Source organism: Rhodopseudomonas palustris (assembly GCF_013415845.1).
Taxonomy (GTDB): Bacteria; Pseudomonadota; Alphaproteobacteria; order Rhizobiales; family Xanthobacteraceae; genus Rhodopseudomonas; species Rhodopseudomonas palustris_F.
The window spans coordinates 790,058-905,400 of record NZ_CP058907.1; the positions used below are offsets into that span (position 1 = coordinate 790,058).

The 115,343-nt window shown below is 65.4% G+C and carries 95 protein-coding genes and 1 tRNA gene (1 of these 96 cut by a window edge); 43 read left to right on the forward strand and 53 right to left on the reverse strand.

Features of this window, described 5'->3' with window-relative positions; genetic code table 11:
• The first annotated feature begins 95 nt into the window (after positions 1-95).
• The 3 genes from HZF03_RS03690 to HZF03_RS03700 are packed head-to-tail and all read left to right on the forward strand — an operon-like array spanning position 96 to position 2,793.
• Positions 96-1,502, forward strand: coding sequence for a TadE/TadG family type IV pilus assembly protein (locus HZF03_RS03690; RefSeq protein ID WP_165858093.1), 1,407 nt, complete (start codon positions 96-98; stop codon positions 1,500-1,502).
• A gap of 10 nt (positions 1,503-1,512) precedes the next feature.
• Complete coding sequence (locus HZF03_RS03695; RefSeq protein WP_119017469.1) at positions 1,513-2,091, forward strand: TadE/TadG family type IV pilus assembly protein; 579 nt, start codon at positions 1,513-1,515, stop codon at positions 2,089-2,091.
• A gap of 12 nt (positions 2,092-2,103) precedes the next feature.
• Positions 2,104-2,793, forward strand: a complete 690-nt coding sequence (locus HZF03_RS03700) for a TadE/TadG family type IV pilus assembly protein (protein ID WP_119017470.1) — start codon at positions 2,104-2,106, stop codon at positions 2,791-2,793.
• Between the two features lie 142 nt (positions 2,794-2,935).
• Here HZF03_RS03700 and HZF03_RS03705 read toward each other — a convergent pair whose 3' ends face one another.
• A complete protein-coding gene (locus tag HZF03_RS03705; protein ID WP_119017471.1) occupies positions 2,936-3,589 on the reverse strand; it encodes an HD domain-containing protein in 654 nt (217 codons plus the stop codon).
• Positions 3,590-4,042: 453 nt separating this feature from the next.
• Here HZF03_RS03705 and HZF03_RS03710 point away from each other — a divergent pair, with 453 nt between their 5' ends.
• From HZF03_RS03710 to HZF03_RS03770, 13 genes are all read left to right on the forward strand, one after another.
• The gene (locus HZF03_RS03710; protein ID WP_011156298.1) at positions 4,043-4,936 is read left to right on the forward strand and encodes a LysR family transcriptional regulator; all 894 of its coding nucleotides are present in this window, start codon (positions 4,043-4,045) and stop codon (positions 4,934-4,936) included.
• Between the two features lie 264 nt (positions 4,937-5,200).
• Positions 5,201-5,671: a formate dehydrogenase subunit gamma gene (locus HZF03_RS03715; protein ID WP_119017472.1), complete on the forward strand. Its 471-nt coding sequence runs from the start codon at positions 5,201-5,203 to the stop codon at positions 5,669-5,671.
• Positions 5,668-7,224, forward strand: coding sequence for a formate dehydrogenase beta subunit (locus HZF03_RS03720; RefSeq protein WP_119017473.1), 1,557 nt, complete (start codon positions 5,668-5,670; stop codon positions 7,222-7,224). The genes HZF03_RS03715 and HZF03_RS03720 overlap by 4 nt, the downstream gene beginning before the upstream one ends.
• Positions 7,225-7,236: 12 nt before the next feature.
• Positions 7,237-10,083, forward strand: a complete 2,847-nt coding sequence (gene fdhF / locus HZF03_RS03725; RefSeq protein ID WP_119017474.1) for a formate dehydrogenase subunit alpha — start codon at positions 7,237-7,239, stop codon at positions 10,081-10,083.
• Positions 10,083-10,913 (forward strand): formate dehydrogenase accessory sulfurtransferase FdhD, encoded by an 831-nt coding sequence (fdhD, locus tag HZF03_RS03730; protein WP_119017475.1) that lies wholly within the window; start codon positions 10,083-10,085, stop codon positions 10,911-10,913. The genes fdhF and fdhD overlap by 1 nt, the downstream gene beginning before the upstream one ends.
• Positions 10,903-11,118, forward strand: a complete 216-nt coding sequence (locus HZF03_RS03735; protein ID WP_119017476.1) for a formate dehydrogenase subunit delta — start codon at positions 10,903-10,905, stop codon at positions 11,116-11,118. Before fdhD ends, HZF03_RS03735 begins: the two co-directional genes overlap by 11 nt.
• A 63-nt stretch (positions 11,119-11,181) precedes the next feature.
• Complete coding sequence (locus HZF03_RS03740) at positions 11,182-12,831, forward strand: OFA family MFS transporter (RefSeq protein WP_119017477.1); 1,650 nt, start codon at positions 11,182-11,184, stop codon at positions 12,829-12,831.
• Between the two features lie 262 nt (positions 12,832-13,093).
• Complete coding sequence (locus tag HZF03_RS03745) at positions 13,094-14,347, forward strand: PQQ-dependent sugar dehydrogenase (protein ID WP_119017508.1); 1,254 nt, start codon at positions 13,094-13,096, stop codon at positions 14,345-14,347.
• Between the two features lie 144 nt (positions 14,348-14,491).
• The gene (locus HZF03_RS03750) at positions 14,492-15,088 is read left to right on the forward strand and encodes a c-type cytochrome (protein ID WP_119017478.1); all 597 of its coding nucleotides are present in this window, start codon (positions 14,492-14,494) and stop codon (positions 15,086-15,088) included.
• Positions 15,089-15,162: 74 nt separating this feature from the next.
• On the forward strand, positions 15,163-16,272 hold the full coding sequence (locus HZF03_RS03755) for an acyl-CoA dehydrogenase family protein (protein ID WP_119017479.1): 1,110 nt from the start codon (positions 15,163-15,165) through the stop codon (positions 16,270-16,272).
• Entirely contained in the window at positions 16,269-17,216 is a 948-nt protein-coding gene (locus HZF03_RS03760; protein WP_119017480.1) for an AAA family ATPase, read from the forward strand. The genes HZF03_RS03755 and HZF03_RS03760 overlap by 4 nt, the downstream gene beginning before the upstream one ends.
• Complete coding sequence (locus HZF03_RS03765; protein WP_119017481.1) at positions 17,216-18,607, forward strand: vWA domain-containing protein; 1,392 nt, start codon at positions 17,216-17,218, stop codon at positions 18,605-18,607. The genes HZF03_RS03760 and HZF03_RS03765 overlap by 1 nt, the downstream gene beginning before the upstream one ends.
• Positions 18,608-18,784: 177 nt before the next feature.
• Positions 18,785-20,311 carry an acyl-CoA synthetase gene (locus HZF03_RS03770; protein ID WP_119017482.1) on the forward strand — a complete coding sequence of 509 codons (1,527 nt, stop codon included), beginning with the start codon at positions 18,785-18,787 and terminating at the stop codon, positions 20,309-20,311.
• Positions 20,312-20,485: 174 nt separating this feature from the next.
• Here the strand turns inward: HZF03_RS03770 and HZF03_RS03775 are convergent, their stop codons facing one another.
• The 8 genes from HZF03_RS03775 to HZF03_RS03810 form a co-directional block, all read right to left on the reverse strand.
• Positions 20,486-20,770 carry a hypothetical protein gene (locus HZF03_RS03775; protein ID WP_011156311.1) on the reverse strand — a complete coding sequence of 95 codons (285 nt, stop codon included), beginning with the start codon at positions 20,768-20,770 and terminating at the stop codon, positions 20,486-20,488.
• A gap of 139 nt (positions 20,771-20,909) precedes the next feature.
• Complete coding sequence (locus HZF03_RS03780) at positions 20,910-23,282, reverse strand: MtrB/PioB family decaheme-associated outer membrane protein (protein WP_234906867.1); 2,373 nt, start codon at positions 23,280-23,282, stop codon at positions 20,910-20,912.
• Between the two features lie 158 nt (positions 23,283-23,440).
• Positions 23,441-24,934 (reverse strand): DmsE family decaheme c-type cytochrome, encoded by a 1,494-nt coding sequence (locus tag HZF03_RS03785; protein WP_234832172.1) that lies wholly within the window; start codon positions 24,932-24,934, stop codon positions 23,441-23,443.
• 869 nt (positions 24,935-25,803) lie between these two features.
• A complete protein-coding gene (locus HZF03_RS03790) occupies positions 25,804-26,850 on the reverse strand; it encodes a sulfate/molybdate ABC transporter ATP-binding protein (protein ID WP_119017485.1) in 1,047 nt (348 codons plus the stop codon).
• A complete protein-coding gene (gene cysW, locus HZF03_RS03795; RefSeq protein ID WP_119017486.1) occupies positions 26,840-27,754 on the reverse strand; it encodes a sulfate ABC transporter permease subunit CysW in 915 nt (304 codons plus the stop codon). Before cysW ends, HZF03_RS03790 begins: the two co-directional genes overlap by 11 nt.
• Positions 27,755-27,758: 4 nt before the next feature.
• On the reverse strand, positions 27,759-28,595 hold the full coding sequence (cysT, locus tag HZF03_RS03800; protein ID WP_011156316.1) for a sulfate ABC transporter permease subunit CysT: 837 nt from the start codon (positions 28,593-28,595) through the stop codon (positions 27,759-27,761).
• Between the two features lie 292 nt (positions 28,596-28,887).
• Positions 28,888-29,877, reverse strand: a complete 990-nt coding sequence (locus HZF03_RS03805) for a sulfate ABC transporter substrate-binding protein (protein ID WP_119017487.1) — start codon at positions 29,875-29,877, stop codon at positions 28,888-28,890.
• A 124-nt stretch (positions 29,878-30,001) separates the two neighbouring features.
• Positions 30,002-30,742: a phosphoadenylyl-sulfate reductase gene (locus HZF03_RS03810; protein ID WP_119017488.1), complete on the reverse strand. Its 741-nt coding sequence runs from the start codon at positions 30,740-30,742 to the stop codon at positions 30,002-30,004.
• A gap of 374 nt (positions 30,743-31,116) precedes the next feature.
• On the opposite strand from HZF03_RS03810, the gene cysD reads away from it, so the two are divergent.
• Complete coding sequence (cysD, locus tag HZF03_RS03815; protein WP_041810193.1) at positions 31,117-31,911, forward strand: sulfate adenylyltransferase subunit CysD; 795 nt, start codon at positions 31,117-31,119, stop codon at positions 31,909-31,911.
• A gap of 21 nt (positions 31,912-31,932) precedes the next feature.
• Positions 31,933-33,843, forward strand: a complete 1,911-nt coding sequence (gene cysC, locus HZF03_RS03820) for an adenylyl-sulfate kinase (RefSeq protein ID WP_119017489.1) — start codon at positions 31,933-31,935, stop codon at positions 33,841-33,843.
• 6 nt (positions 33,844-33,849) lie between these two features.
• Here the strand turns inward: cysC and HZF03_RS03825 are convergent, their stop codons facing one another.
• From HZF03_RS03825 to HZF03_RS03860, 8 genes are all read right to left on the reverse strand, one after another.
• Positions 33,850-35,217 carry a PAS domain S-box protein gene (locus tag HZF03_RS03825; protein WP_119017490.1) on the reverse strand — a complete coding sequence of 456 codons (1,368 nt, stop codon included), beginning with the start codon at positions 35,215-35,217 and terminating at the stop codon, positions 33,850-33,852.
• A 131-nt stretch (positions 35,218-35,348) separates the two neighbouring features.
• A complete protein-coding gene (locus HZF03_RS03830; RefSeq protein ID WP_119017491.1) occupies positions 35,349-36,326 on the reverse strand; it encodes an ABC transporter ATP-binding protein in 978 nt (325 codons plus the stop codon).
• The gene (locus HZF03_RS03835) at positions 36,327-37,739 is read right to left on the reverse strand and encodes an amidase (protein ID WP_119017492.1); all 1,413 of its coding nucleotides are present in this window, start codon (positions 37,737-37,739) and stop codon (positions 36,327-36,329) included. It lies immediately after the preceding gene.
• A complete protein-coding gene (locus tag HZF03_RS03840; RefSeq protein ID WP_119017493.1) occupies positions 37,736-37,930 on the reverse strand; it encodes a hypothetical protein in 195 nt (64 codons plus the stop codon). The genes HZF03_RS03835 and HZF03_RS03840 overlap by 4 nt, the downstream gene beginning before the upstream one ends.
• 13 nt (positions 37,931-37,943) lie before the next feature.
• The gene (locus HZF03_RS03845) at positions 37,944-39,002 is read right to left on the reverse strand and encodes an ABC transporter ATP-binding protein (protein WP_012494457.1); all 1,059 of its coding nucleotides are present in this window, start codon (positions 39,000-39,002) and stop codon (positions 37,944-37,946) included.
• A 4-nt stretch (positions 39,003-39,006) separates the two neighbouring features.
• Positions 39,007-39,897, reverse strand: a complete 891-nt coding sequence (locus HZF03_RS03850; RefSeq protein WP_119017494.1) for an ABC transporter permease — start codon at positions 39,895-39,897, stop codon at positions 39,007-39,009.
• Positions 39,898-39,916: 19 nt separating this feature from the next.
• Positions 39,917-40,870, reverse strand: a complete 954-nt coding sequence (locus HZF03_RS03855; protein WP_011156327.1) for an ABC transporter permease — start codon at positions 40,868-40,870, stop codon at positions 39,917-39,919.
• Positions 40,871-41,067: 197 nt separating this feature from the next.
• Complete coding sequence (locus HZF03_RS03860; protein WP_179906261.1) at positions 41,068-42,729, reverse strand: ABC transporter substrate-binding protein; 1,662 nt, start codon at positions 42,727-42,729, stop codon at positions 41,068-41,070.
• A 187-nt stretch (positions 42,730-42,916) separates the two neighbouring features.
• On the opposite strand from HZF03_RS03860, the gene HZF03_RS03865 reads away from it, so the two are divergent.
• Both HZF03_RS03865 and HZF03_RS03870 read left to right on the forward strand, forming a co-directional pair.
• A complete protein-coding gene (locus HZF03_RS03865; protein WP_119018497.1) occupies positions 42,917-44,515 on the forward strand; it encodes an ABC transporter substrate-binding protein in 1,599 nt (532 codons plus the stop codon).
• A 329-nt stretch (positions 44,516-44,844) separates the two neighbouring features.
• A complete protein-coding gene (locus HZF03_RS03870) occupies positions 44,845-45,462 on the forward strand; it encodes a class I SAM-dependent methyltransferase (protein WP_119018496.1) in 618 nt (205 codons plus the stop codon).
• Between the two features lie 55 nt (positions 45,463-45,517).
• Here the strand turns inward: HZF03_RS03870 and HZF03_RS03875 are convergent, their stop codons facing one another.
• Together HZF03_RS03875 and HZF03_RS03880 are read right to left on the reverse strand one after the other, a co-directional pair.
• Positions 45,518-45,952, reverse strand: coding sequence for an EF-hand domain-containing protein (locus HZF03_RS03875; RefSeq protein ID WP_119018495.1), 435 nt, complete (start codon positions 45,950-45,952; stop codon positions 45,518-45,520).
• 20 nt (positions 45,953-45,972) lie between these two features.
• Positions 45,973-48,336, reverse strand: coding sequence for a TonB-dependent receptor family protein (locus HZF03_RS03880; RefSeq protein WP_119018494.1), 2,364 nt, complete (start codon positions 48,334-48,336; stop codon positions 45,973-45,975).
• 398 nt (positions 48,337-48,734) lie between these two features.
• Between HZF03_RS03880 and HZF03_RS03885 the strand changes: the two genes are divergently transcribed.
• Both HZF03_RS03885 and HZF03_RS03890 read left to right on the forward strand, forming a co-directional pair.
• Positions 48,735-49,439: a Crp/Fnr family transcriptional regulator gene (locus HZF03_RS03885; RefSeq protein ID WP_119018502.1), complete on the forward strand. Its 705-nt coding sequence runs from the start codon at positions 48,735-48,737 to the stop codon at positions 49,437-49,439.
• 105 nt (positions 49,440-49,544) lie between these two features.
• Complete coding sequence (locus HZF03_RS03890) at positions 49,545-50,486, forward strand: sensor domain-containing diguanylate cyclase (protein WP_119018493.1); 942 nt, start codon at positions 49,545-49,547, stop codon at positions 50,484-50,486.
• A 133-nt stretch (positions 50,487-50,619) separates the two neighbouring features.
• Here the strand turns inward: HZF03_RS03890 and HZF03_RS03895 are convergent.
• The 4 genes from HZF03_RS03895 to HZF03_RS03910 form a co-directional block, all read right to left on the reverse strand.
• A tRNA-Arg gene (locus HZF03_RS03895) sits at positions 50,620-50,696 on the reverse strand.
• A gap of 251 nt (positions 50,697-50,947) precedes the next feature.
• Positions 50,948-51,592: a hypothetical protein gene (locus HZF03_RS03900; protein ID WP_119018492.1), complete on the reverse strand. Its 645-nt coding sequence runs from the start codon at positions 51,590-51,592 to the stop codon at positions 50,948-50,950.
• Positions 51,593-51,740: 148 nt separating this feature from the next.
• A complete protein-coding gene (locus tag HZF03_RS03905) occupies positions 51,741-52,466 on the reverse strand; it encodes an 8-oxoguanine DNA glycosylase OGG fold protein (RefSeq protein WP_133303234.1) in 726 nt (241 codons plus the stop codon).
• A 410-nt stretch (positions 52,467-52,876) separates the two neighbouring features.
• Positions 52,877-53,302, reverse strand: a complete 426-nt coding sequence (locus tag HZF03_RS03910; protein WP_119018490.1) for a YccF domain-containing protein — start codon at positions 53,300-53,302, stop codon at positions 52,877-52,879.
• A gap of 208 nt (positions 53,303-53,510) precedes the next feature.
• Between HZF03_RS03910 and HZF03_RS03915 the strand changes: the two genes are divergently transcribed.
• Positions 53,511-53,834: a hypothetical protein gene (locus HZF03_RS03915; RefSeq protein ID WP_119018489.1), complete on the forward strand. Its 324-nt coding sequence runs from the start codon at positions 53,511-53,513 to the stop codon at positions 53,832-53,834.
• A gap of 32 nt (positions 53,835-53,866) precedes the next feature.
• Here the strand turns inward: HZF03_RS03915 and HZF03_RS03920 are convergent, their stop codons facing one another.
• The 3 genes from HZF03_RS03920 to HZF03_RS03930 form a co-directional block, all read right to left on the reverse strand.
• Positions 53,867-55,459 (reverse strand): gamma-glutamyltransferase, encoded by a 1,593-nt coding sequence (locus HZF03_RS03920; RefSeq protein WP_119018488.1) that lies wholly within the window; start codon positions 55,457-55,459, stop codon positions 53,867-53,869.
• Between the two features lie 118 nt (positions 55,460-55,577).
• Positions 55,578-58,217: a bifunctional diguanylate cyclase/phosphodiesterase gene (locus tag HZF03_RS03925; RefSeq protein WP_420853843.1), complete on the reverse strand. Its 2,640-nt coding sequence runs from the start codon at positions 58,215-58,217 to the stop codon at positions 55,578-55,580.
• A 323-nt stretch (positions 58,218-58,540) separates the two neighbouring features.
• Positions 58,541-58,942 (reverse strand): hypothetical protein, encoded by a 402-nt coding sequence (locus HZF03_RS03930; protein ID WP_011156345.1) that lies wholly within the window; start codon positions 58,940-58,942, stop codon positions 58,541-58,543.
• 431 nt (positions 58,943-59,373) lie between these two features.
• Here HZF03_RS03930 and HZF03_RS03935 point away from each other — a divergent pair, with 431 nt between their 5' ends.
• Positions 59,374-59,568, forward strand: a complete 195-nt coding sequence (locus tag HZF03_RS03935) for a hypothetical protein (protein WP_011156346.1) — start codon at positions 59,374-59,376, stop codon at positions 59,566-59,568.
• On the opposite strand, the gene HZF03_RS03940 is transcribed toward HZF03_RS03935, so the two are convergent.
• From HZF03_RS03940 to HZF03_RS03955, 4 genes are all read right to left on the reverse strand, one after another.
• Positions 59,569-60,834, reverse strand: coding sequence for an acyl-CoA dehydrogenase family protein (locus HZF03_RS03940; RefSeq protein ID WP_119018486.1), 1,266 nt, complete (start codon positions 60,832-60,834; stop codon positions 59,569-59,571).
• An 80-nt stretch (positions 60,835-60,914) separates the two neighbouring features.
• Positions 60,915-61,259 carry a c-type cytochrome gene (locus tag HZF03_RS03945; protein ID WP_119018485.1) on the reverse strand — a complete coding sequence of 115 codons (345 nt, stop codon included), beginning with the start codon at positions 61,257-61,259 and terminating at the stop codon, positions 60,915-60,917.
• Positions 61,260-61,267: 8 nt separating this feature from the next.
• On the reverse strand, positions 61,268-61,702 hold the full coding sequence (locus tag HZF03_RS03950; RefSeq protein ID WP_011156349.1) for a hypothetical protein: 435 nt from the start codon (positions 61,700-61,702) through the stop codon (positions 61,268-61,270).
• 188 nt (positions 61,703-61,890) lie between these two features.
• Entirely contained in the window at positions 61,891-63,708 is a 1,818-nt protein-coding gene (locus HZF03_RS03955) for a putative bifunctional diguanylate cyclase/phosphodiesterase (RefSeq protein ID WP_119018484.1), read from the reverse strand.
• Positions 63,709-63,886: 178 nt separating this feature from the next.
• Between HZF03_RS03955 and HZF03_RS03960 the strand changes: the two genes are divergently transcribed.
• Positions 63,887-64,729 carry an SDR family NAD(P)-dependent oxidoreductase gene (locus tag HZF03_RS03960; RefSeq protein WP_119018483.1) on the forward strand — a complete coding sequence of 281 codons (843 nt, stop codon included), beginning with the start codon at positions 63,887-63,889 and terminating at the stop codon, positions 64,727-64,729.
• Positions 64,730-64,864: 135 nt separating this feature from the next.
• Here the strand turns inward: HZF03_RS03960 and HZF03_RS03965 are convergent, their stop codons facing one another.
• Both HZF03_RS03965 and HZF03_RS03970 read right to left on the reverse strand, forming a co-directional pair.
• Entirely contained in the window at positions 64,865-66,262 is a 1,398-nt protein-coding gene (locus HZF03_RS03965) for a cytochrome P450 (RefSeq protein WP_119018482.1), read from the reverse strand.
• Positions 66,263-66,382: 120 nt separating this feature from the next.
• Positions 66,383-67,687, reverse strand: coding sequence for an adenylate/guanylate cyclase domain-containing protein (locus tag HZF03_RS03970; RefSeq protein WP_234832234.1), 1,305 nt, complete (start codon positions 67,685-67,687; stop codon positions 66,383-66,385).
• Positions 67,688-67,832: 145 nt separating this feature from the next.
• Between HZF03_RS03970 and htpX the strand changes: the two genes are divergently transcribed.
• Positions 67,833-68,810, forward strand: a complete 978-nt coding sequence (htpX, locus tag HZF03_RS03975) for a zinc metalloprotease HtpX (RefSeq protein ID WP_119018481.1) — start codon at positions 67,833-67,835, stop codon at positions 68,808-68,810.
• A gap of 252 nt (positions 68,811-69,062) precedes the next feature.
• A complete protein-coding gene (locus tag HZF03_RS03980; protein WP_119018480.1) occupies positions 69,063-70,478 on the forward strand; it encodes an MFS transporter in 1,416 nt (471 codons plus the stop codon).
• Here HZF03_RS03980 and HZF03_RS03985 read toward each other — a convergent pair.
• The 4 genes from HZF03_RS03985 to HZF03_RS04000 form a co-directional block, all read right to left on the reverse strand.
• Positions 70,475-71,662 carry a pyridoxal-phosphate-dependent aminotransferase family protein gene (locus HZF03_RS03985; protein WP_119018479.1) on the reverse strand — a complete coding sequence of 396 codons (1,188 nt, stop codon included), beginning with the start codon at positions 71,660-71,662 and terminating at the stop codon, positions 70,475-70,477. The two genes, HZF03_RS03980 and HZF03_RS03985, sit on opposite strands and share 4 nt — an antisense overlap.
• Before the next feature lie 55 nt (positions 71,663-71,717).
• Complete coding sequence (locus HZF03_RS03990) at positions 71,718-72,572, reverse strand: LssY C-terminal domain-containing protein (protein WP_012494482.1); 855 nt, start codon at positions 72,570-72,572, stop codon at positions 71,718-71,720.
• 33 nt (positions 72,573-72,605) lie between these two features.
• Entirely contained in the window at positions 72,606-73,337 is a 732-nt protein-coding gene (locus HZF03_RS03995; protein ID WP_119018478.1) for a thermonuclease family protein, read from the reverse strand.
• Between the two features lie 113 nt (positions 73,338-73,450).
• A complete protein-coding gene (locus HZF03_RS04000; protein WP_119018477.1) occupies positions 73,451-75,190 on the reverse strand; it encodes a hypothetical protein in 1,740 nt (579 codons plus the stop codon).
• Positions 75,191-75,644: 454 nt separating this feature from the next.
• Here HZF03_RS04000 and HZF03_RS04005 point away from each other — a divergent pair, with 454 nt between their 5' ends.
• Positions 75,645-76,511 (forward strand): caspase family protein, encoded by an 867-nt coding sequence (locus tag HZF03_RS04005; RefSeq protein ID WP_119018476.1) that lies wholly within the window; start codon positions 75,645-75,647, stop codon positions 76,509-76,511.
• A gap of 90 nt (positions 76,512-76,601) precedes the next feature.
• On the opposite strand, the gene HZF03_RS04010 is transcribed toward HZF03_RS04005, so the two are convergent.
• Positions 76,602-77,360: a carbonic anhydrase gene (locus HZF03_RS04010; RefSeq protein ID WP_011156361.1), complete on the reverse strand. Its 759-nt coding sequence runs from the start codon at positions 77,358-77,360 to the stop codon at positions 76,602-76,604.
• A gap of 86 nt (positions 77,361-77,446) precedes the next feature.
• The gene (locus HZF03_RS04015; protein WP_041809462.1) at positions 77,447-78,073 is read right to left on the reverse strand and encodes a S24 family peptidase; all 627 of its coding nucleotides are present in this window, start codon (positions 78,071-78,073) and stop codon (positions 77,447-77,449) included.
• Positions 78,074-78,409: 336 nt separating this feature from the next.
• Here HZF03_RS04015 and HZF03_RS04020 point away from each other — a divergent pair, with 336 nt between their 5' ends.
• Entirely contained in the window at positions 78,410-78,754 is a 345-nt protein-coding gene (locus tag HZF03_RS04020; RefSeq protein WP_119018475.1) for a DUF952 domain-containing protein, read from the forward strand.
• The gene (locus tag HZF03_RS04025; protein WP_012494487.1) at positions 78,751-79,845 is read left to right on the forward strand and encodes a quinone-dependent dihydroorotate dehydrogenase; all 1,095 of its coding nucleotides are present in this window, start codon (positions 78,751-78,753) and stop codon (positions 79,843-79,845) included. The genes HZF03_RS04020 and HZF03_RS04025 overlap by 4 nt, the downstream gene beginning before the upstream one ends.
• A gap of 136 nt (positions 79,846-79,981) precedes the next feature.
• Here HZF03_RS04025 and HZF03_RS04030 read toward each other — a convergent pair whose 3' ends face one another.
• The 6 genes from HZF03_RS04030 to HZF03_RS04055 all read right to left on the reverse strand — a co-directional run bounded on the left by HZF03_RS04030 (position 79,982) and on the right by HZF03_RS04055 (position 86,329).
• On the reverse strand, positions 79,982-80,716 hold the full coding sequence (locus tag HZF03_RS04030; RefSeq protein ID WP_011156365.1) for an MBL fold metallo-hydrolase: 735 nt from the start codon (positions 80,714-80,716) through the stop codon (positions 79,982-79,984).
• 144 nt (positions 80,717-80,860) lie between these two features.
• A complete protein-coding gene (locus tag HZF03_RS04035) occupies positions 80,861-81,568 on the reverse strand; it encodes a carbonic anhydrase (RefSeq protein ID WP_119018474.1) in 708 nt (235 codons plus the stop codon).
• 137 nt (positions 81,569-81,705) lie between these two features.
• The gene (locus tag HZF03_RS04040) at positions 81,706-83,028 is read right to left on the reverse strand and encodes an MATE family efflux transporter (RefSeq protein WP_119018473.1); all 1,323 of its coding nucleotides are present in this window, start codon (positions 83,026-83,028) and stop codon (positions 81,706-81,708) included.
• A gap of 18 nt (positions 83,029-83,046) precedes the next feature.
• On the reverse strand, positions 83,047-83,349 hold the full coding sequence (locus HZF03_RS04045) for a DUF6460 domain-containing protein (protein ID WP_119018472.1): 303 nt from the start codon (positions 83,347-83,349) through the stop codon (positions 83,047-83,049).
• A gap of 71 nt (positions 83,350-83,420) precedes the next feature.
• On the reverse strand, positions 83,421-85,286 hold the full coding sequence (locus HZF03_RS04050) for an ATP-dependent DNA ligase (RefSeq protein WP_119018471.1): 1,866 nt from the start codon (positions 85,284-85,286) through the stop codon (positions 83,421-83,423).
• A complete protein-coding gene (locus HZF03_RS04055) occupies positions 85,283-86,329 on the reverse strand; it encodes a ligase-associated DNA damage response exonuclease (RefSeq protein ID WP_119018470.1) in 1,047 nt (348 codons plus the stop codon). The genes HZF03_RS04050 and HZF03_RS04055 overlap by 4 nt, the downstream gene beginning before the upstream one ends.
• Before the next feature lie 58 nt (positions 86,330-86,387).
• Here HZF03_RS04055 and HZF03_RS04060 point away from each other — a divergent pair, with 58 nt between their 5' ends.
• Positions 86,388-87,323, forward strand: a complete 936-nt coding sequence (locus HZF03_RS04060; protein ID WP_119018469.1) for a class I SAM-dependent DNA methyltransferase — start codon at positions 86,388-86,390, stop codon at positions 87,321-87,323.
• Positions 87,324-87,475: 152 nt separating this feature from the next.
• On the opposite strand, the gene HZF03_RS04065 is transcribed toward HZF03_RS04060, so the two are convergent.
• On the reverse strand, positions 87,476-88,825 hold the full coding sequence (locus HZF03_RS04065) for an outer membrane protein (RefSeq protein ID WP_011156372.1): 1,350 nt from the start codon (positions 88,823-88,825) through the stop codon (positions 87,476-87,478).
• 343 nt (positions 88,826-89,168) lie between these two features.
• Between HZF03_RS04065 and HZF03_RS04070 the strand changes: the two genes are divergently transcribed.
• The 3 genes from HZF03_RS04070 (at position 89,169) to pdeM (ending at position 94,077) form a co-directional block, all read left to right on the forward strand.
• A complete protein-coding gene (locus HZF03_RS04070) occupies positions 89,169-90,389 on the forward strand; it encodes an ABC transporter substrate-binding protein (protein ID WP_011156373.1) in 1,221 nt (406 codons plus the stop codon).
• A 175-nt stretch (positions 90,390-90,564) separates the two neighbouring features.
• Complete coding sequence (locus HZF03_RS04075; protein ID WP_119018468.1) at positions 90,565-93,291, forward strand: ligase-associated DNA damage response DEXH box helicase; 2,727 nt, start codon at positions 90,565-90,567, stop codon at positions 93,289-93,291.
• Positions 93,292-93,354: 63 nt separating this feature from the next.
• Positions 93,355-94,077, forward strand: coding sequence for a ligase-associated DNA damage response endonuclease PdeM (pdeM, locus tag HZF03_RS04080; RefSeq protein ID WP_420853844.1), 723 nt, complete (start codon positions 93,355-93,357; stop codon positions 94,075-94,077).
• 168 nt (positions 94,078-94,245) lie between these two features.
• Here the strand turns inward: pdeM and HZF03_RS04085 are convergent, their stop codons facing one another.
• Positions 94,246-95,109, reverse strand: a complete 864-nt coding sequence (locus tag HZF03_RS04085; protein ID WP_119018467.1) for a LysR family transcriptional regulator — start codon at positions 95,107-95,109, stop codon at positions 94,246-94,248.
• Between the two features lie 98 nt (positions 95,110-95,207).
• Here HZF03_RS04085 and HZF03_RS04090 point away from each other — a divergent pair, with 98 nt between their 5' ends.
• Positions 95,208-96,128, forward strand: coding sequence for a DMT family transporter (locus tag HZF03_RS04090; protein ID WP_119018466.1), 921 nt, complete (start codon positions 95,208-95,210; stop codon positions 96,126-96,128).
• A 124-nt stretch (positions 96,129-96,252) separates the two neighbouring features.
• On the forward strand, positions 96,253-97,560 hold the full coding sequence (locus tag HZF03_RS04095) for an NRAMP family divalent metal transporter (protein WP_119018465.1): 1,308 nt from the start codon (positions 96,253-96,255) through the stop codon (positions 97,558-97,560).
• 167 nt (positions 97,561-97,727) lie between these two features.
• On the opposite strand, the gene HZF03_RS04100 is transcribed toward HZF03_RS04095, so the two are convergent.
• The 4 genes from HZF03_RS04100 to HZF03_RS04115 form a co-directional block, all read right to left on the reverse strand.
• A complete protein-coding gene (locus tag HZF03_RS04100) occupies positions 97,728-98,528 on the reverse strand; it encodes a TIGR02186 family protein (protein WP_119018464.1) in 801 nt (266 codons plus the stop codon).
• Positions 98,525-99,448, reverse strand: coding sequence for a sulfite exporter TauE/SafE family protein (locus HZF03_RS04105; protein ID WP_041810195.1), 924 nt, complete (start codon positions 99,446-99,448; stop codon positions 98,525-98,527). The genes HZF03_RS04100 and HZF03_RS04105 overlap by 4 nt, the downstream gene beginning before the upstream one ends.
• 274 nt (positions 99,449-99,722) lie before the next feature.
• Complete coding sequence (locus HZF03_RS04110; RefSeq protein WP_119018463.1) at positions 99,723-103,058, reverse strand: tetratricopeptide repeat protein; 3,336 nt, start codon at positions 103,056-103,058, stop codon at positions 99,723-99,725.
• A 255-nt stretch (positions 103,059-103,313) separates the two neighbouring features.
• Positions 103,314-103,871: a TetR/AcrR family transcriptional regulator gene (locus tag HZF03_RS04115; RefSeq protein ID WP_119018500.1), complete on the reverse strand. Its 558-nt coding sequence runs from the start codon at positions 103,869-103,871 to the stop codon at positions 103,314-103,316.
• Between the two features lie 332 nt (positions 103,872-104,203).
• Between HZF03_RS04115 and HZF03_RS04120 the strand changes: the two genes are divergently transcribed.
• The 4 genes from HZF03_RS04120 to HZF03_RS04135 all read left to right on the forward strand — a co-directional run bounded on the left by HZF03_RS04120 (position 104,204) and on the right by HZF03_RS04135 (position 110,194).
• Positions 104,204-104,590, forward strand: a complete 387-nt coding sequence (locus HZF03_RS04120; RefSeq protein ID WP_107342990.1) for a nuclear transport factor 2 family protein — start codon at positions 104,204-104,206, stop codon at positions 104,588-104,590.
• Between the two features lie 93 nt (positions 104,591-104,683).
• Positions 104,684-106,474, forward strand: a complete 1,791-nt coding sequence (locus HZF03_RS04125) for an acyl-CoA dehydrogenase C-terminal domain-containing protein (protein ID WP_012494503.1) — start codon at positions 104,684-104,686, stop codon at positions 106,472-106,474.
• A gap of 170 nt (positions 106,475-106,644) precedes the next feature.
• Positions 106,645-107,853, forward strand: a complete 1,209-nt coding sequence (locus tag HZF03_RS04130; protein ID WP_011156384.1) for an acetyl-CoA C-acetyltransferase — start codon at positions 106,645-106,647, stop codon at positions 107,851-107,853.
• A gap of 124 nt (positions 107,854-107,977) precedes the next feature.
• A complete protein-coding gene (locus tag HZF03_RS04135; protein ID WP_119018462.1) occupies positions 107,978-110,194 on the forward strand; it encodes a 3-hydroxyacyl-CoA dehydrogenase NAD-binding domain-containing protein in 2,217 nt (738 codons plus the stop codon).
• Positions 110,195-110,567: 373 nt separating this feature from the next.
• On the opposite strand, the gene gstA is transcribed toward HZF03_RS04135, so the two are convergent.
• Complete coding sequence (gene gstA / locus HZF03_RS04140) at positions 110,568-111,182, reverse strand: glutathione transferase GstA (protein ID WP_012494505.1); 615 nt, start codon at positions 111,180-111,182, stop codon at positions 110,568-110,570.
• A 121-nt stretch (positions 111,183-111,303) separates the two neighbouring features.
• Here gstA and HZF03_RS04145 point away from each other — a divergent pair, with 121 nt between their 5' ends.
• The 3 genes from HZF03_RS04145 to HZF03_RS04155 all read left to right on the forward strand — a co-directional run bounded on the left by HZF03_RS04145 (position 111,304) and on the right by HZF03_RS04155 (position 113,956).
• Positions 111,304-111,795, forward strand: coding sequence for a MarR family winged helix-turn-helix transcriptional regulator (locus HZF03_RS04145; RefSeq protein ID WP_012494506.1), 492 nt, complete (start codon positions 111,304-111,306; stop codon positions 111,793-111,795).
• 93 nt (positions 111,796-111,888) lie between these two features.
• Positions 111,889-113,259 (forward strand): glutamate--cysteine ligase, encoded by a 1,371-nt coding sequence (locus tag HZF03_RS04150; RefSeq protein ID WP_119018461.1) that lies wholly within the window; start codon positions 111,889-111,891, stop codon positions 113,257-113,259.
• Between the two features lie 145 nt (positions 113,260-113,404).
• Positions 113,405-113,956 (forward strand): PAN domain-containing protein, encoded by a 552-nt coding sequence (locus HZF03_RS04155; RefSeq protein WP_011156390.1) that lies wholly within the window; start codon positions 113,405-113,407, stop codon positions 113,954-113,956.
• Positions 113,957-113,989: 33 nt separating this feature from the next.
• Here HZF03_RS04155 and lepB read toward each other — a convergent pair whose 3' ends face one another.
• Both lepB and tldD read right to left on the reverse strand, forming a co-directional pair.
• Complete coding sequence (gene lepB, locus HZF03_RS04160; RefSeq protein WP_011156576.1) at positions 113,990-114,760, reverse strand: signal peptidase I; 771 nt, start codon at positions 114,758-114,760, stop codon at positions 113,990-113,992.
• Positions 114,757-115,343, reverse strand: partial view of a metalloprotease TldD gene (gene tldD, locus HZF03_RS04165; protein WP_012494509.1) — the 3' portion only. The gene runs 841 nt beyond the window's last position; 587 of the gene's 1,428 nt are visible here — the last part of the coding sequence; its start codon lies beyond the right edge, outside the window — the gene reads right to left on this strand; it ends in the stop codon at positions 114,757-114,759. The genes lepB and tldD overlap by 4 nt, the downstream gene beginning before the upstream one ends.

The following is a 115,343-nucleotide window of genomic DNA, read 5'->3' on the forward strand; positions in this document are numbered from 1 at the left end:
AAACGTAGCAGAGAGAGCGCTCGTTGCTTTTCTCTTCTCGGCATTCACTCCATCGAAAAGACGCCCGCTGGACCAAAGCGATTGGGATGGAAGTCATGTCTGACGCCCTGTTGTCTCGCTTCGTTCGAGATCGCAAAGCGAACATCGCGGTCATTACCGCGCTCGTGATGATTCCCATCATCTTTCTGCTCGGCATGACGCTCGACTTCACCCAGGCGCTGCGCAAGAAGCAGCAACTCGACGCCGCCGCTGACGCTGCCGCCATCGCGGCCGTTCGTCCGGCCATGCTGATGCAAACTGACGCCGTGGCACAAAACACCGCCTATGCGATCTTCATGTCGACCGCCAACCGGCTGGCGTCCGGGTTGACGTCGGTGCCGACGCCGACCATTACGATCACTGACGTGGGGCTTCAGCGCACCGTCAAAGTGTCCTACAACGCCGCATCCCTGAACAATTTCCCCCAGCTGCTTATGAACAATGTGTCATGGGCGATCAGTGGCGCATCGACGGCGCAGGCGTCCAGCGCGCCAAATATGAATTTCTATCTGTTGATGGATGATTCGCCCTCGATGGGCATCGGTGCGACTGCGACCGACATCAGCAATCTGATTGCTTCCACTGCTCCGAAGTACCAGAAGGCGTCATCCTCGCAGAACTGCGGCTTCGCCTGTCACGAAACGAACATCGCACATGACGGCGGGACCAAGGATAATCTCGCCATCGCGCGAGCGAACAACATCACGTTGCGGATCGATCTTGTGACCAGCGCTGTCAATCAGCTGCTCAACACCTGGTCGAACTGCCCGCAGTCCGGAGTCTCGGGGGGAGTCATGCAGTGCATGTCGGCCCTGAACAATACCACGTACCGAGCGGCTCTCTATACGTTCGACCTGGGGCTGAACACGCTGGCGTCGCTCACGACCCCGACGACGGCCGGAGCCCAGGTTTCCAACATTGCGCTGATGCCAGTCGCCTATCAGAACTGCGTGGTGCCGACGACCAACTGCAAGACGGATAACGGCACGGATATCGCGGGGGCCCTCACCAGCCTCAATGGCATCATGCCGAGCCCGGGCCTTGGCAGCAATGCGTCGGGCGATACGCCCCAGGAAGTCGTCTTCCTCGTCACCGACGGCGTGGAGGACAAGATCTCCTCGTCCTGCCCCAACGGCAGCTACGCCTCCAACAGCCGCTGCCAGCAGCCGCTCGACACCGCAATCTGTACGACGATCAAGAACAGAGGCATCAAGATTGCAATCCTTTATACCGAGTATCTGCAGCTCAAGACTCCCAATGTTCCGGTGACGGACACTTGGTACATGAGCTGGATCGATGCTTACGACGAGCCGACGTCTTCGACCGGCGCCATCGCCAAGAATCTGCAAGCCTGCGCCTCCCCGGGCTTCTTTTCGAACGTTCAAACCGGCGGCAACATCACGCAGGCCTTGACGGATCTGTTCCTCAAGGTCGCGTCGAGTACTGCCAGCCTCACGCAATGAGAAACCCGCCATGGCCCGATTTGGACTGAGAGCGATCAAGCGGGGGCGATGTTGCATCGGGGCCTTCGGCAGGGATCGCGCAGGCGCCACCGCCGTGGAGTTCGCGCTGATCGCCACGCCGTTCTTCGCGATCATTGTCGCGTTGATCCAGACCTTTCTGTTGTTCTTTGCGCAGTCGGTTCTCGAAAACACGGTTCGGAAATCGGCCCGCCAGATCCTGACCGGGCAGGTTCAGGCGCAGAATGTCAGCCTGACGCCGGCGGCGTCGGCCGCCGCCTTCAAGCAGACCGTCTGCACCAATGCCAACGTGCTTTTCAGTTGCTCGGGGCTGATGGTCGACGTCAACGTCGCCAACAATTGGTCGTCGGCGGATATCGGCATGCCGGCGCTGACCTATGATAGCAACGGCAACGTCAACAACAGCTGGCAATTCAATCCCGGCCACGCCGGCGACATCGTCGTCGTTCGGGTGATGTATCTCTGGCCGATGTTCTTCGGGCCGATCGCCTTCAATTTGGCAAATCAGCCAAATGGGTCCCGCCTGATCATGGCGTCCGCAGCATTCCAGAACGAGCCTGCCAATCCGTAGAGGTTCCAGCCCATGATCCGCCGATCAGTTTCCGTCAGGAGTTTGCAGGCCGATGTCGATGCCGTGGCGGCCACCGAGTTCGCGATCGTGGTGCCGTTTCTGCTGGCGCTGTTCATCGGCGGAGTCGAGCTCGCGAACGGAATGGCGATCAGCGTCAAGGTCAGCGCGACGGCCCACTCCGTGGCTGATATGGTGACGCAGAATACTTCGCTCAGCACCACATCGATGCAGAACATTCTCACCGGGGCAACTGCAACGATCGCGCCATATTCCGTCAATGACAGCAGCGGCAAGTCGCTTCTGACGGTCACCGTGTCTGAGGTTTCCAGCGACGCAAATGGCAACCTGACCCTGCAGTGGAGCCGCTCGTTTAACGGCGCGACCTTCGGGTCGGGGAGAACCAGCCTGTCCGGCCTGACGGTGCCGACGTCGCTGAACGGGATCGTCGGCAACGCGAGTAATCCGAACAACCAGAATGATCAGGTGTCGTTCATCGTCGGAGAAGTCTCGTACGCCTATACGCCCAATCTCGGGTTTGCGATCAGCGGGACCGTCAATCTGACCGACACCGTGTGGATGTTTCCTCGCTGCTCAACCGATAGTCCGGCCAATTCGAATGGCCCCGCCTATTATGACGTCAAGTACTCCAGCTCGACGACCACGTGCACGTGTCTCCAGCACTTGCAGTACAAGAATTGTTAGCAAAGCGCCGCGTCGGCGGCGAGCGGTTTCGGCCGACGTTGTTGCCGGGCATCGTCCGGGAGATTTTTTGCTGCGCGCTACGCTTGCGATGGATCCGCGGGTCAAGCCCGCGGATGACGGTAGCGGACGGGGCTGTAGATCCTTAGTGGCCGAGTTCGCCAATCTCGTCCAGAATGCCTTGATAGAACTCTTGAAGTCTGGCGGAGCGTTGGGCCGCGATGCTGCGTCCCGTTGAGGTGCAGAAATTCTCCCCGAGATGCAAAAGCTTGGTCTGAAAATGATCCAATGCAAAGGAAATATCATCGAGCGAGCGCCGGGCGCCGGTCGGGTCTTTGATGTCGTAGATGTGGGCTTTCCGCGTTCCGGCTAGGTAGAAACAACGCGCTACGCCGATCCATCCGATTGCATCCAGACGGTCGGCGTCTTGGAGTATCTTTGCTTCAAGACTGGTCGGAGTGATCCCGGCCGAATAGCTGTGCGCCTCAATGGCGTGGCATGCGCGGTGTCTGCGCTCGGCGGACCAACCCCGTGCGGCCAGAACCTGATCGGCCTTGTTCGCCGCGAGGATCGAAGCTCTCTTCCGTTCCGGCGAAGCTTTGTCGATCCATATGCAGTCATGAAGGATCGTTGCAGCGACCAATATCTCGGTATCCCCGCCCTCGACAGCCGCAATCTCGGCGACGTTGCGCCAAACACGGACTAGATGGGCCTCATCATGAGCGCCGTCACGGACGTCAAATGCATGCGGGAGGAGCGACTGAGCCAGTGCCGGATGCAGGAAATGATCGTGTAGCATCTGCTATCCAAAAGAGGGAACGTCACGATGCTTAACACCCGCGTCGGGCGTTGCCGAGCTGCGTTGTCCGTCGGTCGGGTATTGCGCCTTTGCTGCGCTTGCACAAAAGGACGAAGTGTTTCGGACGAAGCAGACGATGCAGGGCACTTCATTAAGTGATCGGAGAACGCACGCATAGCCCCTGCAAACAATTCGCGTGAGCTTGATCCATCTCAAGCTGCCGTCGTGTCGATCAGTTAGTTTATCCATGACGAAGCGTGGTGCGGATGGTTCGTGCTTCCCGCGCCAGCAGCGTCTCTCCCCAGACTGGCCCCGCGCTCCCGATACGCAACCGGGACGCGGGGTTATTGTTGTCCCGCGGTGCCGCAAGGCTTGGCTCGCCGGGCCGCCTTGCCGAATGCGTCCTGATCGGGCAAGACTCTTGAAATTCACCAGGATTTCCAAGAGGCCGGTTTGATCGACAAGCTCGAGCTGCTACTCGCGCTCGCCAAGGAGCGGCATTTCGGCCGAGCCGCCGAGGCCTGTGGCGTGACCCAGCCGACGATGTCGACCGGCATCAAGCAGCTCGAAGAGATCTTGGGCGTGATGCTGGTGCAGCGCGGCTCGCGGTTTCTCGGCTTCACGCCGGAGGGCGAGCGGGCGCTAGAATGGGCGCGCCGGATCGTTGCCGACAGCCGCGCGATGCGCCAGGATATCGGGGCGCTGAAGGCCGAGCTTTCCGGGGAACTGCGGATCGCCGCGATTCCGACCGTGCTCGGCATGGTGGCGCAGCTCACCACGCCGTTCCGCGCGCGGCACCCCAATGTCCGCTTCAGCATCCTGTCCTGCACCTCCTCGGAAGTGCTCGGCCTGCTCGAAAACCTCGAAGTCGACGCCGGGCTGACCTACACCGAGAACGAGCCGGTCGGCAAAGTCCGCAGCGTGCCGCTGTATCAGGAAAGCTATCGGCTGATCACCTCTCCGGACGGGATGTTCGGCGACCGCGATCAGGTGACCTGGCGCGAGGTCGGTCAGGTACCGCTGTGCCTGCTGACGCCCAACATGCAGAACCGCCGTATCATCGACCGCGCGCTGCGCGCCGCGGGCACCACGGCCCAGCCGACGCTGACCTCGAATTCGATCATCGTGCTCTACACCCATGTGAAGACGGGGCGATGGGCGAGCGTGATGCCGGCCAAGCTCGCCGAGACGCTCGGGCTCGGCGACGAAGTCCGCACCATTCCGATCGTCGAGCCGATGGTCGCTTACAGCATTGGTCTGGTGGTGCCGCCGCGCGAGCCCTACACGCCGCTGGTCGCAGCCCTGATGCAGGTGGCGCGTGAGGTTGCGCCGACGTTGCAGAGCTGATCAGGGCGGACTGCTGACGGAAAAGCTGTGGAGCGCAGGCAGCCTCCACGGGTCATTCCGGGGCGCGAGCGACAGCTCGCGAACCCGGAATCTCCGTCCGCAAACAACCTCGGGATTCCGGGGTCTCCGCTGTGCGGCGCCCCGGAATGACGGTGTCAATTCCCCTTGTCGTTGCGGATTCCTTATCGCAGCATTGGACAGCTTTATTGATCTTTTGAACAATTCTCATTCTCATCCGGCGATCCACGACGACGAAGAGCGCCGATGCAATACGAACCATGGGAACCCGCCCGCGCGAGCGACATCATCGCCGGGCTGACGCACAAGGAAGGCGCGACGCTGCTGATGCTGCAGGCGTTGCAGCAGGCGTTCGGCTATGTGCCGCCGGATGCCGAGCCGATGGTCGCGCAGGCGCTGAACCTGTCGCGCGCCGAAGTCCACGGCGTCCTCACCTTCTATCCGGATTTTCGCCGCGAGCCGCCGGGCCGCCATGTGCTGAAGCTGTGCCGCGCCGAGGCCTGCCAGGCCGCCGGCGGAGATGCGCTGGCGGCGCATGCCGAGACCCGGCTGGGCGTCACCTTCGGCGCCACCACCGCGGACGGTGCGGTGACGCTGGAGCCTGCCTATTGCTTCGGCCTATGTGCCACGGCACCGTCGGCGATGATCAACGAGCGCGTGGTCGGCCGGCTCGATGCCGCCAAGCTCGACGCTCTGTTGGCGGAGGCGCAGCGATGAGTTTGCGCATCTTCATCCCGCGCGATTCCGGCGCGCTCGCGGTCGGCGCCGACGAGGTCGCGGCCGCGCTGGTCGATCAGGCGCACGCGCGCGAGCTGCCGGTCGATCTGGTCCGCCCCGGCTCGCGCGGGCTGTACTGGCTCGAACCGATGCTGGAGGTGGACACGCCGGAGGGCCGCGTCGCCTACGGGCCGGTGACGCCGGCCGATGTGCCGTCGCTGCTCGATGCGATCGTGGCCGGCGGGCCGCATTCGCTGCGGCAGGGGCTCACTGAGGAGATCCCGTGGCTGAAGCGGCAGACCCGGCTGACCTTCGCGCGCTGCGGCATCGTCGATCCGCGCTCGATCGACGATTATCGCGCTCATGGCGGCTATCGCGGGCTCGAACGCGCGCTGAAGATGAGCTCGGACGCGATCATCGACGACGTCGTCAAGTCCGGCCTGCGCGGTCGCGGCGGCGCAGGCTTTCCGACCGGCACCAAGTGGCGCACCGTGGCCCAGGCCGGGCGTGGCCAGAAATACATCTGCTGCAACGCCGACGAGGGCGACAGCGGCACCTTCGCCGACCGGATGCTGATGGAGGGCGATCCCTTCATGATCATCGAGGGCATGACGATCGCCGGCATCGCGGTCGGCGCTACCCGCGGCTACATCTACATCCGCTCGGAATATCCGCATGCCGTCGAGGCGATGAACGCCGCGATCGAGGCGGCGCGGCGCACCGGCTATCTCGGCGAGCACATCTGCCATTCGACGGATTCGTTCGACATCGAAGTCCGGGTCGGTGCCGGCGCCTATATCTGCGGCGAAGAAACCTCGATGCTGGAGAGTCTCGAGGGCAAGCGCGGCACGGTGCGGGCCAAACCGCCGCTTCCAGCGCATAAGGGTCTGTTCGGCCGGCCAACAGTGATCAACAACGTGCTCACCTTCTCGGCGGTGCCCTACATCCTCGACGGCGGCGCTCAGGCTTATGCGGATTGCGGCATGGGCAAGTCGCGCGGCACCAAGCCGATCCAGCTCGGCGGCAACATCAAGCACGGCGGGCTGTTCGAGGTGGCATTCGGCATCACCCTCGGCGAGTTGGTCGACGAGATCGGCGGCGGCACGCTAAGCGGCCGCCCGGTGCGCGCCGTCCAGGTCGGCGGCCCGCTCGGCGCTTACTTCCCGCGCGCGCTGTTCGATACGCCGTTCGACTACGAGGCGTTCGCCGCGCGGAGCGGCATGGTTGGGCACGGCGGCGTCGTGGTGTTCGACGACACCGTCGACATGGCCAAGCAGGCGCGGTTCGCGATGGAGTTCTGCGCCCACGAATCTTGCGGCAAGTGCACGCCATGCCGGATCGGTTCGACCCGCGGCGCCGAGACGGTCGACAAGATCATCGCCCGCGACAGGCCTGCGGCCAACATCGCCGTGCTCGAAGACCTCTGCAACACCATGAAGTTCGGCTCGCTGTGCGCGCTGGGCGGCCTCGCGCCGATCCCGGTGCTCAGCGCGCTGACGCACTTCCCGGAAGATTTCGGCCTCGCGCCGCGCCGCCTGCAGGCCGCGGAATAAAGGACGATCGATATGGCTCTGGTCCACGAAACCGATTTCGGCACGCCGCCGTCGCTCTCCGAAAACATGGTGACGCTGACGATTGACGGTCGCAGCGTCAGCGTACCCGAGGGCACCTCGATTATGCGCGCCGCGATGGAGATCGGCACGGCGATCCCGAAACTCTGTGCCACCGACATGGTCGATGCGTTCGGCTCATGTCGGCTGTGCCTTGTCGAGATCGATGGCCGCAGCGGCACCCCGGCCTCGTGCACCACGCCGGTCGCCGACGGCCTTGTGGTCCACACCCAGACCGAGCGGCTGAAGCAGATCCGCAAGGGCGTGATGGAGCTGTACATCTCCGATCATCCGCTCGACTGCCTGACCTGCTCGGCCAATGGCGATTGCGAGCTGCAGGACATGGCCGGCGCGGTCGGCCTGCGCGACGTGCGCTACGATTACTCCGGCGAGAAGCATCCCAATCCGGGCCTCGACGAGTCCAATCCGTATTTCACCTACGATGCGTCGAAGTGCATCGTTTGCTCGCGCTGCGTCCGCGCCTGCGAGGAGGTGCAAGGCACCTTCGCGCTGACCATCGCCGGCCGCGGCTTCGATTCCGTGGTGTCGCCCGGCATGCAGGAGAGCTTCCTCGGCTCGGAATGCGTGTCCTGCGGCGCCTGCGTGCAAGCCTGCCCGACCGCGACGCTGAACGAAAAGAGCGTGATCGAGATCGGCACGCCGGAGCGCTCGGTGGTGACGACCTGCGCGTATTGCGGCGTCGGCTGCACCTTCAAGGCCGAGATGCGCGGCGAAGAGCTGGTGCGCATGGTGCCTTACAAGGACGGCAAGGCCAATCGCGGCCATTCCTGCGTCAAGGGCCGCTTCGCCTGGGGCTACGCCAATCACAAGGAGCGCATTCTCAAGCCGATGATCCGCGGCAAGATCACCGAGCCGTGGCGCGAGGTGAGCTGGGACGAGGCGTTTGCCTATGCGGCGTCCGAACTGAAGCGGATCCAGGCCAAATACGGTCGCGATTCGATCGGCGGTATCACCTCGTCGCGCTGTACCAATGAAGAAACCTTCCTGGTGCAGAAGTTGATCCGCGCCGGGTTCGGCAACAACAATGTCGATACCTGCGCCCGCGTCTGCCACTCGCCGACTGGTTACGGTCTGTCGACCGCGTTCGGCACCTCGGCCGGCACCCAGGATTTCGACTCGGTCGAGCACGCCGACGTGGTGATGATTATCGGCGCCAACCCGACCGACGGCCACCCGGTGTTCGGTTCGCGCCTGAAGAAGCGGCTGCGCCAGGGCGCCAAGCTGATCGTGGTCGATCCACGCCGGATCGATCTGGTGCGCTCGGCGCATGTCGAGGCCGCGCAGCATCTGCCGCTGAAGCCCGGTACCAACGTCGCGGTGTTGACCGCGCTGGCCCACGTTATCGTCACCGAAGGACTCGCCAACGAAGCCTTCGTCCGCGAGCGCTGCGACTGGAGCGAATACGAGCACTGGGCGGCGTTCGTCTCCGACGAGCGGCACAGCCCGGAAGCCACCGCGGCCTTCACCGGCGTCGATCCGCAAGCGCTGCGCGAGGCCGCGCGGCTCTACGCCACCGGCGGCAACGGCGCGATTTATTACGGCCTCGGCGTCACCGAGCACAGCCAGGGCTCGACCACCGTGATGGCGATCGCCAACCTCGCGATGGCCACCGGCAATCTCGGCCGCCCCGGCGTCGGCGTAAATCCGCTGCGCGGCCAGAACAACGTGCAGGGCTCGTGCGACATGGGCTCGTTCCCGCACGAACTGCCGGGCTATCGCCACATCTCGACCGACTCGGTGCGCGAGAGCTTCGAGGCGCTATGGAACGTCAAACTCGACAACGAGCCGGGCCTACGTATTCCCAACATGCTCGACGCCGCGGTCGAAGGCTCGTTCAAGGCGCTGTACGTGCAGGGCGAGGACATTCTGCAGTCCGACCCCAACACCAAGCACGTCGCCGCCGGTCTCGAAGCGATGGAGTGCGTCATCGTCCATGACCTGTTCCTCAACGAGACCGCCAATTACTCCCATATCTTTCTGCCGGGGTCGACCTTCCTTGAGAAGAACGGCACCTTCACCAATGCCGAACGCCGCATCCAGCGTGTCCGCAAGGTGATGTCGCCGAAGAATGGTCTGGAAGACTGGGAAGTCACGCTGCGGCTTGCCGAGGCAGTCGGTTACAGGATGAACTACACGCATCCGTCGCAGATCATGGACGAGATTGCGGCGCTGACGCCGACTTTCGCGGGCGTGTCCTACGACAGGCTGGAAGAACTCGGCTCGATCCAGTGGCCGTGCAACGAACGGGCGCCGGAAGGCACGCCGGTGATGCACATCGACCATTTCGTCCGCGGCAAGGGCAAGTTCGTCATTACCGAGTACGTCGCGACCGACGAGCGCACCGGGCCGCGCTTCCCGCTGCTGCTGACCACCGGCCGGATCCTGTCGCAGTACAATGTCGGCGCGCAGACGCGGCGCACCGCCAATACGGTGTGGCACGACGAGGACCGGCTCGAGATCCATCCGCACGACGCCGAGCAGCGCGGCGTGCGCGACGGCGACTGGGTACGGCTCGCCAGCCGGGCCGGCGAGACCACGCTGCGCGCGCTGATCACCGACCGCGTCGCGCCGGGCGTCGTCTACACCACGTTCCATCACCCGGACACGCAGGCCAACGTCGTCACGACCGAGTATTCGGATTGGGCCACGAACTGCCCGGAATACAAGGTGACGGCTGTGCAGGTCGCGCCGTCGAACGGCCCCTCGGAGTGGCAGCGCTCCTACGAGCAGCAGGCTACGGCTGCGCGGCGGATCGCGGTGCCGGCGGAGGCGGCGGAGTGATGGCGCGGTCGACCGTCCACACAGGCAAGACCAGGGTCTGGCGTCATGGCCGGATGCAGTCCGGCACGCGCGCGATTCCCGACGAGACGCCGGTCGCGATCAGCTACAACGGCTCCTCCCAGGCGGTGATGATGGCGACGCCGGCCGATCTGGAAGACTTCGCGATCGGCTTCAGCCTGAGCGAAGGTGTGATCGGGCAGGCCGCCGAGATCGACAGCCTGGAGATCGTGCCGCACGACGATGGCGTCGAACTGCGGATGTGGCTCGCGGGCGACGTCGCCGAACGTCTGCAACAGCGCCGCCGGCATATCGCCGGGCCGACCGGCTGCGGGCTGTGCGGGGTGGATTCGATCGCCGAGGCGGTTCGTCCGGTCGCGACCGTCGGTGCTGGCCGCAGCTTCTCGCCGCAGCACATCATCGTCGCGATCGAGGCCCTGCCGCCGCTACAGAAGCTCAACGTCGAGACCCGCGCGGTGCACGCCGCCGCTTACTTCACGCCGGAGCAAGGCATCCTGCATGTGCGTGAGGATGTCGGCCGCCACAATGCGCTCGACAAGCTCGTTGGCGCGCTGGCGCGAGATCGCATCGATGCAGCGAACGGCATCGTGCTGCTGACCAGCCGGGTGTCGGTGGAAATGGTGCAGAAGACCGCCGCGATCGGCGCGGCCGTGCTGGTCGCAGTCTCCGCGCCCACCGCGCTCGCGGTGCGGATGGCGGAGGCTGCGGGCATTACACTCGCCGCGATCGCACGGTCGGACGGCTTCGAAATCTTCACGCATCCGCAGCGCATCGTCGAGATCGATCACAAGGGAGCTGCCGATGTCGCCTGACCGGCTGGTGTACATGGCCAATCAGATCGGCGCGTTCTTCCGCAGCCAGGGGCCCGACAAGGCGATCCCTGGTATCACCGAACATTTGAAAAAGTTCTGGGAGCCGCGGATGCGGCGGGCGATCATCGCGCATCTCGAGGCCGGGGGTGATGGGCTCGCGCCCGAGGTGCGGGCCGCAGTGGAGGCGTTGAAAGGGGTAACTTAGCAAGGGCGCATGGGACGACGGTCAGTCCGAAAACGGACGGCCGCAACAGGGGAAGGAAACGACATGACCATATTGGATGGGGCCGGACGGCTGTCCGGCGTACGGCCGGGTATTTTTGATCGCGAACGGATTATCGCTACCGCCGGTTTCAATCGTTGGCTGGTGCCGCCGGCGGCACTTTGCATCCACCTCTGCATCGGCATGGCTTACGGCTTCAGCGTGTTCTGGCTGCCGCTGTCGCGCGCGGTCGGGCTGTCGGCGCCGAAAGTCTGCGCCGATATGACCATCGTCCAGGAGCTGTTCACCACCACCTGCGACTGGCACGTCGCTTCGATGGGGTGGATGTACACGCTGTTCTTCGTGCTGCTCGGCGCGTCGGCCGCGGTGTGGGGCGGCTGGCTGGAGCGGGTCGGCCCGCGCAAGGCCGGCTTCGTCGCCGCGCTGTGCTGGGCCGGCGGACTCGTGCTCGGCGCGCTCGGCATCTACCTGCATCAGCTCTGGCTGCTGTGGCTCGGCTCCGGCGTGATCGGCGGCATCGGTCTCGGCCTCGGCTACATCTCGCCGGTGTCGACGCTGGTGAAGTGGTTCCCGGATCGCCGCGGCATGGCCACCGGCATGGCGATCATGGGCTTCGGCGGCGGCGCAATGATCGGCGCCCCGCTCGCCAACATGCTGATGAACTATTTCAAGACCCCGACCGATGTCGGCGTGTGGCAGACCTTCCTGGCGATGGGGCTGATCTACTTCGTGTTCATGACCATCGGGGCGTTCTCCTATCGCCTGGCGCCGCCGAACTGGCGGCCGGACGGCTGGACCCCGCCGGAAAAGAACAACGCCTACATCACCGCTCACCAGGTGCACCTGAAGGACGCGCACAAGACCAAGCAGTTCTGGCTGATCTGGGCGGTGCTGTGCCTCAACGTGTCGGCCGGCATCGGCGTCATCGGCATGGCCTCGCCGATGCTGCAGGAGATATTCGGAGGCAAATTGATCGGTCTGCCGGATCTGTCGTTCAACCAGCTCTCCGCCGAGCAGAAGACCGTGATCGCCGGCATCGCCGCCGGCTTCGCCGGACTGCTGTCGCTGTTCAACATTGCCGGCCGGTTCTTCTGGGCGTCGCTGTCCGATCACATCGGCCGGAAGAACACCTATTACGTGTTCTTCCTGCTCGGCATCGTGCTCTACGCGTTGGTGCCGACGCTCGCCGCGATGGGCAGCAAGGCGCTGTTCGTACTCGCCTTCGGCATCATCCTGTCGATGTATGGCGGCGGCTTCGCCACCGTGCCGGCGTATCTGGCCGACATCTTCGGAACCCAGTTTGTCGGCGCGATCCACGGCCGGCTGCTGACCGCATGGGCGACTGCCGGCATCATCGGTCCGGTGGTGGTCAACTACATCCGCGAGGCACAGATCGCCGCCGGCGTGCCGCGCGCGCAAGTGTATGACTTCACGATGTACATCCTCGCCGGTATGTTGGTGCTCGGCCTGATCTGCAATGCGCTGGTGAAGCCGCTCGCCGACAAGTGGTTCATGAAGCCGGAGGAAGTCGCAGCCCTGCAGGCCAAGGGCGCGGCCGTCAATGCCGGCGGCGGTTCCTACGGCATCGGCAAGGGCGGCCTCGATGCACGCGCCGCGGCATTCTGGATGTTCGTCGGCATTCCGCTTGCCTGGGGCGTGTGGATCACGCTGCAGAATGCGATGAAGATCTTCTGATCTCGACCGATGTTGCGGGACGGCGGCGTGCCGCCGTCCCGTCTATTCTCTGACGAGATGGCTTTGCTACGCGCTTCATTGCACTGCATCGATTGCGGCGCAGCGAATGTTCATCGCGATTCACTCGCAATCGTTCTTCTCTCCCGAAACGGATGTGATAGCGTCTCGCGACCGGCGTCCTCCGCCGGCGACGATCCGACGCGAACCGTTCCAACTAATAAGAATCAAAGCGGCCGGATTGGCTGCCGAGGGAGTGAACGCGATGACATCGGTCTTCACACGATCCGCTGTTGCCTGCGCCATTGCATTGGCGGCCGCTGCGATCTCGCAGGCTGGCGCGCAGGGGCTGAAGAAATACGAATCCGGCACCAAGGAATTCTGGACCAACCCGCCGCCCGATTGGTTCCTTGGCGATGAGACCGAAGCGCAGAAGGGCCTCGCGCCGCCCGCCGGTCCGCCGACCGGCTCGTCCGATGCCGAACTCGCGGCGATGATCAAGAAGATCAAGCTTCCGCCGGGCTTCAAGATCGAAGTCTATGCCTCGGGCGTGCTGTCCGCCCGGCAGATGGCCTGGGGCGACAACGGCACGCTGTTCGTCGGCTCGTTCGGCGTCGGAAGCGTCTATGCGATCACCGACAAAGACGGCAAGAAGCAGGTCAAGACGATCCTGAAGGGCCTGAAGATGCCGACCGGCGTCGCGTTCCGCGATGGCGCGCTGTACGTAGTCGATATCGACAAGCTGATCCGCTACGATAATGCCGAGGCCAACCTCGACAATCTCGGCTCGGGCAAGGTCGTCTACGACGACATGCCGTCCTATGTCGCCCACGGCTGGAAGTATCTGGCCGCCGATAAGGACGGCTGGTTCTACGTGCCGTTTGGCCCGCCTTTCAACATCGGCATTCCGCCCACTTCGGTGTCGCAGATCCGCCGCGTCGATCCCAAGACCGGCAATGCCGAGATCGTCGCGCTCGGCGTGCGGAATTCGGTCGGCGGCGACGTCGATCCGCGCACCGGCAAATACTGGTTTACCGAGAACGCCCGCGACTGGATCAGCGACGACATGCCGAGCGACAAGCTCAACATGATCGCCAAGCTCGGTGAGCATTTCGGCTATCCGTATTGTCATCAGGGCGACATGCCGGATCCGAAGTTCGCGATGGGGCACAAGTGCTCGGAGTTCACTCCGCCGGTGCTGAATCTCGGCGCCCACGTCGCACCGCTCGGCATGAAGTTCTACACCGGCGACCAGTTTCCGGCCGAATACAAGAACAACATCTTTATCGCCGAACATGGCTCGTGGAACCGGCACAAGTATCAGGGTGGCCTGATCAAGCGGGTGATCGCTGATCCGGACGGCAAGAACGCCAAGCAGGAAGACTTCGCTACCGGCTGGATCGAAGGCGACCAGGGCTATCTCGGCCGTCCCGCCGATATCGTGCTGGCCAAGGACGGCTCGATGCTGGTGGCCGACGACTGGGCCGGCGCGATCTATCGGATCAGCTACAGCAAGTGAGCGACTGAACGCTTGTGTTCTCCGCCTGCGTCATTCCGGAGCGCTCGCGCAGGCGGCCGCCCCGGGATGTGATCGCGATGATCGCGTGTCGCTCGTAATCCCATTCGTCAAACCACAAGCTCTGAGCCAACAGAGGCCCCTTGCATGACTCGCTTGCTTGCTGCGCTGTTGCTGTCGTTCTGTTTTAGTTTGCTTGCGTCTCCTATTGTCGCCGCTGACATCGAGGCCGGCAAGGCCAAGGCCGGGGTCTGCGCCATCTGTCATGGCGAGAACGGGATCTCGAAAATGGAGTACACCCCGTCGCTGGCCGGACAGCCCGATCTCTACATTCAATGGCAGCTGGTGTTCTTCCGGGCCGGCACCCGGGAGAACGCCAGTATGAGGTCGGTGGTCGAAGATCTCAGCAACGAGGACATCCGCAATCTCGGTGCGTATTTCGCGTCACTGCCGCCAATGAAGAATCCGAAGCCGGATGAAAAGCCGGAGCTGTCGCGCAAGGGGGCGGAGGCCGCGGTGGGCCGGCGCTGCGCGTCCTGCCATACCGACAGTTTCGCCGGCACCAAAGCGACGGCGCGGCTCGCTGGCCAGCGCGAAGAATATCTGATCAAGGCACTGAACGAATTCAAATCCGGCCAGCGCTCTGGGGGCGCGATGGCCGCGATGGCCGACGTCGCCTATCAGCTGAGCGAAGAGGAAATCTACGCGCTGGCGCACTACCTCGCCCATCTGACCGGCGAGTAGTTTGTCGACTTTCCGTTTGCCGGAATGCAACAAAGGCTCGCCGTCGCGGCGCGGTTGTTCTACACAGCCAAACCATGACAGAGCTTCGAACACCGGACGCGCCAGTCGCGACCCAGGCGACGATCGCTGCGGTCGCCGAACGTATCGCGCGTTGGCGGACGCGGACCGTTGATCAATCCGGTGGCGATCCGTTTGCACCGATGGCGCAAGCCGGGCTGTTCGAAATCGGCCTTCCCGACGGCGATGCGGCGCTCGATAGCTATGGGGCGATCGCGCAAGCCGAACAGGCGATTGCGGCGGCGACCGGCGAACTCGGCCTCGCCACGGCGTTTGCCGGCCGGCAACTGATCGCCCGGTTCTTCATCGCGGGTTTCGCCAGTGCGGCGCAGCGCAGCGAGCTGGTACCGCGGATCGCTTCGGGACGCGGCTGGGCCGCGGTGGCGATTTCGGAGCCTGGTGCGGGCGCGCACCCGAAACATCTCCAGACGACCGCCGAGCAGCAGGGCGACGGTTACGTCATCAACGGTCGTAAGGCGTGGATCACCAACGGTCCGGTCGCCGATCTGTTTCTGGTGCTGGCGATCACCGGTGTCGAGCAGGGCCGCAAGCGCTACGGCCTGTTCCTGCTGCCGCGCGGCACCGCGGGATTGACGCTGACCCCGATGCCGTCGCTCGACGTGCTGAAGCCGGCCTCGCATTGCGAGCTGAGCTTTGAGAACTGCGTCGTGCCAGCCTCGGCGCGGATCGGCGCCATGCCGGATGCCTATCCGGCGATGGCGCTGCCGTTCCGTGATCTTGAGGACACGGTCGCCACTGCCACCACGGTCGGTTTTCTCGACCGGCTGCTGCGCACCGTCGCTGTGCAGATCGAGCGGAGTGACGAGCACGCGCTGACGCTCGGCCGCCTTGCTGGGCTTCTAGCGCTGGCGCAGGCGGGAAGCGCCGCCGCCGTGCGGGCGCTGGACAGTGGCGAGGCGCCGAATGGCGCGCGTGTGATCGGCGTCCGCAGTCTGGCGCGCATACTCGTCGATGAGCTGCGTGCGCTGCTGTCTCCGGACCGCATCGACGACCAACTCACCCGATCGCTGGCGGCATTCGACGTGCTGGCCAATGTCGCGCGCGAGCCGCGCAAGCAGCGGCAGATCGCCCTCGGCCAATCTCTTTGGAGCAATCAAGAGCAATGACTGCGAATCTGCCGATGCAATCCATCGAGGCCGTCACCGCAGGTTTGGCGTCGGTCGGCTATATCGCCAGCCGCCAGATCGCCACCGCGGTGTATCTGGCCGAGAAGATCGAGAAGCCGATCCTGGTCGAAGGCCCCGCCGGCGTCGGCAAGACGGAGCTGGCGAAAGCGCTGGCGAGCTGGCGCGGCCTGCAGATGATCCGGATGCAGTGCTACGAGGGACTCGACGAGGCCAAGGCGCTGTACGAGTGGAAATACGCCAAGCAACTGCTCTACACTCAGATCCTCAAGGACAAGCTCGGCGAAGTGCTCGGCGGCGCGCAGACGTTGTCTGACGCGCTCGACCGGTTGCACGATTTCGGCGACGTGTTTTTCTCCAAGGAATTTGTCGAACCGCGACCGCTGCTGAAGGCGCTGGAGCAACCAGAGGGCTGCGTGCTGCTGGTCGACGAAATCGACAAGTCGGACGCCGAGTTCGAGTCGCTGCTGCTGGAGATCCTGTCGGACTACCAGGTGACGATTCCCGAGCTCGGCACCATCAGCGCCACGGTGAAGCCGCTGGTGCTGCTGACCTCGAACGGCGAGCGGGACCTGTCGGATGCGCTGAAGCGGCGCTGCCTGCATTTGCACATCGGCTTTCCCGAACAGAGGCTGGAAGAGCGCATCGTCGAAAGCCGCGTGCCAGGCGCCGGCGAGACGTTACGCAAGCAGATGGTCGGGTTCATCAACCAGATCCGCGCGCTCGACCTGAAGAAGCTGCCGTCGGTCAGCGAGACCATCGACTGGGCGCGGGTGCTGGTGCTGCTGCAGGCGAGCGAGCTCGACCACCAGACCGTGAAGGACACTCTCAACGTGCTGTTGAAATACGAAGCCGACATCGAGACGGCGCTGCCGCAGGTCTCCGGCTTCGTCGCCAAGGCTGGGCGCGAGGGTGTGTTCGGCTGATGCGCGAGGAGCTGCACCGCTTCTTCCGGGCGGCGCGGGGCGCCGGCGTGCGGGTGTCGCCGGCTGAAAGCATCGACGCGATGCGGGCAGTGTCGGAGGTCGGCTTCGCCGATCGTGGCCTGTTGCGCGACACCCTGCTGGTGACGCTGGCCAAGACCCAGGACGAGAAGCAGGCGCTGGCGCAGTGCTTCGATCTGTTCTTCAGCCGGCCTGAGCCGAAGACCAGTGCGGATGCTGGCGAAGACGCCGATCAGCAGGCGGACAGCGCGACGTATGCGTCGCAGGCCGGCGGTAGCGGCGCGCCGGGGCAGGGCGGCGGCGAAGGCTCAGCGCCGCCGGAGCTCGGCGAACTGGCGCAGATGCTGCTGGCGCAGGATCGCAGCGCGGTTGCTGCAGCGCTCGCCGGCGCGGCCAATGAAGCGTCACTGTCCAACATCCGGTTCTTCACGCAGCGAGGCCTGTTTCAGAGCCGGATGATGGAAGCGCTCGGCATTGGTCAGTTGCGCGACGATCTCGACCGGCTCAAGGCCGATGATCCGGCGCAGGCCGAGCGCCTCGCCGCCGCGCTCGACGGCCTGCGCGACAGCGTGCGCGAAATGGTGGCGCAGGCGCTGCTGCTGTACGGCCGCGAGGAGGCGGAGAATCTCCGCCATGAGGTTCTGCGCAACGCGCCGATGATGCGGCTGGAGCGGCGGCAGGTCGAGCAGATGAAAGAGCTGATCCGCGCCATCGCGCGGCGCTTACGCGAGCGCTACAGCAAGCCGCGCAAGCGGCAGCGCCGCGGCCATCTCGACGTCCGCCGCACCATCCGCCGCAACGCCGCCTGGGGCAACATCCCGTTCCTCACCGCCTGGAAGCGGCGGCACCGCGACCGGCCGCAGATCGTGGCGCTGTGCGACGTTTCCGGCTCGGTGGCGCAGGTGTCGGATTTCTTCCTGCTGCTGATCCACAGCCTGCACGAGGTGGTCGACGACGTTCGTTCATTCGCGTTCTCCGGCCACCTGATCGAGGTCAGCGATATCCTCGACAAGCAGGAACCGGAAGCGGCGATGCGCGAGATCATGTCGAAGGTCGGGTTCGGCTCGTCCGATTACGGCTCGTCGCTGGCGGATTTCGAGAAACGCTGGCTGCGCGCGGTGACGCCGAAGACCACGGTGATCGTGCTCGGCGACGCCCGCAGCAACAATCTCGATCCGCGCACCGACATCCTGCGCACCATCTCCGAGCGCGCCAAGCGCGTGGTCTGGCTCAATCCCGAAGGCCGGATGGGGTGGGGCTGGGGCGATTCGGAGATGTTCCGCTACGCGCCGTTCTGCAACGTGGTTCGGCAATGCGCCACCGCCAAGCAGCTCGAACGCGCGGTTTCGGACATCGTTGCGGCTTATCAGTAGCCGCTGCGCGGCAGCAGCGTGCTGGTCTTGCGCCGACCGGCTGCACAGGCGGCTCAATTTCGCGGCAGTTAGTTGCGCCGCACAAGATGCGGCGATTGACTTCCCGCCGGCCCGCGCTTTCACTTCCCTCGCCGAGACGGCCGTCAAGAGCCGCCGACCTTCCGAGGGAGAAAACCGATGAGCTTTGCTTACTTCGACTGGATCGCCCATCACGCCGAGGTCCGCCCCGAGCGGATCGCGGTGGTCGATCTCGCCACCAGTCGCAAGACCAGCTACCGCGCAATGGACGAACGGGTCGACCGGTTGGCTGCCCATCTCGCTGCGCTTGACGTTGGCCGTGGCGACCGGGTCGCGGTTCTGGCGCTGAATGCGGTCGAGACGCTGGAGGTGCAGTTCGCCTGCTTCCGGCTCGGCGCGATCTTCGTGCCGCTTAATGTCCGGCTCACCGTGCACGAACTATCCTACATCGTCGGCGACGCCGCGCCGCGGGTGCTGGCGCATGACGACGAGCTGGCTCCGATGGCGACGGAGTTGAAGGCTGCCTGCAGCGTGCCGCATCTCCTGGCGTTCGGCCCGGCCTACGAGGCGGCGCTGGCGGCCTCGCCGCGGCTCGGAGCCTCCGAGCCTGTGACGCTCGATGACGTCTCCACCATCATGTACACCTCCGGCACCACCGGAAAGCCGAAGGGCGCCATGATCACCCATGGAATGACCTTCATCAACGCGGTCAATCTCGGCATTCCGGCGTTCATTTCGCAACGCACGGTGTTTCTCTGCGTGCTGCCGCTGTTCCACACTGGCGGGCTTAATTGCTACACCAATCCGGTGCTGCACGCCGGCGGCACCACACTGTTGATGCGCGCGTTCGATCCGGGCGCAGCGCTGTCGATTATCGGTGATCCGTCGGTGGGGCTGACGCATTTCTTCGGGGTGCCCTCGATCTATCAGTTCATGTGCCAGCATCCGGCGTTCGCGGCGACCGATCTGTCGCGGCTGCAGATCGCCGGGGTCGGCGGCGCTCCGATGCCGGTGCCGCTCTTGAAGATCTGGCAGGAGCGTGGCTGCGCCTTGGTCCAAGGCTACGGCATGACCGAGACCAGCCCGGCGGTGCTGATGCTCGATGCCGACGATGCCGAGCGCAAGGCCGGCTCGGCCGGCAAGCCGGTGCTGCACGCCGATCTCAAGATCGTCGGCCCGGACGGCGACCCGGTGAAGCCGGGCGAGATGGGCGAACTCTGGGTGAAGGGCCCGAACATCACCCCCGGCTATTGGAACAGGCCGGACGCCAATCGCACCTCGTTCACCGACGGCTGGCTGCACACCGGTGACGCGGCGCGGGTCGACGACGAAGGCTTCTATTACATCGTCGACCGCACCAAGGACATGTACATCTCGGGCGGCGAGAACGTATACCCGGCCGAGGTCGAGGACGTGCTGTACCAATTGCCGGAGATTGCCGAGGCTGCGGTGATCGGAGCGCCCGATCCGCAATGGGGCGAAACCGGCGTCGCGGTGGTGGCCCTCAAACCCGGCCAGGAACTGAGCGAGGCGAAGCTGCTGGCGCACTGCCGCGAGCGGCTGGCGCGGTTCAAATGTCCGCAGCGCGTCAGCTTTGTCGAAGCATTGCCGCGCAACGCCACCGGCAAGGTGCACAAGCCGACGCTCCGCGAACGCATTCTGGTGCGGGAGACCGCCGACGCGTGAGTGCGGTCTGCCAAGGCGGGGCCGCGGTGCACCGATCATGCGCTGGGCGAGGGCCTTGCTGGACAGGCTTGCACCAGCAATGACGCAAGCTCCAGCTCCGACTGTATCGGACCCGGAGCTTGCGACCGCTGCGCCGCTCGTCCGTGCGCAGCAGATGACGTGATCAACGGCGCGTTATGCCTTGCCGGCGTAGAGACGGCACCAGCCGTTCTCGCTGATCGGGCTCTCGACGGTGATGCACGAGCTCGGTGGCCGGAATTGGCGACAGGTGCCGCAACGTTTGGCGCCGTTGGGCGACTCCTGATAGCCGGCGTCCTTGTGCGAGGCCTTCTTGGTGACCTGGGCGTTCGCCGCAGCCACGCCGGCGCCGAGCATCGCGGCTATGCCCGCGGCGCCCACGCCGGCCTTCAGGAGCTTGCGCCGCGACAACGGCGGCTGGTCGTTGCGTTTGTCGTTCATCGTCTGTCGTCCTCCCATTGTTGTTGACGTTGGCTGGCATCGGCCGGCGGCCACGTCTTTGCCGCCGGCAGCAAGCTCGCCGCGTTCGCGTGCGAGCCGATCCTGTCGCGAAGGCGGCGCCACATCACGGCGCTGCCGCTCACCATTTGGCGTTGAGCGAGACCTGGAAGTACTGCGCATCGTAGTTCGGATTGGTGGCTCCCATGTCGATCATTCGCGCCAGCGTGGTGTCGACCAGATAAAGGTAGGGCGACATCAGATCCTGCTGCCAATTGTCGACGCTGTTGCGCTCCCAGATGTAGCGCGCCTTGACATAGACCTCTCCGGTCCATCCCAGCTTCGCCACGATCGACGGATCGATCGTGTGCTTCAGCGACGCATCGAGCCGCTGATAGTTGGTCGATACCGTCGGGAACGGGCGGTATACGGCGCCGCCGGCATTCGCCAGCAGCGCGTAACCGTTATAGGGGCCGTAGTCCCAATCCTCGTGCGAGAACGAGATCGCATAGCCGAGCTTGAAATCGAGCACGCCGGGAATCAGCTCCAGCGTGCTGGCGATCAGGATGGTCTGCACCTTCTCGAGCGTGTTGCTGCCGAACGCGTTGATCGGGGTGGCGTTAGGAAGGCCGGTGGCGGAGTTGGTCAAGGTACCGCTGCCGACCTGGAAGCGATCATAGGTTTCGTACAGATACGATGCCTGGATCGAGGAGCCTGGCGTGAAGCTGTAGGTGATGTCGATGCCGGCGTTCCAGGTGTTGCTCTTCTTCAGGCCGAAGAACAGCGGATCGTCCGGGTAGTCCTCGAAGCGCAGGCCGGCGGTCGGTGAAATCACGAAGTCCCGGAACACGCTGCCGGCCGGACCGGAAATGTCGAGGAAAGCGTTGGCCTTGGTCTGGTTGCGATTCGCCATATCGAACTTGCGCATCAGCAGGTTGGTGCCGTTGTTAGCCGTGGCGCTGTAGTAGGTGTCGCGCGCCATCGCCAGGCCGTCGTAATTGTCGTAGCGGCGTTCGGAATACTGGCCGCTGGTGCGCAGCGTTGCGATGTCGTGGACCTTGAAGTCCGCGGTCAGCTTGCCGATGAACTCGTTGGTGACGTTGGCGTCGCGGCGGCTGCGATCCCATTGCTCCCAACCGAAGGTGCTGCCGAATGTGACCCATTTGGCAGGGCGCCATTGCATTTCGCCGCTGGCGTTCTGCTTGGTGTAGGACATCGACAGCGATCGCCGCGGGATGCCGGCGGCGATGCCGGTCGCGGACGAATCTTCGACCACGTAATTCGGCATCAGCAATTCCGGCGTCTGGTTGTCGTTGTCGTAGTAGCGATAGCGCGTGGTGGTGCGGAACTCCGGCGTCCACTGGGTGGTGGCAGTAGTGTTGTAGAGCGCGGTGTTGACCTCGCCGTTGAGGCTCGAAGCCGGCAGGAGGAAGGTCGTGATGTTGGGATTCACGGTGAACGGCATGAAGGCTTCGTTCTGCCGCATCGTGGTGTACTGGAACGTGCTGTTCCAGCGCGTCTTGAACGGCAGGTCGATGCCGGTGGTGACGCCGGTGTTATAGGCCTGATTGCTCGGCATCAGACTGATCCGCGCCGCCGGCGAGAACACCCGCGGATTGGCGGGGTCGAAGAACGGATTCTGCACCGTGAAGGAATTAAAACTGTTGTCGTAAAGCGAGAAGCCGCCGCCGACCTGGACGTTGTAGTGTCCGCCCCAAGGGGTCGGACCGAAGTATTGGCCGCTGAGTTTGCCGATCTGGGTCGTGTCGTCGATCGGTCGCGGCGCCTGCATCTGCTGCAGTCCGGTGCCGGCGAGACCGCCGATCGGAAAGCCCGCGATCTGAGTGCCTTCGCGCTGCTCGTGCGAGTAGCTCGCTTTGACGTCCCAGTTCGGATCGGGTGTCCAGCGATAGGCTGCGCTACCCTTGCGGCGGTCGATGCCGACGTCGATCAGATTGGTCTTGCCGGCCAGCGCGTTGGTCACGGCGGCGCGCTGCGCCGCCGTGGTGGTGGTCGCCGGGGCGACGATCGACAGGGTGTTGCCGGGAACGGCGACCGGCGTCGTCAGCGTGGTGGTGCCGACGCCGTTCCAGATGCTCAGCGCGCTGGTGTTGTAGAGATGCGGGATCTCATCCCAACCCAGGGTGAGGTAATGCTCGCCGGCCTTCGAGAAGTCGAAGATGTAGCGCTGGTTGTTGTTGCCGATATTGTCGGCGCGGAGCTCATTCCAGTAGGTGCCGTCCTTGGTCTGCAGCGTCATCCGCAGATATTCGGCATAGAACCCTGGCGCGATCCGGCCGTACTCTTCGAACTTCGAACGGTTGTTGCGATCGCCGCCGCCGGCCGGATTGGTCGGCGACACCCAGGGCGTCGCCGATTTCTGTGGGCGCTGGATGAACGAGCGCCAGCCAGCTTCGAATTCGCCCGAATATGACCAGCCGCCATGAGCCGCGTCGAAATCGGGGACCGAGCGCGCAGGCTCCTCCTTGGCCACCGTCTCGGCGGTAGCGCTCAACGGTATTACGGTCACCACGGAGATTGCGGCGGACGTCAGCAGGAATTGCCTAAACGCCATTTCAAGGCCCCCTTCGCGCGAGTCGTTCCATCACCCTTCGCGGCTTGTTGGTGTGGCGAGCGACGGCGGCCGCAGCCGTCGCTGTCCCCGGCTCCGAGCTATCGGTGCCAGCGCGATCCGGACGGCGCGTTGGAGCCGTGGATGTTGTTGTGACAATTCTGGCAAGCGTTCCCGACCGCCCAGCGTGCCGAGGTCGGCAGACCAGGCTGGTTGTGCGGGTTGGTGTGACACTGCTGGCACAGCCGCTGCCGCGCGACGATCAGCAGCGACTCGTGGTTGGAGCCGTGCGGTTCGTGGCAGTTCAGGCAGTTCTCGCGCACCGGCGGATGTTCGAACAGGAACGGTCCGCGCTTGTCGGCGTGGCAGGTGTAGCAGGTGTCGTTGACGGTCGCCTCGCGCAGCAGCTTCTCGGTCGCGCTGCCGTGCGGGTTGTGACAGTTGACGCAGGTGATTTTCGTTTCGCGGATCGGCATGTGCGAGCTGCGCTGCACCTGCGCCTTGCGATCCTTGTGGCACTGGAAGCAGGTGTCCATCACCTGCACGGTCTTGAGCTGATTGCGCGGCGACACCTTGCGCATCACGGTGTGGCAGTTGACGCAGGCCAGTCCGCGGGTCTCGTGCTGCGAACCCTGCCAGTAGGTCTGGTCGCCCTTCTCGTGGCAGCTCAGACAGACGCTGTTGGCCTCGGCGACATCGAAGCCGCGGCTATCGGTCGGCCGGAACGAGCGGATGCCCCCCTTCTCACGGCCACCGCCGCCATTGACGTGTGCCGAGCCCGGGCCGTGGCAGGTTTCGCATTCCATTTTGCCCTGCGGCGTGACCTTGCCGGACTTGATGTTGCGGCCCATCACGGTCTGCTGGAACTCGTCGAACAGGCCTGCGTGGCAGGTCTCGCACGGCTTGGAGCCGACGAAGTAACGGCCATCGGGATCGCCGGGCGCGGGTGCCACCATCGGCGCGCGCCCGGCGGCGGCAGCCCTCGGCTCGCGCGTCGCGACCATCAGGACCGGCCGGGAATCATCCGCCTTGGCGGCGAGGATCTCGATAAAGCCGAACTGCTTCGGCTGCTCGATGGTGTCGTCGAAATTTTCCAGCGCCACCCAGGTGGTTACCGTGGCGGCATCGCGCACCGGCTCCGGCATCTCCGCCACGTAGTCCGGCTCGCGGGCGAGCCGCGCCGCCAGCGTGTGGCGGGTCTGGTGAGATCGCAGGATGCGCTTTTCGCTGAGGGTGGTGAGGCGCAGCGAAGCCGTAAACCGCAGGCTCTGCTCGAGCTGTGGGCCACCGTCGATCTGGGGAAGCGCCAGCAAGTTCTCGGTCGAACCATGCCCGGCAAAGCGCGTGTCGAAACGCGGGCCGGCTGCTGCCGCACCGTGCGGCGAACCATGCGCGGAGGCGCCGTGGCCCGAGATGCCGCCATGCCCGCCGCCATGTCCGTCACCAAGCGCGAGGCCGTGGGCAGGCACGGGCGTGAAGTTCTGTTCGGTCTTGCCGGCGCTCTGCAGGCCGCGCACGTAGTCGACCAGCGCATTGACCGACGGATCGACCGCGCCGACTTGGCCGTCATGCGGCAAGGCGGTGTGTCCGACCATCGCCGGTTCGGCACCGGCTGGCCAGGTCCCCCAGGCCAGCGCAATCGATACGAACAGCGACGAGATCCAGCTCCGGCGGCCGCGCCGATTTTGGTCGCGCGCAACCGCCGCCCCCCGAGAGCCCCCCATTCCGTCCCCCGCAAGTGCTCAAAGCACGATGATTTTTGTCAGACCACTATCGATCGCCGTCCACGTGTCGTGGGCGACGTCGAGCGAAGATCATTTGAGTGAAAAAGTCCGTTGGCGCAGGTTCAGCCTGCATCGCGACGCTTGCCGGAGTTGTCCGGGAAGTAATTAGCCACAATCTGTCATCAAAAGTCACACAACGTACTAAAACGCGTATTTGATCGAGATCAATTATTCACATCTGTTAGCATACGCAGCAGAACTAACAGGTCTGCGGTGGGTGGGTGGTCGATAGTCGTCGACTAACTCTTGATTGGAACTAATCAAATTGCCCTGTGCGCAATGCAGCGGCGTTCTGGATAGAGGCGCTCTGCGGTGCTCTGGCGTGTGGCGTTCTGTCGCAGGGTTGGGGCGCCGCGCCGGCGTGATGTCTTCCGCAGTGATTGATCGTCGCGGCAATATATTACTTATCGTCGCGCTTAACTGTGTGATTGGTCGGGCCGATTGATTGTCATTCTCAGAAAAATGATGATTTCGGAACGCTGCAAGGTACTCGATGGTGTCGCTGAGCCCCTCTCTGTAATCGGGTAGCGTCAATCCAGGAGGTCTGTTGCGAGACTGTCGAGTCGTCGCGCGATTGGTAAATTAGTGCGCGCGCGGCCTCTGCCCATCAATCGGGCGAGCCGACTTCCCACGACTCGCTGCTCAGCGAGCCGCGTTGTGCAACAGGACGACTCGCAATCTCAGCGATCGGCGAAGATACGGTAGCGCTGGGGCTGCAGGCCGATGCGGTCGCCGACCTTGAGCGAGTGATCCCGCGGGGCGTCGATCTCGATCAGGGTATCGCTGCCGAGGTCGTTGAGCACGATGTCGGCGCGCTGCATCGGGCCGAACGCACGCACGGCTTTGACGGCCCCTTCGAACACGCCACTGCCGCTCGGGCCGACGGCCACGTCGTGGCGCCGAACGAACAGCTTGGAAGGGCCGGCCGCGGCGTCCTGGGCGCCTAGATCGAGGTCGCGGTCGCCGAGCCGGACCCGGCCGTCACGCACCTCAACCGGCAGCACAATCGATTCCCCGATGAAGCCGTGCACGAAGGCGGATGCCGGCCGCTCATAGACGTCGCCGGGCGAGCCGATCTGTTCGATCCGGCCCTTGTCCATCACCACCACGCGATTGGCGACTTCGAGCGCTTCTTCCTGGTCGTGCGTCACGAAGATCGAGGTGACGTGAATCTCCTCGTGCAGATTACGCAGCCAAGCGCGCAGTTCCTTACGCACCTTGGCGTCGAGCGCGCCGAACGGCTCGTCGAGCAGCAAGATGCGCGGTTCGATCGCCAGCGCGCGGGCAAGCGCGATGCGCTGACGTTGGCCGCCGGACAGCTGGTTGGGGTAGCGGTCGGCGAGCCAACCGAGCTGCACCAGGTCGAGCAGATCGCCGACCCGCTTTTTGATCTCCGCTTCGCTCTTGCGGATCTTGCGCGGCTGGACGCGCAGGCCGAATGCGACGTTCTCGAACACGTTCATGTGCCGGAACAGTGCGTAGTGCTGGAACACGAAGCCAACATGACGTTCGGCCGCGCCGTGGGCCAGCGCGTCTTCGCCGTCGATCGTCACCACGCCCGAGTCCGGCCACTCGAGGCCGGCGATGATCCGCAGCAGCGTGGTCTTACCGGAGCCGGACGGACCGAGCAGCGCCATCAGTTCGCCGGTCTCGACCCGGAGATCGACATTGTCGAGCGCTCGGAAGCTGCCGAATTCCTTGACGATGTTGCGGACTTCAATGGTCATCGGGATGCAGCCCCTCTTCGATGCGGCCTTCCAGCACGGTCTTGGCGATCAGCGTCACCAGCGCGAGCAGCGCCAGCAGCGAGGCGATCGCGAATGCGGCCACCATCTGGTACTCGTTGTACAGAATTTCCACCAGCAGCGGCATGGTGTTGGTCTCGCCGCGGATATGGCCCGACACCACCGACACCGCACCGAATTCGCCCATCGCGCGGGCGTTGCACAGCAGCACGCCGTACAGCAGGCCCCATTTGATGTTCGGCATCGTGACCCGCCAGAACGTGGTCCAGCCACTGGCGCCGAGCGAGATCGCGGCTTCCTCTTCCTGCTGGCCTTGCTCCTGCATCAGCGGGATCAGTTCGCGCGCCACGAACGGGAAGGTGACGAAGGTCGTCGCCAGCACGATCGCCGGCACCGCGAAAAGGATCTGGACGCCGTGCGCCATCAGCCACGGCCCGAACCAGCCTTGCGCGCCGAACAGCAGCACGAACACGAGGCCCGAGATCACGGGAGAGACCGAGAACGGTAGATCGATCAGCGTGATCAGGAACGTCTTGCCCGGAAAGTCGAATTTCGCAATCGCCCAGGCGGCGATAACGCCGAATACCAGATTGAGGCCGACCGAAATGCCGGCCGCAATCAGCGTCAGCTTGATCGCCGCAAGCGCTTCGTTGTCGGCCAGCGCCGACAGATAGAACGCTGCGCCCTTCGCCAGGGCCTCGGAAAACACCAGGATCAGCGGCAGCACTACGAACACGGTGAGGAAAGTGAGAGCGGATCCGATGATCAGCAGCCGCACCCAAGCCGGCTCGGTGTGGGCGGAACGGCGCCCGGCGGCGGCTGGCGCGGCGGCGCCAGCAGATGCGATCGCTGTACGCCTGACTTGACTGGTGGCAACCATCGTCATGGCGTCACGCCGTGGCCAGCGACCGGGATTGCGCCCAGTGCTGGATCCGATTGAGGACGAAGATGATCAGGAACGAGAAGATCAGCATCACCACCGCGATCGCGGTAGCGTCGGCATAGCGGAATTCCGACAGCCGGATCACGATCAGCAAGGGAGCTATCTCCGAAACGTTGGGAAGGTTGCCGGCGATGAAGATCACCGAGCCGTATTCGCCGACCGCGCGAGCGAAGGCGAGGGCGAAGCCGGTGAGCAGCGCCGGCGTTAGAGACGGCAGAATAACGCGCCAGATCGTCTGCCAGCGCGAGGCGCCGAGGCATTCGGCCGCCTCTTCGAGTTCGGTGTCGAGATCGAGCAGCACCGGTTGCACCGTGCGCACCACGAACGGGATGCCGATGAAGATCATCGCCAGGAAAATGCCGAGCGGGGTGAACGCCACCTTGATCCCGAGCGCGGCAAGCGGCGCGCCGAGCCAGCCCTTTTGCGCGAACAGCGTGGTCAGCGCGATGCCGGCCACCGCCGTCGGCAACGCGAACGGGATGTCGACGATCGCGTCGAAGATCCTGCGGCCCGGGAAACGGTAGCGCACCAGCGCCCAGACGATCACCAGGCCCGCGACCAGGTTGACGCAGGCTGCAGCGAACGCCAAGCCGAACGAAATCTTCAGGGCATGCAGGGTGCGCGGCGCTGTCACCGTCGACCAGAACTCGGCGAAGCTCAGCTCGGCGGTTTTGACGAACAGCCCCGCCAACGGGATCAGGATCATCAGCGACAGCCAGGTGATCGTCAGCCCCATGGTGAGCCCGAACCCCGGCAACGACCGCCGTTGTGCAACAGCGGTCATGGCGTCACCTGTGCAGTAGCCTGGGGGATTGCGAAGGGCGTGTTCAGCACAACACCTTCATTGCGAGGAGCGAAGCGACGAAGCAATCCAGTACCGCATGCGGCGCTCTGGATTGCTTCGCTTCGCTGGCAATGACGGGAGAAGGTATCGAGGATCACACGCGGAGGGCCACACTCGCGGAGAGGTTCCCTTACCCCGCCCCTCTCCCCGCGTGCGGGAAGAGGGAGCGCGCTGCCGTTGCCGTGAAGCATGTCACCCCCAATGAGCGGTCGCGCTGCGACGCTCGCGTCGCTCAGTTCTTGTAGATCTTATCGAACACGCCGCCGTCAGCGAAGTGCTCGGTCTGCGCCTTAGTCCAGCCACCGAACACGTCGTCGATCGTGAACAGATCGACCTTGGCGAACGCGCCTTCGTGCTTCTTGGCGATTTCCGGATCGCGCGGACGGTAGAAGTTCCGTGCGGCGATTTCCTGGCCGTCCTTGGAATACAGGTACTTCAGATAGGCCTCGGCGGTCGCGCGGGTGCCCTTCTTGTCGACGACGGTATCAACGACCGCGACCGGCGGCTCGGCAAGGATCGACACCGATGGTGCCACGATCTCGAACTTGTCGGCACCGAATTCCTTCACGGCGAGATACGCTTCGTTCTCCCAGGCGAGCAGGACGTCGCCGACACCGCGTTCGACGAAGGTAACGGTGGAACCGCGCGCGCCGGTGTCGAGTACCGGAACCTGTTTGTAGAGCTTGCCGACGAAGTCCCGCGCGACCTCGGCCGACCCTGACTTCTTCAACGCATAGCCCCAGGCCGCGAGGTAGTTCCAACGCGCCCCGCCCGAGGTCTTCGGGTTCGGCGTGATCACGCTGACGCCGGATTTGAGCAGGTCGTCCCAGTCCTTGATGCCCTTCGGGTTGCCCTTGCGCACCAGGAACACGATGGTCGAGGTGTAGGGCGAGGAGTTTTGCGGCAGACGTTTCTGCCAGTCCTTCGCCAGCAGCCCCTTGTTGGCGATCGCATCGATGTCATAGGCGAGCGCCAGTGTGACGACGTCGGCCTGCAGACCGTCGATCACCGAGCGCGCCTGAGCGCCCGAGCCGCCGTGCGACTGCTTGATGGTGACGGTGTTGCCGGAATCCTTCTGATAAGCCGCGGCGAACGACTTGTTGAAATCGGCGTACAGCTCGCGCGTCGGATCGTACGACACGTTCAGCAGCGACACGTCGGCCGCGTTCGCGGCGGTCGCCACCAACAGGCCGGCGAGGATGGGGAAAAAACGGCGAAGCATCGATGATCTCCATTGTGCTTGACGACGTCGGTGTCGTCGGCGCGGAGGGGCGAAGGTCACGAACAAAGCCGGCCAAGTCAACGAAACGGCATTTCAATGTTCGCTTAGTTGCGACAGCAATGTCCTATGAAGTCTTGATCGTGTGAATGCCGCATTCCGTCTTGCCGCGTCCACGCCAGCGGCCGGCGCGTGCATCCTCACCGGTTTCGGCGCGGCTGGTACACGGCATGCAGCCGACGGAGAGAAAACCCGACGCGAGTAACGGATGCTGCGGCAGCTTTGCGGTGGCGTAGATCGCCGCGATGTCGGTCGGCGTGATATTCGCAAACGGATTGAACTTCAGCCGCTTGCCGTCGGCTTCGACCACCGGAATGTCGGCGCGCGCACCGCCCTGGAAGCGCTTGCGACCGTTGATCCAGCCGTCGAACGGCGCCAGTGCCCGCTTCAGCGGCTCGACCTTGCGGATCAGGCAGCACTTGTCCGGATCGGAAAACCACAACTCGCGCGCCGCATCGTCGCGATCGAGATCGGCGTCGAGCGGCTTGATCGAACGTACGTCACGAAGGCCGAGCACGTTGGTAAGCGTATCGCGATAGGCGAGGGTTTCTTCGAACAGCCAGCCGGTATCGAGAAACACTACCGGAATTGCCGGATCGACGTCCGCCATTACTTTCAACAGCGCCGCCGACTCGGTGCCGAATGAGGACACCAGCGCCAGCTGGTCGCGACCGATCTCGCGCAGCGCCGCGGCAATGACTTCGGCCGGCGATGCGGTCCGAAGCGCTGCGTCGAGTGCCTGCGCACGCGTCTCCACACCCGTGGAAGCGGAAGTGGAGGGGGGGAGAGATGGCGCCAGCTCGGTCATCGGTCACTACGTCCTGAGGTCACAACGTCCTGATCATCGCGGTCGATCACTCCGCCATTGTGCTCAGCATCTCGCCCGACCACGAAGGAGGATTGACTAGAAATATTTTCTATCTATGTATCTTACAAGCGCCATCGATAGAAAATTATTCTTTCTGCCGAAGGCATTTGAAAGAGAAATTCCATCTACGTTTTACGCGATCCAGAGATGCCCGTTCTCCCACCGCTTCGGACGGCGTTTCGGACCCGTAGCCACGACCGGCCCGGCGCTGATCCGGACCGCCAATTCGGGAGCTTGTCATGACGCTCGCTGCGCGAGAAACCGCCGCCCTGGATTCGGTTCCTGAGCCGCCGCTGGCGGATCAGCTCCGCGCGATGGATCACCTCGACGCGCTCGAGGCGCAGAGCATCTACATCCTGCGCGAGGCATTCGCCCGGCTGAAGAAGCTGGCGCTGCTGTGGTCGCTCGGCAAAGACTCCAACGTGATGATCTGGCTGGCGCGGAAGGCATTCTTCGGCCGCGTCCCGTTCCCGGCGCTCCACGTCGATACCGGCAAGAAGTTTCCCGAGATGTACGCCTTCCGCGACATCTACGCGAAGGAATGGGATCTCGATCTGCGTGTCGATCCATGCCCGCCGATCGACAGCGTCGATCCGACGCTGCCGCCGGCCGCACGCTCCGCTGCACGTAAGACCGAAGGTCTCAAGCTCGCTCTCGCCAAATACGGCTTCGACGGACTGATCGCCGGCATCCGCCGCGATGAGGAAGCGACGCGGGCTAAGGAGCGGGTGTTCTCGCCGCGGGGCGTGGAGGGCGGATGGGATGTCCGTGATCAGCCAGCGGAATTTTGGGATCAGTTCAACGCCTCGCCGCCGCCCGGCGCGCATCTGCGCATCCACCCGATCCTGCATTGGACGGAGGCCGACATCTGGGCCTACACGAAGCGTGAAGGTATCCCGATCATCCCGCTGTATCTGTCGCAAAACGGCAAGCGTTACCGCTCGCTCGGCGACCAGGACATCACCTTCCCGGTGAACTCGAACGCCGCCTCGATCGACGAGATCCTGCTCGAACTCGAGACCACCAAGGTACCGGAACGCGCCGGCCGTGCGCTCGACCACGAAACCGAGGACGCGTTCGAGCGGCTTCGTGTCGCCGGCTATCTGTGATCAGCACCCGTGAGTGACGCCATGACCATCGCCGTTCCGCCCGCCTCGCTCGCTGCTGACGCCGTTCGTCCGCTGGTGCGCATTGTCATCGTCGGCCATGTCGACCACGGCAAGTCGACCCTGGTCGGCCGCCTGTTGCACGAAACCGGCTCGCTGCCCGAAGGCAAGCTCGAGATGCTGAAGGCGGTCAGTGCCCGTCGCGGCATGCCGTTCGAGTGGTCGTTCCTGCTCGATGCGCTGCAGACCGAGCGCGACCAGGGCATCACCATCGACACCACTCAGATCCGCTTCCGCACGCCCTCGCGCGACGTGGTGCTGATCGACGCCCCCGGCCACGCCGAATTCCTGCGCAACATGATCACCGGCGCCTCGCAGGCCGACGGCGCGGTGCTGATCATCGACGCGCTCGAAGGCGTGCGCGATCAGACCCGGCGTCACGGCTATCTGCTGCAGCTGCTCGGCATCAAGCAGGTCGCCGTCGTGGTCAACAAGATGGACCGCGTCGAGTTTTCGGCTGCGCGGTTCGGTGACATCAGCAACGAGATCACTGCGCATCTGACCTCGCTCGGTATTACGCCGACGGCCGTGATTCCGATCTCGGCCCGTGAGGGTGACGGCGTGGCGGCGCGCACCGACAACATCGCCTGGTACGACGGCCCGACCGTGGTCGAAGCGATCGACAAACTGACGCCGGCGCAGCCGCTCGACGCATTGCCGCTGCGGCTCGCCGTGCAGGCGATCTACAAGTTCGACGATCGCCGTATCGTCGCCGGCCGCATCGAGTCCGGGCATCTGCGGGCGGGCGACGACATCGTCATCATGCCGGCCGGCAAGATCGCCAAGATCAAGACCGTCGAAGGTTGGCCGGTGACCCCGCTTGCCGGCGCGTTCGGCGCCGGCCGTTCGGTCGGCATTACGCTCGACCGTGAGCTGTTCGTCGAGCGCGGCGATGTGATCGGCCATGCCGGCAATGCTCCACGCGACACCCGCCGGCTGCGCGCGCGGATTTTCTGGCTGCACGATCAGCCGCTCACCGCCGGCGTCTCGGTGCTGGTGCGGCTCGGCACCCGTGAGACCCGCGCGAACGTCGTGGCGATCGAGAAGGCGGTCGATCCCGGCGATCTCGCCAGCGAGGCCGCAACCGAGATCAAACGCAACCATGTCGGTGAAATCGACCTGTCGCTGTCGCAGCCGGTGGCGGCCGATCCGGCCGATAACAATCCGCGCACCGGGCGGCTGGTGATCGAGATCAACGGCCGGATTGCGGGCGGCGGTCTGGTGCTCAGCGTCGACAGCGGCCAGCGCGCCGCCACCGCCGATATCGTGCCGGTGGAGTCCGCGCTGCTGCCGGGCGAACGCGCCGCGCGCTATCGCCACAATGGCGCGGTGTTGTGGTTCACCGGGCTGCCGGGCTCCGGCAAGACCACGATCGCGCGGGCGCTCGAGCGCCGGCTGTTCGATCGTGGCGGCTCGCCGATCCTGCTCGACGGCGACACGTTGCGCGCCGGGCTCAACAGCGACCTCGGCTTCTCGCCGGCGGACCGTGCGGAGAACATCCGCCGCCTCGGCGAGATCGCGGCGCATCTGGCCGCCAACGGCCACATTGCCATCGTCGCGGCAGTATCGCCCGGGCTCGCCGACCGTGCCGCGGCACGCCGCATCGCCGGCGATCGCTTCCGCGAGATTCACGTCGCGACGTCGGCTGAAGTTTGCGAGCAGCGCGATCCGAAGGGGCACTACGCCAAAGCGCGTTCCGGCGGCCTGCCGAACTTCACCGGGATCGGCAACGACTATCAGCCGCCGACCGCCAGCGAATTGGTGCTCGACACCGCCGGCCTGTCGGTCGGGGAAGCCGTGGCGCAGGTCGAGACCATGCTGGCGCAGACCGACGTGCTGATCGAAGACCCCGCCGACCTCGCGGCGCATATCTGACGCGAGTTATGGCGTCGCAACGAGACGGTCGAGCGGAGCATTCAGGCACCACCGCAGGCCGGATTCGGGGTAGCTGATCTCGACGTCGGCGCCGAGCGCCGAGCGGGGATTTCGGTCGATCATCACGGTGCCGAAGCCGGCACGGTTCGGCGCGCCGACCGGCGGGCCGCCTTGCTCATGCCAAATCAGGTCGAGCTTGCGGCCATCGACTGTATGGCGGATCTCGCAAGCGATCCGCACGGTGCCGTCTGCATTCGAGAGCGCGCCATACTTGGTCGCATTGGTGGTCAGTTCGTGGATCGCCAGCCCGATCGTTTCGGAGGCGACCGGCGACAGCAACAACTCGCGTTCGCCCTCGATCAGCACGCGGGTGCCGATCAGGTCGTTCACCGCGGCGAGCTGCGATTCGATCAATTCACCGATCGGCGTTCCGGACCAGTTGCGCTTGATCAAGAGGTCCTGGTTGCGGCTGAGCGCCTGCAGCCTTGCGCCGAGGCTTTCGGCGAAGCTGCGATCTGCGGTGCGCATCACCATCGCCTGCACCACCGCCAGCATGTTCTTGGCACGGTGATTGATCTCCCCCATCAGCATTTGGATCTGCTGCTCATGCTGGCGCTGCACCGTGATGTCGGTATTGGTACCGAACCAACGCCGGACCTCGCCGCCGTCGTCGCGCAGCGGCATCGCGCGCGACAGAAACCAGCGATACTCGCCGTCTTTGCCGCGCAGCGGGAACGTATCTTCCCACGCCTCGCCGGTGTCCCAGCTGTGCTGCAGCTTGCTGCGCACCCTTTCGAGATGATCGGGGTGGTGCAGCGCTGTCCAACCCGAGCCTTGCAGCTGTTCGAGCGTAGTGCCGGTGTAGTCGAACCAGCGATCATTGTACCAGAACACGGTGCCGTCGCTCTCGGCGATCCAGGCGAGCTGCGGGATCGAATTGGCGAGGCTCCGGAACTGGTGTTCGCTGGCGACCAGCCGGCGGCGGATCTCCACGGTCTCGGTGATATCGTGAGCGATCTTCGAGGCACCGACGATGCGGCCGTCAGGATCACGAAGCGGCGATACCGTCACGGCGACATGAATCCGCCGCCCGCTTTTATGCAGCCGCTCGGTCTCGAATTTCGGCACCATCTCGCCGGTCCGGATCCGCTGCAGGATGTCGTCTTCCTCGTGCTGGCGGTCCGGCGGGATCAGGACGCGGATCGAGTTCCCGATCATCTCGTCGGCGGTCCAGCCGAAAATCTGCTCGGTCGCCGGGTTCCAGCTCTGCACGTTTCCTTCCACGTCTTTGGAAACGATGGCGTCGAATGAATTCTGAACGATCGCCGCGAATTGATGGTGAGCGGTCGTGAGCGGCTTGGGTTGGTTGGGCATTCGCGGTGCGGGGTTCCATTGGGCGTAGTCCGACGGCGGCTGGGTTCGCCGGTCAGACCCCGCGGGCAATCAACACCAGATGCCGCCCGCCCGCTATCTCATTTGTGACGAGCGTAGCGGCTTATATCGAGCTACCCGGCCACGGCGGCCGGCTCGGCCAGGATGCAGCGCGCCATCCGCCCTGGCCCGAGAGCCACCTCAGGCGGCAGGCCTGCGGAACAGCGCGGCTGGGCATGGGCGCAGCGCGGCGCGAACGAGCAGGCGACGGGCTTGGTATCGAGCGACGGCGGTGCGCCCGGAATCGTCTCCAGCCGCGCGCCGCGCTTGGCGCCGTGCACGGTCGAGGCGAGCAGGCCCTGCGCGTAAGGATGCTGCGGATCACGGACGATGTCGCGCAAGGAACCCTGCTCGATGGTCTGGCCGGCATACATCACGGCGACGCGGTCGCAGATTTCGATCGCCACGCCAATATCGTGGGTGACGAAGATCACCGACATGCCGAACTCGCGCTGCAGTTCGCGTAGCAGCAGCAGGATCTGGATCTGCACGGTGGCGTCGAGCGCGGTGGTCGGCTCGTCGGCGAGCAGGATCTTCGGCTTGCAGGCGAGCGCCAGTGCGATCATCGCGCGCTGCCGCATGCCGCCGCTCATCTCGTGCGGATAGGCGTCGAGCCGCCGCTTCGCCGAGGGAATCCGGACCACCTCGAGCATTTCGAGCGCGCGGGCCATCGCCTCGCGCTTGCTCTTGCCTTCGTGCCGCATCACCGACTCGGCGATCTGCTGGCCGACCGTGTAGACCGGATCAAGCGCCAGTGCCGGCTCCTGGAAGATCATCGACACGGTCTGGCCGCGGAAGGTCGACAGCGCTTCGTCATCGAGCGCCAGCACATCCTGGCCGGCGACCCGGATGCTGCCGGAGATCGCGGTGCGCTTCTTTGGCAGCAGCCGCATCAGGGCGCGTAGCGTCACGCTCTTGCCCGAGCCGGACTCGCCGAGCAGGCCGAGAACCTCGCCCTGGCCCAGCGTGAGGTTGAGGTCGTTGATGGCGTACACGGTCCGCTCGCCGGTGAAGCGAACGTTGAGATCGCGGATGTCGACCAGGTTGCTCATCTACAGCTCCGGGCATTGCCGATGGAAGTCGGTGGCGCGCTGCCAGCCTGCGCCGATCCGCAGCAGCGTCGCTTCGTCGAACGGGCGCCCGATCAGTTGCAGGCCGATCGGCAGGCCGGCGTTCGAGAAGCCGCAGGGCAGCGCCAGCGACGGCAGGCCGAGATAGTTGATCGGCCGGGTGAAGCGGGTCAGCCGCTGGATCACAGCTTCGGCGTTCAGGCTGTTGCCGACGTCGCTCTCGGTGATCGTCGGTGCCGGCACCGGCGACACGGGCGCCAGCACCGCATCGACGCCGGCCACGGCCGCGACGAACTCGGCGAGCGCCACGCCGCGCCAGCGCATCGCTTCGAGATAGGTGACGGCCGGAATTGCCAGCGCGTTCTGCAGCCGCATCAGCACCTGCGGGCCGTAATCCTGCGGACGCTCGCGCATCCACTGGCCGTGGAAGCCGGCAGCTTCGACCGCGAGCACGAGCTGTGCGGCGGCGCTGAGCTGGCGCTGATCCGGCAGTTCGACTTCGACGATGCGGACGCCTTCACGCGCCAGCGCCGACTTGGTGTCGTCGAGCACGCGCGTCACCTCTGGATCGAGATCGTCGACATAGAACGATTTCGGAATGCCGATGCTGATGCCCTGTAGCGACTGCCTGGTGGCGGCCAGATAGTCCGGCACCGGGCGATGCGACGCGGTCGGGTCGGCGGGATCGGCGCCGGCCATCAGGCCGGTGAGCAGTGCGCAGTCTTCGGCGGTCCGGGCCAGCGGCCCGACGGTGTCGAGCGAATGCGACAGCGGCATCGCGCCGGCGCGGCTGACCAGCCCGACGGTGGTCTTCAGTCCGGTGACGCCGCAGAAATGCGCCGGCATCCGGATCGAACCGCCGGTGTCGGAGCCGAGCGCCGCAAACGTCAGCCGCGCGGCGACTGCCGAGCCGGAGCCGGACGACGAGCCGCCGGTGATGTGGTCGAGGCCCCACGGATTGCGCACCGCGCCGTAATGCGCGTTGTGCCCGGTCGGGCCATAGGCGAATTCGGACATCTGCAGAGTGCCGAGCCGCACCTGGCCGGCGTCCTTCAGTCGCTGCAGCGCGGTCGAGGTGGTGGTGGCGACGAAGTCGCGGCGGATCTTGGAGCCGCAGGTCACGACGAAGCCGGTCTCGTAGTACATGTCCTTGTGGGCCAGCGGCACGCCGTGCAGCGGGCCTTTGCGCTCGCCCTTGGCCAGTGCAGTGTCGGCCGCATCCGCTGCAGCGAGCGCGCTCTCAGGCTCGATCGCCATGAAGGCGTTCAGCTTCGGCTGCGCCCGCGCGATGCGATCGAGGCAGGCTTGGGTAGCGTCACGTGACGACAGTTTCTTGGACGCGATCGCCTCGGCGACTTCGGTCAGCGTCAGCAGCGCAGGATTGCCGAGGCTCATCGCGCGCCCTCGTTCTGCGCTACAACGTACGTAGATGGTTCGAGATCGAATGGAAGCGTACCGGCGATCGGCGTGAAACCATCGAACGCCGGGCCGATCGAATTGGCGATCCGCGCCGCAACTTCGTCGTCGACCGGGAGTCCTGCGATCGCCGCCATCTTTTTGATCGTGGCGGGGGCGGGTTTGATCATTGCTGATTTCTCCTTATGGGGCGCGGCTATGTCCCGAGCCGGGGATCGCCATGAAACACGCGGCCTGATGGCCGCTGTCGCCGATCGACGACAGCTTCGGCTTGGCCTGCGAGCATAACGCCTCGGCGAACGGACAGCGCGGATGAAAACGACAGCCGGCCGGCGGATCGATCGGGTTCGGCGGATCGCCGGTGATCGGCGGAACCTCGGTGCGGCGATCCGGATCGGACGACGGCATCGCGGCGAGCAGAGCCCGCGTATAAGGATGCGCCGGCGCATCCCACACTTCGTCGACCGGACCGAGTTCGACGACTTCGCCGAGATACATCACCAGCACACGGTCGGAGATGTAGCGCACCACGTTGAGGTCGTGGCTGATGAACAGGTAGGTCAGGCCGAATTCGCGCTTCAGGTCCGCGAGCAGATTCAGCACCTGCGCCTCGACCGATTTGTCGAGCGCGGAGACCGACTCGTCGAGGATCACCAGTCGCGGCGACAGGGCGAGCGCGCGCGCGATGTTGACGCGTTGGCGCTGGCCGCCGGAAACCTCGTGCGGATAGCGATGCGCGAAGTTCTCGGGGCGCAGGCCGACTTTGCCCAGCAGTTCGCGCGCCAGCGCACGAGCGCTGGCATCGCTCATGCCGTGGACTTTCGGGCCGAACGCGATCGAGTCCTCGATCGTCAGCCGCGGGTTGAGCGACGCGTAGCTGTCCTGAAACACCATCTGCATGCCGCGGCGTAGTTCGCGCAAGCTCAGCTCGCGCCCGACCTGGCGGGCGTCGAAGATGATCTCGCCGGCGGTCACCGGCATCAGGTGCATCAACAGCCGCGCGGTCGTGGACTTGCCGCAGCCGGACTCGCCGACGATGCCCAGCGTCTCGCCCTTGGCGATCGAGAAGGTGACGTCGTCGACCGCCCGCACCGTCTTGGCGCCGCCGAACAGCCCGGTGCCGCGCACCGGGAAATGCTTGGTGAGACCGTTGACCTGTAACAGCGGCTGGGCGGCGCCGCCGATGTCTTCGATCGGCTCGAACTTTTCGACCTCTGCGATTGCGGAGACAATTTTGCTCATCGCATTAGTTCCTGATGTCCATGGCGCTGCGCATCGAGTCGCTCAGCAGGTTGAAGCAGATCGACACTGCGAAGATCATCACGCCGGGCAGCGCCGCCACCCAGGGATTGACATAGATCGCGGTGCGCAGCGTGTTCAGCATCAGGCCCCATTCCGGCTCCGGCGGCTTGGTACCGAGGCCGAGGAACGACAGGCCGGCGGCCAGGATCATCGACACCGAGATCAGGCCGGTGGCGTAGACGAAGATCGGCCCGAGCACGTTGCCGAGCATGTGCACCCGCATGATGGTGAACGCGCCGGCGCCGGACGCGCGTGCGGCTTCGACGAAGTCCATGTTGCGGACGCTGGTGGTGACGCTCTCGGCGACCCGGGTGATCTGCGGCACGAACACCACGGTGAGCGACACGATCGAGTTGGTGATGCCGGCGCCGAGCGCACCGGAGATCGCGATCGCCAGCAGCACCGAGGGGAACGCGTAGAACACGTCGATGGTCCGCATGATCGCGGTGTTGACCTTGCCGCCGACATAGCCGGCGACCAGCCCGAGCGAGGTGCCGATGACGAAGGCAAAGATCACCGGCAACACGCCGATGAACAGCGACAGCCGGCCGCCATAGACCAGCCGGGCCAGCATGTCGCGGCCGAGCTCGTCGGTGCCGAGCGGGTAGTTGGCGGTGCCGATCGGCTTCAGCCGCCGGATCATCGAGCCTTGATACGGATCGGCGAGATGCAGCCACGGCGCCAGCACCGCAGCGAGCACGATCAGCAGCAGGATGATGCCGCAGGCGAGCGCGATCTTGTCGCGGATCAGGCGGCGGCCGACATTGGCCCAATAGCCGCGGGCTTTGCCGGCGGGTGCGGTCTGCGGTGCTGCGTCGGAAGCGGTCAAACTCATCGTCGGAGCTCCCATGACATCAGGCCCGCTTGATCCGCGGATCGATCAGCGCCTGGGCGATGTCGACCGAGAGATTGAGCAGCACGAAGAACAGCGCCAGTACCAGGATCGTGCCCTGCAGCAGCGGCAGGTCGCGCTGGAAGATCGCAGAGTTGAGGAGCAGGCCGGAGCCCGGCCAAGAGAACACCGTCTCGACCAGGATCGAGCCGCCGAGCATGTAGCCGAGCTGCAGGCCCATCACCGCGAGTGCGGTCGGGGCGGCGTTCTTGATGACGTGGCCGAACACTCCGGTTTCACGCAGGCCCTTGGCGCGCAGCGCCTCGACGAAATCCTGCGACAGGATATCGCCGGTCAGCGCCCGCACCGTGCGAGTGACGATGCCCATCGGAATGACCGATGTGGTGATCGCCGGCAGGATCAGATAGCGCAGATGCGCCCAGTCCCATGCCCATTGCCCGGAGCCGCCGGGGCCGGCGCCGACCGCGGGCAGCCAGTTGAGTTGCACCGAGAACACGATCACCAGCACCATGCCGAGCCAGTAGTGCGGCACCGAGACGCCGGCGATGGCGATGCCGGTGGCCAGCTTGTCGATCCAGGTATCGCGGAAGTAACCGGCGATCAGGCCGAACAGCAGGCCGAACGAGAACCCGATGATTGCCGCCGCGATCGCCAGCATCACGGTGTTGGAGACCGCACGCATCACCTCGGCCAGCACCGGCCGGCCTGTGGCGATCGAGGTGCCGAGATCGCCGTGCACCGCCTTCCACAGCCACAGCCCGAACTGCACCGGCAGCGGCCGGTCGAAGCCGTAAGCGGCGCGGAGCTGCGCCGCGAGTTCCTGCGACGCGTCCGCCGGCAACACCGCGACCAGCGGATCACCCGGCGTGATGTGCACCAGCAGGAAACACACCAGCGCGACGCTGAGGACGATCGGAACGACATAGACGATGCGGCGGGCGATATAGGCGAGCACGGTGCACCTTCGATTCAGTCAGACCAGGACGACTTCCTTGCCCTTCTCCCCTCGTGGGAGAAGGTGGCGCGGACGACGTCCGCGCCGGATGAGGGGGCGAGGCGGGAGAGACGCGTCACCGCGTCTTCCCCTCACCCGTCTGCGCGCCTGGCGGCGCGCATCCACCCTCTCCCACGAGGGGAGAGGGGAGCCGTCTCTTACGGCGCGATCGACACCGGGGAGAAGTCGACGAACCAGCTCTTCGGCTGCACGAAGCCCTTGATCTTCGGGCTCAGTGCACGCGGACCAACGTCGTGGGCGACGTAGAGGAACGCTGCGTCGTCGATCGAGGCGGCGTTGAGCTCGGCGAGGACGTCGTCACGCTCCTTGTCGGTGAAGGTGGTGCGCGCCTTCTTCACCAGCTCGTCGAACTTCGGGTTGTTGATGTAACCCCAGTTGTTCGACACCGGCGGCGCCATCGACGACTGCAGGAAGCGCACCAGCGCGAAGAACGGGTCCATAGCCGCGTAAGTGACGTTGATCGCATCCGAGCCGTTCGCCGACGGATCCTTGACGCCGCGGCGCCAATTGGTGAACAGCGTGTTCCATTCGATCACGTCGAGCTTGACGTCGAAGTAACACTCCGCCAGCGCCTGCTGCAGATACTCGTTCATCGGCAGCGGCAGCATCTGGCCCGAGCCGGACGCCGAGGTCTGCACCTTGACGGTGAGCTTCTTGTTCGGGCCGAAGCCGGCTTCCTTCATCAGCTTCTGCGCCGCGGGCAGATCGTACTTGATCTGGAACTGCGGCTTGCCGCGCCAGGGGTGACCCGGCTCGAACGTGCCGGTGGCCGGCACCATCAGGCCCGACAGCAGGCCGTCGCGCATGCCTTCACGATCGATACACAGATTGGCGGCGCGGCGGACGCGGATGTCGTTCCACGGCGAGCCTTCGATCCGCGAGAATTGCCACGGCCAGACGTGCGGCTGTTCGTTCTTCTCGATCTTGAAGCCGCGGCCTTCGATCTCCTTCACCGCATCCGGCGCCGGCGCTTCGATCCAATCGACCTGGCCGGAGAGCAGCGCCGCGGTCCGGGCGTTGGCTTCCGGCATCGGCAGCAGAACCATGCGATCGACGTGCGGCACGCGGTTCTTGTCCCAGTAACCGTCGTTCTTGGTGAGCTCCAGCCGCTCGCGCGGCGTGAACTTCGCCATCTTCCACGGGCCGGTGCCCGACGCATCCTTGGCGAACGCGGCCCAAGCGGCGGTCGACTTCGCCTTGGCGTCGGCGCCCTCGGCCTTGTCGTACAGCGCCTGCCAATTGGTCGGGCTCGCCATGAACAGGTTGGTGAGGTTGATGGGGAGGAAGCTGTCGGGCTCCTTGGTCGTCAGCTCGACGGTCAGGTCATCGATCTTCTTAGCCGAGACCAGCGTCGGCATCCGCGATGCGGTCACGCCGATCTGGCTGGGATCGTATTGCGGTGCTTCTTTGTTGAGCACCTTATCGACGTTCCACACCACGGCGTCGGCGTTGAAGTCGCTGCCGTCGTGAAACTTCACGCCGGGGCGGAGTTTGAAGATCCACTTTGTATGATCAGCGTCTTCGACCTTCCACTCGGTGGCGAGGCCGGGGATAACCACGCTCGCTTTGGTTGCCGACGACAGATCCCACATCGTCAGGGCGTCATACATCGTCAGCCCGGTGAAGCGGTTACCTTCGAAGCCCTGATCGGGCTGACCGAGCGTGCGCGGAATGTCTGCGGCCGTCATGCCGATGCGCAGCACCGATTCGGCGGACGCCAGCGACGGCACCATGAAGACGCTTGCCATCGACAGAGCGAGCAGCGCAGCGCGACGGTTGTTACGACGAAAATTACGCATTCGACGAGAGTCCCTTTGCAGTGACTAATTGGCAGGCTGGTCAATGCAATGCATGTGCCAGCCAAAGCGGCAGTCCGACGCCGCCCGCCTTGACGAAGACGCGCAGACCCCCAATGCAAAACTGCAGGTCCGGCGTGGCGCGCCCGTTGCAAGTGGTTCGCCCATCGTCATCAGGAGATCAGTTGCGATGCGACTTAAGAGTTCATGGGTGCTGGGCGCGTTGTTTGCTGCGGCGAGCGCAATCGGTGCGGCGCGTGCGGAAACAGTGGTGCGTTACGGGATCTCGATGGCCGATATTCCGCTGACCACGGGGCAACCGGATCGCGGCGCCGGCGCGTATCAGTTCACCGGCTACACGATCTATGATCCGCTCGTGGCGTGGGAGATGAACGTCGGTGATCGGCCCGGCAAGCTGGTGCCGGGGCTCGCCACCGAATGGAAGGTCGATGATGCCGACAAGACCAAATGGCGCTTCACCTTGCGCAAGGGCGTCAAGTTTCACGACGGCAGCGACTTCAACGCCGATGCGGTGATCTGGAATCTCGACAAGGTTCTCAACGATAAGGCGCCGCAATTCGACAAGCGCCAGAGTGCGCAGGTGAAGACGCGGCTGCCGTCGGTGAAGAGCTACGCCAAGATCGACGATTCCACCGTCGAGATCACCACCAAGACGGTCGACTCGTTCTTTCCCTATCAGATGCTGTGGTTCCTGGTTTCGAGCCCGGCGCAGTATGAGAAGGTCGGAAAGGACTGGGATAAGTTCGCCGCCAATCCGTCGGGCACCGGTCCCTTCAAGCTCACCAAGCTGGTGCCGCGCGAGCTCGCCGAGCTCACCAAGAACGATGAGTATTGGGACAAGTCGCGGCTGCCGAAGACCGACAAGCTGGTGCTGATCCCGATGCCTGAAGCGTTGACCCGCACCAACGCGCTGCTGGCCGGGCAGGTCGATCTGATCGAGACGCCTGCGCCCGACGCGGTGCCGCAGCTCAAGGCTGCCGGCATGAAGATCGTCGACAACGTCACGCCGCACGTCTGGAACTATCACCTCAGCGTGCTGCCCGGCTCGCCCTGGACCGACGTGCGCCTGCGCAAGGCGCTCAATCTCGCGATCGATCGCGAGGCGGTGGTCGGACTGATGAACGGCCTCGCCAAGCCGGCGGTCGGACAGGTCGATCCCTCGAGCCCGTGGTTCGGCAATCCGTCGTTCAAGATCAAATACGATCTGGCGGAAGCCAAGAAGCTGGTGAAGGAAGCCGGCTATTCGCCGGAGAAGCCGCTGAAGACCACCTTCATCATCGCCAATGGCGGCACCGGCCAGATGCTGTCGCTGCCGATGAACGAGTTCCTGCAGCAGAGCTTCAAGGAGATCGGCATCGACGTCGAGTTCAAGGTGGTCGAACTCGAAGTGCTGTACACCGCATGGCGCAAGGGCGCGGCCGACGAATCCAACGCCGGCATCACCGCCAACAACGTTGCCTACGTCACGTCCGATCCGCTCTACGCGATCGTGCGGTTCTTCCACTCCGGGCAGGTGGCGCCGGTCGGCGTCAACTGGGGCGGCTACAAGAATCCGAAGGTCGATGCGCTGATCGACGAGGCCAAGACCACGTTCGAGCCGAAGAAGCAGGACGAACTGCTGGCGCAGGCGCACTCGCTGATCGTCGACGACGCTGCGCTGGTGTGGGTGGTGCACGATACCAATCCGCACGCGCTGTCGCCGAAGGTGAAGAGCTTCGTGCAGGCCCAGCACTGGTTTCAGGACCTGACCACGATTGGGCTGCAGTAACCAAGCGCAACAAAAGCGATCACAAAAAGGGCTGCGTACGAAAATGCGCAGCCCTTTTTTGTCGCCCGCTGCACAAACTTATCGCTTGGCCAAAGCTCAGCTTATCGTTGGTCGGTGGTGTCGCCTAAGAACAATGCAAGCTGTGCCTATTCGTGGCGCTGCGCGGGCGTCCTGCGCGACAACGCAGCAGCGCCGGCCAGAGGTATTTGGCCGTCGCGCTACCACCATGCGACCTCTCGTCACCACCATCCGTTCGGCGAGTGCCCATCGGCCGCGTCGGGTTCTATCCTGCCCCCGTCGTCAATCGCGACGCGGGGGGACGAGCGAGTATGACCAGCCAACGCGGATTTTGGGACCGGATGGCCGAGCGCTACGCCGCGCGGCCGATCAAGGACGTTGCCGCCTATGAGGCGATGCTGGCGGACGCGGCCGGGCGGCTGTCGCCGTCCGATCGGGTGCTCGAGATCGGTTGCGGCACCGGCGGCACCGCGATCCGCCTCGCGCCCGGGGTGGCGCAGTGGATCGCGACCGACCTGTCGCCCGAGATGGTGCGGATCGCCAGCGCGAAGCCGGCGCCGCCAAATCTGAGTTTCGTGGTCGCCGATGCCGATCTCTCCACCGGCGAGCCGCCATACGATGCGGTTTGCGCGTTTCTGATCCTGCATCTGGTCGACGACATCCGCACCACGCTGTCGGCCATTCGCGACCGGCTCAAGCCCGGCGGCCTGCTGCTGAGCAAGACCTATTGCATCGGCGACATGAACCCCGCGCTGCGCTGGGGCGTGATCCCGGTGCTGCAGCGGATCGGCTGGGTGCCGCCGATCAAATCGCTGACCGCGCAGCAGCTTCGGGCCGTGATCGCAGAGGCCGGCTTCGAGATCGAGGCCTCGCGCACCTTCGGCAGCAACAGCCACGCCCATTACATCGTGGCGCGCAAGCCGGCCTGAGCTACTTCGGCGATCGCCCTGGCAAGGCTCGCATGCCGGGACGCTCGCAAGGGTGTTAGTCCGGGAAGTCGCGGGCGGTCAGCTGGCCGTCGCCGTCCTTGTCGATCGCCTTCATCCACGCCGCGCTGCCGTCGATGAATTCGGCGCGTGACACCCGGCCGTCGCCGTCAGTGTCGTTACGCGGCAGCGTCAGGCCGTCGGCGATCTGCCGGATCTTGACCTGCTCTTCGGCAGAGAACCGCGCGATGCCGGCATCGCGCACCTTGTCGAAGCGCGCATATTCGTCGCGATCGAGATAGCCGTCGGCATTGGCGTCGAAGGCATAGAAACGATGCTCGCGTCCCTGCTTGATCTCGGCCAGCGTGACGACACCGTCATTGTTGCCGTCCCATTGCTCCAGGAAGTGCGAAAGGCTGACCGAGTCCGCGGCGATCGCCGGCGCGACAAGTGTGGCGGCCGCGATGGCCGCCAGAAGAAGGCGTTTGGTCATATCGTATCCTTGCTGGTTGATCAGAACGACGCCTTGATGCCGGCGTAGAAGCCGCGGCCGTCGCCAGGCAGGAAAGCCGCCTGATCGGGCCGCGCCTGATCCACCACCAGCGAGGTCGCCGCATAGGTCTTGTTGAACAGGTTGGTGATCTCGCCGAACACCCGGAATGTCTTGTTGATCCGGTACTCGCTGCGCAGATCCACTACCGCGTAGGGATCGGCATACAGCGTATTCATATTGTCGACCGGCACCGACGCCGGGCTCCAGCGCACCGCGCCTTGCACCATCCAGGCGTCGGTCGCCTGCAGCTGCAGCTGCGCGTAGATCAGATGCGGCACCGCGCCGCCGAGCTTGTTGTTGCCGCGCAGCGGATCGTTGACGAAGCGGAAGTCCTGATAGGTGTAGGCAAGCCGGCCGGAGAGCTTGTCGGTGAATTTCACGCCGGCGCCGAGCTCGATACCGAAATGCGTGGTGCGGTCGGCATTGATCGCTCCGATCGAGGCGCCGGTGACGTCGCGCAAATTGAGCAGCTCGTTGTCGATCCACGAGTAGTAGGTGACGACGTCCCACGAGAACCGATCGGCCCGGCCGCGCCAGCCGCCTTCGACCGTCACGGCGGTCTGAGCCGACAGGTTCGGCGTCGCGAACGCCGCGGCCTTCAGATTCGGGTTGGGGGGCGTCGGTCGCCCGGGGCTGGAATTCGGCGTGCCGTTGATGGTGGCGATCAGGTCGTCATGGGTCGGCGGCTCGAAGCTGTGGCTGCCGGCGATGAAGAAGGTTTGCGTCGCGTCGGGCCGATATGACAGCGCCAGGCTCGGATTCCAGCCCGAGTAGGATCGCGCGTAGCCGTTGTCCTGGGTCGGCACCGAGCCGTTCGGCAGCAGCACCGTGGGCTTGGCCGGATTGTACGCGATCGTCGGCCGCGTCGCGGCGGTGTAGCGGTCGTCATTGTCGCGGGTTGCATAGGCGTAAGAGATCGCCGGCGACACCGTCCATTGCTGCCACACCGGCACATTGGCGCCGGCGAACAATGACAGCGTCTGTGCGTCGAGCCGGTTACTGCCGAACTGCGCGCCGGTCATGCCGCTCTGGTTGAGATAGTAGTCGCGATCCGCCGAGCCGACACTGTATTGCGCAGTGGTTTCGAACAGCGGCAGCAGCGCGTCTGCCGGGTTGTAGGCGTAGCGCACGAGGCCGGTGAAGTCGCCGCCCTTGGTGCTGCGCACCCCTGAAGAGATCGGAAACCGGAAGGTGTCGTCGGTGTAGGTGTAGCCGAGCGCGATATCGATCAGATGCGCGTCGAATGTCGCGGTGGTGCGGTTGCCGATCATGAACTGGCTGGCGTCGCGCCGCGGCTTGTCGCGCACTGCGTTCGGCCCCGGATTGATCGCGACGCCGTTGACCACGGTCGGCCCGGTCGCGGTCTGCCGCGGATTGGCGAACAGCGCGTCCTTGTTGATCGGACCGGCGACGTCGAAGCCGAGATCGGTGTAGCCGAGGAAGAACCGGGTCTTGATGTTCTCCGACAGCGCGATGCCGACATTGGCGTTGAGGCTGGTGCGGTCCGATGAATTGTAGTCGCGGAAGCCGTCGCGGCGGGTGGTGTCGAACTGCAGGAACGCGTCGACATTGTCCTTCTTGGTGCCGATCTGCGCGCTGCTGTTGATCTGGCCGAAGCTGCCGCCGCTCACCGACATCTGGACGCCGGGCTGGCTCGATCCGGTCGGCGAGACGAAGTTGATCGCGCCGCTCAGCACGGTGGCGCCGAGCCGGTTGGCCATATAGCCGCGATACACTTCGATCGATTCGGCCTGCCGCGGATTGGCGAAGCCGACGACGTAGGAGCCGTCGGCGCGGTTGATCGGCAGGCCGTTATACAGCACCAGCACGCCGCGTTCGGCCGGATTCTGCTGCGCCGAGCCGCGCATCTGAATTCGCGGCTGGTCGTTGGCGCCAAGGAAATTCTGGATGATCAGCCCGGGAACGCCGGACAGCGTATTGGCGAGCGTCGGATTGCCCGCGTTCGGCATGTCGTTCTGCGACACCAGCGCGACGCCGCCGGCCAGCACGTTGAAGCGCTCGCGCACCAGGTCCACGGTCTGAACGGCGGAAGCTGCCGGTGCCGCGCTTGGCGTCGTCGCGGGGGCGGCACGGCGCACCACGGAGCGCGGCCGCGCCGGCGCTCGCACGGCTTCGCGCCGCTGCTCGACCACGATGGTGTCGAGCGTGATGGTGGCACCCGGTGTCGCCGATTGCGCAAAGCAGAGCTGGCTGCTCGAGGTCAGCAGGGCCGCGAGCGTGATGGTTCGCAGCGGCCGGCGTGGTGCCGCCGCAAGCGTCTTGCCGATCAGGCTGCGTGTGTCCGGATGCGCATCCGCTTTCATTCTTCGATCCCGTCCATTCGTTCATCGCCCGCCTCGTCGGCGTGCGGCGCGGCGATGGCTCGCCCTCCTTGCGAATGAAAGATCGCGCCTTACGGGACGCGACAGCAGGTACACAGGCCCGCGTGAGCGACCGCGATCACGACCCTTCGGTTCTGATCTCGATGGCAATCGGGCTTTCTCGATCAGCACCGACCATAGCGAGCGCATCGACGCGGCTTTTTGCTTTCGAGCAAACAACGCCGGCCGCGGGCGCGCCGGCCCCCTAGAAAAGCTCGCGACTGTGACAATTCTTCACGTGCCGATTAGAGGCCTTCAAAACCACAGCGAGCGGCGCCGCTGATAGGAAGGAGCCGTAGGAAACGCCCGCTGATAAACCCCGCAGGGTCGCAAGGTTGATGATGGAAAAGGGTGTCCTACGCGCCGCTGCCACACGCAGCGCGCTGTTCTCGCAATTGCCGCCCGCGGAGACGTCGCGCCTTTTGGATGCGTCGAACCTGCGGCAGTTTCCGGCCGGGCAGGCGCTGTTTCACCAGGGCGACGTGCCGGAGTATCTGTTTCAGATCCTCAGCGGCCTGGTCCGCGTCACCCAGCTCAACAGCGAGGGCGAGCAGATCACGCTGCGGATCATGCGGCCGGGCGATCTGTGCTGCGTGGCGGCGTTTCGCCAGCGCTCATATCCAGCTACCGCCACCGCGATCAAGGCCACCTCGGTGTTGGCGTGGCGGACGAGTTCGTTCATCGCGTTGACCCAGCAGAGCCCGGCGCTCGCCGACAATGTCGTCTGTATTGCCGGCGACCGGACCCGCGAGATGCTGCAGCGCGCCACCGAGATGACCGGCAAATGCATCGCGCAGCGGATCGCCGCTTCGTTGCTGCGGCTGTCTGCCCAGGCAGGCGTGCGGACGCCGGCCGGCATTCATATCGAATCCCCCGTGACCCGGATCGACCTCGCCTCGATGGCGGGCCTGACCTACTTCACCGTCAGCCGCACGCTCAGCGCTTGGCAGAAACAAGGTCTCGTCAAAAGCGGTCGTCACCGCCTGACCATCCTGGACATCAGCCGGATTTCCGAGATTGCCGAGCCGCGCATCGGGGCCGGTTGAGACGATCGGCCCGCGCACGCGCGGCGAATGAATATAGGAATCATTAACGCGGCAGCCCTAGTCCTTAGGTCTTAAATAGACTGATGGATCGCTGCCGGATCGCCGATGAGGGAAGACTCTGTCGCCTCGCTTTTGTCGGACGAGGCTCGCGCACGTCTCTATGATCAGGCCCTGACCGCCGCTGGGATCGGCGCCTGGGAGTGCGACCTCGCAACCGAGCGCCTGAACTGGACCTCCGCCGTCTATGGTCTGTTCGGCTATCCGATCGGCAACCCGCTGCGGCGCGCCAGCATCGTTGATCTCTATGTCGACGAATCCCGGCGCCACATGGAGCTCGCCCGCGCCGAAGTGATCCAGAGCGGACATCCGGTCACGCTGGAGACCGAGATCCGCACCTGGCGCGGCGAGATGCGCTGGATGCGGCTGTCGATCAACGCGCTACGCGAGAGCGGCCGCCCGGTGCGGATCTTCGGCTGCAAACAGGACGTCACATCCGACCGGCTCGCGATCGAGCTCCTCCGGCAGCAGGCCGAAACCGATCCGCTCACCGGACTTGCCAATCGCGCCCGCTTCCAGGAGCGCTATCGCGAGGTGGTGAGCGACCGTCTGCATCATGGCTTCGCCTCCGCGCTGGTGCTGATCGATCTCGATGGCTTCAAGGAGCTCAACGATACGCTCGGCCATCTCGCCGGCGACGCGTGCCTGTGCGAAGTGGCCCAGCGCCTGCGCCGTGCCTTCAATAGCGCCGGCCTGATCAGCCGTCTCGGCGGCGACGAATTCGCCATCATCCTGCGGACGCCGACCCACGCCGAGCGGATTGCCGACGTGCTGCGGCGAACCATCGTGATGTTGAGCCGTCCGCTGTTCTGGAACGGCCATCGCATCAAAGTCAGCGCCTCGATCGGCGCCGCCCTGATCGGCCGCCCTCACCAGCGGCGGATCGCCGACCTGTTCGCCGAAGCCGACCTCGCGCTGTATCAAGCCAAAGCTGCAGGGCGGAATCGCGTGAGCCTGATCGGGGATCAGGCGCAGAGCAGGGCGGCGTAGTGGGGGCCGGCATCGGCCGGGCCCACACGCGCCGCTTTGCCTACGAGCCGCTTTGCATCCGCAGGCGCGCGCAGCCTCGGTTTTTCAGAGATGGGATTGGGAGGTCGCCAAACCTGTCTGCGCAGAGCCAGACTGGCGCACCCGACACGATTCGAACGTGTGACCTTTGCCTTCGGAGGGCAACGCTCTATCCAGCTGAGCTACGGGTGCGTGCCCCGTTCCTGTAGCCGATCGCAGTCGGATCGGCAACGGGGGAGAAAAACGAAATTCTTTCAAGGGGAAGGCCCCCTCAGGCGGCGGTCAAACGTTCGAATCGTGGCGGGGGCGCCCAAAGAAGCGGGGGTGCAGAGGCGCGCCTGGGGCGTGCCGTGGGTGTGGCCGCCCGATCGTCTGCCTCGACACCGCCAATACGCGCAGGCCGGCAGACGTTGACAAGGTGGGATGCTGAAGACACGCCGACATCACTCGCATCCATTCGCTATTCGACCGCTGCGTCGTGCCATCGCATGGCTGATGAGCGTCTTCTCAAGCACGTCCTTAATGCCATCCGGCCAGATCGAACCACATACCTCCAGGTCTTCCTGCAACTCCCAACAGGAGTGGACGGAAAGCAATACCGCAGTCTCCCGGGGTATCGATTCGATGACGGATTCTAGATGAGGACCGATCGCTTGCTGCCAAGCAATTTGAAGCTCGGCGGTTGGCCCGTTGTGCTTTTCGTAACAGAACTCGTCCCACAGCGTTTTGTGGCCGAGATCGTCACCATAGATGCCAGATGCCGGGATTCGCTGGAGCCTATGCACAAGTCTCCGGGCACAAGCGTTGAACTCACCCCGAGCAAAGGCGCGGACCGCCGCGTGAGTGCGTTCAAGAGCGTCGGTCCAATTTGGGTTGGTTTCGTTCATGGCAAGGATCTCGGCCCACCGAGGTTGGTTCGTGGTGTTCAAGAAGCGTATCGCGGAAGTCTCTACTTCAACCGCTTCACCGTAAATCGCCACTTCCTTGATTGCGTGTTCGAGCGGAACCGTTTCCAGCCAATCCACCAGCACAAAGTATTCTGTACGGTCGGGGTTGGCCTCTCCGTTGCTGTAGTGCCCAGTCTTCAAGACTTCGAGCGCAGGCCGCTCCCCGGCCGGGGGGGACTAATGCAGAGGTGGGCACAGCCTTCCCTTCACCCTACCGTCTCCTACAAATCCATGACCTGGAGCTTTGACCCAGATTCGATCTCCCGCGTTCAACAGATTGAGCGAATTGCTAGCGGGTCTTGACGAGATGGGTAGTCAAGAGGTCGTGCTGCTTGACGTATTCGCGCCACCGTCCCTTACCGCGCCCCTCAGAAAACAGACGCATCTCGGCTTCTTCCTTCGTGATCATTAGACGAGTGGCTAAAGCTTCAACGAGCCCGCAGAAAGTCCGGTAGACGCTACAGCTATTCGACGAGGAGACACGATAGCTTGTGGCTGGACCGGAGTTTTTCAGTAGCGTCACAATGGGGCGACCTACCAGCAAGTTTATGGACCGTGCAGTCCACTGGTCCATAATGATCCCTCGATCTTCGTTAGGGCCGGGAAGAAAGAACAGGAGCTTTGTGTAATAGGCTGGACCGCAGCTTCTGATCTCGCCCGCCGTGCAGTGGTCGAAAAACTGATCGTAGGCCTTGATGTGGTCGATTGTTCCAATGCGCAAGCTATGGGCCGTGCTGACCCAATTCAAATTTTGCAGGACTCCTTTTCCATTCTTCACTGTCATGCCACCCCAAGCGAAAATAAGCATGCAAATATCGAGCGTATCGATAGTTCGATCCTGCGAAATTCGGCGTAGAGTATCTCGGGTCGACGGGCGGTCGATGATGGAATCTGGGAGACGAGATCGAGTACCGTATCCAATTGAATTGAACCAGCGAGAAGGAATTTTCGCTCCCGGCCAGCTTCCCGCAGCGCATAGCTTAATAACTTCGAGATGAGGTTCGCAGAATTCCATCGATGTCACCTGCTGGATGGGAGCTGTATTATTAGCTCCGTTTACCCTACCTATTAGGCGACTGTGGCTGCGTCAAATATGACCTGGCTGATGCTCTGCTTATGTTGCGTGACGATTCAGTCACAGCCTTAGGCATCGCGAAGCTTCTCAGGTATTGAAAGCCTTAGGCGATTATTTTGGCGGTTGCGGCTGGCCCGCCTGCATGAACGTCTACGAGGCGTAGTTTTTTTCACCCCGACGGCCCCAAGCGTGGCCCGGTTGTGCCTTTGACGCGAACGACGCCTCAGTAACTATAAAGAATAAAGAGCTCAATTCTATGAGGTTGGGCTTATCCCCGGTCTAGCTTCGGAGGGCAATGCTCTATTCAGCGGTGGCGGTGTGCCACGGGTGTGACGGCGGCGACGCCCGCGTCACCTTCTGAGGCCGAGGTCGTCGATCGGAACGATGACCTTGCCGATCGGCCAAAGCGCGATGCCGGCGAGCTTCAGGTGGGCCCAGGCGAACGGAATTCCGATGATCGTCACGGCGAGCAGCACGGCGGTGATGAGATGCCCGATGGCGAGCCACCAGCCGGCGAACACCAGCCAGATGACGTTGCCGATCACCCCGAGCGGGCCGGTGCCGATGTCTTCGCGGCCGGTGACGGCTTCCCGGGGCACAGCGGTCTGCCCGAACGGAAACAGCGTGTAGACGCCGATACTGAAGGCCGCGCGCGCCCACGGCAAACCGATGATCGTGATTGCCATGATGACCGCCGCAACCGCCCAGCCGACAGCCATCCAGAAGCCGCCGAGCGCGATCCAAAGGATATTCAGCAGGAGCGAGACGGGAGACATGGCCAATCCTTCCGGAAAACGATGGTCGTTTCAACGTCTGCGTCGTGCCCCGGCAAGATCGCAGTCGGCTGGGGAATCATGTCGAGCATCGTGGCCCGGCAGCGAGATGTCCACAGCCGGTTCCGTCAGCCCGAAATCGCCATTATGGCGGCGAATTGCGGTCAAAGCTGCGGGGTATCGGCAATCCTCGTTCACGAGGAATCGAGACTTGCCCTACACCATCACAGCCATTCGACAAGACGAGAAGATGCGCTGCGTGCGCGACAGTGTTTTGGTGGCGTTCGCCAAGGCGCGGATCTGGGAGAGCGAAGGCTGGGACGTTGTCATCACCGACGAGGACGGCCGCACCTTCGGCACCGCCCAGCTCGATGCTCATGTGGCGGCGTATCGGTCGCTCGATGGCGCGGAGCTTGGCATCGACGACGATGATCTGATCGGCCCGAAGCCGATGAAGCCGCCTGCGCAGAGGTCGCGCGCCGAGCGCACGACGACTGCGCGTGCTCGGCCGGTGCCCGAGGCGATGCCGGCCTAACTCTGCCGCGCGCGGGCGAAGTTCGTGCCGCTTCAGCTTTCTGCCACGGCGTCGCCCCACGGCTGGGCGATTTCTGTCGCGCCGCTATTCGTTGTTCCGTGCCGCAGCACCACACTGGGGCAGGCGAATTTCATCGGGAAGGTCTGCACCCGCGCCTCTTCGTAATCGAACTTCTGGCGCAGCGCCTCGCGCGTCGCGGGCGGCAGGCGCACGTCGCCGATCACCACCTCGCCTTCGCTGGCGTCGATCCGCGGCTGGTGGATCGCGGCGTCGAGGTCCATGCCATAGTCGATCACGAACGACAGGATCTGTGCTACTGCCGGCAGGATGCGCCGGCCGCCGGAGGCGCCGAGTGCTAATCGGCGGCCGCCCGGCGCCTGAGCCAGCACCGGCGTGTAGTTGGTCAGGCAGCGCTTGCCCGGCGCCAGCGAGTTCGGCCGGCCGGGTTCGGGATCGAACCACATGATGCCGTTGTTCATCATGATGCCGGTGTGCGGCGTTTCGAATTTCGAGCCGAAGGTCGACAGCAGAGTCTGCGTCACAGCCGCCATGTTGCCGTCGCGATCGACCACCGAGAAATGCGTCGTACAGGCCGGCGCCAGATGCTCGGCGCCGAGGGCGCGGCGGCAGTCGGCGTCGCCCATGTCGCGCAGCCGCTCCGCATAGGCCGATTGCAGCGCCTGCGCGTAGGCCTGATAGGCCGCGGCATTGGGCTCGCCGCCGGCCGGCGTCAGGCGCTCGCCGAGCACGCGCAGCGTGTGCGCCAGCGTCGGCCCGGCGGTCAGCTCCGGCGTCGCGAACACCGCGCCGCCGCGATACGGAATCGTCAGCGGGTCGCGCAGATGGGCGCGGAAGCCGGCGAGGTCCTCCACCGACAGCGTGCCGCCGGCGGCCTGGATGTCGGCCGCGAGGCGGCGCGCCAGATCGCCTTCGTAGAAGTCGCGCGGCCCTTGCTCGCCGAGCTGCGCCAGCGTCGCTTGCAGCCGGTCCTGGGGCAGGCTGACGTTGGACTTGATGCCCCAGGGGGCGTGCGGCGGCAGGCCGTCGATCAGGTACGAGGCGGCGCTGGCCTGATACCGGCGCAGATCGGCCGCGACGCTGCCGATCATCAGCGTGGTCCACCAGTCGACCGCGAGCCCGTCGCTGGCGAGCGCGATGCTGGGCGCCACCAGATCGCGCCACGGCAGCCTGGCATAGCGGCGGTGCGCCTCCTCCATGCCGGCAACGACACCCGGCACCGCGACCGCGGCCGGGCCATGGATGTTGCGGTCGTCCTTGACCCGCGGCCACGGAAACAGATCGGACGCTGCGCCGGCGCCGGTCATCGGATAGTCCTCGACGCGCAGGCTCTGCGGCGCCCGCATGCCGTAGTCGATCACCTCGGTGCGGTCTTCCTTGGCGCGGTACAGCACCATCGCGCCGCCGCCGCCGATGCCGCTCATCCACGGCTCGAGCACGCCGAGCGCAAAGGTGGTGGCGATCACCGCGTCGATGCAGTCGCCGCCCTCCGCCAGCACGTCGGCGCCGATCTCGGCCGCCCGGCGCGACTGCGCCGCGACGATGCCACCCTTGGCGGTGATCGCCGGCTTACGGATCTGCTGCAGATGGCTGAACTGGTCGGTCATGCGGAGGCTTTCGCTGGCAAAGGGGACAACACGCGGCGGGGCCGGCGGAATGCGCCGGTACCGCGCAGTGTAGGGCCTGCTGCGAACCGCTGCTACGACGCAGAAGCAGTGATGATAATCAGGCGGCGCAGGTTGAAAGGTGCGAGGTGAGCAACTTGCGGAACGCCGCCGCGGGGACGGCCGGGCTGAACAGCCAGCCCTGCATCTGGGTGCAGCCGAGTGTGCTGAGGATCTCGCGCTGCCGCGCGGTCTCGACGCCCTCGGCGGTGGTGGTCATGCGGCGCGCCGCCGCGATGTTGACGACCGCCTGCACGATCGCGGTCGAGCCTTCGGTGGTGTCGATGCCGTCGATGAAACTGCGGTCGATCTTGATCTTGTCGAACGGGAAGCGTTGCAGATAGCTCAGCGACGAGTAGCCGGTGCCGAAATCGTCGAGCGAGATCCTCACGCCGAGGGCGCGAAGCTGGGTCAGCGTGCTCAGCGCGGCGTCATCGTCGTGAATCAGCACCGCCTCGGTGACTTCGAGTTCGAGCCGTTCCGCCGGCAGGCCCGCCGCACCCAGCACGGAGGCGACCAGCAGCGCCAGCGACGGCTGACGGAATTGCACCGGCGAGATGTTCACCGCGAGCGTGATATCGGCGTCCCATGTGGCCGCCTCGGAGCAGGCGGTCGCCAGCGTCCAGGCGCCGATCTCGTTGATCAGGCCGGTGTCCTCGGCGATCGGAATGAACTCGGCCGGCGAGATCATGCCGCGGGTCGGATGCCGCCAGCGCAGCAGCGCCTCGCAGCCGGTGATCGCGCCGCTGCTGAGATCGACCTGCGGCTGATAGTGGACTTCGAACCCGCGATCTCCGATCGCCTGGCGCAGGTCGAATTCGAGTTGCCGCCGCGTCTTGGCGACCGCGTCCATCTCCGGCTCGAAGAACCGGAAGGTGCGACGGCCTTCGGCCTTGGCGCTGTACATCGCAAGGTCGGCGTTCTTCACCAATTGGTCCAGATCAGCACCGTCGCGCGGCGCGATCGCGATCCCGATCGACGCATCGGTGGAGAGCTGGTGGCCGAGGCATTGATACGGCAGACGGATCGACTCGTAGATACGGTCGACCAGCGCGGTGGCTTCGTCGGCCCCGCTGACGCCGATCTGGATGATGGCGAATTCGTCGCCGCCGAGCCGGGCGACGAAGTCGGTCTCGCGCACGCAATCGCGCAGACGGACCGCGACCTGCTTCAAGAGTTCGTCGCCGACCGGATGGCCGAGCGTATCGTTGATGCTCTTGAACTCGTCGATATCGATATACAGCAGCGCGAACGGCGCACCGCGGCTGGCGCGTTGCAGTTCGTTTTCGAGCCGCTGTCGGAACATGGTGCGGTTCGGCAGGTCGGTGAGGCTGTCGAAATGCGCCAGATAGGAGATCCGCTCGTCGTAACGTTTGCGCTCGGTGGCGTCTTCATGGGTAATGACCCAGCCGCCGCCCGGCACCGGCACGCTCGAGAACTCGATCGAGCGGTCGTGAATGCTGTGAATCTCCGACACGCGTTGCGACGACAGCCGATCGATCAGATCGGTGGTGATCTTATCGACGTTGCCGCCGAGCGAACCGGTCAATTTGCGATGTTCGAGCACGTCGCGAAGACTGCAGCCGGGCTTCACCACGTCGGGCGACAGGCCGTACATCTCCATGTAGCGCTGATTACAGATCACCAGCCGGGCCTGGGCATCGAACAGTAGCAGCCCCTGCGACATGTTGTTGATCGCGGTGTCGAGCCGTTGCTTGTCGAGCTGCAGCTTACGCTGGGTGGCGCGGTGGTGCTTGCCGATCTGATGAATGATCAGCAGCAGGATCACCGTCACCACCAAGGCCGAGACCGCCGCGACCGAGACCATCAGTTTGGTCTGGGTACGCCAGCTCGCCAGCGCATCCTCGGTGGTGGTGGTGACCACCATCACGATCGGCAGTTCAGTGAGCGCGTGCGACGCCACCAACCGGTCCTGCCCGTCGATCGGGCTCGTCAGCCGCGCGGTGGTGTCGTCGTCGAACATCGCCTGCTGCTGGAGCGGGCCGTCGCGGAAATTGCGGCCGATCATGCCCTCGGCGTAGGGATGGCGTGTCAGCAAGGTGCCGTCGCTGTGGTGCATCGAAACGGCAGATTCGCCGACCAGCGAGACTTGCGACAGGAAGCGGTCGAAATGCGCGGGTGTGATCGCGCGGGTGACGACGCCGAGGAATTCGCCGTCGGCTGCGGTCAGCCGCTGCGCCAGCACGATGCTCCAGCCGCCGGCCAGTGCGTTCTGTTCCAGCGCGACGGTGACCCGCTGCGCGATCCCGGATTTGTGGTCTAAAAAGTAGCGCTGATCGGCGATCGACAGCACCGGCACCGGCCACACGTCGGAGGTGTTGATCAGGGTGCCGCCCGCATCGAAAATCTTCAGCGCGGTGATCTCGTTTGCGCCTCTGGCCCGCGAGCGCAGCGTCTGATGCATCGCCAGCGTCGCCATCGTGCCGCCGAACGCTTCTGCGGATGGTTGTTGCATCTGGCGGGCGGTGGTGACGATGTCGTTCTGCATCGCCAGGAAATCGTCGATTTCGCGGTCGTAATGGAGCGCCAGCAGCAATGCGGTGTTGGACAGCTCGCGCTCGCCGTTGCGGAGCGCCTTCTCTTTGAAGTTGCTGACTGTCAGCGTGGTGGTGACCGCGATGCCGGCAATCAGCAGTGCGCCGCTCAGGATCAGCCAGAGGATCGGCCGAAGACGCAGCATCCCGGCGACGGACGATTTCGCGCCGCTGTCAGGAGGAGGTTCGAAAACGGGGTCGTCGGGTGGGACGCATTGCATCCTGCGAGAACTACCAGCCACAGATGATGGGCTGGTTAGCAATCACGGTAAGCGAAACTTGAATCGGGGAGCGGCGCTGGAATTGTTCAAGACGGCGCCTGTTCAATATTGCTCACGTTGGCAGCGGGTCAATCGCTGCGAAGGATCAACACGGCCGTCTTCCACACAAAGCAAAAGGCCGGCGGATCGCTCCGCCGGCCCTTCTGAAATACGAGCTGCAGCTGTTTGCCGCGCCGGACGTTGCCCGGTTAGTTGATCGGCGTGCCGGCGCGCGGCGCAGCGGCGCTGTTGGCACGATAGACCTCGAACACGCCCCACGCAGCGGCGGCGAGATACACCAGCGCCGCCAGATTGCGCGGCAGGATCATCGCCAGCGCGATCAGTGCGACCGCCGTGGCGCAGGCCTTCACCAGCTTGTTCTCGTCGGCGAAGATCAGCTTGAAGCGATCCCAGTTGTCGACCTTCAGCGGCAGTTCCAGGGTCTGCAGGCCGAACTTCTCCCAAGCGCCTTTGAAGCCGAGTTCGCGCGCCCACAGCAGGAACAGCGCGACCAGGAAGGCGACGATCGTGATGACCGCGGCGAGAGGGCCGCCCGCGTAGCCGATCACGACCACCAGGGCGACTGCAAAAGCACCGATCCAATATTGCATTGATTTACCTTTCGTCACCCGGCGCTCGCGGGTGCCCTTTCAGGTTCGCTCACGCGCGGTCGTCGCGGGTGAGGTGGAATGACAAGCCAGGCACGCGCTCGCTGTTGCGGAGGTCGTCATCCTCGTGCGCTCACGACCACAGCCTGCGGAACATCGACGCGTGCCGATTCCCAGCTCTTTTTGAATAGGGCAAATGAGAAAACGCTGCCAGTCAGGCGAATTGCTGACAGTGATCATTGGATGAAAGTGGTTCGCGGACGTTCCGGCCTGACGAATAGGTGGCCGGGTGCGGCATCCTGAGCGGCGCGCAGCGAAGCTCCCCTGCGGCGTATTCGCCTTTTGTCGGGTGCTGACCGGTATTCTTACCAGCGATCAACTTAATCACTGCGTAACGACGACTGCGAATAGTCGACCCTGAGGGGAGAATACCCATGCTGCAGACGCTCGAAACCACGGATTTGAAAGAAGCGCGCCGATCGCGGATCGCCCAGTTCAGCGGCCGCGCCGCCACGCTGAAGGTCGGCGGCTCCTCGGTCACCGGCATCGTTCGTGCCGTCAAGGAAGACAAGACCGGCGAGACCCCGCGCTGGATCGTCACCGTGATGGCGCAGCCGGCCCGGCGCTGATCACTCCGACAGCAATTGCGACGGTGGAACGAAGTGGTGGGCATTCTGGCCCGCCTGCGCTTTCGCCTTCGCCAGTTCGGCGCGGGCCACCACGCGCAGATGCACCTCATCAGGCCCGTCGAGAAACCGCATCGCCCGGCCCCAGGTCCATAAGTAAGACAATGGCGTATCCGGCGTCAGGCCCATCGCCCCGAACACCTGCATGGCGCGATCGACGATCCTCGTTTGCAGCCGCGCCGCCACCAGCTTGATCGCCGAGACATCGACCCGCGCTGCCGCATTGCCGGCGCGATCCATGCGGTGCGCCGCCTGCATCACCAGCAGCCGCGCCTGATCGATCTCCAGCCGCGATTCGGCGATCCAGTCTTGAATATTCGCGAAGTCGGCAAGGTGCTTGCCGAACGCCTCGCGTTCGAGCGCGCGCTCCGCCATCAGTTCGAGCGCGACCTCGCATTGGCCGATGGTCCGCATGCAATGATGTACCCGGCCGGGACCGAGCCGATCCTGCGCCAGGCGAAAGCCTTTACCTTCCTCGCCGAGCAGATTGGACGCCGGTACCCGGACGTTGCGGAACACCAGTTCGCAATGCCCTTCCGGCGAGTGATAGTGCATCACCGGGATGTTGCGGACGATCGAAAGCCCCGGCGTGTTCATCGGCACCAGCAGCATCGAGTGCCGCTCGGTCGAAGTTGCCGGCAGGTGTTCGCCGGTGACGCCCATCACGATCGCGAGTTTGCAGTTCGGATGCGCCGCCCCGGTGATGAACCATTTGCGGCCGTTGATGACGTAGTCGTCGCCGTCACGGGTGATGGTGGTGCGGATATTGCGCGCGTCCGACGAGGCGGCATCCGGCTCGCTCATCGCGAAGCAGGACCGGATCTCGCCGATCAGCAGCGGATCGAGCCACTCGGCGCGCTGCTCCGGCGTCGCTGCCAGATGCAGCAACTCCATATTGCCGGTGTCGGGCGCGTTGCAGTTGAATACTTCCGACGCCCAATGCACCCGGCCCATGATCTCGGCGAGCGGCGCATATTCGACGTTGCTGAGACGCTGGCCGGGATCCTCATCCCGCAGGCCCGGCAGAAACAGATTCCACAGATCTTCGGAAAACGCCCGCGACTTCAGCCGCTCGATCAGAGCCAGCGGATAGTGCCCCGCGGCCACCTCGCGATGCCAGGCGACATTGGCCGGCTCGACGTGGAAACGCATGAAGTCGTACAGCTGCGCGCGCAGCCGTTGCACCTTGTCGCTGTGGTCGAAATCCATACGCGGCTCTCAGGCGGGAAGGGCGGCGGAGCGGTCCGCCGAGGTCGGTGGCGCCGGCACGCGGCGTCGCTGCGACCGCATCAATTGCGCTTCAGGCTGAGGATGTATTGCACGATCTCGGCGGCATCGCCGGGCGCAATGATGAAGTTCGGCATGTTGGTGTGGTTGGAGCGCAGGAACACCTTCAGCGACAGCGCCGTGGTCGAGGGCAAATTGGCGATCCGGGAGAACCCCGGACCTTTGCCGTCGCGGGCAGCGTCCGGCTCGATGGCGTGGCACTCCGCACACCACTGCGCGGCGAGCTTATGACCGGTCGAGATGCCGTCCTGCGGGGCGGCAGCGTCGGCGCGGTGCAGCCGAACCGTCAGCAGCATCGCGACGATCAGACATCCAGTGGCCGGGAGCCGGAACCAACCCTGCGACATCGACACGATTAGTGACGGACCGTGCCGGGCGCGACGTGGAAGTCCTTGTCCAGGGCGTCGAGCGTCACCTTGTTGGCGCAGTACGCCTGGTAGTGTTCGGCCAGCGAACCGTCGGCGATGTCATGATCGCATTCCGCCTTGTGCCGGCACAGCGCGCAGACGCGCTCGAGATCGCGCATCACCAGCGGTTGGGCGCGGGCGATCGCGTCCTCGTCGATCCCGAGGACCTTGAGGAGCTGCGGCAGCTCTTCGACCTTGTGCGGACCCTGGCGGACCAGCTCGTCGAGATCCGATGCGGTGACGCCGAGGTCGTGTGCGATACGGCCGAATTCCGCGGAGTCGAATTGGCACATCTCGACGACTTCACGGCGATGCTTCAGCCAGTCGGCGAAGGTTTCGAGCAGCCGGTCGACGAGCGGATAGGGGCGGCTATGGGCAGGCATTTCGCCCTCCAAGATGTCTGACGGTGATGGTACAATCGCCGAACGCACCCCCAATCACATTGCGATAGATCAAGCACAACACCCCGGACATCACCGGAGGTAACGGCCGACAAGTCAGCAAAATCAGGTGTTTGTTCGCTGTGCGGAATGCGGTTCTATGACCGCTTAGCGCCGTGCTGATCGCGCGGTCAGCGCCGCGCGTAGGTGGCCCGGGTCAGCGGCTGACGCGCTTGTTCGAGGTGACGGCCGGGCCCGCCGGGGCGGCCACCGCTGAACACCGGAATGGTCGGCCGCAATTCTTCGAGGAAGATCGGCTTGGAGTAGTAGTAGCCCTGCGCGTAGCGGATACGTGTCATCGCCTGCAGGTAAGCGAGCTCTTCGAAGGTCTCGAGCCCTTCGGCGATCACCGTCATGCCGAGTGCGTCGCTGAGCGACTCGATCGCGCGCAAAATGCCCTGGCTGCGCGGTCGCTTGTGAATGTCCGTGATGAATGAACGGTCGATCTTGATCTCGTCGGCGGTGATATCGGCGAGCGCCGACAGCGACGAGTAGCCGATGCCAAAATCGTCGATCGAAATGCCGACGCCGATCTCCCGCAGCATCGGCAGGATCTGCTTCTGAAAATGTGCCTTGGCGACGAATGCGTCCTCGGTGATCTCCACCATGAACCGCTTCGGACATTCGGTTGCGGCCAGCGCTTCGCAGAACGAGCGCATGAAGTCCGGCGAGCCGGCCTGCTTGGCGGCGACATTGACGCTGATGCTGGCGTCCTCGCCGAAGGTGGCGTTGATCAGGTCGATCGATTTCATGATCTCGGCGAGCACCAGATGGGTCAACTCGTCGATCAGGCCGAGTTCGACCGCGAGATCGACGAAGGTGCCCGGCGCCTGAATCACGCCGTTATCGTCGCGCAGCCGCACCAGAGCTTCGACGCCTTTGATTTCGTTGGTGCGGATGTCGACCTTGGGCTGGAATGCGCAGCAGAAACGCCTGTCGAGAATGGCCTGGCGCAGCGACTGCTCCACCGCCATCCGCTCCAACGCCTCGCGCTCCATCGCGATGTTGAAGATCGCCGAGGCGCCTTTGCCGTCGCTCTTGACCCGGTACATCGCGATGTCGGCGTTCTGCCGCAGCGCCTCGTAGCTGTGGCCGTGCTCGGGATACAGGCTAATGCCGATCGAGGCCGACGCGAACACTTCAGTGCCGTCGATGTAGAACGGGGCCTTCAGTCGCTGCAGCAGGAAGTTGATGTGCTCGGCGACTTCCGCTTCGCTGGTGATGGGATCGAGCAGCAGCAGGAATTCGTCGCCGCTGATCCGCGACAGCACGTCGGTGTCGCGCAGCTCCAGCGACAGCCGCTTGGCGATGCCGACCAGCAGGGCGTCGCCCACCGAATGGCCGTAGTAATCGTTGATGTGCTTGAAGTTGTCGACGTCGAGAAACGCCAGCGCAAAATGGTGCGGCCGGTGGTCCTCGAGCAGCTCGGTGACGTGGCGCTCGATCACGGCGCGGTTGGGCAGGCCGGTGAGCTCGTCGTAATAGGCACGGCGGAACAGCTCGTCCTCGATCACCTTCTGCTCGGTGACGTCGAGGGAGCTCGACAGCAGCAGTTTGCGCCCCGCGATATCCATCGGCTTGTGCGCGGTCAGCAGCGCGCGGGTCGCGCCGCCGAAGGTGATGCGCTCCTCGCGCGTGCCGGACTGGCCCTGCGCGAGCATCGCGGCGCCGTCGCTGCGGCGGCGGTCGAGCGGAAGGTTGCCGGCGGCGTCGGTCGATGAAGGCGCAAGCCGATATTGTGCGGCGGCCGCGTCGTTGATGAAGATGAAGCGGCCTTGCTCGTCCTGGACCGTGACGGCCGAAGGCAGCGCGCGCACGATTTCCTTGAACAGCCGCAGGTCCCCGGTTTCTGCAGCCGCGATGCCGGCCGCGTCCGTGGAAGGCGCCTCATCGCTCTCGGCGACGTCGGTCGTCACGGTTGAGGGAGAGTATGGTGCGGCGCTCGTCATGCGCGCGAAGGATGGCGAAGGCCGCTGTAATAATGGTTAAGTGCCCCCCTGGATGCCGGCGCAATCCCCGCATCCGCAGTGGATTTGAATTGCAGTCGAGTATTCGTCATTAACAGAGTATCAACACCTACAACGAAAGACGCGGCAGCAACGGTTGCCCGATCAGGGAGAGACAGCGATGGGACGGCTCGACGGTAAGGTTGCGGTGATCACCGGTGCGACCAGCGGCATCGGTTGGCGCACTGCGGAGGTATTCGTTGCCGAAGGCGCCCGGATCGTCGTCGCCGGCCGCCGCATGGCCGAGGGCGAGGCGCTGGCGGCGCAGCTCGGTTCGTCCTGCGTGTTCAAGCAGACCGATGTCACCGACGAGGCTCAGGTGAAGGCCTTGATCGGCACCGCGCTCGACACCTTCGGCAGGCTCGACTGCCTGTTCAACAATGCCGGCGGTCCGGCGCAGACCGGCGGCATCGAAGGCATCGAGGTCGATCGCTTCGACGCCGCGATGGCAACGCTAGTGCGCAGCGTGATGCTGGGCATGAAGCACGCCGCGCCGGCGATGAAGAAGCAGGGCGCCGGATCGATTATCAACAACGGCAGCATCGCCGGCCGACTCGCCGGGTTTTCGTCGTCGCTGGTGTATGGTGCCGCCAAGGCGGCGGTGAATCATTTGACCAAATGCGTCGCCATGGAGCTCGGCGAATCCGGCATCCGCGTCAATTCGATCTCGCCGGGTGCGATCGCGACCGGCATCTTCGGCAAGGCGCTGGGGCTCACCACCGATGCGGCCGAAAAGACCGCAGCCACGATGCGCGAGATCTACAAGACCGCGCAGCCGATTCCGCGTGCCGGCATTCCGGACGATATCGCCCAGGCCGCGGTGTTTCTCGCCAGTGACGAGTCGACCTTCATCAACGGTCATGATCTCGTCGTCGACGGCGGCATCACCGGCGGCCGCAACTGGACTGCCCAGCAGCAAGGCTACGTCGCGCTGCGCAAGGCGTTCGATCACGGCGAGGGGTGAGCACCGGTTTTCCGTCATTGCGAGGAGCACTCGGATCGGTGCTCCGCGCCGTCCGAGCTCGGGCTCCGCGACGAAACAATCCAGAGGCTCGGTGCATTGAGCTCTGGATTGCTTCGAATCGCTGGCAATGACGGACTAATGCGCTACGTCGAACGACTTCGTCGGCGTGACCTGGACCCGAAGCCCGTCTTTCGGCTTCGGGATCGGCCACATCTGCCACGAAGCCTGATAGTTCGGCGGTAGTGACAGGTCGAGGTGTTGCAGCAGGTGCACCGCGAAGCACTTCGCCTGCATGTAGGCGAAGTTGAGCCCGAGGCACATGTGGGCGCCGCCACCATACGGAATCCAGGCGAAGCGGTGACGGCCGCGCGAGGCTTCGTCGGTGAAGCGCAGCGGATCGAACTGATCCGGGTTCGGCCAGATCTCCGGCATGTGGTGAGTGAACAGCGGATTGACCGCCACCATGGTGCCGGCTGGGATCGAGTAGCCCTTGAAGCTGAAGGCACGGGTTGCCCGCCGCGGCAGCGACGGCACCGGCGGCCGCAGCCGCATCGCTTCCTTGAAGGCCATCTCGGTGAGCGGCAGCGCGTCGAGCTGTTCGAAGCTGATCGGTTCGCCCGGCTTCAGACCGAGACCGGCGATCTCTTCGCGCAGCTTCTGCTGCCATTCCGGATGCGCCGCCAGCGCAGCGACGAACGAGGTCAGCGACGACGTCAGGGTGTCGTGCGCCGCCATCATCAGGAAGCTCATGTGGTCGATGATCGCCTGGTTCGACAGCAGCGCGCCGTCGTCGTGGGTGGCGCGGCAGAGCTGCGAGAACAGGTCGTCGCCGCCCTTGGCACGGCGGATCGGAATCTGTTCGGCGAAGTAAGCGACGATGCGCTGCCGGCCCTTGACGCCGCGGGCCATCGCGGTGCCCGGCCATGGCTTGCGGATCGGCGCCACGGAAGCGGCGACCATGTCGATGAAGGCGCGGTTGACCTCTTCGGTCTCGGCGCCGATCGCGGTGCCGAGGAACGAGGTCGCGGCGAGATCGAGCGTGAGCTGCTTCATCGCCGGGTAGCACAGCATCTCGCCGGGGCGGGCGCGCCACTCGGCGACGCGGCGGGCGATGCCGGCGTTGAGCTCGGCCAGATAGGACTGCATCGGCCCGGCCTTGAACGCCACCGACAGTGTGCGCCGGTGCAGCCGGTGCTCGTCGAAATCGAGCATCATCAGGCCGCGCGGAAACAGCCGCCCGAGGATCGGGCCCCAGCCATGGGTCGAGGAAAACAGCTTGGTGTTATCGAACAGCACCAGCTCGTTGGCTTCAGGCCCGAGCAGGGTGATCGAGGTCTCGCCGAGCACTCGGCTGCGATAGACCGGACCATAGGTCCGCGCCATCTTCTCGACCTCGCCCTTCGGATCGGCGAGCACCGCCAGGGTGCGGCCGATGATCGGCCAGCCTTCGTCACCGGGAACGTGGGCGAGCGCGCTCGGCTTTGGCGGCGACAGCCGTGCGACGAGTGACGAATCCGCAACCTGGATCGACATGGGGCCTCCCTAGGCGGTTGTATCGGCCATGCGGAGGTGTGCCTCCGTTCTGTGGCGCGTTGCAGTTGAAAATAGGAGGCGTCCGCTCGGCTTGGCAAGGCCAATCCGAAGCGGCGAGGATTATGACGCAGCGGCCAGCGGCTGCCGGAGCGGCTGTTCGGGCGGGCTGAAGATCGTCATCGGCACGGTGACGCCGCGCAGCGGGTAGTCCCCGAGCGGCTCCAGCGGTGCGTCGATATGGGTCGCGGCCGCCGCCGTCACCAGGATACTGCGCCCGGTACTTTTTTGCAGCGCCTCGACCCGGCTGGCTTCGTTCACCGCCGGTCCGATCACGGTGAAGTCGAGGCGTTCGGCGGCGCCGATGTTGCCGAAGAACACTTCGCCTTCGTGCAGCGCGATGCCGGCGCGGAGCGGACGCCAGCCTTCGCAATTCACGCCGGCCGGATCGACCAGGTTGAGTCGCCCCAGCCCCGCCTGCGCCTCGATCGCGGCCGTCAGCGCCGCGTTACCGGCGACGCGCGAATCATCGCCGAGCGGAAACACCGCCAGCAGCCCGTCACCGATGAACTTCAGGACGTCGCCGCCGTTGCGCAGCACCGCGTCGGCGAACACCTCGAAGTAAGCGTTCAGCAGTGCGATCATGTCGTTGCCGCACAGCCGGTCAGACAGGTCGGTGAAGCCGCGCAGGTCCGACATCCAGATGATGGCGCGGATCGGCTCGCCGGCGCCGCGCTTGATGTCGCCGCTCAGCACCTTGGCGCCGGCCACCGGGCCGAGATAGGCGCCGAGCGCGTTGATGGCGATCCGGGTGGCGACGTGGCGGCCGACATGCAGGCCGAACAGCGTCAGCAGCCGCTGAAACAGCGCGAGGTGCTCGTCGGTGAAGCCGCCGGGCTGCATGGTTGCCAGCGTAACGGCGTGGCGGAAGCGGTCGCCGCCCATCGGCAGCGCCAGGTACTCGGTGTAACCGCCGGCCGCGAGGTCGCGCATGATCGGGAATTCCGCCTGCGCGGCGGCGTCCTGCGGATTGCGCCGGATCGCCTTACCGCCCTGGAACAGGTTGTGCAGCGGATTGAGCCGGAATGCGTCGGTGTCGGCGGTCGATTGGTTGACCTGGACTTCGTCGCACAGCCCGTCGGAGGCGCGCCAGTTCCAGGCGAAGCCGAGCAGCTGCGGATGCAGCGTGCGGATGTGCAGCGTGGCGCGATGCACCGGCAGCCCGACCGCGGTCATCCGCCACATCAGCGATTCGAACGTCAGCAGCATTTCCGGCTCGGCGGCGGCATCATGCAGCAGCCAGGTTTCCAGCTCGGCCAGTGTGATGCTGGCGGGCAGGCAGGCGCGGCCGCGCTGACTGCGGCGGACGACGCTGACGCCGGCGGGATAGACGCGCATCGCGTCGGGTGGTGCGGTCGGATCGGTCACACAGGAACTTTCGTTGAGGATTGCGGCTGCGGCGAGCCGCGACGGCCTGCCGCACGAAGCGATCTTGCCCCGGCTGGCGGAATTCCCCATCTCACGGATGCGTTATCCAGGCTCCTTGCAGGAGCGGAGACGCAGGAGGAGGACCATGAGTTACTTCAAGACCGCTCTCTTGCTGGCCGGCCTGACCGCGCTGTTCATGGGGGTCGGCTATCTGATCGGCGGCGCCAACGGCGCGCTGATCGCGCTCGTCGTCGCCGCGGCGATGAACATCTTCACCTATTGGAATTCCGACCGGATGGTGCTGTCGATGTACGGCGCCCAGGAGGTCGACGAGCGCTCGGCGCCGGATCTGTACCGGATGGTGGCGGAACTGGCCGGCCGCGCCTCGCTGCCGATGCCGCGGGTGTTCATCATGGACAACCCGCAGCCGAACGCGTTCGCCACCGGCCGCAATCCGGAGAACGCCGCCGTCGCCGTCACCACCGGGCTGATGAACCAGCTCAGCCGTGAGGAACTTGCCGGCGTGGTGGCGCACGAACTGGCGCACATCAAGAACCACGACACGCTGCTGATGACCATCACGGCGACGATCGCCGGTGCGATCTCGATGGTGGCGCAGTTCGGCATGTTCTTCGGCGGCAACCGCGAGAACAACAACGGCCCGGGCCTGATCGGCTCGCTGGCGTTGATGATCCTCGCGCCGCTCGGCGCCATGCTGGTGCAGATGGCGATCAGCCGGACCCGCGAATACGCCGCCGACGAGATGGGCGCGCGGATCTGCGGCCAGCCGATGTGGCTCGCCTCGGCGCTCGGCCGGATCGAAGCGGCGGCGCATCAGGTGCCGAACGTCGATGCCGAACGCTCGCCGGCGACTGCGCATATGTTCATCATCAATCCGCTGTCGGGGCAGGGCATGGACAATCTGTTCGCCACGCACCCGTCCACCGACAATCGGGTCGCCGCGCTGCAGCGGCTCGCGGCCGAGATCGGCGGCAGCTCGTATCGTCCGGCCTCGACGTTCTCCCGCGGCGCCGGCACGGCTGCCTCGAGCGGCACCACCCCGCGCGGCACCGGCCGCAGTCCTTGGGGCGGCCAGCCGCGTGGCCGAGGTCCGTGGGGTTAGTTCACGCCCAGTGATGGATGCTTCGAAGGCCCCGGTTCGCCGGGGCCTTTTTGTTTTTGCTGCATTGCGAGGAGCGTAGCGACGAAGCAATCAATAAACTCCGCACTCAGGACTCCTGGATTGCTTCGCTGCGCTCGTAATGAGGAGGGAGAGGCATTTGCTGAACGGCGCCTGTTTACCTGGCTGGTAATCGACCCGATGATGGCGGGCTGCGACCGTGGGACAGCTCAAGCCTTGCCGGGATCCGTCGCCATGCATCAGACCGTTGCCGCAACGATCGATAGTGCCCGCCGCTGGCGGGGGCTGGCGATCGTGGTCGCCGCGCAGTTCATGTTCGGGGTCGATGCCTTCATCGTCAACGTCGCGCTGCCGACGATCTCGACCGAACTCGGCGCATCATCGTCGCAGCTCGAGGCGGTGATCGCGATCTACCTGATCGGCTACGCGACGCTGATCGTCACCGGCGGCCGGCTCGGCGATATCTTCGGCACCAAGACGGTGTTCCTGCTCTGCGTCGCCGGCTTCACGCTGACCTCGCTGTGGTGCGGGCTGGCGCGCTCCGGTCCCGAACTGATCCTGGCGCGGCTCGCGCAGGGCACCACAGCGGCGTTCATGGTGCCGCAGGTGCTGGCGACGCTGCACGTGCTGTTTCCGGACGCCGCGCGCGCCAAGGCGTTTGCGATCTACGGCACCGTGCTCGGGCTCGCCGGCGCCACTGGCTTCGCGCTGGGTGGCCTGTTGGTGACGCTCGATCTCGGTGGCTTCGGCTGGCGCTCGATCTTCTACGTCAATGGTCCGGTCGGGGTGATCATCATCGCGGCCGCAGCCCGGGTGATGCCGCAGACGCCGCGGCGGCCGGGCACGCGGCTCGATCTCGGCGGCGCCATGATCCTGTTCGCCGGCCTCGTCTGCGTGATCGGTCCGTTGCTGTTCGGCCGCGATGTCGGCTGGGCCGGATGGGTCTGGGCCGTGATGGCCGGCGGCGGCGCGATGCTGGCGCTGTTCCTGCGCTACGAGCGCCGTGTCGCCGCGCGCGGCGGCATGCCGGTGGTCGACCTGACGCTGCTCGGCGATCGCGCGTTCGTCCGTGGCCTCGGCGCGGTGTTCTGCTTCTTCTTCGCCAACCAGTCGTTCTATCTGGTGATGACGCTGTACATGCAGCTCGAGTTGAACGTGCCGCCGCTGCAGGCTGGCTTGGTGTTCCTGCCGCTGGCGCTGGCCTTCGTGATCGCGTCGCGGCATTCCGGCGCGCGCGCCCGGCGCCGCGGCACGCTGGTGCTGATCGAGGGCTGCCTGCTGCAGATCGCCGGCCTTGGCCTGATCGCTGCCACGGCGACGGTGATCGCGTCGCCGACGCCGTTCGTACTTGCGCTGGCGCTGCTGGTCGCAGGCTATGGCCAGGGCCTGGTGATGGCCCCGCTGTCGGGCGTGGTGCTGTCGAGCGTGCAGGCGACCAGCGCGGGCTCGGGCTCGGGCCTCTACGGCACCACCACGCAGATCGCCAGCGCGGCTGGCGTCGCCGTGCTCGGCTCGGTGTACGTCACGCTGGCGCAAAACGGCTCGGGCCGCCTTGCGCTGCTCGGCGCGCTGGCGCTGCTCGGGCTCGCGATTGCCGGCTGCATAGGGCTGCTGCGCTGGATGCGCCGCGCCGTGGCGGTGGCAGCTTAAGCCGGCACGTTCTCGGCGAGGTACGCCACTGCGGCATCGACGCCGCCGCGGCTGTGCGGGATGCCGAGCGCGGACAGCGCCATCTCGATCACGCCGAGCGTACCGAGCACCATCGGGGCGTTGACGTGGCCCATATGGGCGATGCGAAACGCCTTGTTCTGCAATTCGCCGATGCCGACGCCGAGCACCACGCCGCATTTGTCCTTGCAGTAGCGATGCAGCGCCGCGATGTCGTGCCCCTCGGCGGCGCGCACGGTGGTGACCGTGTCGGCGCGTTCGTCCGGGTGCTCGATGTTGAAGCCGAGCACGTTGCCTTCGGACCAGACGCCGACGGCGCGGCGCACCGCACCGGCGAGCAGATGATGACGCCGGAAGGTGTTGTCGAGTCCTTCGGCGAACAGGATGTCGAGCGCCTTGCGCAGCGCGAACAACAGATGCACTGGGGCCGTGCCGGCGTACTTTTGGTAGTGCTCGGGCCCGTCCCGCTCGGTCCAGTCCCAATACGGCGTGCGCAGGCCGGCGCGCTGGTGCGCGGCGCGGGCGCGGTCACCGACCGCGACAAACGACAGGCCGGGTGGTGACATCAGCCCCTTCTGCGACGCCGACATCGCGACGTCGATGCCCCAGCCATCCATCTCGAACGGCATGCAACCGAGCGACGCCACCGCATCGACCATGAACAACGCCGGGTGGCCGGCGGCCTTGATGGCGCGGCCGATCGCTTCGAGATCGTTGCGTGCGCTGGAAGCCGTGTCGACCTGCACCACCACGATCGCCTTGATGCTGTGGTCGGTATCGCGGCGCAGCCGCGCTTCGACCTCATCGACGCGAACCGCGCGGCGCCAGTCGCCATGCAGCACCTCGACGTCGCAGCCCATCGCACGGGCCGCGTTGCCCCAGCCGACCGCAAACCGTCCGCTTTCCAGCACCAGCACCTTGTCGCCGCGCGACAGCACGTTGCTGATCACCGCCTCCCAGGCGCCGTGACCGTTGGCGATGTAGATGTAGGACTTGCCCTTGGTGGCGAACAGCCGGCTAAGGTCCGTGTGAAGCCCCTCGCTCAGCGCCACCATCTCGTTCGAGTAGATGTCGAGCGCCGGGCGATGCATCGCCTGCAGCACCTCGTCGGGCGTGGTGGTGGGGCCGGGAATCGCCAAGAATTCCCGTCCGGCGCTGACGGCCATGATGCTTGTCCCTGTTGTGAGAGATGCGCGACCATGCCGGCTCGCAGCATTGATTTCAAGGCGCGCTCGCGCCGGGCTCGATTGCATTGGTGACGGTGCGGAAGATCTGATCCTTGATCTCGGTGGCGAGCGGACTCGGCAGAATCTCGGCCGGGCTGCTGCGCTTCTTGCAGCCTTCCGTCAGCCGCAGGATCCACACCTCGCCGTCGGTGTAATACAAATCGCCTTCGCCGTTGCGGCCGGCGATGGTCGGGCCGACGCCGGTGATCTGATATTTCGCGTCGACCATTGCGGCCGCTTCGAGGTCGGCGGCGAACTGGTCGCGCTCGGCATCGATGTCGGGTGCGATGTGATGCGTCACTGCGCCGGTGTAGTGGCTGACGCCGACGCCGCGGTCGAAGGTGGCGCTGCCGAGCCAGACCGGGCGGCCTTCCTGGCCGCTGTCGAGCACTTTCCACAGCCGTACATGATTGCGCCGGTCGGCGCTGCGCCCGTCGGGTTTTTCGAATGCGAGATCCTCGCGGCGGTCGAGGTAGTACAGGCTAGACACCGGCGCGTCCGGATAGGGACGATCGAGCAGCACGCTGCCGGCGATCGCGATTGAGGAGCGCAGCGTGATCGGATCGGCCGGATGCCAGTTCGCCGCCAGGATCGCGCAGACGATCTCGTGCTGATCGCCGATCAGCCCAACATTGATCGGATCGCCGGGAATGCCCTGCGCGGTGCGGGTCACCATCGGCATGTCGGCGAGTTTGCTCTGGTGTTCGTAATGGGTCCAGAACAGCGGCAGCGCCAGATAGGCGAGGATCGCGTAGCAGCCGATCAGCACCACCGAAAGCTGCCACGCCCGCCGCAGCCGGCGTTTGCGCGGCCGCTGCGGCCGCGAAGGATCATGTGCTGTGTGGTTCACGGTCCGCCCCTGCAGCCCCGCCTGTTGCGACGGCTAGCGCCGCGTCTCGCGGCAGCCGGCGGCCTCGGCTTCCTCGACCGAGCAGAACCAGCGGGTGCCCTTGCTGATCTTCATGCGGATCTGCGCGTACCAGCGGCTGGTCGGCTTGTGGTAGATGCACTCGCCGGATTTGTTGACGTTGCCCTTGATGGTGCAATCCGGCGACGGCGCGACCGGGCCGGAGGCCGACGCGAGTAGAATCCGCCGGGCATCCTTCGGCGGTTTGGTGGCGCCAAGAATTTGAGTCTTTGCACTGCGCACCCGCCAGTCCCACGGCGCGATGAACGAGCCCTGCCACAGCCCGAGCTTGGCCTCGCGTGCAGCTTTCTCTTCGCCCTCGTAGGCGTGGGAGTACTGCACGTAGGCCAGAGCCCAACCGTTCTTCACCATCCATTGTCCAAGGTCTTCGCCGTCGACCTCGCATTTGGCGATCGAGCGGCCGGCCTTGTCGACGCGCAGGACGTGGCAGGTCCAGCTCTTGCCGGCGGTATGCTGAGCCAGCGCGTCACGGGCGGCGACGCCGCAGGTCCAGCGATCGCCCTTGGGGTTAAGACAAAGCTGATCCACCCCCGGAGCGTCGATGCCGGCGAGCCGGATGCGGGTCTTCCCGATCAGCGCATGGTCGCCGTCGCGGATCTTCGGCACGCCGCTGATGTCGGCGGCTTGGGCCGTCATCGGCAGCAGCAGGAGCAAAAGCGGCAGCAGCCATGTGTTCAGCTTGAGCATGCGTCGACCTTCCCGGCAGGCACCCGTGCCGCAAACAGGTTCGCCGATTGTGCTGAATCTTGGGCGGCCGGGCCAGAGCCTCGGCAGCACCTTGCTTCAACTTCGCGCGAAGATCAGGCTTGCTGCACAGGCTGCAGCAGCGCCTTGCGCGCCAGCCCCAGCCCCATCAGCACGAATGCCGAGGTCACTTCCGGTCCGCCGACCAGAATGCGGGTCGGCGTCTTCATCTTGTTCCACTCATAGGCTTTGAACGGCGCGCGGCCGCCGCCTTCGCCGAGATGGCTAAGGATGCAATGCAGTGCCGGCGCGAAGTGCTGGCTGTCGCCGCCGAGATGGCCGAGCGCGATCAACGCCAGCGCGGCGTCGAACACGTTCATCTCCTTGGCGATCAGTTCGTCCTGCACGTAAGCCAGCACGCGCAGCCGGATCGCCTCGAACACGCCATCCGGATCGATCGCGCGCTTGGCGGTTTCATCGAGCGCCCGGAACGCCACGTAGCAGCGGCCGAAATAGGCGCAGTACAGTTCGGGCAGGTAGTACACGTGCGATTTCGAATCGGCGAACGCGCCGCTCGCTACCAGCCGGCGCTGGAAATCCACGATACGGCGCACCGTGTCCAGCCGCGCGGGCGTCTCGACGATCCGCCACCGCGCACAATTGCGGAAGCAGACTTCGAGCACGTCGAGATTGAGCGTCGGATCGAGGTCGTTGCCGAACGGGCGTTCGCCAGCCAGGCTGTCGATCCAGGTGACGATTCCGCCGTCGTAGTCGATGGTATCGTTGAGCGGTACCGTCACCATCGGGGCGTTGCCGCCTGCGCGGACCTGATAGGCACGATAAAGATCGATCAGCGGCTGATCGATAATCGGATCGGACGAGTTCGCCTGGGTGGCGGCCGAGATTGAACAGGCGGTGGTGTCGCAATCCGGCACGTACACGCCGAAGCCGAGGTTCTGTTTGACCTTGGCGAAGAACCGCGAAAACCGCGAATGCGGCGGTGGGGCCAGTGCGGTGATCACGTCGAACGGTTCGCCCTCGGCCGTGCGGACTCGCTCGCGGCTGGTCTTCAGGCAGAATTCGGTCATGTCGGCGATCATCCGCCGCGCCGCGCGGGTGTCGTCGGGCGTACCGAGGCCGGAATCGATGAAACCGAGCAGCGCCTCGATGTAGAACGCATCGTAATAGGCCGACCGATGCCGGATCTGCACCGGCGACCACATCGGCTCGGCGATCCCTCGCCAGCGCGGATTGATCACGCCTTCTGCCGGCGACCGTGCGATGAACACCCGCGCCAGATTGAACAGCAGCGTCGAGTTCTTGTAGCTGCGCGAATTCAGCCCGGTCAGTGCCGCGAGAAACGCACGGCCATCGAGATCCGCATCGCCGATCAGGTTGAACGACGCATAGGCCGGCAGGAAGCCGTTGCGGCTCCAGGATTGCAGCAAATGATCGCCGCAGGCGCGGATCGCGCTGTCGATATCGGCAAGCCGCGGCGTCTGCGCCGGCGCCACCCAGCTCGGCGGACGCGGGTGCTCCAGCCTGATGGTGTCGATCAGCTCGGCGATCGGTGCGCCGATCGCAGCCCAATCCGGCTCGGCGTCGTCGCGGGCGCTGATCAGCGCGTCGCGAACGGCGCGGAAACGCACCGGGTCGTGCAGCTCCGGCAGACCGGCTTTGCGCAGCAGCGGCCGCAGCGCCGGGTTGGCGAGCGAGGTCTTGTAGAATTTGGAGATGTGCGGATCGCCGTGCTTGTGGCCGAGGAATACCGGATCGCACAGGTCATACAGCGTCGGCGCTTGTTTCCGGGCGGTCAGCGCGCGGTACGCCGCGCCGGCCATCTTCAGCACATCCATGATCGTCTTCCGCGCGCTCTGACACGTTCGAGCCGACGAGGAATCGCATGGACGGACCGGGAATACAAACCCGCGGCCGTCGCCGGACTGGTTCTCGTCGGATGGCGGGAGGCGTAGGACAGATTGCTGCGCCTGCCCAAGATGATTTTTGTCGCAGCAAGATCAGCCAAGATTTCGCGGATGATCGCGAGGCTTTCCTCCCTGTCTGGACGGATCAGATCTCGTCGTGAGGTCGGTCGCGCAAGATCAGCGGAACGGAACATCCTCGCGGCTGTCCGGTTCGACGGTCCGGGTTCCTGCTGGCTTGCCTGAACGTCCTGGAGTGTTTAAGGGATTGTTATTGTGCAACGCCGCAAATTGAGCGCAATTCATACGCAAAAGACCCGCTCATCCCTGAACCTGAACGGCAGTGACGCGACGAAATGCCTGCGCGCGCCGATAAGGACGATTGACGATGAAGATCCGGCTGCATCGCTTTTCTCGGCGGACCCTCACCGCGGCAACTGCCTTGGTGGGCGTGGTGTCGCTGGCGATCGGCGCGCATGCGGCGCTGTACAAGCGCCCGGTCGATACGGCTCGGGTCGCCACGGCGGCGGCCATTGAGACGAAGACCACTTCGTCTCGGCTGGCGCTGGTCATCGGTAATGCCCACTATCCTGATGCCGCATCGCCGCTGCTGCAGCCGATCAACGACGCCCGCTTGCTCAGCGCCTCGCTGCGCCATGAAGGCTATGACGTCGACATGATCGAGGACGCCAGCCGCGACGAGATCCTTCGCGCGGTCGAGCGGATCAAGGCCCGCGCCGGCAAGGACGCGACCGTGATGCTGTTCTTCGGCGGCTACGGCATCCAGTCGGGGCGCGACAACTACATGATTCCGGTCGACGCCAAGATCTGGACCGAGGCCGACGTGCGCCGCAGCGGCGTCAGCGTCGAGCAGGTGCTGGCGGAGATCAAGGCCGCCGGCGCTCACACCAATCTGGCGGTGCTCGACGCCTCGCGCCGTAATCCCTATGAGCGCCGATTCCGTGCTTATTCGCACGGGCTGGCGCCGATCGAGACGCCGGCCAATGCGCTGGTGCTGTCGTCGGCGACGCCGGGGCAGGTGGCGGACGACAATAACGGTCCTAACAGTATGGTGGTTGGTGAGCTGATCGGTTCGCTGTCGTCGCCGGCAAGCGCGGAAGCCGCTTTTGCCAAGGCGCGGCAGGCGGTGATCAAGGCGACCAACGGCGCCCAGGTGCCGTCGATGACCTCGTCGCTGGTTGCGGACGTGCCGCTGGTGCCGGTCGCCGATGCGACGCCCAACACCGGCGGCTGAGCGTTCAGTCCGATTGTCTCTTTCTGAAAACGAAAAGGCCTGACGCGGTGTTCGCGTCAGGCCTTCGTTGCTGACAGCGTGTGGCGCCGGTTAGTTGGACTGCAGCACGAAGCGGCGGTTGTCCTTCTGCACCGGGCGCGCGTTCATCGGATACAGCTTGGCGAACGCCGCAACGTCTTCGGCCGCGACGGTGATCGGATCGGTCAGCACCATCCAGTCGACGACCTCCGAGCATGGCGGCGTCGTCAGCGAACCTTCATAGCGGTAGTAGCCGAGCTTGGCGGGCAGCAGCGCGTTCGGATTGATCCCAGCATCGGCCTTCACGGCTGGGCCTTCGCTCTGCGGCATGGTCGCGACGATCTTGGCGAACGCCGCGTTGGCGGCGCCTTCCTGCATCAGCACGCCGACCACGCCGAGCGTGCCGGAATCCATGCGGTGGACGAAGTGCACTTCCATCGGGAACGACTTGCCGTCGATCTGATGCTCGCTGGGGCGATGGAAATGGAATTGCACCAGCTTGAAGGTCGCGCCGCCGAGCTTGAGCGTCGAGCCTTCGGCCACGTTGAGCTGGATGGTATGGCCGTTGTTGATGATGGTATCGGCCGTGTCGGCCCACTGCACCTGCAGCGGAAACAGATTGGCGCTGACGGTGGAGCGGATATCGACCGGCGATTGCTGCACCCCGATCGAGCAGATCTGGTTGGCGGGATCGATCTCGCCCCACTTGGCCGGGCCGCCTTCACCCTCGTAGCCCCAATGGTGGGCGCCTTCGGCGGCAGCGCCGGCGGTGGCGCAAAGCGGACATAGAGCGAGGCCAGCAAAGGCCTTCAGGATATTGCGACGGTCCATCGACGTCTCCGGGGTTGATGCGCGGGAACTAGCATTGCCCGACGCCGGAGCAAAGGGAAGTGGGACGAATGAACGACGCTTTACGATTACTGACTGGCCCAGACGATTCGGCCGATCCATTCGATCTCTGACGGTGCCAGAGTCCGGTCGGGATGGCTGGGATTGAGAGAAGCAAGCTCGACCACCTTGGCGGTGCGCCGCTTCAACTCCTTGACCATCACTTCACCTTTGGTGGTTTTGACCACCACGCGGTCGCCGCGATGCACGGTGGCGCTCGGCGATACCACCACGATGTCGCCGCTGCGATATGCGGGCTTCATCGAATCGCCGGAGATCTCCAGCGCGTAGGCGTGCTCGTCGGTGATCGACGGGAGCCCGACTTCGTCCCAGCCCTTGCCGACCGGAAATCCGCCATCGTCGAAATACCCGCCGGAGCCGGCCTGAGCGAGGCCGAGCAGCGGGACCGACTGCACTACCCGCGGCCGATCGTGAATCAGTTGCACGAACGTATCGATCGCGGTGTTGGTGGCCTGCAGCGCCTTGGCGACTGATTCGGTCGAAGGCCAGCGCTCGCGGCCGTCATTGGTGATCCGCTTCGACTTGTTGAAGGTGGTGGGGTCGAGGCCGGATTTCTTGGCGAGTCCTGACGGGGAGAGGCCGGCCCGTTCGGCCAGCCGGTCGAGCGCAGTCCAGATCTGATCATGCGTCAGCATTTGCATCGGAAGGCACCCCGGACGCGCCGTCGGACCCGGCGCGAGAAACGGACTTACGACTAGGAATTATTGCCTTAATTGAAGGCGTTATGCAATCCCGTCCGGCGACAAAACCGCAAGCTCTTGCGAAGCCTCAGGACGGCCGATACGTTTGCCCGAACAGGTCCGGGATCGTCCGGGCGACCGAGGGTGTGCGGGTCCGCTATGCCGGATTCGGCTTTGCCCTTCCGACGTGCGCAACTTATTGTTTAGGCGGATGTTTCGGTTGCCCGGGGAGTTGCGGGCCCGATTGCCGCCCGACCCAACAACCAGCCGCAACGACGGGAATTCGCGCCCTTGCGCACGATTTACAAGATCTGTGACGCGGCGGCCTGGCGCGGCGCCGAACAGGCCGGCCGCTATGGCGGCAGCGCCGACGACGCCCGCGACGGCTTCATCCATTTCTCCACCGCGCCGCAGCTCGCCGGGACGCTGGCCAAGCACTATGCCGGCCAGACTGGCCTCAAGCTGATTGCGGTCGACGCCGAGGCGCTTGGCGACCGGCTGCGCTGGGAGCCGTCGCGCGGCGGCGAACTGTTTCCGCATCTCTACGGCGAGCTTGCACTTTCGGCGGTGACCGGCGTGCAGGATCTCGTCGCGCGCCCCGACGGCAGCCACGTCGTGCCGGAGCTCGCGTCGTGATTCGCGCGTTCGATGCCGTCTCGCTGCCGCTGCTGCGCTGGCTCGATCCGGAGGATGCGCACCGGCTGGCGATCCAGGGCCTGAAGCTGTGGCCGCCGGTCAAGCCGCGCCCCGACGATTCCAAGCTCGCGGTGCGCGCGTTCGGACTCAATTTTTCCAATCCGGTCGGGATCGCCGCCGGCTTCGACAAGAACGCTGAAGCGCCCGATGCGCTGCTCCGGCTCGGCTTCGGTTTCGTCGAGGTCGGCACGGTGACGCCGAAGCCGCAGGCCGGCAATCCTCGGCCGCGGCTGTTCCGGCTCGAACGCGACGAAGCGGTGATCAACCGCATGGGCTTCAACAACGAGGGCGCCGAGGCGGTGCTGCGCCGGCTGGCGGCGCGCGCGCAATATGGCGGTATCGTCGGCGTCAATGTCGGGGCCAACAAGGACAGCGACGATCGGGTGGCGGACTACGTCAAGCTGATCGAGACCTTCGCGCCGCTGGCGAGCTACTTCACCGTCAACGTCTCGTCGCCGAACACACCGGGCCTGCGCAATCTGCAGCAGGCGGCGGCGCTCGACGATCTGCTGGCGCGGGTGATCGATGCGCGCGAGCGGGTGCGGGCGGCGGCCGGCGATACGCCGGTGCTGCTCAAGATCGCGCCCGACCTGTCGCTCGGCGAACTCGACGATGTCGTGCATATCGCTCGGTCGCGCCGGGTCGACGGCATGATCGTCGCCAACACCACGCTGTCGCGCTCGCCGACGCTGCGCGAGCGGACGAAGATGAACGAGCAGGGCGGGCTGTCGGGCCGCCCCCTGTTCCGGCTGTCGACCCGGATGGTGGCGGAGACGTTTGTGCGCGCCGAGGGCGCGTTCCCGCTGATCGGCGTCGGCGGCATCGATTCCGGCGGTGCGGCGCTGACCAAGATCCGCGCCGGCGCCACGTTGGTCCAGTTGTATTCGGCGCTGGTCTATAAGGGACTCGGCTTGGTCGAGAGTATCAAGGCCGACCTCGCCTCGACGCTGCTCCGCACCGGCCGCGATTCGCTCGCCGAAATCGTCGGCGCCGACGCGCCGATGATCACTGCGGAAGAGTGGCCGGTCTGAGCGGCCCGTTATTCTCTCCACCGACGTCATTCCGGGGCGCTCGCAAAGCGAGCGAACCCGGAATCCAGTAGTTACTTGGGCACATGAGATTCCGGGTTCGCGCTGCGCGCGCCCCGGAATGATGCCTTGTAGTTAGCTACAGCGGTACGATCAGTCCGTCGCTCGCCGCCATGTGCGGGACGGTGTCGAGCTTGTGCAGCACCTCGTCGCCCATATGGGTGAGGATCACGCGCTTCGGATTGATCTCCGGCAGATGCGTTTCCAGCGCCTTCAGGCTGATGTGGTTCTTCACCGTACGTTCGTAGGTGTAGGCCTCGCAGATGAACAGATCGGCGTCGTGCGCGGCGGCGACGAGTTGATCGGTCCATTGCGTATCGCCGCTGTAAGCGAGGATACGGCCTTCCGCCTCGATCCGATAGGCGAAGAACGGCCCGCCGGAATCGCCGTGCACCACCGGAAAGGGCGTCACCGTCACCGCGCCGAACTGCCGCGTCACCGCGGGCTCCAGCGCCAGCACCTGCAGGTCGAAGTTCGGCTTGGTGGCCGAGGAGTACTCGAACATCGCTTCCATCAGCCGCGTCAGGCGGATGTCGATGCCGAGCGGGCCGGCGATCACCAGCGGCCGCTTGCGCTTCATGAACTGCGCATCGAGCATCATGAACGGCAGCCCGCCGAAATGATCGGCGTGGAAATGCGTGATCAGGATCAGGTCGAGGTCTTCGCGCAGGATGCCGTAACGCCTCAGCGCCGGCAGCGACGTCGCACCGCAGTCGATCAGGAAATTGACGCTCTGCCCCGAGACGTGAAAGCACGTATTGAGCCGGCCACCGGAGCCGATCGCGTCGCCACAGCCGACAAATCGTACCTGCATTTCGGGTTCCGTCGAACTGGCTCCAGATGCCGTCGCCCTGATCTAGGCCGTCTGTGCCCGGAACGTAACCCGTACCATCGCCGGATGCCGCGACCGTTGCGCGCAGGGACGAGGCTGTTCGCCCCGGCGCGCAGATCTGTGCGACTAGACCAACTCGACCTTGCCGCTGGCGAGATCGTAAACGCCGCCGACCACCCGCAGTTTCTTGCCGTTCACCATCTCGGCGAGGATCGGTTTCGACTCCTGCAATTGCCGGACGTTGGCACGGACATTGGCGATCACCGCCTGATGCCGCAGATCCTCCTCCTTCTTCTGCAGGACCGGCTCGATGCCGGGCTTCATCGCACGCACCAGATCGCCGATGTGGCCGGGCAGGTCGTTGCCCTTCTGCAGCGCCGCGACGGTCGCGTTGACGGCGCCGCAATTGCTGTGACCGAGCACCATGATCACCTTGGTGCCGAGCACCGCGGCGCCGTATTCGAGACTGGCGAGACCATCGGGCGTGACGAAGGTGCCGGCGACCCGCACCACGAACAGACTGCCTGGACCTTGGTCGAAGGCGAGCTCCGGCGCGACGCGGGAGTCGGCGCAGCCGAGGATCGCGGCGAACGGCGCCTGGCTTTCGGCCCGCGCGGCGCGGCCCGCGGAGAAATCGCGCTCGCGCATCTGGCCGGCGATGTAGCGCTCATTGCCCTGCATCAGCTTGTCGAGCGCGGCGTCCGGCGTGTCGCCCGGCACGTTCGCCTGGGCCTGCGCCTGCGCGGCCAGCGGCAGCGAGGCCGCGGCGAGCAGGCCGAGGCCCCCGGCCATCAGAGTTCGTCGCGATACATTGCTGCAGCACGTCTCACACATATCCGTCTCTCCCTGCATCGTTCTGTTGTGTTGGAAAGATGGTATTTGCGGAAGGCGAATGTGCGAAGTGTCGATTCTTCGCACGTGATACGGGCATCAATGTCGGGTTAATTCGGCGAACGAGATTTGATGAAAACTCAGTTTGCCGCGAACGAGGCCCGCACCATCGCCGGATAGCGTAGCGCCTGCAGGCCGCCGCGCCAGACGTAGTGCGACAACAGCGCGATCCATAGTCCGGTGTTGCCGAGCGGGCGGAGCGCGAACCACGACGCCAGGAACAGCACCAGCGACAGCAGCATCAGGTTGCGCATCTCGCGTGCCCAGGTGGCGCCGATGAACACGCCGTCATAGGCGAACGCGAACACGCCGAGCATCGGCGCCAGCGTCACCAGCCACAGATAATCGCGCGCGGTGCGGCGAAGCTCTTCGTTCGAGGTGATGAAGTCGATCAACGCCGGCCCGGCAAATGCGTAGATCGCGCTGACGATGAGCGCGAAGCCGAAGCCCCACAGGATCACCAGCCGCGTGGCCTTGACGAAGCCGGCACGGTCGCGAGCCCCGAGAGTGCGGCCGCAGAGTTGCTCGGCGGCGTTGGCGAGGCCGTCGAGGAAGAACGCGCTGATCATCAGGAAATTGTTGAGCACCGCGTTGGTGGCCAGCACCACGTCGCCGCCGCGCGCGCCCTGCGCGGTGAAGAATAGGAACACTGCGATCAGCGCCGCGGTCCGGATCATGATGTCGCGATTCACCGCGAACATCCGCCGCAACCGGTGCGGATCGAACAGCATCGCGCGCGACACCTTGAACAGCCCATGGCCGCGCCAAGCTGCGATCGCGAGCCCGATCACCAGCCCCGAGCCTTCGGCGATGACCGCGGCGATCGCGGCGCCGGCGACGCCGAAGTCGAACCACAGCACCAGCAGCACGGTGGCGGCGATGTTGATCAGGTTGATGGCGATCTGCACGGCCAGTGCAAGTGTGGCGCGCGCCTGGCCGACCAGCCAGCCGAGCACCGCGAAGTTCGCCAGCACCAGCGGCGACGACCAGATCCGGATCGAGAAGTAGGTCTTGGCGGCGGCGCTCACCGCCTCGCTGCCGCCCATCGCTCCGATCAGCACCGTGGCGAGCGGACCTTGCAGCGCGATCAGCAACAGGCCGATGCCAGCCGCGACGATCAGTCCGCGCAGCAGGTGCGCCGGGACTTCACGGCTCTGTCCGGCGCCGAGCGCCTGCGCGGTGAACGCCAGCGTGCTCATCCGCAGGAAGCCGAACAGCCAGAACAGGCAGTCGAACAGCACCGAGGCCATCGACACGCCGCCGAGCAGCGTCGCCTCGCCAAGCCGTCCGATCGCCGTGGTGGCGACGACGCCGAGCAGTGGCGTCGTCAGATTGGCGACCATCGCCGGGCCGGCGATGGCGAACACCTGCCGGGTGGTTACGGACGAATTGGCGGATTCCACGGCGTGCGCAGGCTGCCGTCAGCGTCCGCGCGGCGTGCTGGCCAACCGCGTCAACAGCCAAATCGGGATCACGATCACGGCGCCGAGCAGGAAGTAGCGCCATAGCCCGTTGATTGCGTCGAAGCCGAGGTCCCAGATCCGTTCGAACAGCAGCCGGATGCTGGTGATGATGTTCCACGGATCGAGGCCGATCGCCGCCAGCACGACGCCGACCAGGATCGACATCAGGATCAGACGAAACGCCACCGCCATCGGCGAGCCGCCGAGGAAGCGGGTCATCCTGTCGTCATTGGCCGGCTGATCCCGGATGTCGTCTCGCATTGTCATGGTCCTCGCGCGTGGCTGGCGCATCATATTCGGTGCTGGGCAGATGGGGAACCGGCGCTTTGCCGTCAATGGCCGCGGGCGGCGGTCGCCGGCGGATTTGCGGTCTCCGCCTTCAGCATCCGCTCCAGCGTGTCCAGCCGGTCGGCGTCCTTCGGCGGCTTGTCCCAGCGCAGCCGGTTGATGCGGGGAAACCGCATCGCTACGCCGGATTTATGGCGCGGCGACCGCTGCAATCCTTCGAACGCCACTTCCAGCACCAGGCCCTTGTCTGGCTCGTGCACGACATGCCGGACCGGGCCGAATTTCTCGGTGGTGTTGCGGCGGACGAAGCGGTCGATCTGCAGCAGCTCTTCGTCGGTGAAGCCGAAATACGCCTTGCCGACCGGCACGAGCTGATCGCCGCCGTCGCCGTCGGTCCAGACCCCGAAGGTGTAGTCGGAATAATACGACGAGCGTTTGCCGTGGCCGCGCTGCGCGTACATCAGCACGGCATCGATGATGTGCGGGTCGTGCTTCCACTTCCACCACTGGCCCTTGGGGCGGCCGGGCAGATACAGCGCGTCGCGCCGCTTCAGCATCACGCCTTCGACCGCGTCGGCATCGAGCCCGGCGCCGGCACTGGCCGGATCGCGCCGGGCGGCGCGCAAACCTTCCCAGTCGTCAAACGTGATGATGGGTGACAGGTCGACCTTGGGATCGTCAAGTCTGGCGATAAAGGTCTCCAGCCGCGCGCGGCGATCGGCGAACGGCAGCCTCCGCAGGTCATCGTCGCCGTCGCCGAGCAGGTCATAGGCGCGCAGGTGGATCGGATAGTCCTTCGTCAGTTTCGACGTGACTGATTTACGGTTCAGCCGCTGCTGCAGCACGTTGAACGATTGCACGCGTTTGTCGCGCAGCACCAGCAGTTCGCCATCGATCGCGCCGGGTAGACGCAGCGACGGTAACAGATCGGGAAAGCTCATGGTGATGTCTTCGCCGCTGCGCGAATACAGGCGGACCACCGTGTCGCCGTGCTCGTTCTGGCCGCTGACTGCCTGGACCCGGATGCCGTCCCATTTCCATTCGGCGATGTAGTCGGCCGGATTCATCGCCGCGAAGTCGGTGTCGTCGATCGCGTGCGCCAGCATCACCGGGCGGAACGGCGCCGGATCGCGGTTGATCGGCTGCGGGCCGCGACCTTCGAGCCAAGCGAACAGCTCGCGATATGGCGGCTGGAGACCTGGCCACACTAGCTCCACGTCGTGCGGGTCCTTGTCGCCGAGCGCCGCAGCGGCGGTCTTCGCAAGCCGCGCCGATACGCCGATCCGCAATGCGCCGGTCACCAGCTTCAGCAGCGCCCAGCGCCCGGTCTCGTCGAGCTCATCCAGCCACCGTGCCAGCTGCGCCGGCAGCTCGGCCTTGCCGAGGCTCTGCAGCGTGGTGACGATTTCGGTGAGCGTCGGGGGAGGCGGGTTGTTGTGGCCGGTGCTGATCAGTTGATTCTGTGAGGCGACATCCTCGCCGCTTGCGGGGCGAGCTCCCTCTCCCGCCTGCGGGAGAGGGTTGGGGTGAGGGCGCCCGAAGGATGGCGTCTCATCGTGGCCCCCCACCCCCGACCCCTCCCCGCAGGGGGGAGGGGAGGAGGCCCAGCCTGGGGAAGAGGAGACGGCCGTGTTGCGGGGAGAGGGCCACATCAACGCCACCGTCTCCGACAAATCGCCGACGTAATCGTAGGACAGGCCGAACAGCACCGGGTCGGTGCGTTCGGCGATCAGGGCGCGGATCAGGCCGGGCTTGGCGTGGCGGAACGACAGCGCGCCGGTCAGCGCTGCCAGCGCCCAGCCGCGATCGGGATCGTCGACCTCGCGGAAGTAGTTAGTGATCAGCCGCAGCTTGTTGTTGCGGCCGGGCTCATAGCCGAGGCGGTTGAGCAGTTCGGCGAAGCGGTTCATGCCTCTGCGGCCTCGCTCTCGCCCGTCGGCATGCCGACGTCTTCATCTTCGTCGCCATAGCCGACCAGGTCGAGCGGCCGCGCAGCGAGGCCCTTGGTCTGGCACCAATGCACCAGCGCGTCCTCCTGCCCGTGGGTGACCCAGACTTCGCCGGCGCCGGTGGCCGCGATGGTGGCGGTGAGGCCGTCCCAATCGGCGTGGTCGGAGATCACCAACGGCAGTTCAACGCCGCGCTGGCGGGCACGGGCGCGCACCCGCATCCATCCCGAGGCGAACGCGGTGAGCGGATCGGGAAAGCGGCGTGTCCAGAGATCGGAGGTCGCCGACGGCGGCGCCAGCGTAATGGTGCCGGCCAGCTCGGCCTTCTTGACGCCCTTCACGGGGCGTAGTTCGCCCAGCGCGATGCCGGACGCCTGATAGTAATGCGTGATCTTCTCCATCGCGCCGTGCAGATAGATCGGCGCGTCGTAGCCGGCCTGCCGGATCAGCGCGATCACGCGCTGCGCCTTGCCGAGCGAGTAGGCGCCGACCAGATGCGCGCGCTCCGGAAACAGCGCGACGGAGTCGAGCAGCTTTCTGACTTCGCCCGCCGCATCGGGATGGCGAAACACCGGCAGCCCGAAGGTCGCCTCGGTGATGAACACATCGCACGACACGATTTCGAACGGCGTGCAGGTCGGGTCGGGCGCGTCCTTGTAGTCGCCGGAGGCGACAATGCGGATGCCGCCGGCTTCGACCGCGATCTGGGCAGAGCCGAGCACATGGCCGGCAGGATGGAACGTGACCGTCGTGTCGCCGAGCCGGACGGTCTCGCCATAGGCGACCGCCTGGGTCGAGCCTGCGAAGTTGTCGCCGTAGCGCAGCCGCATCATGTCGAGCGTAGGCTGGGTCGCCAGCACGGTGCCGTGCCCGGCGCGGGCGTGGTCGGAATGGCCGTGAGTAATCACCGCGCGGTCGACCGGCCGCACCGGATCGATGTGGAAGCCGCCGAGCCTGCAGCACAGGCCGGCGGCGGTCGGCATCAGGATGTCGTGCGGTCGCATCTTCGCTATATAGGCGGGCCTGCCTTTCAAACGAGTCTTAACCCGCCGGGTTCCGTCGATGCCGACGTACCTGTTCCTGTCGTCCGGAAATGTTCTTGCCGACCGACGCTACGACTTTGCGCGCGAACTCCTGGCGCGCGGCGAGGCGGAGGCGGCCGCCGACCTGCTGGCTCAGGCGGTCGAGCTGGCGCCGGACTTTACCTCGGCGTGGTTCGCACTCGGGGAAATTCGCCAGGACAGACTGGGCAACCGCGAGGGCGCAGTCGATGCGTTTCGGCGGGCGCGCGCGGCGGACCCGCGCGATCGGCACGGTGCCGGTTTGCGCCTGATGCGGCTCGGCGCTGCCGATCTCGATGCGATGTCGCCGGCCTATATCGGAGCGTTGTTCGATCAGTATGCGCCGCGGTTCGACAAGTCGCTGGTCGAGGATCTCGGCTACCGCGGCCCGGCGTTGCTGTTCGAGGCGGTGCGCGAGGTCTGCGAGACCACCGGTCGAGCGATGGCGTTCCGGCGCGCAATCGATCTCGGCTGTGGCACCGGCTTGGTCGGCCGCGCGTTTGCGCCGATCGTCTCCGAGATCATCGGCTTCGATCTATCGCCGCAGATGATCGAGCGCGCGCGTGCGACCGGCGTGTATGGCCGGCTTGCGGTGACAGACTTGGTGCAGGGGCTTGCCAACGAGCCACCGGCGAGCGCGGAGCTGATCCTTGCCGCCGACGTGCTGATCTACATCCAGGACGTCGCGCCGCTGCTGCGCGAAGCCGCGCAGGTGCTGCAGCCGGGCGGCCTGCTCGCGGTCACCGCCGAGACGCATGCGGGCGATGGCGTGGTGCTGACGGCCGGGCTGCGGTTCGCTCAGGCGGAAAGCTATCTGCGCGCGGAATTGGAACGTGCCGGGTTTATGGTTGCGCTGCTGCAATACGCGTCGGCCCGCAACGAGAAGCACACCCCGTTGCCGGGCCTCGTCGTCGTCGCCTTCAGGCCCAACGGCTAGACCCGACCACGCGAGGAGCGCAGCGACGATCCTAGCCAGCTAGGTTCACGGAGCCCTGGATTGCGTCGCTTCGCGCGTAATGACGAGGATGCAGCAAACAAAAACCCCGGCCGCTAGGCCGGGGCTCTGTGTCCGTTGCTGTGAGGCGAAGATTAGTACTTCGCGACCACCGGCTGATTGAAGTGATAGTTGATGCCGGTGCGCAGGATGTGTTCGGTGACCTTGGTGGTGTTGATGCCGGTGCCGCCGAACACGTCGGTGGTCGAGCCGAGGTCAACGTAGAGATATTCGGTCTTCGAGGTCCAGTTCGGGCCGAGCAGGCCGAACAGCTGGAACGGAGTCTCGATGCCGGCGCCGGCAGCCCAACCACCCTTGGTGGTCTTGAAGCTGTAGTTGCCGATCGAGCTGACGATGTCGGACTTGATGTTGCCGTAGGCGTAGCCGGCCGTGCCGTAGAACAGGGTCGAGCCGAGCGAGTAGCCGATGCGGCCACGCGCAGTGCCGAACCAGGGCAGCTTGGCGTCATAGTAGGCCCGCGGGCCGAGCACCGAGGCGCGCTGATCCTTCTGGGTCGAACCCTGGAAGTCGGCTTCGACACCGAACACCCAGTTCGAGGCCTGCCAGTTGTAGCCGATCTGGCCGCCGCCGATGAAGCCATCCGGCGCCAGGTTGAAGGTGTCGGTCTGGCCGCCGCCGAGGGTCAGGCTCGAGCGATCACGTCCGGTCGCACCGCCGAAATTGCCGCCGATGTACAGGCCAGCCCAGTTCGCCGGCGGCGGGGTGATGTAGGTGCCGTTGCCGCCGATGCGGTAGTTCAGACCGGCGCGGAAGATGCTCTCGCGCACTTCGGTGCGCAGGCTCTGATTGCCGAAGAAGTCGGTCTGGTTGCCGAGGTCGAGATACAGATATTCGATCTTGCCGGTCCAGTTGCCGCCCAGCGCAGCTTCCACACCCGAGCCGATCACCCAGCCGGAGCGGGTCTTGCTGTTGTCGAACGCCACCAGACCACCTTCGGTGACGGTGGTCTTGACGCTGCCGACCGCATAACCGCCGGTGAAGTAGGCGACCGCCGGGCCGCGTACGAGGCCGACGCGGCCGCGCACGGTGCCGAACCAGTCGAGCTTCTGGTTGTAGTTGGTGGCGAGGCCGTTGAGCGAGGTATAGCCGTCGCTGGCGCCGCTGCCCTGGATGTCGGCTTCAAGGCCTAGCAGCATCGGGCCGAGGAAGGAGCCGAGCTGCCAGTTGTAGCCGATCTGGCCGCCACCGATCACGCCCTGCGGCTGCAGGTAGGTGGTGTTCAGCGAGGCGCCGCCCGGATAGGCGTGCGTCTGAAGGTTACGGCCGAGGCCGACGCCGACGTTGGCGCCGATGTAGAAGCCCGTCCAGTCATAGACGGCGGCAACCGGGGCCTTCAGGTACGGAGCCTTGACGGCGAGATCGGCCGCTTGGGCGCTGACGGCGGCGGTGCCAGCCAGCACGACGCCGGCGAAAATGCGTTTCATGGACGGGAATCCCCTCTTAAACCTGCGCGAACATTACGGGGGCGGCGCCGAGTCGTCTGTACCCGGGCGGCCACACCCGCCGGAAATCGCGGGTAAACAATTGATTGAAGCGGTAAATCCCGATTTTCAAAGTTCCGGGGTGCGGCGACGAGTCGCCCTCGGATTACCCGCCGCGCGGCAGAAACATCGCTTGCTGCGGGTATCTGGCGAAAATTCACCCGGTTGATGGGTTGCGCAGCTTCGCGGCTCTGCCCAGGATGGTTTTGCCGCAGAAGCGCACAGCGCCGCGGCCGAACGAGAACCGGTCTTTTCGAGCCGGCACATCCAAGGGGAGAGAAACTCGATGAATCTGCGCACCAGCTCCGTCCGCACGTCCGTGGCGGCGATCGCGGCGATGATGTTGACCGCGGGGGCGGCAATTGCGGCGGACAAGAAATACGATCCGGGCGCCAGCGACACCGAAATCAAGATCGGCCAGACCGTCCCGCATTCCGGCCCCGGCTCGCTCTACGGCGTGCTCGGCCGCGTCGGCGAAGCCTATTTCCAGATGCTGAACGAGAAGGGCGGCATCAACGGCCGCAAGATCAAGTTCATCACCCTGGACGACTCCTACAGCGCGCCGAAGGCGGTGGAAGCGACCCGCCGGCTGGTCGAACAAGAGGAAGTGCTGGCGCTGTACGGCTCGCTCGGCACCGCGCCTCAGACCGCGGTCCATAAGTATCTGAATTCCAAGAAGGTTCCGCAGCTTTTGCTGAACACCGGGGCGTCGAAATGGAACGACCCGAAGAACTTCAAATGGACCATGGCGGGGCTGCCGCTGTACCCGACCGAAGCACGCATCCTTGCCAAGCACGTTGTCGCGGTGAAGCCCGACGCCAAGGTCGCGATCCTCTACCAGAACGACGATTTCGGCCGTGACTTCCTGGCGCCGTTCAAGAAGGTGCTGGAAGAGGCCGGCGGCAAGGCCAAGGTGGTGGCGGAAGCCAGCTACGACCTGACCGAGCCGACGATCGACTCGCAGATCATCAACCTGTCGAAGTCCGGCGCCGACGTGTTCTTCAACATCACCACCGGCAAGGCGACCTCGCAATCGATCCGCAAGATCGCCGAGATCGGCTGGAAGCCGCTGCATTTGCTGTCGGCTGGCTCGACCGGCCGCTCGATCCTGAACGCCGCCGGGCTCGACAACGCCAAGGGCATCGTGGCGATCCGCTACTCCAAGGAAGTCGGCGTGCCGCGGTTCGAGAACGATCCCGACGTAAAGGCATTCGAGGAGCTGCGCGCCAAGTATCTGCCCAACGTCGATAAGGACAACACCATCGCGTACGCGGGCTACGGCCAGGCCGTGACGATGGCCGAGATCCTGCGCCGCTGCGGCGATAACCTGACCCGCGAAAACGTGATCAAGCAGGCGACCTCGCTGAAAGGCTTCCACTCGCCCTACTTCCTCGACGGCATCGACTACAGCTACACGCCGGACGACTACACCCCGATGAAGACCCTCTACATCGCCACCTTCAACGGCACCGATTGGGACATCTCGGAGAAGCCGTTCACGGAGTAGGCGCGCGGATCCGCGTTTGCCCTTCGAGTGAGGGGTATCGCGGCGCCATCCCGACACGTCGCTGCGTTATGGCCGGGCTCGTCCCGGCCATTCACGTTTTGGGCGGCTCCGCCGTCGTCGAGCATTTCTCGCGCCGAACCTCGACCGCCGCACGGTGAATGCCTAGCTTGGCAGGGTGAGCCTCGCCGATTCCTCTCTTGATCTGCTGCCCGACCGGTTCCGCCGCTGGTTCGCCGAACGCGGCTGGGTGCCGCGCGATCATCAGCTCGCGCTTTTGGAAAAGGCACGGGCGCAACGCTCCGCCCTGCTGATCGCGCCGACCGGCGCCGGCAAGACCCTGGCTGGTTTCCTCCCATCGCTGGTGGAGCTGAGCGGGGCGGCGCCTAACCTCTCCCCGCTCGCGGGGAGAGGTCGACTTGCTGGCGTAGCCGGCAAGTCGGGTGAGGGGGCTGATGAATCTCCACTTGCGGAAGTGGCGCTCACGACCGCGACGCCCCCTCATCCGGCGCAGCAAGCTGCGCTTGCCGCGCCACCTTCTCTCAGCGCGCGGGGAGACGGAATGGTCTCGCGGAGCGGCGGGCTGCATACACTCTACATCTCTCCACTCAAGGCGCTGGCGGTCGACATCGCGCGTAATCTCGAAACGCCGATCGCGGAGATGAAGCTGCCGATCCGCGTCGAAACCCGCACCGGCGACACGCCGGTGTCACGGCGGACGCGGCAGCGCAAATATCCGCCCGACATCCTGCTAACCACGCCGGAGCAGCTCGCGCTGCTGCTCGCCTCCGACGATGCGCCCTATCTGTTCGGCACCCTGCGGCGGATCGTGCTCGACGAGCTGCATGCGCTGGTCACGTCCAAGCGCGGCGATCTGCTATCGCTCGGGCTCGCCCGGCTGTGGCGGATCGCGCCGCAGCTCCGCGCCATCGGTCTGTCGGCGACGGTCGCCGATCCCGACGAACTCGCCCGCTTTCTGGTGCCGCAGCCCTTTGTCCCCTCTCCCGCAAGGGGAGAGGGAGACGAGAGGGCCGTTGATCAAGCCGACATCGTCGTCGCCACCGGCGCCGCGCCGCCGATCGTCGAGATGCTCGACACCAAGGAACGGCTGCCGTGGGCCGGGCACTCTGCGCGCCACGCGCTGCCGGAGATCTACGATCTAATCCGGCGCAACACCACGACGCTGGTGTTCGTCAACACCCGCAGCCAGGCCGAGATGCTGTTCCAGGAGCTGTGGCGGATCAACGACGACAACCTTGCGATCGCGCTGCATCACGGCTCGCTCGATGTCGGTCAGCGCCGCAAGGTCGAGGACGCGATGGCAGCGGGCCGCTTGCGCGGAGTTGTTTGTACGTCGTCGCTCGATCTCGGCGTCGACTGGGGCGACGTCGATCTCGTGGTCAATGTCGGCGCGCCGAAAGGCTCGTCGCGGCTGATGCAGCGCATCGGCCGTGCTAACCACCGCATCGACGAAGCCTCGCGCGCCGTGCTGGTGCCGTCCAATCGCTTCGAAGTGCTGGAATGCGTCGCCGCAATCGATGCTGTCGCCGAGAATGCGCAGGACACGCCGCCGCAGCGCAAGGGCGCGCTCGACGTGCTGGCGCAGCACATTCTCGGCTGCGCCTGCGGCGAACCGTTTGTCGCCGATGATCTGTATGTGGAAATTCGCAGCGCTGCGCCCTATGCGGATCTGTCGCGCGGCGATTTCGACGACACGCTCGATTTCGTCGCCAGCGGCGGCTACGCGCTGAAGAGCTACGAGCGCTTCGCCCGCATCAAGCAGGACAAGCAGGACAAATGGCGCGTCGCCAATCCGAAGGTGCGGCAGGCCTATCGCCTGAATGTCGGCACCATCGTCGAAGAGGCGATGCTGAAGGTGAAGCTGGTGCGCTCGTCGCGCGCCAAGGGTGGCGGCAGCACCGGCGCGATCGCGCGCGGCGGGCGGATGCTCGGCCAGATCGAAGAGGGCTTCATCGAAGGCCTGACAGCCGGCGACACCTTCGTGTTCGGCGGCGAGGTGGTGCGCTACGAGGCGATGATGGAGGATCAGGTCTACGTCTCGCGCGCCCACGACAAGGATGCGCGGGTGCCGTCCTATATGGGCGGCAAGTTTCCGCTGTCGACTTACTTGGCCGAACGCGTCCGTGGCCTGCTCGCCGACAAGAAGACGTGGAAAGGTCTGCCCGATCAGGTGCGCGACTGGCTGGCGCTGCAGACCAAGGCGTCGAAAGTGCCCGGCCGCAGCGAGCTGGTTGTCGAGACGTTTCCGCGCGCCGCCAAGTACTATCTGGTCTGCTATCCGTTCGAGGGCCGGCTGGCGCATCAGACGCTGGGCATGCTGCTGACGCGGCGGCTGGAACGCGCCCGCGCCCGGCCGCTCGGCTTCGTCGCCAACGAATACGCGCTCGCGGTGTGGGGGCTCAGCGACATGTCGCAGATGATCCGGCAGGGCCGACTCGATCTCGATGCGCTGTTCGATCCGGACATGCTGGGCGACGACCTCGAAGCCTGGCTCGCGGAATCGGCGCTGATGAAGCGCACCTTCCGCAACTGCGCGATCATTTCCGGCCTGATCGCGCGGCGCTTCGCCGGCGAAGAGAAGTCGCGCCGCCAGGTGCTGTTCTCGACAGACCTCGTCTACGACGTGCTCAACAAGCATCAGCCCGACCATGTGTTGCTGCGCGCCGCCCGCGCCGACGCCGCCACCGGGCTGCTCGATCTGCGGCGACTGAGTGATATGCTGATGCGAATCAACGGGCGCATCGTCCACAAGGAACTCGACCGGGTTTCGCCGCTCGCGGTGCCGGTGATGCTGGAAATCGGCCGGGAAGCCGTGTACGGCGAGGCCTCCGATGTCCTGCTCGCCGAAGCCGCCGATGAACTGGTGCGCGAGGCAATGAGCTGATGTCTTCTCCCTCCCCCTTGCGGGGAGGGTCGGGGTGGGGGGTGCCACAGGCACGTCATTCAATTGAGAAGCCAAACCGCTTGGACCCCCACCCCCGACCCCTCCCCGCAAGGGGGAGGGGAGCAGAGCGTCACCATCGCCGGTGCCGCGTTCGTCGCTGATCTGTCGGGCGCGCTGTACTGGGAAGACGAGCGGCTACTGGTCGTCTCCGATCTGCATCTGGAAAAAGGGTCGAGCTTCGCGATGCGCGGCGTGCTGCTGCCGCCTTACGACACGGTGGCGACGCTCGGACGGCTCGGCGCGGTGATCGCCCGGTTCAATCCTGCAACCGTGATCGCGCTCGGCGACAGCTTTCACGACCGCGACGCCCATGGCCGGCTGTCGCCCGCCAATCGTGACATCCTCACCGCGCTGCAGGCGCGGCGCGACTGGATCTGGATCGCCGGTAATCACGATCCCGATCTGCCCTGCGATCTTGGCGGCAGCGTTGCCGCGGAGGTGGCGGTCGGCACCGTCGCGTTCCGCCACGAGCCGACCGGCGCCTGCGGTGAGATCGCCGGCCACCTGCATCCGAAGGCGAGGGTCAGCCGCCGCGGCCGCAGCATCGAGCGGCGCTGCTTTGCCGGCGACGGCACGCGCGTGGTGATGCCGGCGTTCGGCGCCTATACGGGCGGGCTGAACATTCGCGACGCAGCGTTCGCGAGACTGTTCGGCGGCGCGGCTTTCACGGCCCACGTGCTCGGCGACAACCGCCTCCACGCCATCGCCGCCTCGCGCTGTTGCTGACAGTTAGCTAAGCACTACCCACGAGTCATTCCGGGGCGCTCGCAAAGCGAGCGAGCCCGGAATCTCGACGGCTGCGATGTTGGGCGAGATTCCGGGTTCGCGCTACGCGCGCCCCGGAATGACCCGCTGAGAGGTCGAGATGATTGACGGGCCTCAAGCCGCAACGTCTCACGCCGCCTTGGTGTGGACCTTCTCGCAGAACTCGGCGAGTCTGTCGGCAAGCCGCAGGGTTGCCGGGCTGGCTTGCGGGGCTGCGATCAGGGCGAGCTCGGTGCGGTCGATCGGCGGGAAGCCGTCGCGCGCCGTGAGTTTCCGATGATCGGCCTGAATTGAAATCTCCGACAGGATCGACAGGCCGAGCCCGGCCGCGACCGCGGCCTGAATTCCGGCGAGGCTCGAGCTGGTATAGGCCATGTGCCAGCGCCGGCCCGCGGCTTCGATCGCGTGGATCGCGCGGCGTCGATATAGGCAACCGCCGGGAAAGAAGATCAGCGGCACCGAGCCGGCCTTGGGATTGCACGGGTGGCTCTTGCTGTTCACCCAGTACACGCGCTCCGGCCACGCCGCGACCGCGCCGGCACCGCCGGCTTCGCGCTTGAGCAGCACCAGATCGAGATCGCCGCGTTCAAGGTCGCGTTTCAAATTCAGGCTCTGATCGGCGCGGACGTCGAGCCGCAGGCCGGGACGGGCGCGCGAGAAATTGCCGAGCAGCCGCGGCAGTCGGTACAGCGCGAAGTCTTCCGGAATCCCAAGTCGCACCGCGCCCTCGGTGCTCGGCCGCCCCACCACGTCGCGCGCCTCTTCGGCGAGTGCGAGCAGGCGCCTTGCGTAGGACAGCAGCCGCTCGCCCGCCTCGGTCGGCAGCACGTCCTTGCCGCTGCGGTCGAGCAGTTGCTGGCCGAGATCGTCTTCGAGCCGCTTGATCTGCTGACTCACCGTCGATTGCGTTCGGTGCACGCGCTGGCCGGCGCGGGTGAAGCCGCCGGCCTCCACCACCGAGACGAAACTGCGCAGCAGTTCGAGATCGAGCATCGCTGCCTCATTCGAAAATCCACTGGAGATGATTTTATCATTTAATTTCCCAATGACAACGCAGGCCCCTAAGCCCTAGGCATCAGGAGACGCTTTCGATGTCGCTCACGCCCGCCGTTCCGCTCGCCTCGCCGCTGTTCAACCCCCGCGCCTTGCAGATTGTGCTGTTCTGCGCGCTGTGGAGCTTCGCTTTCGTGGCCGGCAAAGTCGGTGTCTCCGATTGCCCGCCGCTGATCCTGTTGGCGGCGCGGTTCAGTCTCGCCGGCATCCTGATCCTCGGCATCTCGGCCCTGCGCCGCGAGCCGTGGACGCTGCGGCCGCGCGATGTCGCGATCTGCGCGCTGCTCGGCCTCGCCAACAATGCGCTGTATCTCGGCCTCGGCTATGTCGGCCTACAGACCGTCTCGGCCGGCATCGGCGGACTGATCGTCAGCGCCAATCCGGTGTTCACCGCGGTCGCGGCGGCGCTGCTGCTGCACGAGGCGCTGACCTGGAGAAAGATCGCCGGCCTAGTGCTAGGCGTCGCCGGCGTCGCCTTCATCGTCTGGCACCGCGTCGCGATCGGCGCCGAGGCCTGGACCGGGCTCGGCTTCACGCTGGCCTCGCTGGCGTCGATCGTGGCCGGCACCATCCTGTTCAAGCGCCTGGCGCCGCGCGGCAGCCTGTGGGTCGGCAACGGCATCCAGAATCTCGCCGCCGGGCTCGCGCTCACGCCGCTGGCGATGTCGCTGTCGAGCGTCAGCGATATTGTGCCGAGCTGGCGGCTTGCCGGCGCATTCGCCTTCCTGGTGCTCGGCGGCTCGATCGTCGCGTATTGGCTGTGGTTTCGGCTTTTGACACTGTACGGCGCGACGGCGGCCAGCGCCTGGCACTTCGTGATGCCGCCGCTAGCCATGTTGTTCGCCTGGCTTGTGCTCGGCGAATCGATCGACGGGCGCGACCTGCTCGGTGTGATCCCGGTGGCGATCGGCATCTATCTGGTGACTCGGCCGGCGCGCATCGCCGCTCCGGCGAGCTGAGCTGCCGCGGCGTGGCGTTCCGCTACCGGAACGAAGCGGCTGCGGGTACGTTGGCGTTCACCTGACCTAGCCCGGGACCCCGCGCGTGACCTCCGACGCCAGACGAGAGTTCGACCGGCCAGACTTGATCGATCCTGCCCCGGATGGGACGCCCAAGGTCCAGCGTCTTGAAACCTTCCGGCTCCGCGGCTTCTTCAAAACCCTCGGGCCCGGCCTGATCACAGGCGCTTCCGACGACGATCCGTCCGGGATCGGCACCTACAGTCAGGCCGGTGCGCAGCTCGGTTACGGCATCGGCTGGACCATGCTGCTGACCTTTCCGCTCATGGTGGCGATCCAGGAGATTTCCGGCCGGGTCGGCCGCGTCACCGGCCACGGCATCGCCGGCAACGTCTGCCGACACTATTCCGGCGGCCTGCTCGCGGTGATCGTGATGCTGCTGTTCACCGCCAACACCATCAATATCGCCGCCGATCTCGCCGCGATGGCCGACGCCACCAAGCTGTTGATCGGCGGTCCGGCGTTGTTCTACGTGGTGGCGTTCGGCACGATCTCGGTGCTGGCGCAGATCTTCTTCGACTACAAGCGCTACGTCTCGGTTCTGAAATGGCTGACGCTGTGTCTGTTCGCCTATGTCGGCGCACTCGCGGCCGCCAAGGTCGATTGGGGGCAGGCCGCCGCCGGCGTGCTGATCCCGCACCTCGCCTGGAGCAGCACTTATCTCACCACCATCGTGGCGATCCTCGGCACCACGATCTCGCCCTATCTGTTCTTCTGGCAGGCCTCGCAGGAGGCGGAGGAAGAGCGGATCGATCCGCACAAGAAACCGCTGATCAAGACACCGCAGGACGCGCCGCAGGAATTCCAGCGCATTCGGGCCGACACCATCATCGGCATGGCATTTTCCAATCTGATCGCGCTGGCGATCATCATCACCGCCGCCGCCACGCTGCACGCCAGCGGCAAGACCGACATCGAGACCTCGGCACAGGCCGCCGAAGCGCTGCGGCCGATCGCCGGTCCGTTCGCCGAATGGATCTTCGCGCTCGGCATCGTCGGCACCGGTCTGCTGGCGATTCCGGTGCTGGCAGGCTCGGCCGCCTATGCGGTCGGCGAAGGGCGGCGCTGGCCGGTCGGGCTGGCGCGCAAGCCGAAGCAGGCGGTGGCGTTCTACAGCGTGCTGGCGCTGTCGGCTGTGCTCGGCATCGCGCTCAATTTCGCGCCGATCAATCCGATCTCGGCGCTGTATTGGAGCGCGGTGATCAACGGCGTCCTTGCCGTGCCGGTGATGGTGCTGCTGATGCTGATCGCCCGCCGCCGCGACGCCATGCACAGCTTCGTGGTGCGCGGCCCGCTGCACTGGCTCGGCTGGCTCTCGACCGCGGCCATGGGTATCAGCGTGGTGGCGATGGCAGTGGGCTATCTGCTTTAACTCGCCCCACACGCCGTCATTCCGGGGCGCAGGCGAAGCCTGCGAACCCGGAATCTCGAAGTGATCAGGCCGAGAGGTCGACAGGCGGGCGCTGCTGGGTGCCCGGAAGCTCCAGATTCCGGGTTCGCGCGTTGACACGCGCGCCCCGGAATGACGATGAGGATGGGTCAGTCGCGCCGGAACACGATGGATGCCATCCAGCCGGTGGCGAGTGCCATCAGGGCGGTGATCAGGCCGTAGATGATGCCGTGCTGGCGGGCTGCGGTGGCGACGAACTGTTCGAAGCCGATCTTGGCGATCTCGAACGAGGTGTCGGTCTCGGTCAGCAGCTCGCCGCTGGCGAACAACTTGATCGAGATGTCGTAGCTGCCGATCGGCACCTCGGCCGGCAGCGGAATTCCGGTGCGGAACAGCGTCGGGGTGAGGAATTTCACCGCGGTGCTGTCTTCGCGGTACAGCCCGCGATCCTCGCGCAGCCGAATGAAAGCCTGGCGAAACTGGTCGTCGGCAACGACGTCCGCGTAGTCGGTGCCGATCCGTTGGGTCAGCAGCACGTGGTTCATGCCGAGCTGCTGCCGGCGCCGCACCTCGGTCGGCGCGATCGCGTCGATCGGCCGGTTGGCGAAGATCGCCAGATAACTCGGCACCATCAGGAATTCGCGGGAGTCGCTGTTGATCCAGATGCCGAATTTGCGCTCCTTGCGCCGTGTCACCATGTTGGCGCGCGGGCCGAACACGCTGATCACCAGATCGTATTTGCCGGCCTCGACGAATGCCGGATGGTCCTTCTCGATCGCGCCGAACAGCACCAGCTCGCCGCCCGAATAGTTCGGCGTGACGGTGACGCGGGCGTTGGAGACCGACACGATCAGCCGCTCCGCTTCCGCCGGCGAGGCGAACGGCAGCATCAGCGCCAGCAGCCCGGCGGTGGCAATCGCGCGGAGCGATGTGAGCCGCCGCGCCATCATGACGGGCTCAGTTCGCGCAGCGTGAACAGCTCGGCGGGGCGGATGCCGAGCTCGATCGCGAAGCGGACGCCGACCGCCAGCACCAGCAGGCCGAGCAGCAGGCGGAGCTGTTCGCCACGGATGCGCTGGCCCGCGCGGGCGCCGAACTGCGCACCGGTGACACCGCCGATCATCAGGATCAGCGCCAGCACCGCGTCGACCAGGTGGCTGGTGGCGGCATGCAGCACGGTGGCGATCAGCATCGTCACCAGGGTCAGCACCATCGAGGTACCCACCACGGTACTGGTCGGCACCCGCAGCAAATAGATCAGCATCGGAACCAGGATGAAGCCGCCGCCGACGCCCATCACGGCGCCGATGAAGCCGATCAGCACGCCGATCGCCACCACCGGCAGCACCGACAGATAGATCTTGGAGCGCTTGAACCGGACCTTGAACGGCAGCGCGTACAGCCAGTTGCGGTTGCCGGAGCGGCCCGCCAGCGGCACCTCACCGCGGTTGGAGCGACGGATCGCGCGGATGCCTTCGTAAACCATCAGACCGCCGACCGAGGTCAGCAGCACGACGTAGGACACCGCGATCACCAAGTCGAGCTGGCCGACCGCGCGCATCAGCACGAAGAACCAGACGCCGAGCCCGGTGCCGGCGATGCCGCCGCATAATAGGACGAAGGCGAGGAGAGGATCGATTGCCCGGCGGCGCCAGTACGACAGCGCACCGGAGAACGAGGACGCCGCCATGTGGCTGGTCACCGAGGCGACCGCGACCGCGGGCGAGATGCCGATGAAGATCAGCAGCGGCGTCATCAGGAATCCGCCGCCGACGCCGAACATTCCGGACACGAACCCGACCGCAGCGCCCATCGCCAGCACGAGCAGGACGTTGACCGGAAGATCAGCGATCGGGAGATAGAGCTGCACGCGCGGTTCGCTTCGGAGTTCTCGCTGTGACGACAGCATCCCCCGGCTCAACGGCTGGCGCTTCGCCCCGGAGATGTTCTTGATTCAATGATCCGGCAACAGATCAGGACCGCTTGGCCGGACCGGCATGGCGGACTTCGCACCAGATCGCGGTTCATCTGAACCGCTGTCCCTGCATAACCGAAATTAGTTCACGCCGGGATTACAGAATCGGTCGCAGTCGGGCTTTTTAGGCCCGGCAGCGCCGATCTCGTCCATCTGATGGACGCAGGCGTTAGCGGGCGGCGCGCTTGGCCGCAGCGGCCGGCTGCCCGTCCCAGCCGCCGGCGGGCGCCGCGACTTTGACGGCGGCGTCGGGCTGCGGCTCGGCCGTGAAGGTCTGGATCGCGAGCTTGGCGGCCGCCAGCGACTGCGGGTCGAGGCGCTTGGCGACATCTTCGCGCTTGCGGCCCGCATCCTCGTCGCCCTGAGCGGCGGCGAGAGAGAACCACTTGTACGACTCCGCGAGGTTTTGATCGACGCCGATGCCGCGGGCATACAGGATGCCGAGGTTGAACTGGCTGTCGGCAACGCCGCGCTCGGCGGCCTTGCGGAACCAGGCCGCAGCAGTCTTGTAGTTCGCGCCCTTGCTGCCGCCGTCGGCGTACAGCACGGCCAGATTGTGCATCGCCTTGGCGTTCCCGCGATCGGCCGCGGTCGAATACAGCTTCCGCGCGACGTCGAGGTCGCGCTTCACGCCGAGGCCCTTCTCGTAAAGCGTGCCGATGCGGAAGATTGCCGGCGTCACGCCGGCATCCGCTGCGCGCTGATACCATTTGGCGGCTTCGTCGTAGTTCACCGGCACGCCCTTGCCTTCGGCGTAACGGGTCGCTACTTCGTAAGCGGCGGCGGCGTCGCCCTTGAGCGCCAGGGTACGCAGCGTCGCACCGCCGATGGTGTCGGGCAGCCGCTCGGCGGACGGAATCGCGACGGTGCCGAACTTCTCCGGCGCCGCGCTCGGCTGCGACGGGATCGTGCCGGTGATGTCGCTGGACGCGGCAGGCTCGGTCTGCTGCGCCGCCGGCGGCGTGTACAGCGACTGACGCTCGACCGGAGTTGGCGAAATCATCGACGGCGGCGGAGCGACCGGCGCGACAGACGGCGGCGCGGCGGGCTCGGTCGGATCGGATTGCCGCTCGTCCGCAGGCAGGCGCTGTTTTTCCGGCGCCGGGCTGGACTTCGGCGCAGTGACGCTGGCGACCGGCGGCGCTTCGCCGCTGTCGAACAGTTTCATTGCCATCTGGAAGCTGGACAGCACGATCACGACGACGCTGGCGCCGACCAGCAGCGACTTGATCTTGGAGCCGAGCGGCGAGCCCGGTGTGCCGCCGTCCGGATCGGGCTTGTCGCCATCGGTCTTCGGCTTGCCGGGCTTGGCCTTGCCGGCGCTAGCGGACGCCGCCGCCTGCGCGGCGCGGCGCGCGGCAGCGATAAAGCTGGTGGCGTTTGCCGGCTCCGGCTGCGCCGGCGCGATCTCGCCCAGCGCGCTTTCAGAAGCGGCGATCCGTTCCGACGGCGAAGCGACCCGGGCCGGCGGCTTGGTGCCGGGCTCGAGCGGATGGTCCGGCGGCAGTGTGGCTTCCCGGCGAGCGGGCGGCGGCACAGCAACGACCGGCTCGATCTTCTGCGGCTGGTGCGGGCCCGCGGCGGACTCGTGGATGTCGTGGAAAGCTCGCGGCCCACGCGGCTCGGGCGCCGGGGCCGGCGGCTCGGCGGCTGGTTTGGCGGCGGCGAACTCGCGCGGCGCGGCAGCGAACGCCTCGACGGCCGGATTGGCCATCTCGGGCTGAGGCTGCGGCGGAACAGGCGCGGCTGCGGGAGTAACCGGGGCCGGTGCGATCGGCGCGGCAGCAAGGAAAGCGGGCTTCGCCGGTTCGGGGGCCGGAGTCGGGGCGGGCGGCGGGGCCAGCGGAGGGGTTGCGCGCGCGGTGCGCAGATCGCCTTCGATCATCGCCAGCCGGTCGACGACATGGCCGAGGGTGTTGTGCACCGCCTCGAGCGAATCCTGAGTGTGGCGATCGGTTTCCGACTGGCTGAAGCGCATGTCGGAGAGTTCGCGCTTGATGGTGTCGACGAAGCTCGGCTCGAGCGCCGGCGCCGGCCGGCGATCGAGCTCCGTCAGCACCGCAAATTGCGACTGCTGCCGCTCCAGCATCCGCAAAATGTCGTGCAGGCCTTCCTCGACCCGGCCGAGATTGGCGCTGCCGCCGCGCTGCTCGGTCGCGGCTTCCATCCGCTCCAGCAGATGCGCGACACGCTGTTCGAGATGCGCGAACGCCGACTGATTGTCGTTGCCGATCGGCAGATGATCGATCCGTTCCGACAGCGCCCGCACGGCGCTTTCGAGCTGCTCGGTGGATTCGCTCGGGGCAGGGCGCTCGCGGCTTTCCAGCGCCGCGGTCAGCGCCGAGATGCGCTGCTCCAGGGCGGCGAACGAGATGCTGTGGTTGTCGGCCTGCGCCAGCTGTTCGATCTTCTCGCCGAGCGCGTGGACGTTGGCGCTGAGTTGCCCCAGCGCCTCATTGGAAGCGACGTTGGAGACGATGCCGCGCAGCGCGCCGATGGCGTTCTCGAGCTGCTGGACCGTGCCCGGATCGTCGCTGTTGCGGACGATCATGTCGATCTTGCCGCCGAGATTGCGGATCGCTTCGTCGAAGCCCGCGAGCTGTTCGGCCGGCGTCAGCGAGCGCAACGCGGTGTAGATCTCGCCGAGCGCGCGTTCGATGCCGGCAATCACTTCACTGTCGCTGCCGTTGGCCCGGCTTTCATCGAGCCGCTGCGCCAGCGAGCGGATCTCGCCTTCCAGCGTTTCGATCGCCTTGCGCGGCATCGCTTCGGTGATGGTCTGGCGGATCTCGGCGAGGTCAGCGCGGAACGCGGCGATCGATTGTTCGACCTTGTCGGAGCGCTGCAGCGCGTCGATCTGGCTGGTGATCTTGTGGAGCTGCTTCTCCAGGCTGGTGAAATCCGGCCCGGCCAGCGGATTCGGGGGGGCCATCGCGGGTGCGATCGGCGGCGCAAACGACGCCGGCTGCCGCGGCATCCGGCCGATGCTGGCATCGAGTTCGCTCTGCCGCGCGGCGATTTCGGCAATCGCCTTGTCGAGCGCGTTCGGGTCGAGTGTGGGGGAGGGGTAGACTTGCTCGGCGGCGCGTTCGACGCGCTCGGTGGGCGATTGGGCCGGCACGGCTGCGGCCTCGGCCGGCCGAGCTGCCGCAGGCTTCGGCTCGGTAATCCGCGCTAGGCGGGCGTCGAGCCGGGAAATCGCGTCGTTCAGCTGCCGCGCGACCGGCGGCTCACTGCGCGCCGGCGTGCGGGAAATATGGTCGATCTGGCGGGCGATGGCGTCGAGCCGCTGATGGATTTCAGCGACTTCGGTAGCGCTGCGCTCGGGCATTGCCGGGCGGCCGGTCATGCGCGGTTGTTCGGTGGCCGGCTGCTGCGGGGCAGCCTCGCCGAGCTGAGCATTGATCCAGTCGGTGAGCGACAGCCCGGCGCGCTTTGCGGCGGCCTCGGCCTTCTCGCGCACTGACGGCTCGATCTCCTCGACACTCCACGACACGCGATTCATGCTCTTGTCCGCACCCAAGCCGGCCCCAGCCGCGCCCCGCACACCTCCGCGTCTTGCTCAAGCGAACATCGACACGACGCGGGAGTCTGCCTCTGGATCGACTTTTTCCCGTTAGGGTAAATACCGAGTTAAGGATCAGCGCGGACGGCGGTGAAACTTAACGGTCGAGGCAGAAAGCTTGGTTTTGCAGCTATTTTGCCGCGCTTTCAGCGGGGCAGGAGCGGCTCGGGAGGCCGTCCGTTACCGCCGGCGTCGCTAACCGCCGGCGCGGGTGAACAGCGCGCTGAGGTCGTCGATGTCGGATTCCGTCACGGCGTTGAGCGCCGGATTCATCACCGCGGTCTGGCCGATATAGGCCCAGTACAGGAACTCGGCCCGGGGGCGGGCATGGCGACTCTCGACGCCGGATTCGATCATCAGCTTGGACAGGTATTCGACCCGCCTCGCGTCGACCGCGGCAACCATCTCGGCGGCGGCCGGATCGGTCGCGGCGAGCTCGCGGATGGCGCGGTCGAGGCTGCGGTCCTCGTTGAAGGCGAGCTTCATCAGATGTGTCAGCCGTGCGGGGCCGACGATCGCCGCATCGATCTCGCGGAACACCTGCTCGGTAACCCGCTCCTTCCAGAGCTGCAGCAGCTGGGTGCGGAAGTCGGTGGCGTCCTTGAAGTGCCAATAGAAACTGCCGCGCGACACGTCGAGGCCGGCGGCCAAATCGCCGACTTTGAGGGCGTTGGCGCCATGTCGGGCGAGCGTCCGCAGCCCGTGGGCAAGCCAGTCCGCGCGCGTCAGCCGATCTTTGGTATCCGAATCCATGCCGGCACCATACACGCGTGTATTGACACGGCCAAGCCGCGCCGTTAGATGCCATTCAGAGGTGTATGGAGATGATCTGGCAGGCTGCTGCGTTGCGGCCGCTGGAAATCATCACATCGGAGGAGCGCTCGTGCACGCCATGTTGGTCCAGCGGCCGATGGTCGACCTGTCCCGAGCCGCCATCCCGGTGCTTTGCAGAGATTTGGAGACGTGCCGGCGCCCAAGCGCGCCGCGGCGTCATCGCGCTTGATGTCGCGACCGATGATGGTCGAACATCCGCCCCGCCTTGCGTCTTCGCCGCAATCTTATCTCGCTCATCCGGAGAACTGCTGATGGCCTTGAACGGGCTCGACACCTGGTATGCCTTCATGAAGTCCCACGACTCAGATGCGTTGTGGGATCTGCTGCATCCGGACGCGGTGTTCGAAAGCCCGGTGGTTCACACCCCGCAGGTCGGGCGGGACATCGTGTTCAAGTACCTCAAGGGGGCCGAAAAGGTGCTGGGCGGCCCGGGCTTCACCTATGTGGGCGAATGGCGCAGCGATAACAGCGCGGTGCTCGAGTTCGAGAACGTGATCGAAGGCATCAAGATCAACGGCGTCGACATCATCACCTTCGCCGACGACGGACGTATTACCCACTTCAAGGTCATGGTAAGACCCTTGAAAGCGATCAACCTGCTGCATCGCTTGATGGGAGAACAGCTGGCGCAGCAATAAGCGCGCCGGCGACTGGTCGAATTCATCTCGCCGTCGCCTGAAGTTGTTTCAGGCGGCGCACACTTCACACCTGATCCCGATCGAGAGAACCGCATGACGATCTACAAGGCCCCGGTTGAAGAAGTCGGCTTCCTGCTCAACGACGTTTTTCAGTTCGACCGCTACAACAACCTGCCCGGGTTCGCCGATGCTGCGGCCGACGTGCGCGACGCGATCATCAACGAGGCGGCGCGGCTGAGCGAGGAAGTGCTGCACCCGCTCAACGCGGTCGGTGATCACGAGGGCTGCACGCGCCATGACGACGGCAGCGTCGCCACGCCGAAAGGCTTCAAGGACGCCTACAAGCAGATCGCCGAAGGCGGCTGGATGGGCCTGTCGTCGCCGGCCGAATATGGCGGCCAGGGCCTGCCGATCACGCTGACCCAGACGGTGCAGGAATTCCTGAACTCCGCCAACATGGCGTTTGCGATGTACCCGGGCCTGACCATGGGCGCCGCGGCGGCGCTGACGGTGCACGGTTCGCCGGAGCAGAAGCAGACTTATCTGCCCAAGATGGTGTCCGGCGAATGGACCGGCACCATGAACCTCACCGAGCCGCAGTGCGGTACCGATCTGGGGCTGTTGCGCACCAAGGCGGTGAAGCAGGCGGACGGCAGCTACAAGATCACCGGTACCAAGATCTTCATCTCGGCCGGTGAGCACGATATGGCCGACAACATCATCCATCTGGTGCTGGCGCGGATCGAAGGCGCGCCGGCCGGCATCAAGGGTATTTCGCTGTTCGTCGTGCCGAAATTCCTGGTCAACCCCGACGGCACCGTCGGCGCCCGCAACGGCGTGATGTGCGGCTCGATCGAGCACAAGATGGGCATCCACGGCAACGCCACCTGCACCATGAACTACGACGGCGCCACCGGCTGGCTGGTCGGCGAAGAGAACAAGGGCATGCAGGGCATGTTCGTGATGATGAACGAGGCTCGCCTCGGCGTCGCGGTGCAGGGCCTGGCGCAGTCGGAAGTCGCGTATCAGAACGCCGTCGAATACGCCCGCGAGCGGCTGCAGGGCCGGGCGCTGTCGGGGCCGAAGGCGACCGACAAGCCCGCCGATCCGATCATCGTGCATCCCGACATCCGCCGCGCACTGCTGACGATGCGCGCGTTCAACGAGGCGGCGCGGGCGCTGGTGTTGTGGACCGCGCTGAAGAGCGATGTCGCGCATCGCTCCAGCGACGCCAAGGAGCGTCAGACCGCCGACGACCATCTCGGCCTGATGACGCCGGTGCTGAAGGGCGTGCTGACCGACGGCGGCTTCGCCAATGCGGTGGCGGCCCAGCAGGTCTATGGCGGCCACGGCTACATCGCCGCCAACGGCGTCGAGCAGTTCGTCCGCGATGCCCGCATCGCGATGATCTACGAAGGCGCCAACGGCATTCAGGCGCTCGACCTGGTCGGCCGCAAGCTGCCGCGTGACGGCGGTCGTGCCGTGATGGCGTTCTTCGCCGAGGTCGGCGCCTTCGCCAAGGAGCACGGCGGCGACGAGGCGATGAAGCCGTTCGTGGCGCCGCTGTCGACCTCGCTCGGCCATCTGCAGAAGGCCACCACCTGGCTGATGATGAATGCGATGGCGCAGCCGGACAACGCCGGTGCCGCCGCCACCGACTACATGCACCTCTTCGGCCTCGTTGCGATGGGCTACATGTGGGCCAAGATGGCCAAGGTGGCGCAGGACAAGATCGCGGCCGAGGGCGCAAAGCCCTTCCTGACCCGGAAGCTGGTCACCGGCCGGTTCTTCGCCGAGCGGATGCTGCCCGAGACCGCGCTGCGGCTGACCCGGATCGAAGCCGGCTGCAGCACCGTGATGGAACTGCCGGCGGAAGCGTTCTGACGCTTTCGTCAAACCAACGTCGTCATTGCGAGCGAAGCGAAGCAATCCAGGGACGCACCGCAGAGCCGGGTTGCTTTGGTCGCTGCGCCCCTCGCCATGACGCTGAGTCTTTCTGACGTTCTGCAATTCGTCCGGCTCCTTTGAGCCCGGACCGAAACGGGAGAAAACGGATGCCCGAAGCCTATATCTACGATCACGTTCGCACCCCGCGCGGCCGCGGCAAGGCCGACGGTTCGCTGCACGAGGTGACCGCGCTGGCGCTCGCCACCGTGCCGCTGAAGGCGCTGAAGGAGCGTAACAACCTGAAGCAGGACGTGGTCGACGACGTCGTGATGGGCGTGGTCGATCCGGTCGGCGAAGCCGGCTCGGACATCGCGCGGTTCGCGGCGATGAAGGCTGGCCTCGGTGAAGCGGTGCCGGGCATTCAGATCAGCCGGTTCTGCGCCTCGGGTCTCGATGCGGTGAACTTCGCCGCGGCGCAGATCATGAGCGGCCAGCACGAGCTGGTGATCGGCGGCGGCGCCGAATCGATGAGCCGCATCGGCATCGGCGCTTCGGGCGGTGCCTGGCCGATGGATCCGTCGATGGCGATCCCGTCCTACTTCATGCCGCAGGGCATTTCGGCCGATCTGATCGCCACCAAATACGGCTTCTCGCGCGACGACGTCGACGCCTATGCGGTCCGGAGCCAGCAGCTCGCCGCGAAGGCATGGGACGAGGGCCGGTTCGACAAGTCGGTGGTGCCGGTGAAGGACATCAACGGCCTGACCATCCTGGCCAAGGACGAGCACATGCGCCCGTCGACGACGATGCAGTCGCTGGCGCAATTGCAGCCGTCGTTCGCGCCGATCGCCGCGATGGGCGGGTTCGACGCGGTGGCGATCCAGTCGCACCCGGAAGTCGAGAAGGTCAACTACGTGCACCATGCCGGCAACTCGTCGGGCATCGTCGACGGCGCCGGAGCCGTGCTGCTCGGTAGCAAGGAAGCCGGCGAGAAACATGGTTTGAAGCCGCGTGCGAAAATCCGCGCCTTCGCCAATATCGGCTCGGAGCCGGCGATGATGCTGACCGGTCCGGTCGACGTCACCAACAAGCTGTTCGAGCGCTCGGGCATGAAGAAGAGCGACATCGATCTGTTCGAGCTCAACGAGGCGTTCGCCTCGGTGGTGCTGCGCTACATGCAGGCGTTCGAGATCGATAACGACAAGATCAACGTCAATGGCGGCGCGATCGCGCTCGGCCATCCGCTCGGCGCCACCGGCGCGATGATCCTCGGCACCGTGCTCGACGAGCTGGAGCGCACCGGCAAGGCGACCGCGCTGGTGACGCTGTGCATCGGCGGCGGCATGGGTACTGCCACCATCATCGAGCGGGTGTGAGTATTCGATAGCGCCGCGGGCCGCGCTACGCGCGACGGCCTGCTCCCTCCCCCCTTGCGGGGGAGGGGAGACGAACAACTACCGCCACGCCGCAATGGCTGCTGGCAGCGAAGGAGCTAATCAGATGGCCTTCAAGAACTTCAAAGTCGAGACCGACGCCGACGGCATCGCACTGGTGACCTGGGACCTGCCCGGCAAGTCGATGAACGTGCTGGACGCTGCAACGATCGAGGAACTCGGTGCGATCGCGGAAGCCACCACCAAGGACGCAGCGGTCAAGGGCGTGGTGATCACCTCGGCCAAGGACGCGTTTTGCGCCGGCGCCGATCTGTCGATGCTGGAGAGCATGAATCAGCAGTTCGCCCAGATCCGCAAGGACAAGGGCGAAGAAGCCGCCCAGAAGATGCTGTTCGACGAGAGCCGCAAGCTGTCGCAGATCCTGCGCGGCATCGAGACCTGCGGTAAGCCGTGGGTCGCGGCGATCAATGGCCTCGCGCTCGGCGGCGGCTTCGAAGTCACGCTGGCCTGCCACTATCGCGTCGCAGCCGACAATCCGAAGACCCGGCTCGGCCTGCCCGAGATCAAGGTCGGCCTGTTCCCGGGCGGCGGCGGCACCCAGCGGATTCCGCGCATCGTCGATCCGCAGAGCGCGATGACGATCCTGCTCAAGGGCGATCAGATCAAGCTCGACAAGGCCAAGGCGCTGAAGCTGGTCGACGCGGTGGTGCCCGCGGCCGATCTGATCAAGACTGCCAAGGACTGGATCAAGAACGGCGGCAAGGCGGTGGTGCCGTGGGACGAGAAGGGCTTCAAGCTGCCCGGCGGCCCGGTGTTCTCCAAACAGGGCATGATGATGTTCCCGGCCGGCAACGCCATCTATCGCCGCGAGACCTACGATAACTATCCGGCCGCGCGCGCGATCATGAGCTGCGTCTATGAGGGCCTGTTGGTGCCGATCGACGTCGCGCTGCGGATCGAGTCGCGCTACTTCGCGCACGTGCTGCAGACCAAGGAAGCGGCGGCGATGATCCGCAGCCTGTTCCTGTCGATGCAGGAGCTGAACAAGGGCGCGCGCCGTCCACAGGGTGTGCCGCCCACCAAGGTCAAGAAGCTCGCCATCATCGGCGCCGGCTTCATGGGCGCCAGCGTCGGCTACGTCTCGGCCAAGGCCGGCATCGAGGTGGTGCTGATCGATCGCGACCAGGAGAGCGCCGACAAGGGCAAGGCACATTGCCAGTCGGTCATCGACGGCCTCATCAAGAAAGGCCGCGCCAAGGAGGCCGACCGCGACGCGCTGATGTCGCGCATCACTGCGACGCCGGACTTCAATGCGATCTCGGATTGCGACCTCGTCATCGAAGCCGTGTTCGAGGATCGGAAGGTGAAGGCCGAGACCTACGCCAAGGCGCAGCCGCTGCTCAAGGAAGGCGCGATCTTCGCCTCCAACACTTCGACGCTGCCGATCAACTCGCTGGCCGAAGAGTTCAAGGACCAGTCGAAGTTCATCGGCATCCACTTCTTCTCGCCGGTCGAGAAGATGATGCTGGTCGAGGTCATCGTCGGCAAGAACACCGGCGACGTCGCGCTCGCCACTGCGCTCGACTACACCCGCCAGATCGGCAAGACCCCGATCGTGGTGAACGACAGCCGCGGCTTCTTCGCCAACCGTTGCGTGCTGCGCTTCACCGCCGAGGGCCTCGAGATGCTGATGGAAGGCGTCCCGGCGCCGATGATCGAGACCGCCGCCAAGATGGCCGGCATGCCGGTCGGCCCGCTGTCGCTGGCCGACGAAGTGGCGCTCGACCTGATCCTGAAGATCATGAAGGCGACCGAAGCCGATCTCGGCGAACAGGCGGTCGATCAGCAGCAGAAGAAGCTGATGGTCGAGCTGGTCGAAAAGCAGGGCCGGTTCGGCCGCAAGAACGCCAAGGGCTTCTACGTCTATCCGGAGAAGGGCAAGGGGCAGAAGAGCCTGTGGGACGGCATCGCCGCACTGCAGCCGAAGCACCTCGATCCCGATACGATCGACGTCGAAGAGCTGAAGCAGCGCTTCCTGGCTGTGCAGGCGGTGGAAGCGGCCCGCACGGTCGAGGACAACGTCATCGTCGACCCGCGCGAGGCCGACGTCGGCTCGATCCTCGGCTTCGGCTTCGCGCCGTTCACCGGCGGCACGTTGAGCTACATCGACTTCATGGGCACCAAGGAGTTCGTGGCGCTGTGCCACAAGCTCGAGGGCAAATACGGCTCGCGCTTCACCCCGCCGAAGCTGCTCGAAGACATGGCCAAGACCGGCGACACCTTCTACCACCGCTTCGCTCCGAAGAAGCAGGCGGCTGCGTAGTCAGTTACTGACTCGTTGAGAAGACGAGGTCTCTGGCCCCGAGCACAGCCGGCTCCCTCTCCCGCTTGCGGGAGAGGGCTGGGGTGAGGGCGCCCCAGGCATTGACTTAGCAAGCGCGGACAGGAGTGCCTTCACCCGCCGCGCTTCGCGCGTCGGCCTCTCCTGCAGGCGGGAGAGGTGCGCGCTGCCGCTGCGGCGAGGCTTCCTCTTACTTCCAGCAGAAACAACAAGGGCCGGATCATCGCGATCCGGCCCTCTCTGTTTTCGCCGTAGTTTCACCTCGTCATTGCGAGGAGCGAGGCGACGAAGCAATCCAGCTCCGTGCACTCGCCTGGATTGCTTCGCCTTCGGCTCGCAATGACGACGAAACCACTTACGCCTTCTGCAGCAGCCCTTCGCTTTGCATCGCTTCCTGCACCTTCGGCCGAGCGGCGACGCGGGCCTTGAAGGCAGCGAGGTTGGGGTAGGGGGCGAGGTCGATCTTCATCCGGTCGCACCAGCTCAGGATCACGAACAGATAGCCGTCGGCCACCGTGAACGACGAGCCCATCAGATAGTCTTTGCCGGCGAGCTGCTTGTCGACATAGCCGAGGTGGCGAGCGATGCGGTCCTTGAAGAAATTCTTGGCATCGTCGCCGAGCGTCGGGGCGAACAGCGGGCCGAAGCTCTTGTGCAGGTCAGTCGAGATATAGTTCAGCCATTCCTGCAGCCGGTAGCGCTCCGGCGATCCGTTGGCCGGCGCCAGCTTGCCGGAGCCTTCCTTGTCGGCGATGAACTGCACGATCGCCGGTCCCTCGGTCAGCACCGAGCCGTCGTCGAGGCCGAGCGCAGGCACCGACCCCTTCGGATTGATCGCGGCGTAGTCGTCGCCGTTCTCCAGCTTCTTCGCCCGGATGTCGACCTTGACCAGGTCGAACGGCAGGCCGGCCTCGCTGAGCGCGATATGCGGCGACAGCGAACATGCACCGGGTGAATAATACAGCTTCATGGAGTGCCTCCTCGGCGGGATTGGATTCAGGCGCGCGGGCGATTAAATGCCGCTGCATGGGCAAGTCAAGATTGATGCACCTGCATACACTGCGCTACAGTCGCTATGGATGGACGAGCCGATGAAACGCAAACCGTCGACCGAGGCCACTGCGGCCTGGGTCCGCCTGATGCGGGTCCGGAGCCGGGTGTTGGACGCTGTCGAGCAGGATCTGAAGAAGGCGGGCTTTCCGCCGCTGGCATGGTACGACGCGCTGCTCGAATTGTCGCGCGCGCCGGGCGGCGAGATGCGCCCGGTCGAGCTCGAAAAGCAGATGCTGATCCCGCAATACTCCACCTCGCGCCTGGTCGACCGGCTTGTCGACGAGGGGCTGGTGGTGCGCCGCGAATGCCGCAGCGACAAGCGCGGCCAGTTCGTCGAAATCACCGAGGCTGGACGCGAATTGCAAAAGAAAATGTGGGCCGCCTATTCGGCGACGATCGAAAAACATGTCGGCTCGAAATTGTCCGATGCCGACGCCGTCCGGTTGTGCGGCCTGCTCGACCGGCTCGGCTGCTCCTGCGACGGCTCCGCCGCTGCGCTCGACGCGCGAGACACCGCAGTCTCGCGATGATAAACAGCTCTCGCTTCGTGTTCGCGGTTGCTTCCAGCCGCGGCTTCCACCACCTCGCGTCGCCCGATCCCGCGCGCTTCTTCCGGACTTCCCATGGCGCGTGACCAACTCGATATGACCCCGCTGAATTCGCGTGACGAACTGGTCGCGTGGCTCGAAGCGGGCGTGAAATCGCCGGCCGAATTCCGCATCGGCACCGAGCACGAAAAGACCCCGTTCACGCTCGACGGCCATCACCCGGTGCCCTACGAGGGCGCCCGCGGCATCGGCGCTCTGCTCGAGGGGATGAAGATCTTGCTCGGCTGGGAGCCGATCATGGAAGGCCCGCACATCATCGGGCTGCACGACGTCACCGGCGGCGGGGCGATCTCGCTGGAGCCGGGTGGCCAGTTCGAATTGTCGGGTGCGCCGGTCGAGACCGTGCATCAGACCCATGCCGAGCTGATGGCGCATCTGGCGCAGGTGCGCGAAGTGGCGACGCCGCTCGGGATCGGCTTTCTCGGCCTCGGCATGACGCCGTCGTGGTCGCGCAGCGAGATCCCGGTGATGCCGAAGGGCCGCTACAAGATCATGACCAACTACATGCCGAAGGTCGGTCGCTACGGCCTCGACATGATGTACCGGACCTGCACGGTGCAGACCAATCTCGACTTCTCGTCGGAAGCCGACATGGTCAAAAAGCTGCGCGTCTCGGTGGCGCTGCAGCCAGTCGCGACCGCGCTGTTTGCCAACTCACCGTTCACCGAGGGCAAGCCGAACGGCTTCCTGTCGTTCCGCTCGGAGATCTGGCGCGACACCGACAACGATCGCTCGGGCATGCTGCCGTGGGCGTTCGAGGACGGCATGGGCTTCGAGCGTTGGGTCGACTACGCGCTCGACGTGCCGATGTACTTCGTCAAGCGCGGCGACAGCTATATCGACGTGGCCGGCTCGTCGTTCCGCGATTTCTTCGACGGCAAGAATGACAAGCTGCCGGGCGAGCGGCCCACGCTGTCGGACTGGGCCAATCATTTGTCGACGATCTTCCCCGAAGTGAGGCTGAAGCGGTACCTGGAAATGCGTGGCGCCGACGGTCAGCCGTGGGGCCGCCTGACGGCGCTGCCGGCGTTCTGGGTCGGACTGCTGTACGACGACACCAGCCTCGACGCCGCCTGGGAGCTGGTCAAAGGCTGGAGCGCCGAGGAGCGCCAGGCGCTGCGGGACGAGGTGCCGCGGCTGGGGTTCAAGGCGAAGATCGGCAACCGCTTCCTGTTCGAAATCGCCAAGGATTGCCTGGTGCTGGCCCACGCCGGGCTGCGCCGCCGCGGCCGCATCGACGCCACCGGCCTCGACGAATCGCGGCATCTGGCGCCGCTCGACCGCATTCTCGACAACGGCCATACCCCGGCCGAGGAGATGCTCGAGAAATACAACGGTGCGTGGCGCGGCTCGGTGGAGCCGGCCTACAACGAATTCGCGTTCTGAACGCTGGCGGACCAAGACCGCGCTGGCCCGCGCCGTTCATCCGCCATACAGGTTGCCGGCCGTCAGATGGGTCGTGGGGCTGCGCTCCGGATTGGCCTGAGTTCCATCGGCCAAGTTTCCGGGCCTAACGCGAAAGCAAGTGTGAATGCGAAGCGGCCTGCTCAGGGCGTGTTTGCTCGTGCTCGCCGTGGCTGCGGCGGCGCTGTCGCCGCATGCGTCCCGCGCCCAAGCCAATATCGATCGTATCGGCGGCGATTACCTGCGGACGCCTGTGACCAGTGGCGACCCGGCCGAATGCGCGCTGATGTGCGAGCGCGACAAGCGCTGCCGGTCTTGGACTTTCAGCTATCCACGCTCGCCTGAAGATGGCGCGATGTGCTGGCTCAAGAGCACGGTCCCACCGCGTACCCCGAATTCATGCTGCGTGTCGGGTGTTCGTGGTGCCGGTGTGCTGGAGCCGCGCAACGATTCCAACGAGGTTTCGATCGACCGCTTCGGCGGCGACTACCGCAATTTCGAAATGAAGGCCGGCGAGGGCGACGATGTCTGCAAGGCCGCCTGCGTCGACGAACATAAATGCCGGGCCTGGACCTACGCGCGCCCCGGCTATGTCGGCCGCAACGCCCGCTGTTTCCTGAAGAGCCAGATCAAGCCGCCGCGCCGCAAGGCCGGGTTCATCTCCGGCGTGGTGCGCTGACGCGCGAAGCGCTCTGACTCAAAGCCCTATGGCTCAATGCACCGCGGTGAAGAACCGCGCGACGCGGAAGCCTGAGAACCAATCCGTCACCGGCTGGCGACGGACGCCGGGATTCCACGATCCGACGATGGCATCGACGCGGCCGACCAGGTCGTCGATCGGCAGCAGGCCGACGCCGCCTTCGCTCACCGGCACGCGGCTGTCGGCGGAATTGTCGCGATTGTCGCCCATCACGAACAGGTGGCCGGGCGGCACCGTGACTTCCGCCGTGTTGTCGAGCCGGCCGTTGTCATAGAGCTTGAAGATCGGGTGGGCGACGCCGCCGGGCAGCGTCTCAATGTAGCGCGCGGCGGTCTCATAAGAGCCGTTGTCATCCTCGGCGCGGCCGACGCCGTCCGGCGTTACCTTGGCGGCGACGCCGTTGATGAACACCCGGCCGTTGTCGAGCTGCACCCGGTCGCCGGGCAGGCCGACCACGCGCTTGACCCAGACCTGCGAGCGATCGCCGGACCAGCGAAACACCACCACGTCGCCGCGGTGCGGCGTAGAGCCGAACACGCGGCCGCTTTCCGGCACCGAGACATGGATCGGCAGCGACGCAGCCGAATAGCCGTATGGATATTTCGAGGCGAGCAGCGCGTCGCCGATCAGCAGCGTCGGCTCCATCGAGCCGGACGGCACGTAGAACGGCTCGGCGACCGCGCCCTTGCCGACCAGCACGATCGCCACCACGGCGGCGAGCTGCGTCAGCTGCGAGCCCCAGCGCCGCGCGGTGCTCGCGGCCGTCTCCGTCTTCGTCGTCATCCGCCGGTGCCTCCGACCGTAATCTTGTCCATGCGCAGTGTCGGCTGGCCGACGCCCACCGGGACCCCCTGGCCGTTCTTGCCGCAGGTGCCGATGCCGTCGTCGAGCTGCATGTCATTTCCGATCATGGAAATGCGGTGCAAATCGGTCGGACCATTGCCGATCAGCATCGCCCCCTTCAGCGGCGCGCCGATTTTGCCGTTCTCGATCCGGTAGGCCTCGGTGCACTGAAACACGTATTTGCCTGACGTGATGTCGACCTGCCCCCCGCCGAAGTTCACCGCGTAGATGCCGTTTTTCACCGAGGCGAGGATTTCGGCCGGGTCGCGCTGGCCGGCCAGCATATAGGTGTTGGTCATCCGCGGCATCGGCACGTGGGCGTAGGACTGCCGGCGGCCGTTGCCGGTCGGCTTCATACCCATCAGCCGGGCGTTCTGGCGGTCCTGCATGTAGCCGGTGAGGATGCCGTCCTCGATCAGCACGGTGCGGCTGGTCGGGGTGCCCTCGTCGTCGATCGACAGCGAGCCGCGCCGCGCCGAGATGGTGCCGTCGTCCACCACGGTGACGCCCTTGGCGGCGACCT

Coding starts and splice junctions, on each gene's coding strand:
- cysT (WP_011156316.1), bottom strand. CDS start 28,595: ATGACCGCTGTTGCACAACGGCGGTCGTTGCCGGGGTTCGGGCTCACC.
- HZF03_RS03700 (WP_119017470.1), top strand. CDS start 2,104: ATGATCCGCCGATCAGTTTCCGTCAGGAGTTTGCAGGCCGATGTCGAT.
- HZF03_RS03930 (WP_011156345.1), bottom strand. CDS start 58,942: ATGCAATATTGGATCGGTGCTTTTGCAGTCGCCCTGGTGGTCGTGATC.
- HZF03_RS03950 (WP_011156349.1), bottom strand. CDS start 61,702: ATGCCTGCCCATAGCCGCCCCTATCCGCTCGTCGACCGGCTGCTCGAA.
- HZF03_RS03860 (WP_179906261.1), bottom strand. CDS start 42,729: ATGCGTAATTTTCGTCGTAACAACCGTCGCGCTGCGCTGCTCGCTCTG.
- HZF03_RS03690 (WP_165858093.1), top strand. CDS start 96: ATGTCTGACGCCCTGTTGTCTCGCTTCGTTCGAGATCGCAAAGCGAAC.
- HZF03_RS03745 (WP_119017508.1), top strand. CDS start 13,094: ATGACATCGGTCTTCACACGATCCGCTGTTGCCTGCGCCATTGCATTG.
- HZF03_RS03960 (WP_119018483.1), top strand. CDS start 63,887: ATGGGACGGCTCGACGGTAAGGTTGCGGTGATCACCGGTGCGACCAGC.
- HZF03_RS03735 (WP_119017476.1), top strand. CDS start 10,903: ATGTCGCCTGACCGGCTGGTGTACATGGCCAATCAGATCGGCGCGTTC.
- HZF03_RS03850 (WP_119017494.1), bottom strand. CDS start 39,897: ATGAGTTTGACCGCTTCCGACGCAGCACCGCAGACCGCACCCGCCGGC.
- cysC (WP_119017489.1), top strand. CDS start 31,933: ATGACCATCGCCGTTCCGCCCGCCTCGCTCGCTGCTGACGCCGTTCGT.
- HZF03_RS04070 (WP_011156373.1), top strand. CDS start 89,169: ATGAATCTGCGCACCAGCTCCGTCCGCACGTCCGTGGCGGCGATCGCG.
- HZF03_RS03805 (WP_119017487.1), bottom strand. CDS start 29,877: ATGCTTCGCCGTTTTTTCCCCATCCTCGCCGGCCTGTTGGTGGCGACC.
- HZF03_RS03720 (WP_119017473.1), top strand. CDS start 5,668: ATGAGTTTGCGCATCTTCATCCCGCGCGATTCCGGCGCGCTCGCGGTC.
- HZF03_RS03945 (WP_119018485.1), bottom strand. CDS start 61,259: ATGTCGCAGGGTTGGTTCCGGCTCCCGGCCACTGGATGTCTGATCGTC.
- HZF03_RS04005 (WP_119018476.1), top strand. CDS start 75,645: ATGAAGATCCGGCTGCATCGCTTTTCTCGGCGGACCCTCACCGCGGCA.
- cysD (WP_041810193.1), top strand. CDS start 31,117: ATGGATCACCTCGACGCGCTCGAGGCGCAGAGCATCTACATCCTGCGC.
- HZF03_RS03790 (WP_119017485.1), bottom strand. CDS start 26,850: ATGACCATTGAAGTCCGCAACATCGTCAAGGAATTCGGCAGCTTCCGA.
- HZF03_RS03865 (WP_119018497.1), top strand. CDS start 42,917: ATGCGACTTAAGAGTTCATGGGTGCTGGGCGCGTTGTTTGCTGCGGCG.
- lepB (WP_011156576.1), bottom strand. CDS start 114,760: ATGACGACGAAGACGGAGACGGCCGCGAGCACCGCGCGGCGCTGGGGC.
- HZF03_RS03840 (WP_119017493.1), bottom strand. CDS start 37,930: ATGATCAAACCCGCCCCCGCCACGATCAAAAAGATGGCGGCGATCGCA.
- HZF03_RS03825 (WP_119017490.1), bottom strand. CDS start 35,217: ATGCCCAACCAACCCAAGCCGCTCACGACCGCTCACCATCAATTCGCG.
- HZF03_RS03705 (WP_119017471.1), bottom strand. CDS start 3,589: ATGCTACACGATCATTTCCTGCATCCGGCACTGGCTCAGTCGCTCCTC.
- HZF03_RS04145 (WP_012494506.1), top strand. CDS start 111,304: ATGAAACGCAAACCGTCGACCGAGGCCACTGCGGCCTGGGTCCGCCTG.
- HZF03_RS04055 (WP_119018470.1), bottom strand. CDS start 86,329: ATGCGACCGCACGACATCCTGATGCCGACCGCCGCCGGCCTGTGCTGC.
- HZF03_RS04155 (WP_011156390.1), top strand. CDS start 113,405: ATGCGAAGCGGCCTGCTCAGGGCGTGTTTGCTCGTGCTCGCCGTGGCT.
- HZF03_RS03910 (WP_119018490.1), bottom strand. CDS start 53,302: ATGTCTCCCGTCTCGCTCCTGCTGAATATCCTTTGGATCGCGCTCGGC.
- HZF03_RS04090 (WP_119018466.1), top strand. CDS start 95,208: ATGTCGCTCACGCCCGCCGTTCCGCTCGCCTCGCCGCTGTTCAACCCC.
- HZF03_RS04120 (WP_107342990.1), top strand. CDS start 104,204: ATGGCCTTGAACGGGCTCGACACCTGGTATGCCTTCATGAAGTCCCAC.
- HZF03_RS03760 (WP_119017480.1), top strand. CDS start 16,269: ATGACTGCGAATCTGCCGATGCAATCCATCGAGGCCGTCACCGCAGGT.
- HZF03_RS03920 (WP_119018488.1), bottom strand. CDS start 55,459: ATGACCGACCAGTTCAGCCATCTGCAGCAGATCCGTAAGCCGGCGATC.
- HZF03_RS03885 (WP_119018502.1), top strand. CDS start 48,735: ATGGAAAAGGGTGTCCTACGCGCCGCTGCCACACGCAGCGCGCTGTTC.
- HZF03_RS04030 (WP_011156365.1), bottom strand. CDS start 80,716: ATGCAGGTACGATTTGTCGGCTGTGGCGACGCGATCGGCTCCGGTGGC.
- HZF03_RS04035 (WP_119018474.1), bottom strand. CDS start 81,568: ATGTGTGAGACGTGCTGCAGCAATGTATCGCGACGAACTCTGATGGCC.
- HZF03_RS03755 (WP_119017479.1), top strand. CDS start 15,163: ATGACAGAGCTTCGAACACCGGACGCGCCAGTCGCGACCCAGGCGACG.
- HZF03_RS03880 (WP_119018494.1), bottom strand. CDS start 48,336: ATGAAAGCGGATGCGCATCCGGACACACGCAGCCTGATCGGCAAGACG.
- HZF03_RS03765 (WP_119017481.1), top strand. CDS start 17,216: ATGCGCGAGGAGCTGCACCGCTTCTTCCGGGCGGCGCGGGGCGCCGGC.
- HZF03_RS03875 (WP_119018495.1), bottom strand. CDS start 45,952: ATGACCAAACGCCTTCTTCTGGCGGCCATCGCGGCCGCCACACTTGTC.
- HZF03_RS03905 (WP_133303234.1), bottom strand. CDS start 52,466: ATGGAATTCTGCGAACCTCATCTCGAAGTTATTAAGCTATGCGCTGCG.
- HZF03_RS03810 (WP_119017488.1), bottom strand. CDS start 30,742: ATGACCGAGCTGGCGCCATCTCTCCCCCCCTCCACTTCCGCTTCCACG.
- HZF03_RS03890 (WP_119018493.1), top strand. CDS start 49,545: ATGAGGGAAGACTCTGTCGCCTCGCTTTTGTCGGACGAGGCTCGCGCA.
- HZF03_RS03835 (WP_119017492.1), bottom strand. CDS start 37,739: ATGAGCCTCGGCAATCCTGCGCTGCTGACGCTGACCGAAGTCGCCGAG.
- HZF03_RS03750 (WP_119017478.1), top strand. CDS start 14,492: ATGACTCGCTTGCTTGCTGCGCTGTTGCTGTCGTTCTGTTTTAGTTTG.
- HZF03_RS03995 (WP_119018478.1), bottom strand. CDS start 73,337: ATGCTCAAGCTGAACACATGGCTGCTGCCGCTTTTGCTCCTGCTGCTG.
- HZF03_RS03775 (WP_011156311.1), bottom strand. CDS start 20,770: ATGAACGACAAACGCAACGACCAGCCGCCGTTGTCGCGGCGCAAGCTC.
- HZF03_RS03715 (WP_119017472.1), top strand. CDS start 5,201: ATGCAATACGAACCATGGGAACCCGCCCGCGCGAGCGACATCATCGCC.
- HZF03_RS04135 (WP_119018462.1), top strand. CDS start 107,978: ATGGCCTTCAAGAACTTCAAAGTCGAGACCGACGCCGACGGCATCGCA.
- gstA (WP_012494505.1), bottom strand. CDS start 111,182: ATGAAGCTGTATTATTCACCCGGTGCATGTTCGCTGTCGCCGCATATC.
- htpX (WP_119018481.1), top strand. CDS start 67,833: ATGAGTTACTTCAAGACCGCTCTCTTGCTGGCCGGCCTGACCGCGCTG.
- HZF03_RS04060 (WP_119018469.1), top strand. CDS start 86,388: ATGCCGACGTACCTGTTCCTGTCGTCCGGAAATGTTCTTGCCGACCGA.
- HZF03_RS03830 (WP_119017491.1), bottom strand. CDS start 36,326: ATGAGCAACCTGGTCGACATCCGCGATCTCAACGTTCGCTTCACCGGC.
- HZF03_RS03935 (WP_011156346.1), top strand. CDS start 59,374: ATGCTGCAGACGCTCGAAACCACGGATTTGAAAGAAGCGCGCCGATCG.
- HZF03_RS03985 (WP_119018479.1), bottom strand. CDS start 71,662: ATGGCCGTCAGCGCCGGACGGGAATTCTTGGCGATTCCCGGCCCCACC.
- cysW (WP_119017486.1), bottom strand. CDS start 27,754: ATGACGATGGTTGCCACCAGTCAAGTCAGGCGTACAGCGATCGCATCT.
- HZF03_RS03695 (WP_119017469.1), top strand. CDS start 1,513: ATGGCCCGATTTGGACTGAGAGCGATCAAGCGGGGGCGATGTTGCATC.
- HZF03_RS03740 (WP_119017477.1), top strand. CDS start 11,182: ATGACCATATTGGATGGGGCCGGACGGCTGTCCGGCGTACGGCCGGGT.
- HZF03_RS04045 (WP_119018472.1), bottom strand. CDS start 83,349: ATGCGAGACGACATCCGGGATCAGCCGGCCAATGACGACAGGATGACC.
- HZF03_RS03845 (WP_012494457.1), bottom strand. CDS start 39,002: ATGAGCAAAATTGTCTCCGCAATCGCAGAGGTCGAAAAGTTCGAGCCG.
- HZF03_RS04015 (WP_041809462.1), bottom strand. CDS start 78,073: ATGCTGACGCATGATCAGATCTGGACTGCGCTCGACCGGCTGGCCGAA.
- HZF03_RS03940 (WP_119018486.1), bottom strand. CDS start 60,834: ATGGATTTCGACCACAGCGACAAGGTGCAACGGCTGCGCGCGCAGCTG.
- fdhD (WP_119017475.1), top strand. CDS start 10,083: ATGGCGCGGTCGACCGTCCACACAGGCAAGACCAGGGTCTGGCGTCAT.
- HZF03_RS04050 (WP_119018471.1), bottom strand. CDS start 85,286: ATGAACCGCTTCGCCGAACTGCTCAACCGCCTCGGCTATGAGCCCGGC.
- HZF03_RS03965 (WP_119018482.1), bottom strand. CDS start 66,262: ATGTCGATCCAGGTTGCGGATTCGTCACTCGTCGCACGGCTGTCGCCG.
- fdhF (WP_119017474.1), top strand. CDS start 7,237: ATGGCTCTGGTCCACGAAACCGATTTCGGCACGCCGCCGTCGCTCTCC.
- HZF03_RS04110 (WP_119018463.1), bottom strand. CDS start 103,058: ATGAATCGCGTGTCGTGGAGTGTCGAGGAGATCGAGCCGTCAGTGCGC.
- HZF03_RS04115 (WP_119018500.1), bottom strand. CDS start 103,871: ATGGATTCGGATACCAAAGATCGGCTGACGCGCGCGGACTGGCTTGCC.
- HZF03_RS03870 (WP_119018496.1), top strand. CDS start 44,845: ATGACCAGCCAACGCGGATTTTGGGACCGGATGGCCGAGCGCTACGCC.
- HZF03_RS04150 (WP_119018461.1), top strand. CDS start 111,889: ATGGCGCGTGACCAACTCGATATGACCCCGCTGAATTCGCGTGACGAA.
- HZF03_RS03980 (WP_119018480.1), top strand. CDS start 69,063: ATGCATCAGACCGTTGCCGCAACGATCGATAGTGCCCGCCGCTGGCGG.
- HZF03_RS04085 (WP_119018467.1), bottom strand. CDS start 95,109: ATGCTCGATCTCGAACTGCTGCGCAGTTTCGTCTCGGTGGTGGAGGCC.
- HZF03_RS03925 (WP_420853843.1), bottom strand. CDS start 58,217: ATGCTGCGTCTTCGGCCGATCCTCTGGCTGATCCTGAGCGGCGCACTG.
- HZF03_RS03955 (WP_119018484.1), bottom strand. CDS start 63,708: ATGACGAGCGCCGCACCATACTCTCCCTCAACCGTGACGACCGACGTC.
- HZF03_RS04065 (WP_011156372.1), bottom strand. CDS start 88,825: ATGAAACGCATTTTCGCCGGCGTCGTGCTGGCTGGCACCGCCGCCGTC.
- HZF03_RS03770 (WP_119017482.1), top strand. CDS start 18,785: ATGAGCTTTGCTTACTTCGACTGGATCGCCCATCACGCCGAGGTCCGC.
- HZF03_RS04125 (WP_012494503.1), top strand. CDS start 104,684: ATGACGATCTACAAGGCCCCGGTTGAAGAAGTCGGCTTCCTGCTCAAC.
- HZF03_RS04130 (WP_011156384.1), top strand. CDS start 106,645: ATGCCCGAAGCCTATATCTACGATCACGTTCGCACCCCGCGCGGCCGC.
- HZF03_RS04010 (WP_011156361.1), bottom strand. CDS start 77,360: ATGGACCGTCGCAATATCCTGAAGGCCTTTGCTGGCCTCGCTCTATGT.
- HZF03_RS04000 (WP_119018477.1), bottom strand. CDS start 75,190: ATGGATGTGCTGAAGATGGCCGGCGCGGCGTACCGCGCGCTGACCGCC.
- HZF03_RS04100 (WP_119018464.1), bottom strand. CDS start 98,528: ATGATGGCGCGGCGGCTCACATCGCTCCGCGCGATTGCCACCGCCGGG.
- HZF03_RS03785 (WP_234832172.1), bottom strand. CDS start 24,934: ATGGTCGGACACACCGCCTTGCCGCATGACGGCCAAGTCGGCGCGGTC.